Genomic DNA, 111,837 nt, shown 5'->3' on the forward strand with positions numbered 1-111,837 from the left:
TTCTCCACCACCACGATGGCGTCGTCCACCACGAAGCCGGTGGCGATGATCAGCGCCATCAGCGACAGGTTGTTCAGGCTGAAGTCGCACAGGTACATGACCGCAAAGGTGCCGATCAGCGAGACCGGCACCGCCAGGCTGGGGATCAGCGTGGCGCGGCCGTTGCGCAGGAACAGGAAGACCACCAGGATCACCAGCGCCACCGAGATCAGCAGGGTCAGCTCGGCCTCTTCCAGCGACGCACGGATCGACGGGCTGCGATCATCCATCACGTTCAGCTTGACCTGCGGCCCGAGCAGTTCCTGCAACACCGGCAGTTGCGCGTGGATGGCGTCGGTGGCCTCGATGATGTTGGCGCCGGGCTGGCGGGTGACGATCAGCAGCACCGCCGGCAGGTCGTCGGAAAAGCCGGCGTTGCGCACGTCCTCCACCGAGTCGCTGACCTTGGCCACGTCGCCGAGGCGCACCGCGGCGCCGTTGTCGGCGTTGTAGTGGATGACCAGCGGCTCGTACTCGCGGGCCTTGCGCAACTGGTCGTTGGCGTCCACCTGCCAGTGCTTGTCGTCCTTCTCGACGGCGCCCTTGGGGCCGTTGCTGTTGGCCGCGGCGATGGCCGTGCGCACGCTGTCCAGGGACAGCCCGTACTGGCTCATGGCATCCGGGTTGAGGTCGACCCGCACCGCCGGCAGCGAGCTGCCGCCGATGCTCACCTGCCCTACCCCCTGCACCTGCGACAGCTTCGGCGCCAGCACGGTCGAGGCGAGGTCGTACATCTCGCCGCGACTCTGGGTCTCCGAGGTCAGGGTGAGGACCATGATCGGCATGTCCGAGGGGTTGGCCTTGCGGTAGCTGGGATTGTTCGGCATGCCGCTGGGCAGCAGGCTCATCGCGCCGTTGATCGCCGCCTGCACCTCGCGGGCGGCGCCGTCGATGTCCTTCTCCAGGTCAAACACGAGCACCACGGTGGTCGAGCCCAGCGAACTGCTGGAGGTCATCTCGCTGATCCCGGCGATCCGTCCCAGCGAGCGCTCCAGCGGCGTGGCCACCGACGAGGCCATGGTTTCCGGGCTAGCGCCCGGCAGGCTGGCGCTGACCACGATGGCCGGAAAATCGACGTTGGGCAGCGGCGCCACCGGCAGCAGGCCGAACGACAGGGTGCCGGCCAGCAGCAACGCCAGGGTCAGCAGCGTGGTGGCGACCGGGCGGCGGATGAAGGGCGTGGACAGGCTCATCGCCCGGCATCCCCGTCGAACCCGGCCTCGGTGTTCAGGTCCAGCCCGCGCTGCTTGCGCCAGGCCGCCCAGCGACGGGCCAGGCGGTCGAAGTAGAGATAGATCACCGGGGTGGTGAACAGGGTCAGGACCTGGCTCAGCAGCAGGCCACCGACCATGGTGATGCCCAGCGGCTGGCGCAGCTCGGCGCCGGCGCCGCCGGCGAGCATCAGCGGCAGCGCGCCGAGCAGCGCGGCCATGGTGGTCATCAGGATCGGCCGGAAGCGCAGCAGGCAGGCCTGGTAGATCGCCTCATGGGGCGGCTTGCCTTCGTTGCGCTCGGCGTCGAGGGCGAAGTCGATCATCATGATCGCGTTCTTCTTGACGATGCCGATCAGCAGGATGATGCCGATGATCGCCACGATGCCGATCTCCTGCCCCGCCAGCATCAGCGCCAGCAGCGCGCCGACCCCGGCCGAGGGCAGGGTCGAGAGGATGGTCACCGGATGGATGAAGCTCTCGTAGAGGATGCCCAGGACGATGTACATGGTCACCACCGAGGCGAGGATCAGCAGCAGCGTGTTCGACAGCGAGGCCTCGAAGGCCAGCGCCGCGCCGCGGAAGCTGCCCTGCATGCTCAGCGGCAGCTCCAGGCTGGCCTCGACGCCACGGATCGCCTCGACCGCCTCGCCCAGGGAGTAACCCTTGGCCAGGTTGAACGACAGGGTCGCCGAGGGGAACTGGGCGATATGGTTGATCGCCAGCAGGGTATGCCGCTCCTCCACCTTCGCCAGGCTCGACAGGCGCACCTGGGTGCCGTCGCTGGACGGCACGTAGAGCTGCTCCAGGGCCTGCGGGCCGAGCTGGAACTGCGGCGCCACCTCCAGCACCACGCGGTACTGGGTGGCCTGGGTGAAGATGGTCGAGATCAGCCGCTGGCCGAAGGCGTTGTAGAGCACGCTGTCGATGTCGGAGAGCTTCACGCCGAGGCGCGAGGCGGTGTCGCGGTCGATGTTCAGGTAGGCCTGCAAGCCCTTGTCCTGCCAGTCGCTGGCGACGTCGGCGAGCTGCGGCAACTCCTGCAGCCGCGCCACCAGCTTCGGCACCCACTCGGCGAGCACGTCCGGGTCGGCGTCCTGCAAGGTGAACTGGTACTGGGTGCGGGCGACCCGGTCCTCGATGGTCAGGTCCTGCACCGGCTGCATGTACAGCTTGATCCCGGGCAGGTGGTCGAGTTCGGGCTGCAGGCGCTGGATCACTTCGCTGGCGGTGACGTCGCGCTCGCTGTGCGGCTTGAGGTTGATCAGCAGGCGGCCGGTGTTGAGGGTCGGGTTGCTGCCGTCGACGCCGATGTAGGAGGACAGGCTGGCCACCGCCGGGTCCTTCAGCACCACCTCGGCAAGGGCGCGCTGGCGCTCGGACATGGCCTGGAAGGAGATCGACTGCGGCGCTTCGGCGACGCCCTGGATCACCCCGGTGTCCTGCACCGGGAAGAAGCCCTTGGGCATGGCCAGGTAGAGCAGCGCGGTCAGCGCCAGGGTGGCGATGGCCACCAGCAGGGTCAGCGGCTGGTGCCGCAGGACCACCCGCAGGGCCTTGGCGTACTGTGCGATCAGGCCATCGATGACCCGCCCCGCGGCGCGCGCGAAGCGGCCCTGCTGGTCCTCGTCGATGTGGCGCAGCAGCTTGGCGCTGAGCATCGGCGTAAGGGTCAGGGAGACGAAGCCGGAAATCAGGATCGCCACCGCCAGGGTGATGGCGAACTCGCGGAACAGCCGCCCGGCGACGTCGCCCATGAACAGCAGCGGGATCAGCACGGCGATCAGCGAGAAGGTCAGCGAGATGATGGTGAAGCCGATCTGCTTCGAGCCCTTGAGCGCCGCTTCCAGCGGCGAGTCGCCCTGCTCCAGGTAGCGGGCGATGTTCTCCACCATGACGATGGCGTCGTCGACCACGAAGCCGGTGGCGATGGTCAGCGCCATCAGGGTCAGGTTGTTGATCGAGAAGCCGGACAGGTACATCACGCCGAAGGTGCCGATCAGCGACAGCGGCACGGCGAAGCTGGGAATCAGGGTGGCGTAGACGTTGCGCAGGAACAGGAAGGTGACCATCACCACCAGCGCCACCGCCAGCGCCAGCTCGAACTGCACGTCCTTGACCGAGGCGCGGATGGTGGTGGTGCGGTCGGTCAGCACCTGCACGTCGAGATTCCCCGGCAGGGTCGATTGCAGCTGCGGCAGCAGCGCCTTGATCCGGTCGACCACCTCGATCACGTTGGCCCCCGGCTGGCGCTGGATGTTCAGCACCACCGCCGGCAGGTTGTTGGCCCAGGCGGCCAGGCGCACGTTCTCGGCGTCGTCCTCGACGCTGGCGACGTCGCGGATGCGCAGCGGCGAGCCGTTCTTGTAGGCGATGATCAGGTCGCGGTAGGCGTCGGCCGAGCGCAACTGGTCGTTGGCGTCCAGGGTCGAGGCGCGGGTCGGGCCGTCGAAGCTGCCCTTGGGGCCGTTGAGGTTGTTGCTGGTCACCGTGCTGCGCAGGTCCTCCAGGCTCAGCCCGGCCGCCGCCAGCGCCGTCGGGTTGGCGCGCACCCGCACCGCCGGGCGCTGGCCGCCGCTGATGCTGACCAGGCCGACCCCGGAGATCTGCGAGATCTTCTGTGCCAGGCGGGTATCCACCAGGTCCTGGATCTGCGGCAGCGGCATGCCGTCGGACATCACCGCCAGGGTCAGGATCGGTGCGTCCGCCGGGTTCACCTTGCTGAACACCGGCTGGTTCGGCAGGTCGTTGGGCAGCAGGCTCTGCGCGGCGTTGATCGCCGCCTGGACTTCCTGCTCGGCGACATCGAGGTTGCTCTGCAGGCTGAATTGCAGGGTGATCACCGAGGCGCCGCCGGAACTGCTGGAAGACATCTCGTTGAGCCCCGGAATCTGCCCGAGCTGGTTCTCCAGCGGCGCGGTGATCGACGAGGTCATGATCTCCGGGCTGGCACCGGGGTACAGGGTGACCACCTGGATGGTCGGGTAGTCCACTTCCGGCAACGCCGAGATCGGCAGGAAGCGGTAGGCGATCAGGCCCGAGAGCAGGATCGCCACCATCAGCAGGGTGGTCGCGACCGGCCGCAGGATGAACGGGCGGGACGGGTTCATTCAGCGCTCCCGCTACCCACCGAGTCGCCCTGGAGGCCGCTGGGGCGGCCAGTCTGCGGTTTCTGCGGCTCGCCCTCGAGGACCTGCGGGGAGGCCTCGGCGACACGCACTTCCATACCGTCGCGCAGGCGGTCGGTGCCTTCCACCACCACCTGCTCGCCGGCCTTCAGGCCGCTTTCCACCACCACCCGCTCGTTCTCGCTGGTGCCGATGGCGACGCTGCGCTGGCTGACCTTGTTGTCGGCGCCGACCACGTACACATAGATACCGTTGGTGCCGCGCTGCACGGCGTTGGCCGGAATGGTCAGCACGCCCTTCAGGGTCTGCGCCAGCAGGCGCACGTTGACGAACTGGTTGGGGAACAGCTTGCCGTCGGCGTTCTCGAAGCGTGCCTTGAGCTTGACCGTGCCGGTGGTGGTGTCGATCTGGTTGTCCAGGGTGGTCAGGGTGCCTTCGGCGAGAACCTTGTCCTGGTTGCGGTCCAGCGCGGTGACCGCCAGCTTGCCGGGGCCGTTCATCTGCTCGACGACGGTGCCGATCTGCTGCTGCGGCAGGCTGAACACCACCGAGATCGGCTTGACCTGGGTGATCACCACCAGCGGCGTGGTATCGCCGCTGGTGACCAGGTTGCCGATGTCCACCTGGCGCAGGCCGAGGCGCCCGGAAATCGGTGCGCGGACCTCGGTGAAGGTCAGGTTGAGGCGGGCGTCGTCGACCTGGCCCTGGTTGGTACGGATGGTGCCCTGCAACTGGCGGACCTGGGCTTCCTGGGTATCCAGGGTCTGCTTGGCGATCGAGTCCTCGGCGTACAGCCCCTTGTAGCGCTGCAGGTCGATCTCGGCGTTCTTCAGTTGCGCCTGGTTCTGCATCAGCGTGCCCTCGGCCTGGGCCAGCGCCGCCTTGTAGGTACGCGGGTCGACCACCGCCAGCAGGTCGCCGGCCTTGACCTCCTGCCCCTCCTGGAACAGCACCTTGACCAGCTCGCCGTTGACCCGCGGCTTGACGTTCACCGTGTTGAAGGCGGTGACGGTGCCAAGCGCGTTGAAATGCAGCGCCAGGTCGCCCTGCTCCACCCTGGCCACGCCGACGGTGAGCGCGTTGGCCTTGGGCAGCGCGGCGCCCGGCTTGCCGCCGCGACCGGGTCGCCCGTCGGAGGACGGCGCCGAGGCGGGCGCCGCCAGCCACATCACCAGGCCGATCACGGCGGCGAAGGCCAGGGCGGTGATCAGCCACGGGCGCAGGGTACGGAACTTGGATTTACCGGTCGTTGGAGTCATGGTTCTTCTTCAGGCTTAGAACGGAGGCGCTTTTTCCAGGCTGCACGATAAGCATTGCGGGGGCCCAGGCAAAGCCTCTTTACCCGCTATTTACCCTTGCTTTACCGATAGTTAGGCATTCCGCCCGCATGCTTCGGCGAGCCACCCGCAGCCTGGCACCAGGCTATGACAACAAACGGCTTGCTCCGTTACGGGCGAAGGCTTGAAATAGAGCGTCCTGCACTCGCCCACTCCGCAATCGGCCAGGGACGCACAGATGATCGACCCGTTGAAACACCGCTTCGCGGCGCTCCGCAGTCGCGCCGAATTCCACTCCTTGCGCTACGTCCAGCGTAGCGGCGAGTACCTCTCGGTGCGCCGCAACGTCAGCGAACCGCCGCACTTCAGCCAGGACCGCGGCGCCATGCTCTGCGTACGGCTGAACGGCGTGGAAGCCTACGCCGCCACCAACGATCTCTCCGCGGCCGGCCTGCAGACCGCCCTGGAGCAGGCCGAGCGGATCGCCCGGCACGCCCTGTTCGACGTCCGCGGATTGCCGCCGGCAAGCGGCCGCTCGCAGTATCGCTCGCCGAACCAGGACGCCCCTTTCCCCTCCCTCGCCGAGTGCTACGAACTGCTCGCCGAGGAGTCCGCCAAGGTGCCGCGCGACGAGCGCCTGGTGAACTGGAGCGTATTCCTCGAAGTCAGCCGCCAGGAACAGCTCTACCTGAACAGCGCCGGCGCCGAGCAATACCACGAGCAGCGCTTCGTCTATCCCGGCGCCAGCGTCACCGCCTACGACGGCCATGACAGCCAGACCCGCAGTTTCGGCGGCCACCATGCCGGCCAGCAGGGCGGCGCCGAAGTGATCGAGCGCCTCGGCCTGGTCGGCGCCGCGCCGCGCATCGCCGACCAGGCCCTGCAACTGCTGGCGGCGCCGAACACCCCGAGCGGCCGCTGCGACCTGCTGCTGATGCCGGACCAGATGATCCTGCAGATCCACGAGTCGATCGGCCACCCGCTGGAGCTGGATCGCATCCTCGGCGACGAGCGCAACTACGCCGGTACCAGCTTCATCAAGACCGAGGACTTCGGTCGCTACCAGTACGGCTCCAGCCTGCTCAACGTCAGCTTCGACCCGGAAATCCCCGAGGAGCTGGCCAGCTACCGCCAGGACGACGACGGCAGCCCCGCGCGCAAGGAATACCTGATCCGCGAAGGCCGCCTGCTGCGCCCGCTCGGCGGCGCCCTGTCACAACACCGCAGCGGCCTGGAGGGCGTCGCCAACAGCCGCGCCAGCAGTTGGAACCGCGCGCCCATCGACCGCATGGCCAATCTCAACCTGGAGCCCGGCGACAAGAGCTTCGCCCAACTGGTGGGCGGTATCGAGCGCGGGGTGCTGATGTCCTACAACCGCTCCTGGTCGATCGACGACGCACGCAACAAGTTCCAGTTCGGCTGCGAATGGGGCCAGTTGATCGAGGACGGCGAACTCAAGGGCGTGGTGAAGAACCCCAACTACCGGGGCATCTCCGCGCAGTTCTGGCGCAACCTCAGCGCGGTGGGCGACGCCGGCACCTTCGAGGTGCTCGGCACGCCCTACTGCGGCAAGGGCGAGCCGAACCAGGTGATCCGTGTCGGCCACGCCTCGCCGGCCTGCGTATTCAGCGATGTGGACGTATTCGGGGGAGATACCTGATGCACCAGAGACAGCATTTCGAAGCCCTCGCCGAGGACCTGCGCCGGCATCTGGCCGAGGGCGAGGACTTCACCCTCTGGTACAGCGCCGAGGACTCCGAGTTCATCCGCTTCAACCGGGCGCGGGTGCGCCAGGCCGGCCGGGTGCGCCAGGCCAGCGCGCTGCTCCGGCTGATTCGCGACGAACGCCAGGCGAGCCTCGACCTGACGCTCTCCGGCGCGCCGGAAGAAGACCGCCAGCGTCTGGCCGAAGGCCTTCGGCAACTGCGCCAGAGCCTGGCCTGGATTCCCGCCGATCCCTATCTGCTGCTCGACACCTCGGCCTGGCAGCGAGAGAACCAGGACCTCGGCGCAGCGCCCGACAGCGGCGCGCTGCTGGCCAGCCTCGAACGCCAGGCGCGCGACCTCGACCTGGTCGGCATCTATGCCGCCGGACCGCTGTTCCGTGGCTTCGCCAACTCCTGGGGCGCCTTCGGCTGGCATGCCGGCAGCAGCTTCAACTTCGACTGGAGCCTGTTCCACGGCAATGGCCAGGCGGTGAAGGCCGACTACGCCGGCCAGCGCTGGGACGACGAAGCCTTCGCCCGGCGCTTCGAACAGGCCCGGGAGCAGCTCGGCCACCTGGGCAAGCCGCTGCGCCAGTTGCGCCCCGGCGACTACCGCGCCTACCTGGCACCGGCGGCGCTCGAGGAAGTCATGCAGATGCTCTGCTGGGGCGGTTTTTCCGCGCGCGCCCTGGCTACCGGTGAAAGCCCCTTGCAACGCCTGCAGAACGGCGACGCCCTGCTCAGCCCGCTGCTGAACCTCGCCGAGCGCCCTGCCACCTCGCCCTCCCCGGCATTCAGCGCGGAAGGCTCGCCGCGCGCCGAGGTCGAACTGGTCGGCAACGGCCGCCTGAGCGGACGCCTGGTGAGTTCGCGCAGCGCCCGCGAATATGGCCTGGTAGCCAATGGCGCCGGCGCCAACGAGGCGCCCACGGCGCTGGACATGGCCGGCGGCAGCCTGGAACAGGCGCGCATCCTCGAGGCCCTGGATACCGGCCTGTACATCGGCAACCTGTGGTACCTGAACTACTCGGACATGCCCGCCGCGCGCCTGACCGGAATGACCCGCTTCGCCACCTTCTGGGTGGAGAACGGCCAGATTCGGGCGCCGGTCAGCACCATGCGCTTCGACGACAGCCTGTACAGCTTCCTCGGCGCCCACCTGGAAGACCTCAGCCACGAGCGCGAACTGCGCCTGTCCAGCAATACCTACGGCGAACGCCAGACCGACTCGATGCACCTGCCGGGCGCGTTGACCGGGCGCTTCACCCTCACGCTCTGAGCCCGCGCGGCGCTCCCCGGCGGTTCGCCGCCCGGGAGCGCCGCGTGCGCAATCCGAAGAACACCCGCCGATATTCTGGCGCCATTATCACGCCACCATAAACGGACCGGCTCCCTCCTCGTTCTCCACTCTGGTGACACACGCCCGAGAGGAACCCACCGCACGCATATCCCATTCGGTACACGGAGGTGAAGCTATGCCCGCTTTGAGTCGTCGTTCGTTCGTGACCCTGACCGCCCTGGCCTCCAGCAGCATCCTGCTGAGCCCACGAGCCTTCGCCGGGAGCGGCGCGACAAGCGCCGCCGGGAAGCCGCAAGAGACCTTCCTGGATTTCAACGAAAGCCCCTACGGCCCCTCCGCCAAGGCCAGGGCCGCCATGCAGCAGGCGGCCGCGCTCTGCGGCCGCTACGACTACGACGCGCAGGACGCCCTGGTCGGCCTGTTCGCCAAGCAGAACGGCATCCCCGCCGAATGCGTGCATGCCTACTGCGGCTCGCGCCAGCCGCTGCAATACGCCGTCGCGGCGTTCACCGGCAAGGAGCGCAGACTGGTCATGGCCGATCCCTCCTACGACTCCGTGGTCGGCGCCGCCCAGGCCCAGGGGGCGAAGGTCGCTGCCGTGCCGCTGGACGCCGAGGCGGCCCACGACATCGAGCGCATGCTCGCCGCCGCGCAACGGGACGCCGGGCTGATCTATATCTGCAACCCGAACAACCCGACCGGCACCCTCACCCCGCACGAGCGGATCGTCAGGGCGATCGAACGCAAGCCCGAGCGCAGCGTGGTGCTAGTCGACGAGGCGTATATCCATTTTTCCGACGCACCCAGCGTCGTTGGCCTGGCCGTCCAGCGCCAGGATGTGCTGGTCCTGCGTACCTTCTCGAAACTCTACGGGATGGCCGGCGCCCGGCTCGGCCTGGCCATCGGGCATCCGCAGCTGCTGGCGCGGCTGGAGCGCTTCGGCGGCCACAACGTGGTGCCCTCGCCGACCGCCCACGCCGGGCTGGAAAGCCTGCGTGACGACGACCTGGTGCCACGGCGCAAGCAGCAGAACGCAGAGGTCCGCGAGCGCACCATCGCCTGGCTACGCCAGCAGGGCTTCCGCTGCACCGCCTCGCAGTCCAACTGTTTCATGGTGGATATGCGCCGTCCCGCCGAGCTGGTCATCGCCGAACTGGAGAAACAGCGGGTGCACGTCGGCCGCCCGTGGGCCTCCTGGCCCAACTGGGTCCGCGTGACGGTAGGCAGCGAGGAAGAGATGCAGGCGTTCCGGAGCGCCTTCGCCAGCGTCAGCCGGCGCCACCAGGTCGCCATGCGCTAGCGCTGCGTCTCTGCGACGCAGGGCGGATGACCGCGCTGCGATTATCCGCCCTGCTCATGGCCCGAGGCGAGCAGCCAAGGGAATCGGGTTCGCCCGTTACCAGCCAGCCTGGCCGACGGTCATGGGACGAAGCGGGTTGGCCGTGGGGCTCAGAGAGCCTCCAGGGCCGCCGCGTAGTTCGGCTCGTCGGCGATTTCGCCGACCAGTTCGCTGTGCAGCACCTTGTTCTGCTCGTCGAGCACCACCACGGCGCGCGCGGCCAGGCCGGCCAGCGGGCCGCTGGCGATGGCCACGCCATAGTTCTCGAGGAACTCGCGACCGCGCAGGGTCGACAGGTTGACTACGTTCTCCAGGCCTTCGGCGCCGCAGAAGCGCTTCTGCGCGAACGGCAGGTCGGCGGAGATGCACAGCACCACGGTGTTGGCCAGCTTGCCGGCCTCGACGTTGAACTTGCGCACCGAGGTGGCGCAGGTCGGGGTGTCGACGCTGGGGAAGATGTTCAGCACCTTGCGCTTGCCGGCGAAGTTTTCCAGGGTCACGTCGGCGAGGTCGCCGCCGACCAGGCTGAAGGCCGGAGCCTGGGCGCCTTTCTGCGGGAGCTGGCCATCGACGTTGACCGGGTTGCCCTTGAGAGTCACTTGAGCCATTGCGTTGATCCTTCTAGTCAGTGAGAAGCCGCCGGCCCTGTGGCCGGCAGCGGAAGCATTCGGGGCCGGCGACGATGCTAGCACGCTTTACCCGAGCGAAAACCTCGGGTTTGAGCGTCGCCGTCCCCCGAGGCTCAACTCCTGGCCTTGGCGAAATACTCCCGGGTCAGGCGGAACACCACCGGACTCAGTAGCAGCAAGGCGATCAGGTTGGGAATCGCCATCAGCGCGTTGAGGGTATCCGCCACCAGCCAGGCGAAGTCCAGCTGGGTCATGGCGCCGAACGGAATCGCCAGGGTCCAGACGATCCGGAACGGCAGGATCGCCCGGGTGCCCACCAGGTACTCCCAGCAGCGCTCGCCGTAGTAGCTCCAGCCGAGGATGGTGGTATAGGCGAACACCACCAGGGCCAGCGACAGGATGTAGTGGCCGACGCCCGGCATCGCCGCCTCGAACGCCGCCGAGGACAGCGCCGCGCCGCTGGCGCCGCTGGTCCAGACGCCCGAGGTGATGATCGCCAGGCCGGTCAGGCTGCAGATGATCAGGGTATCGATGAAGGTGCCGAGCATACCGATCAGGCCCGAACGCACCGCGCTATGGGTCGTGCCGGCGGCCTGGGCAATGCCGGCGGTGCCGAGGCCAGCCTCGTTGGAGAAGATCCCGCGTGCGACGCCGAAACGGATCGCCGCCATCACCGCTGCGCCGGCGAAGCCGCCGGTGGCGGCGATCGGCGTGAAGGCGTGGGTGAAGATCAGTTGGAACGCGCCGGGAATCGCCTCGGCATGGACCACCAGGACGATCACCGAGGCGACGATGTAGCCGACGCACATGAACGGCACCAGGGCTTCGGCGACCTTGCCGATACGGCGGATGCCGCCAAGGATCACCAGCCCGGTGACGAGCATGGTGGCGACCCCGGTGACCCAGTCGGGCACGCCGAAGGAAACCTCCAGGGCATCGGCCATGCTGTTGACCTGGACCATGTTGCCGATACCGAAGCCGGCGAGCCCGCCGAACAGCGCGAAGGCCGCGCCGAGCCAGGCCCAGCGCTTGCCCAGACCGTTCTTGATGGCATACATCGGACCGCCGACGTGTTCGTTGCGCTCATCCTTCTCGCGGTAGTGCACCGCCAGCACCACTTCGGAGAACTTGGTGGCCATTCCCACCAGCGCGGTGCACCACATCCAGAACAGCGCGCCCGGGCCGCCGAGGAAGATCGCCGTGGCCACCCCGGCGATGTTGCCGGTACCGACGGTGGCCGCCAGGCAGGTCATCAGCGCCTGGAACGGGCTGATCTCGCCGCTGCTCTCGTCATCCTTGCTACGCCCCTGCCAGAGCAGGCGAAAGCCGACTCCCAGGCGCACCAGGGGCATGAACTTCAACCCCAGCATCAGGTACAGGCCGGTGCCGAGAATCAGCACCAGCATCAACGGCCCCCAGACCACGCCGTTCAGGTCGACCACCCACTTCTGCAAGCTTTCCATCAGCGATCCTTATTCTTGTTCGAATGAATGCGGCCTGGCGGCAGTGGGCATCCGGAACTCGGACGAACATCCCTGCTCGACAGGCCAAGGCTGCCGATCCTAACGAGGTTATCCCGGCGAAATCGAGAAAAATCTTCACCAGGAAGCCTGCGTCTCATTGCGTCTCGCCGGCCGCCTGGCGACCGAACAGTTCCACCAGCCAGTCGACGAACACCCTCACCCGCGGCGACAACTGGCGCTGCGAGGGATACACGGCATGCAGCGGCAGCGATGGCGGCAACCATTCGCCGAGCACTTGTCGGAGGCTGCCGTCGGCCAGGCCGGCGGCGACGTGATAGTGCGGCGCCTGGATCAGCCCGAGCCCGGCCCGGCAGGCGGCGACGTAGGCATCGGCGTTGTTGACGCTGACCCGGCTGCGCATCGGCAGCGTGCGTAGGCGCCCGTCGACGCTGAACTCGAAGTCGGCGGTACGCCCGCTGGAAGGCGACTGGTAGTTCACCGCGAGGTGCCCGCCGAGTTCGGCGAGCTGCCGCGGATGGCCATGACGCTCCAGGTAGGCGGCGCTGGCGCAGGTCACCTGCGGCAGGTCGGCCAGGTGCCGGCCGACCAGGCTGGAATCGTGCAGCTCGCCGACCCGCAGCACGCAGTCCGCACCCTCGCGCAGCAGGTCGACCAGGCGATCGTTGCTGCTCAACTGCAGCTCCAGTTCCGGGTAGCGCTCGCAGAACTCCGGCAGGAACGGAATCACCCGCATCCGCCCCAGTGCGCCCGGCAGGTCGACCCGCAAGCGCCCGCGCGGGTTGTTCAGGACGCGTGGAAAGCAGCTTTCCGCCTCCTCCAGGTCCGCCAGCAGGCGCACGCAACGCTCGTAGTAGGCCTGCCCGTCGAGGGTCAGGCTGACCTGGCGGGTGGTGCGCTGCAGCAACTGCACGCCAAGGTGCGCCTCCAGTTGCTGGATCGCCTGGGTCACGCTGGCGCGCGGCAGCTCCAGGCTGTCCGCGGCCTTGCCGAAGGCGCCCAGCTCGACGATGCGGGTGAAGGCCTGCATGGCCTGGAAACGATCCATCGGACGTCCTCGATTATTTGGAAAATACGAATGGTAAAACCGTAATTATGGGCTTTATCCAGGCCAATGCGGAGCGAAGAATGACGGCGTTTTCCTTCCCTCCCGCGAGGCTCGACACATGAAAACCCGTCAACTCGGCCACAACGGCCCTTCCGTCTCCGCCATCGGCCTCGGCTGCATGGGCATGACCGACTTCTACACCACCGGCGGCGACCGCCAGGAGGCCATCGCCACCCTGCATCGCGCCGTGGAACTCGGGCTGAACTTCTTCGATACCGCCGACATGTACGGCCCGCACAGCAACGAGGAACTGCTCGGCGAGGCCCTGCGCGGCAAACGCGAGCAGGTGTTCCTGGCCAGCAAGTTCGGCATCGTCCGCGACCCTGCCAATCCCCAGGCGCGCGGCGTCGACGGCAGCCCGGCGTATATCCGCCGCGCCATCGAAGGCAGCCTGAAGCGCCTCGGTACCGACCGCCTGGACCTTTACTATCAGCACCGCATGGACCCGCAGGTGCCCATCGAGGACAGCGTCGGCGCCCTCGCCGACCTGGTGAAGGCCGGCAAGATCCGCCACATCGGCCTCAGCGAAGCCTCGGCGGAAACCCTCGAACGTGCCCACCGGGTGCACCCGATCAGCGCGTTGCAGAGCGAGTACTCGCTGTGGACCCGCGATCCGGAGGACACCGGGGTGCTCGCCGCCTGCCGTCGCCTGGGCATCGCCTTCGTCCCCTACAGCCCGCTGGGCCGAGGTTTCCTTACCGGCACCCTGAAGCGCCCGGAAGACTTCGCCGCCGACGATTACCGCCGTTTCAGCCCGCGCTTCCAGGGCGAGAACTTCGCGAAGAACCTGAAGCTGGTGGACAAGGTCGGCGAACTGGCCGCGGCCAAGGGCGTGAAACCCTCGCAACTGGCGCTGGCCTGGGTGCTGGCGCAGGGCGATGACCTGATCCCGATTCCCGGCACCAAGCAGCGGCGCTACCTGGAGGAGAACGTCGCCGCGACGGAACTGCGCCTGAGCGCGGCGGAACTGGCCGAGCTGGATGCGATCTTCCCCGCCGAGGCGGTCGCCGGCAGTCGCTATAGCGAGGAAGGCATGCGCCTGGTCAATCTCTGAGACAGTGAAGCTGCGGTCACGTCCCCGTATGCCGGAGCCTGGTTGTAGGGCGAATCACCGCTTGCGGTTATCCGCCGCTTATCCGGGGTATCGGCGGATACCGCCTGTGGCGGTATTCGCCCTACGGGTCTCTATCGCTCGCAATTTCCTGGCTGCCTACACGGCGGGGAAACGGCGCCAGGCGAACCTCAGGGCGTCCACCAGTAGCGCACCACGTGGAAGAAGATCGGCGCGGCGAAGCACACCGAGTCCAGGCGGTCGAGCATGCCACCGTGACCTTCGATCATGTGCCCCCAGTCCTTGACCCCGCGGTCGCGCTTGATCGCCGACATCACCAGGCCGCCGAAGAAGCCCAGCAGGTTGATCAGCAGCGCGATCAGCGCCGCCTGCCAGAGGTTGAACGGGGTGATCCACCACAGCGAGGCGCCGATGGCGGTGGCCAGGGCGATGCCGCCGACGAAGCCTTCGACGGTCTTCGACGGCGACAGGTTGGGAGCGATCTTGCGCTTGCCGAACAGCTTGCCGCAGATGTACTGCATCACGTCGGAGAGCTGCACGACGATCACCAGGTAGGCGATCAGCAGCAGGTTGCGCCCCTCGAAGCCGGGGATGTCGAGGGTCAGCAGCGCCGGCACGAAGGAGATACAGAACACCGCCAGCATCAGGCCCCACTGCACTTTCGAGGCGCGCTCGAGGAAGTGCTTGGTGTCGCCGCCCAGCGAGGCGAGGATCGGCAACAGCAGGAACACGTACACCGGGATGAAGATCGAGAACATGCTGTACCAGTCGATGTAGATCAGCAGGTACTGCATCGGCAGCACGAAGTAGAACGCCGCCACCAGCGCCGGGTAGTCGCTGCGCCGGGTCGGGGTGAGGGTGATGAACTCGCGCAGGGCGTAGAACGACACGCCATAGAACAGCAGGATCACCGCCGCCTGGCCGAGCCAGAAGGCGAAACCGATCACCAGGACCATCGCCCACCAGGCGTTGATCCGCGCGTTCAGGTTGTCGATCACCGCGTTCGGGCCGGGACCGGCGCGCCACTTGAGGACGAAGCCGACCAGCGAGGCGAGCAGCAGCAGCGCGCCGATCCCGCCGAAGAGCATCCAGGTCTGTTCGTTCATCTCAGGCCTCCTCTTCCGGCGCCAGGTCCAGCAGGGCCATGCGCGCTCGTTCGAGGAACGCCTCCTTGCCTTCTTCCGCCGTGGCGACCAGCGGCTTGCCGAAGCTCAGGGTGCAGAGCAGCGGCAACGGCAGCATGCGGCCCTTGGGCATGACCCGGTTGAGGTTGGCCAGCCAGACCGGCACCAGCTCGACCTCCGGGTGGGCCAGGGACAGGTGGTAGATACCGCTCTTGAATGGCAACAGCTTGACCTCGTCGTCCAGGTTGCGGGTGCCCTCGGGGAAGATGATCAGCGAGTCGCCGCCGTCCAGGGCGCGGTCGAGGGGTTCGAGCGGATTGGCATTGGCCTCGCTGCGCTGGCGGTCGACCAGCACGCCGTTGAACACCTTGTTGATCACGTAGCTGCGCAGGCCGGCCTTGTTCCAGTAGTCGGCGCCCGCCACCGGCCGGGTACGCCGCCGCACCTCCGGCGGCAACGAGGCCCAGAGCAGGACGAAGTCGCCATGGCTGCTGTGGTTGGCGTAATAGATGCGTTGCTTGGGGATCGGCGTGGTGCCCAGCCAGAGGCTGCGCAAGCCGGTGATGGCGCGGGCGCCGGCGATGATGCCATAGGCGACGACTGATTCGAGCATGGGAAGACTCTTCAGGTTTGAGCGTTGAATAGAGGGATCGACAACAGGCACGACAAGGCCAGCAGGAACTGGGCGCCACAGGCCAGCGCCTGCCAGCGTAGCAGGCGCAGGGCGCCGCGGCTGCGCTGGTTCCAGGTGCGCTCCGCGGCGTCCGCGCGGGCCAGGCCGAGGTCGGCCAGGGCCCGGTCCAGGTCTTGGGTCTGCGCTTCCAGCCTGTCGCCGACGCGGCTGAAACGTTCGAATAGTTCGGCGTCCAGGGCCACTCGCAGCGCCCAGTACTTCTGCCACAGGCCGAGCATGGCGATCGCCAGCATCGCCTCAGCGAAATAGCGCCAGCCGATGCCCTGCACGGCCTGGTACAGGCCCAGCCCGATGGCCAGCAGGGTCAGTGCGGCGGACAGCCGGTCAAGCTCGCGGCCACGGCGCAGCAGCGCCGCCACCAGGGCCAGGGATTGCTCAGGCATGGCGCACCTCGCCCAGTTCCGCCGATGGCTCCGGCACGCTCCCGCTCAGCGCCGCGAGGGTCCGCCGCTGGGCCTCGCCCAGCAGCACTTGCGGTCGCGCCCGGCGTAACACCGCCACGGCCGACTCGACGTCCGCCGCGCGGCCGCTGAGCAGCAGCCAGGCGGCGACCAGCGTGGCGCTGCGCGAATAGCCCAGGGCACAGGCCACCAGCAGCGGCCCTTGCGCCAGCAGTTCGTCGATCAGCGCGGCGGCGCGCCGGCAGTCCCCGACGTCCGGCGCGACCAGGTCGAGCAACGGCAGGCTGCGATAGGCCAGCCCCTGCGGCTCGCAGGAAAGTTCGGCGGTAGCGTCGAGCAATGCGCGGAAGCGGCCGTCGGCCAGTTCCGCGGACGACGGCAGGCGCCCCAGCCAGAGGCCCGGCAGCACCTCGTCCGGCTGCGGCCGGCGACGGGTCCAGAGCCAGGCATTGATCCGCGCGGCAAGCAGATATGGCGCCAGCAGCCAACGCGCGGCGGCGCTCAGGCGGCCAGTGCTGCCCTTCTGGAAGCCGGCGGCGCCGAACAGCAGGTAGTTCAGCGCCACCAGCGCCAGCGCCAGCGCCGGCCAGCACAGCCACAACGCCGCACCACCGACGGCAAAGGCGACGGCGGCGCAGGCCAGCGCGCCGAGGCCGTAGCGAGCAGCCAGCCGCCGCCGTTGCCGGTCGCGGCTCAGGCTGGCGCGGGCGAACGGCGCGGGCTGCGCCTGCGGCCACAGCCAGACGCACAGCCAGCCGGCCAGCGCACCGGTGGGCACGTCGATGAAATGGTGCTGCCAGGTGGTCAGCACCGACAGCCCGATCAGCGCGAACCAGCCATGCAGCAGCCAGCGCCAGGCGCCGCTGGCGTAGCGCGCGTAGCAGACCCAGAGCACTACCAGCAGGGCGATGTGCAGCGACGGTGCCTGGTTGTACGGTTTGTCGAACCCCATCAGCACGTCGAACAGCCAGCCGAACACGCCGCCCAGTTCCGGCCGTTCGAAGGTGAAGCGCAGGGGGAACAGCAGGAAGCAGGTCACCGACAGCACCTGGGCGCTGAGCAGGCGCAGGCAGTGGGTGTCCAGCTCGCGCTTGTCTCGCGGCAACAACAGCGACAGGCCGTAGAGCAGGTCGATCGACCAGTACGGCAGGATGGTCCAGGGCCACAGCGGCATCCCGCGTTCCCAGTCGAAGACCAGGCTGCCGACGTCGCCGCGCTGGCTGGTCAACCAGTTGGCCAGGCCATAGCTGGCGAAGAAGAACGGGCCGAGGAACAGCAGCCAGAGCACCGCCCGCTTCAGTACCCCCGGCTCGCGCGGCGCCATCAGCGGGCGACCTTCTGCGCCAGCGATACGCTGAAGATGCCCCACTGGTCGACCCGCTGGGTGATCTTGCGGAAGCCGGCGGCGGCCACCAGTTGGTCCATTTCCGCCTGGGTCCGGCGCCGCATCACCCAGGCCTGGCCCTGGCGGTGGCTGGTCAGCGCGCGGGCGATCAGTTCCAGCTGCGGGTGCCAGGGCTGTCCGGTGTAGACCAGGTAGCCGCCCTCCTCCAACGCCTCGCCGAGGCCGGCGAGGGAGTCGCCGACCATGCGGTTGTCGGCGAACAGCTCGTAGAGCCCGGAAACCACCCCGAGGCTCGGCTTCGGTTGCAGCGCCGCCAGGTCGGCGCGATCGAAGGCGTCGCCCTTGACGAAGCGGGCGATGCCGGCGAGGCCCTTGCTTTCGATCAGGGCGCTGCCGTCACGCACGTTGATCTCGCTGTAGTCGCGCAGGAGGATGCTTTCCGGCAGCGGCTCGACGCCTTGCAGGGCTTCGAGGATGTAGCGGCCGTGGCCGGCGGCGATGTCGACGATGCGCACCTCGCGCTGCTCCTCGCGCAACCGCTGCATGGCCAGGCGCAGCAGATCCTCGGCGTGCAGCTTGCGCTGGCGGATGCCGCGCCAGCCGATGGAGTCCAGGTAGTTGCGGTCGATCAGGCGACCCAGCGGGCCGCTGCCGCTGGGCTGGTTGCGGTAGACATAGTCGAGGGTGCTGCCGGAATCGAAACCGGTGTCGAAGCCCAGCTTGACCCCGTCCGACCACAGGCTGCCCAGGCGCAGGCCGGCACGGGTGGCGCGCCAGTAGAGATCGCGCGGCGAGTTCTTCGGCAACGGCGCGGCCAGCGCCTCGGCCTCGGCGCAGGTATGACCCAGGCGGTCGGCATCGAGCAGGCTCGGTCGTTCTGGGACCGTGGCGAATGCCTCGAGGAGGAAGCGCCGGGCACGGCCGACGGCCAGGTGACGATCGCGCTCGCCAAGGGTGTCGTGGAAGAAGCCGGGCAGGATGTGCTTTTCCTTGCGCAGGCTGCCGAGACGCTCGAAGAAGCGCTCCTGCGGCGCACGATGGACGACGAAGTCGGCCCCGGAAATCAGCAGTTGGGTGGGAATCTGGATCGCCTGTGCGTCCGCTACCACCCGCTCGGCAGCTTCGTAGAGGCCGAGCAGGACGTTCACCGAGATCGCCTTGGCGATCAGCGGGTCGCTGTCGTAGGAGGCGATCCGCTGCGGGTCGTGACTGAGGAAGCGTGCCTTGACATAGCTGTTGACGAAGAAATTGCCGCGCCACAGGCGCATCAGTTTCAGCCCGCTGCGGGCGAACGGCACGTAGAGCTTGACCTGGAACGCCGGCGAAGCCAGCACCAGTGCGCGCACCTTCGGCGCGTAGTCGTGGGCCCAGGTGGCAACCAGCACCGCGCCGACGCTCTGCGCCACCACCGCCATCCGCTCTTCGGCGATACCGTGGACGGCCTGGATATGGTCGACGAAGGTCTGTACGTCGCGCACGCTGGTGGCGAAGCTCGGGCTATCGCCGCGGGCGCCTGGCGAGAGGCCGTGGCCACGGGCGTCCCAGGCGAAGAAGTCGTGTTCCGGCAGGTCGAGTTCGTCGACCAGGTGGGCGATCCGCCCGGAGTGCTCATGGCCGCGGTGGAACAGCAGCACCGCCTGGCGCGTGCCGTCCGGCGCCGGGCGGCTGGCCGGCCAGTGGCGGTAGAAGAGTTCTACCCCGTCGTGGGTGGTGAAACGCAATTCCTGTACGTCGCGCATGTGATGTCCCTATGTCGTTGCCCCGGCCGGGAACCCGGCGGGATTGCTTCCTGCGGGCGCCCACCTCCATGGCGTTCGCCCATTCCCGCTCAGGCCTGGTCGTCGCGGCCCCGCCGACTCGCGGCCAGCTCGGCCAGGCCCTGGCGCACACGGTTGCCGATGGTCAGCAGCAGCAGGGCCGCGATCAGCAACATCAGCCAGTCGATCCAGGCCAGCGGCAACAGGCCGCTGGCCACCCCGGCGCCGATCACGCCGAAACACAGCGCCCGGTCGCTCTTGCCCATCGGGCCGTCGTAGCGGCGCGAAGCGCCGACCATGGTGCCCAGCGCACCGGCATATTCGCTGATCACCGCCAGCAGCACCACCAGCACCACCCACAGCGGATTGACTCCCGGCAACAGGGCGAACGGCAGGTACAGGCCGCTGTCGGCGATCACGTCGGTGAGTTCGTTGAGGTAGGCGCCCAAGTCGGATTTCTGGCCGAACTCGCGGGCGAGCATGCCGTCCACCGCGTTCAGCGCCATGCGCAGGAACATCCACAGCGGAACGAGGGCGAACAGCCAGAGATGGCTGGCGAAACCGGCGACCAGCGCGCCGACCAGCAGCGACAGCAGGCAGGCCGCCAGGGTCACCTGGTTGGCAGTGATGCCGCGCTGGTAGAGGCGCTGCACGCCGGGACGAAGAAGATTCTGAAAGCGCGGTTTGAGTTGATAGACGGAAATCATGTCAGCCAGTCCTTGTGCCGAGTTGCTTCGGGCACCGACCTGGCGGTCGGCGCCCGCTCCATTCTACGACGTCGATGCGCCGCTAAAAGTGACACACTTTTATGCGTTACGCATGGCCCGTATCAGCGCATCCGTCAGAAATCGCGCTTGAAGAACAGGTCCAGCGAACTGGCCAGGCCGCTCGCCGCTTCGAGATAGAGGCGTTTGGTCAACTGGTAGCGCAAGGCGATGGTATTTGCCGGTTCGAACACTCCAACACCATAGCGCAGGCTGAGCTTGTCGGTGATATTCCCGCTGGCGACCACGCTGGTGCTGTTGCCGGTGCCCTCGGTGTCCAGCTGGAAGTCCTGGATGCCGAGCTGCTTGGCGATTTCCCCGGTGAGCGGTGCGCTACCCGCCAGGCCCAGGGCCAGGGCCGCCTCGCCGAGCATGTTGCTGTCTTCGCCGGTGCTCATCGGCCGCCCCAGCACCAGGTAGGACAGCGCCTGCTCCTGGCTCATCGCCGGTTCGGAGAATACCGCGCTGGTCGGCTGCTCGGCGCTGCCGGTCAGGCGCAGGCCGGCGACCACATCGTCGACCCGGCGGATCGCCTCGATATCCAGGTACGGCTGGTCGATCGGTCCGGCGAAGAACAGCCGCGCCCTACGGATCGTCAGGCGCTGGCCGTAGGCACGATAGCGGCCCTTGTTCAGGTTCAGCTCGCCGCGGGTATCCAGGTTGTCGCCGATGTGCAGGTGGCCGGCCAGTTCGGCGCTGAGGCCGAAGCCGGAGAACGCCAGCTTGTCCTGGCCGACCTCGACATCGATGTCCATCTTCATCTTCAGCGGCTGCTGCTCGGGCTGCTCGGAGCCGACGATCACCGCGTCGTCGGAGACCTTGACCGTCGATGGCGGCAACTGGCGGATGGTGATGTCGCCACGCGGCACCAGGACCTTGCCGGAGATCGCCAGCTCCTGGCCGGCCATGCCGATCTTCAGGTCCGGTTCAACCTCCAGTTGCGCATAGGGATCGACCACCACCGGCAGGCGGTTGCCACGAATGTTCAGGGCGACGTTCAGCGCCTCGCCCCAGCTCAGGTTGCCGGACAGGCTGCCCTGGCCGTACCTGCCGCTGCGCCAGCCGCCGCCGAGTTCCAGGCTTTCGCCAGCGATGCGAGCGTCGAGGGAAAGGTTCTCGAAGCTGGTCGGCAGCTCGCCGCCGCCGATGTTGCCGTCGCTCAGCGTCACCCGTCCGTCGACCCGCGGCGCCAGCAGGCCGCCGGACAGCCGGCCGCTGCCGTTCAGCCTGCCTTGCAGTTTCTCCACCATCGGCACGAACGGGCGCGCCACCGACAGGTCGAGGCCGGCCAGGCTGAACTCGCCGCTCAGCGGCTTGCTCGCCGGGCGCGGGTCGATCTGCGCCTGCACCCGCAACTCGCCGAGCTTCGGTCCGCGGAAGTCGAGGGAGGTATCGACGCGGTTGGGCGCCAGCCGGCTCTCCAGGCGCAGGCTGTCGTAGCCGACGTCGACCCACTGGCCCTGGTCGCGCAGGCGCAGCGTACCGCTGCCGGCGTCCAGGCTGACCACGCCGCTCGGGCCGCGGGCCGGAACGTCCAGTTGCAGGTCGCCGTTCAGCTTGCCCTGCCAGGCGAAATCCTCGGGGAACCATTGCTTCAGGCTGTCCAGCGGGAAGTCGCGCAAGGTGTAGCGCAGCCGCGGCTCGGGCAGCAGGCGCTGCTCGCCGCCGCAGAGGCTGGCGGCGCCGGATACCCAGCAATGTGCGCCGAAATTGACCTTGCCGTCGGCCAACCGCTCCAGGCGCGCCGGCTGCTGTAGCTTCCAGTCCTGGCCGCCGCTGCTCAACTCGCCGCGCGCCAGGCGACCGCGCCAGTTGCCGCGCTCCAGTTGCCCGTCGAAGGCCAGGCCGAGCTTGAGCAAGGCACCTTGCAGGTCCAGTTCCAGTTGTTGGCGGCGTTGGTCGCCGCGGGCATTGGCCTTGAACAGGCCGAGATCGGTTTCGCCGCTGCGCAGGCCGGAAGCGACCAGTGCCAGGGTGCCGTTCTGCCGGGCATCGAGGTTCGCCTGCAGGTCGAGGCCGGCGATGCGCTGCTCGGCGTAGGCGATCTGCTGTCCCTTGAGGTTCAGCCTGCCTTGCGGCGCCGCGAGGCTGCCAGCCAGGTCGAGGCGTCCGTCGAGGCGACCGAAGAGTTGCGGCCAAAGCTGGCCGAGACGGTTCAGGGCGATGTCCAGGCGGCCTTGCAGGCGCTGGTCGAGCGCCCCGCTGCCCTGCACCTTGTTATCCCCCAGGCGCAGGTCGAGGTTGCCCAGCGTCCAGCGCTGCCCCTCGCCTTCGGCGCGCGCCTGGAATAGCGCCGGCTGGCCGCGCAGGCGGCCCTTGACGTCGAGATCCACGCCCAACGCCAGCCGCTCGTCGCGAACACTTCCCTGGCTGCGCAAGGGACCGGCCAGTGAACCCGGCAGCTCGGCGACCCAGTACGCCGGGTTCAGTTCGCTGAGCTGCAGGGCGGTATCCCAAGCCACGCCATTGTCGAAACGCAACGTCACCCGCCCCTCGGCCTGGCCTTGCCCGGCGCGGAGCTGCAGCGACGGCAGGTTGAGCTGGACGAGGTCGCCGGACACCGGACTGGCCAGCGTGAAGTCGCCCGCCGGACCGCTCGCCGCCGCGCTGAAATTGCCCAGGTAGCGCTGGTCCTGGTAATGCACTTCCGCCTTGAAGGTCTTCAGCGTCACCGGCGGCGGCTCCGCCAGCGGATACAGGCGCAGCCAGGGGAAATCCTTCCAGTCCAGGGTCGCGTCGGCGGCCAGGCTTTCGCGCCAGTCCAGGCGTCCGACCAGCTCCAGGCGCTGCTCGCCGCCAGCGTCCAGGCGCAGTTGGCGGATATCCGCGCCCTGGGCGTCGACCCGCCCGTCCAGGCTCAACGCCACCGCCCCGCCCTCGCCCGGCAGGCTGGCGCCGCCGCGGATCAGGTAACCGCTCTTGAGATCGCCGCCGGCATCGAGCTGGATGGCATTCAGGGTCAAGGTGTCCGGTAGTCCGGCCGCACCCTTGAAACCGTCGGCGCGGATCAGCAATCGTGCCGGCAGGTTTTCCGCCAGCGCCTGCAACTGTCCTTCCAGGCTGCCGTCCAGGTAACCGCTGCTGCGGCCTTTCAGGGTCAGCGCCTGCTGCAGCTCACCGCCGACCTGGACGGCCAGCTTCCACGGCTTGCCTTCGGGAGCGGGCAGGCCGAGCGTGGCTTCGGCCTGCAAGGGCCAGTCGCCGCTCGGCTGCAAGCGCCCCTGGAGCGCCAGGTCCAGGCCGAAGCCCCGCGCCGTCAGCGAGTCGATGTGCAGGCCGTCGGCCAGCCAATGGGCCGCCAGCTTGAGTTCGGCGACCTGCTGGTTGCCGTCGAGCAGGAAGCTGCCGACCGCCACTTCGCCGAGTTCGATGCTCAGCGGCAGTTTCAGCGTCGGCAGGCTGATCGGCCCGCTGTCGGCGCTGTCGCCGCTCGGCGGCAGGTCCAGCGCGACCCGTTCGGCGGCCACCCGCTGCAAGCACAGGCGCAGCCCCGCCAGGCAGGCCGGCGACCAGCGCAGTTCAGGCCGTTCGACGACCAGTTGCGTACCGTCCTGCGCCCAGGACAGCCGCTGTGCCTGCCAGGCGCCACCGAGGCGACCCTCGAAGCCGCTGACCTGCAGGCCCGGCACGCGGCCGAGCAGCCAGGCGCTGCCGGCCTGGGTGCCGAGCAGCGCAGCGAGTCCCAGGAGCAGCGCGAGGAGCAGCCCGACGATGGCCAGCAAGGTGATCTTCAGCGCCTTCACAGTTCTGGCCCCATGGAGAAGTGCAGGCGGAAACCGCCGTCGTCGTCGAGCGCATGGGCCAGGTCGAGGCGCAACGGGCCGACCGGCGAGACCCAGCGCACGCCGAAGCCGACCCCGGTCTTGATCGACGGGAAGTCCAGCGAGTTGAAGGCGTTGCCCTGGTCGACGAAGGTCGCCAGGCGCCAGCGCTCGGCCAGCGGATATTGATACTCGACGCTGCCGGCGATCATGTAGCGGCCGCCGATCTTGTCGCCATCGGAATTCTCCGGCGACAGCGTCCGGTAGTCGTAGCCGCGCACGCTCTGGTCACCGCCGGCGAAGAAGCGCAGCGAGGGCGGGATCGACTTGTAGTCGTTGGTGGCGATTCCGCCTACCTGCAGGCGGCCGAGCAGGCGATGGCCGCCGGCGAAGCTGGTCAGGCCCTTGGCCATGGCGTCGACATGGAGTACGTCGGCGTCGGCCAGCAGGCCTTCCTTCGCCCCCTTGACGTTGAACTGCAGGCGGTAGCCATGGCTGGGGTCGACCTTGTTGTCGGTCTCCAGCAGCGAGTAGCCGATCCCCGGCATCAGGAAGCTGCTCAGCCCGGAGTCGTCGCCCAGCTTGTACTCCTCGCGCATCCAGTTCAGCGAAACCACCCGCTGCCAGCCATCGGGCTGCTTGCTGTGCCATTCGCCGCCAAGGGTCAGCAGCTTGCTCTCGGTGTCGACCAGGTCTTCGAACTGGTAGCCGCTGGTGAAGCGCAGCTTGTCGGTGAGCGGCGGATCGAGGGGAATCTCGTACCAGGCGCCGACGTTCTGCCGTGGTGCGGAGATTTCCGACTCGAATCCCAGGCTATGCCCTTCGGCATTCACCCAATGGCGGGTCCAGTTGAACCTCGCGCGCGCCCCGACGTCGGTCGAGAAGCCGAGGCCGACGCCCATGGTCCGGGGCTTGCGCGCCTCCAGCCGGACCGCTACCGGGATCGCCTGGCGCGCGCCGTCGGCCTGCGCCTGGGTCGGCGCGGCGTCGACCCGCACGCCCTCGAAGTAGCCGCTGGATTGCAGGTTCTGGTTGAGTTCGGCGATCAGTTCGGAGTCATAGGGTTGGCCGGCCTTGAACGGCACCATGCGGCGCAACAGTTCTTCCTCGATGATCGAGTCGCCGTCGAAGCTCACCTTGCCGAAGGTGTAGCGCTGGCCGCTGTCGTAGACCAGGTCGATGTCGGCGATGCCGGCGCGCGGATCGATGCTCAGGCGCTGGGTGCTGAAGCGGCCCTGGAAGAAGCCGTAGCGCGAGGCCTGGTTCTGGATCAGCCGCTTGGCGTCCTCGTAGACACCCTGGTTCAGCTTCGCGCCCGGTTTCAGCTGCTTGACCGACGGCAAGCGGAAGCTCTCCAGGCTGGCGGCCTCGCCGAGCACCTGGATGTTCACCTGGCGCAGGCGCACGGGCTCGCCGGGCACTACCTTGAGCGTGAGCTTCGGCGGCTTGCCATCCTTCACCTCGCTGTCGATCTGCGCCTGGAAGTAGCCGAGCGCCTGGGCCGCCTTTTCCGCCTGCGCCTCGGCATTGCGGCGGAAACGTTGCAACGCCGCCTCGTCCCGCTCGCCGAGGCTACCCACGTAGGCCTCGATATTGGCCTTCAGGGCGGCATTGGCGGGGGTGACGCGCACGCTAAGCTGGCTCTCCGCGAAGGCGGCCGTACTCAGGCACAGCAGCCCGGCCAGCGGGAACCGGAACAATCCTTGAGTCAGTCTCATGGCGCGGATGCTACGCAGGCGGGTGGCGCGCGTCCAGATTTGCGCGGACGCCGCCGACCACCTCCTGACATTCGGGTTTTATGACGCCAAGCGCCTGACAGGCATGGCTTTTCTCGCGCGTCCGGGGGAACGCTCAGGTCGCCGCCGGCGTCTCGCCAGGATGCAGGAGGACGTGCTCGCGCACCGCTCCCAGCGTCACCTCGCCGATCTCGCGGTAGCCGTGCCGCTGGTAGAAGTCCAGGTAGCGCGCATTGCCGGTATCCAGGACCAGCCCCTGCGAAGCGGAGTCCTCGGCGCACCAGCGCTGCACGGCCGCCAGCAACTGCTCGCCGATCTGCCTGCCCTGGTATTCGGGATGCACGCCGAGCATCGGCAACTGGTGGTGGGGGCCGACCGGCAGGCAGGCCTGCACCGCCCGGTGGTAATCCAGGTAGCGCCGGGTCGCGGCCAGGCCGACGCTGAACAGCATGCGCAGGCGCCAGCTCCAGCTCTCGGTGATATCCAGGCGCCGCTGCGGCGGCGTGATCAGGGCCGCCGCGACCAGCCGATCGTCGATGAACAGGCCGATGGCCGGCAACTCTTCGCCCAGATGGCGCTCGACCATCTCCCGGACGCACGCACGCACGCGCTGGTCGTAGCCGGCGCGCTGCGCATCCATCAGGTAGGCGAAGGTCGGTTCGTGGCGGTAGGCGTGGTAGAAAAGCGAGCGGACTTCGCGGCTATAGCCGTCGTCGAGCAGACGGACATCGGTGACCTGATCAGGCATGGAACGCATTCCTTGTCGGCCGCAGGAGCGGCGACACGCACGCTTCGCCACGGCGATTGGTCGAGCGGATGGCCTGGCCATCCCCGTCCGCGGCAGACCACAGGGCCGGCAAGGCGCCAAGCCACACAGCCATCGGGTACCCGGCGGACACTAGCACAGCGCCTCCAGGGTCGCCAGGCATCCCCCGGCTGGGCTAGCATTCCTGTTTTTGCCAGGACGCCCACCATGAAAATCGTCTCTTTCAATATCAACGGTCTGCGCGCCCGGCCGCACCAGTTGGCGGCGCTGATCGAGCGGCACCAGCCCGACGTGATCGGGCTGCAGGAAACCAAGGTCGCCGACGACCAGTTTCCCCAGGCCGAGATCGAGGCGCTCGGCTACCACGTCCACTACCACGGGCAGAAAGGCCACTACGGCGTCGCCCTGCTCTCCCGCCAGGCGCCCCTGGAACTGCACCGCGGCTTCCCGAGCGACGGCGAGGAGTCCCAGCGGCGCTTCATCTGGGGCACCTTCAGCGACGCCCAGGGCAACCCGATCACCGTGATGAACGGTTACTTCCCGCAAGGCGAGAACCGCGAGCATCCGACCAAGTTCCCGGCCAAGCAGCGCTTCTACGCCGATCTCCAGTCGCTGCTGGAGAACAGCTTCAAGCCCGAGCAGGCCCTGGTGGTGATGGGCGACATCAATATCTCGCCGGAGGACTGCGACATCGGCATCGGTGAGGAAAACCGCAAGCGCTGGCTGAAGACCGGCAAGTGCAGCTTCCTGCCGGAAGAGCGCGAATGGCTGGCTACCTTGAAGAACTGGGGCCTGGTCGACAGCTTCCGGGCCCTGAATCCGGAGGTGAACGACCGCTTCAGCTGGTTCGACTACCGCAGCCGTGGCTTCGAGGACACCCCCAAGCGCGGCCTGCGCATCGATGTGATCCTGGCCAGCCGGGTGCTGCAGTCGCGCTTCAAGGACGCCGGCATCGACTACGACCTGCGCGGCATGGAGAAACCCTCCGATCACGCCCCGATCTGGCTGGAACTGGCCTGAGACCCAGCCTAAGGAAAAGGCTCATCCCCGGATGAGCCTTCAGGCGGTCGCTGCCTGGCCCGGGCGATCTCGCCGACGCCCCCCCTATCCGGCGCGCGACCTTTCCCTCAGGCAGGATTGTCCACCCGCGCCCCCTTCAGCTCCACTCGATTGCCGTCCGGATCGAAGAAGTACAGCGACCAGCCGTCGCCCTCGGCGCCGAAGCGGATTTCCGCGGGAACCTGCGGGACCAGGCCGAACCCCTCGAGATGGGCGATCAGCGCGGCCTCGTCGAACGGCTCGATGCGCACGCAGAAATGGTCGACGTTGCGCCCTTCCCCACCCGGCGCCGCACCGCCCTCCCGGCCGAGCGACCCGGACACCGCGACCAGGTCGAGCATCGACGTGCCCAGGCGCAGATGGGCCAGCTCCAGGTCGTCGCGCCACTTCACCACCACGCAACCGAGGACATCGCGATAGAACGCGATGCTGCGTTCCAGGTCGCGGACCCGCAGGACGATGTGATCGAGACGTTCGACGACGAAGGGTTGCATGGTCATTCACCTCTAGAACCGTGGACTATGGCGAGACTTTAGCCAGCACACCCCGGGTTGATAATGCTTTAATCCCTGATTCATTGATTACTGACAGTGAATTATCCCCGTGGATCACCTCACCGCCCTCAAGGTCTTCCGCGCCGTGGCCGCGAATGGCGGCTTCGCCGCCGCGGCCCGGCAGATGAATCTCTCGCCGGCCGCCGTGAGCAAGAACGTCGCCGAGCTGGAAGCGCACCTCAAGGTGCGCCTGATCAATCGCACCACCCGCAGCATGAGCCTGACCGAGGCGGGCGAAGTCTACCGGCAGCGCCTGGAGCGCATCCTCGACGACCTCGAGGCCGCCGACGCCGCGCTCACTTCGATGCAGCAGGGCCCCAGCGGCCTGCTGCGGGTCAGCGCCCCGCTGACCCTCGCCCTCACCTGCCTGACCCCGGCCATTCCGGCTTTTCTCCAGCGTTATCCGGACCTGCGCCTGGAACTGCTCCTGCAGGACGGCCGCCAGGACCTGATCGCCGAAGGCATCGACCTGGCCCTGCGCGGTAGCGACCGGGTTGCGGACTCCGGCCTGGTCGCCCGCCCGCTGCTGATCCTGGAGCACGTGCTCTGCGCGGCGCCGGCCTACCTCGGTCAGCATGGCCAGCCGCTGCGGCCGGAGGCCCTGCGCGAACACGAGTGCATCCGCTTCAGCCTCTCTGGCCATGCCGACCGCTGGACCTTCCGCAAGGGCCGCGAGTGCATAGCGGTGCCTATCGCCGGGCGTTACCGGGTGTCCTCCAGCCTGGCGGTGCGCGATGCCCTGCTCGCCGGCTTCGGCTTGAGTCTGATCCCACGGCTGTACGTACAGGCGGAACTGGCCGAAGGCCGCCTGGTTGAATTGCTGGCTGACTGGAAGGCCGACGAGACGGCGATCCACGCGGTCTATCCATCGCGCCAACTGGCCGGCAAGACCCGGGTGTTTCTCGACTTCCTGACCGAGACAATGGCGCAGGGCCATGATTCCCCAACGCTGTAACCTTAGCGTCACCCGTCTGACTTAATCTCGCCGGCAAATTCCCTTCCCCATAGAAGACGATGCCCGCGATGCCACACCGCCAGCGCGCCAGTGACAAAGACCTCTGGAGCCGTACCCTGAGCCTGGTTTTCCTCGGATTCCTCTGTTACGCCTTCCCCTGGTCGGTATTCGCCGCCCCCTTGCCGATCCCCACGGACGACACGCCGGCGCTGCGCATCCAGGGTTCCAACACCATCGGCGCGAAGCTCCTGCCGGCCCTGGTCGAGGGCCTGATGGAAGAGGAAGGCCTGGAGGATATCCGCCGTACCCCCGGAGAACGGGAAAACGAACTCCATCTGCTCGGCAAGAGCCGCGACGGCCGCCTGGTGAGGGTGGAGCTATCCGCCCACGGTTCGAGCACCGGCTTCGCCGCCCTCCTCGAACGCCACGCCGAACTCGCCGCGGCCTCGCGTCCCGTCAAGGACAGCGAAGTTCGCGCCCTGGCCGGCTTCGGCGACCTGCGCAGCCCATATGCCGAGCAGGTGATCGCCATCGACGGACTGGCGATCATCCTGCATCCGGACAACCCGCTGGCCTCGCTGGACACCGCGCAACTGGCGGCGGTGTTCGCCGGCGAGGTGCGTACCTGGGAAGAACTGGGCGGCAAGGGCGGCGCCATCCGCCTGTACGCTCGCGACGAGCAGTCCGGCACCTACGACACCTTCAAGGAACTGGTGCTGGCCAGTCACGGCAAGAGCCTGGCCAGCGACGCCCGCCGCTTCGAATCCAACGATCGGCTGGCGGCCGCGGTGAGCGCCGATCCGCACGCCATCGGCTTCGTCGGCATCGCGTCGGTGGGCCGGGCCCGCGCCTTGGCCATCGCCGACGGCGAATCGCTGCCGATGGCGCCCCAGGAAAGCCTGATCTCCACCGAGGACTACCCGCTGTCGCGCCGCCTGTTCCTCTACCTGAAGCCCGGCGAGAAGAACCCCTGGGCCCAGGCCCTGGTACGTTTCGCCCAGGGCCCGCGCGGCCAGGCGATCGTCACCCGCAGCGGCTTCGTCGCGCAGAAGATCCAGGCGGTGCAGATCGCACCGCGCCCGCAGATGCCCGCCGAATACCGCAAGCTCGCGGAACAGGCGCGGCGCCTGACGGTGAACTTCCGCTTCCAGGAAGGCAGCGCGCTGCTCGACAACAAGGCACTGCTCGACGTACAGCGTTTGCTGGACTACCTGCGGCAAAATCGGAAGTTGCAGGAGCGCACCGTGCTGGTGGGCTTCGGCGATCCCAAGTCCGACGCCGAGCGCTCGGTCCTGCTTTCGCGCCTGCGCGCCATGGCCGTGCGCCGCGAACTGGCCCGCGGCGGCGTGAGTTTCCGCGAGATCGCCGGCTTCGGCGACGAGTTGCCGGTCGCCAGCAACGACCAGGAACTGGGCCGACAGAAGAACCGGCGGGTGGAAGTCTGGGTCTACTGAACGCTGTAGCACTTTGTAACCTCGCCGTTTTGCCGGCGCCCGGAGCCTGGTTTATTTTTTCCGAGTGACTGCGGGCCCCTCTGACGGTAAGCAATTGCCGCCATGTCGGAGTCACATGACCATCCGACAATTCGAAGCGAGGGGGCCCAATGGCAGCTCTGCATGCATTTCTCACCGAACCGTTCCTCGGTACGGCTACCTGGTTCTGGCTGGCCTTCCTGGCCATCGTCATCGTTCTCCTGGTCCTCGACCTCGGCGTGCTGCAACGCGACCACCACGAAATCGGCGTGCGCGAAAGCCTGCTGCTGTCCGCCGGCTACTTCGCCTGCGGCCTGGCCTTCGGCGGCTGGGTCTGGTACGCCTTCGGCCCCACCAGCGCGGTGGAGTACTACACCGGCTTCCTGGTCGAACAGTCGCTATCGATGGACAACGTGTTCGTCATGGCGATGATCTTCAGTTTCTTCGGCATCCCCCGCCGCTACCAGCACCAGGTGCTGTTCTGGGGCATCCTCGGCGCCATCGTCCTGCGGGCGATCATGATCGGCCTGGGCGCCGCGCTGGTGAAGGAATTCGACTGGATCATGTACGTGTTCGGCGCCTTCCTGCTGTTCAGCGGCGTGAAGATGCTGTTCAACAAGCACGAGGAAGAACCCGACCTGGAGCACAACCCGGTGCTGCGCTTCCTGCGCAAGCACATGCGGGTGACCAAGGAACTGCACGAGCATCACTTCTTCGTCCGCCTGCCGGACGCCAGCGGCAAGCTGGTGCGCTACGCCACCCCGCTGTTCTTCGCCCTGGTGCTGATCGAGCTGGCCGACCTGGTGTTCGCGGTGGACAGCGTGCCGGCGATCTTCGCCATCACCCAGGACCCGTTCATCGTCTACACCTCGAACATCTTCGCCATCCTCGGCCTGCGCGCCCTGTACTTCTCGCTGGCGGCGATGATCCACCGCTTCGTCTACCTGAAATACGCCCTGGCCCTGGTGCTGGTGTTCATCGGTGCGAAGATCATGCTCCACGGTGTGATCGGCAAGATTCCCGCCGGCCTCTCGCTTGGCGTAACCTTCGGCCTGCTGGCGGGCGGTATCCTGCTCTCCCTGCTGAAGACCCGCACGCCGAAAGCCACCGTCGAGGACAAGGCCGAACCGAATGCCGAACACGCTCTGGATCGAACGTCTGGACACCCACGCTGAACCTTTCTGGCGGGTCCGCCTCGGCACGCGTGGGATCTGCTTCCGCAACGAGCGGGCGGCCCGCGAGTTCGCCGCCCTGCTGCACAGCCGTCGCGCGTGGCAGCTGGAACGCAACGCCGAGGAAAAAGGGGCGGACTCCCCGGAATGAAAAAGGCCCGCATCCGCGGGCCTTTCCCCTATACCACAGCCGTCAGCGGCTGCTGCGCAGCATCTCCCTGGGCACGTACTTGCCCAGCTCGAACTTGCCGATCGCCGCGCGGTGCACCTCGTCCGGACCGTCGGCCAGGCGCAGGGTGCGCTGCATGGCGTACCAGTAGGCCAGCGGGAAGTCGTTGGAAACCCCGGCGCCACCGTGCATCTGGATCGCCCGGTCGATCACCTTCAACGCCACGTTGGGCGCCACCACCTTGATCTGGGCGATTTCGCTCTGGGCGATCTTGTTGCCCACGGTATCCATCATGTAGGCGGCCTGCAGGGTCAGCAGGCGCGCCATGTTGATCTCCATCCGCGAGTCGGCGATGTGGTCGATGTTGCCGCCCAGGCGCGCCAGCGGCTTGCCGAACGCGGTACGGCTGACCGCGCGCTTGCACATCAGTTCGAGGGCGCGCTCGGCCATGCCGATGGAGCGCATGCAGTGGTGGATGCGGCCCGGGCCGAGGCGCCCCTGGGCGATCTCGAAACCGCGGCCCTCGCCGAGGATGACGTTCTCGTAGGGCACCCGCACGTTCTCGAACAGCACTTCGGCATGGCCATGCGGCGCGTCGTCGTAGCCGAACACCGGCAGCGGACGGAGGATCTTCACCCCGGGGGTGTCGACCGGTACCAGGATCATCGAGTGCTGCTGGTGGCGCGGCGCGTCCGGGTTGGTCAGGCCCATGAAGATCAGGATCTTGCAGCGCGGATCGCAGGCGCCGGAGGTCCACCACTTGCGTCCGTTGATCACCCAGTCGTCGCCCTGGCGCTCGGCGCGCGCCTCCATGTTGGTGGCGTCGGACGAGGCCACGCCCGGTTCGGTCATGGCGAAGGCCGAGCGGATCTCGCCGCTCAGCAGCGGTTCCAGCCAGGTACGCTTCTGCTCCTCGCTGCCGTAGCGCACCAGCACCTCCATGTTGCCGGTATCCGGCGCGGCGCAGTTGAAGGGTTCCGGCCCGATCAGCGAACGGCCCATGATTTCCGCCAGCGGCGCGTATTCGTGGTTGGCCAGCCCGGCACCGTACTCGGACTCGGGCAGGAACAGGTTCCACAGCCCTTCGGCCTTGGCCTTGGCCTTCAGCTCTTCCATGATCGCCGTCGGCTGCCAGCGGTCGCCCTCGGCGACCTGGCGCTCGAACACGGCCTCGGCGGGATAGACATGCGCTTCCATGAACGCGCTGACGCGTTCACGCAGCTCCTGGACCTTGGGGGAATAGGCGAAATCCATGGGGGATACCTTCTGACGGGTTGGCAGGCGAGGCATCGGACAAAGGCGCTGGTAACGATGCCGGAACAGGGCTTAAGATTTGCCCAGTCTATTTTTTCCGTCCATGAACATTCATGATCCATATGGGGGTCATCCAAGCCCCCAATAACAAGAAAAGTCGCGGAGCCAGTGCCATGAACCTGAACAAAGTCGACCTGAACCTGTTCATCGTGTTCGATGCCATCTATACCGAAGCCAACCTGACCCGCGCCGGGCAGATCGTCGGCATCACCCAGCCAGCCGTATCCAACGCCCTTTCCCGGCTGCGCGAGACCTTCAACGACCCGCTGTTCGTGCGCACCGCCCAGGGCATGGTGCCGACCCCGATGGCGCAGAACATCATCGGCCCGGTGCGCAACGCGCTGCAGTTGCTGCGGGTTTCGGTGCAGGAGAGCCGCAGCTTCGATCCGCAGCAGGCGAACAAGACCTACCGCATCAGCATGACCGACCTCACCGAAGCGGTCATCCTCCCCCCGCTGTTCCAGCGCTTGCGCCGCCTGGCGCCGAACGTGCATATCGAGAGCTTCCTCGCCAAGCGCCGCGAAACCACCAAGGAACTCGCCGCCGGCCGCCTCGACTTCGCCGTCGACGCGCCGCTGAACACCGATCCCCAGGTGCGCCACGTCAAGCTGATGGAGGACCGCTACGTCTGCGCCATGCGCCGCGGCCACCCACTGGCGGGCAAGCCGAAGCTGGCCCTGGACGATTACCTGGGCCTGACCCACATCCATATTTCCAGCCGCCGCAGCGGCCTCGGCTACATCGACCTGGCGCTGGGCAAGATGGGCATCCAGCGCAAGATCGCGCTGCGCTCGCAGCACTACCTGATGGCCTCCACGGTGGTCCAGCAGACCGACATGGCGATGACCGTGCCGGAACGCTTCGCCCGTCACCACGACCTGCACTACGCGGTGCTGCCGGTGAGCGACGTGCCGAAGCTGGAAACCCACCTGTACTGGCACGAGAGCACCGACCAGGACCCGGCCAACCGCTGGATGCGCGAACAGATCATCGAGCTGTGCCAGCAGGTCACCGCGCGCGAGAACAAGGCGGCACAGCCGGCGTGAGCGCCTGCCAAGGGGCGTAGGGCGAACGAGGCCACAGTCGTTTGCTTCCGAGGTGCCTCAGCGCGCCCTCTCCCTGAAGGGAGAGGGCGCCGTTGCGGAAACGACGGATAGTCGCCGCTACAGGCTGCGCGCGATCACCAGGCGCTGCACGTCGCTGGTGCCCTCGTAGATCTGGCAGACCCGCACGTCCCGATAGATGCGCTCCACCGGGAAGTCCTTGAGATAGCCGTAGCCACTGAGGGTCTGGATCGCCGCGGAGCAGACTTCCTCGGCCATTTCCGAGGCGAACAGCTTGGCCATCGAGGCTTCGGTCAGGCACGGCAGGCCGGCTTCGCGCAGGCTGGCGGCGTGGTGGACCATCTGCCGCGCCACGGCGATGCGGGTAGCCATGTCGGCCAGGCGGAAGGCCACTGCCTGGTGCTCGATGATCGGCTTGCCGAAGGTTTCCCGCTCGTGGGCGTAGTCGCGCGCCGCCTCGAACGCCGCGCGCGCCATGCCGACCGCCTGGGCGGCGATGCCGATGCGGCCGCCTTCGAGGTTGGCCAGGGCGATGCGGTAGCCCTCGCCCTCCTCGCCTAGGCGCAGCGTGGCCGGGATACGCAGGTCGTTGAAGGCCAGCTGGCAGGTGTCCGAGGCGTGCTGGCCGAGCTTGTCCTCGATCCGCACCACCTCGTAGCCGGGCGTGTCGGTGGGTACGATGAACGCGCTGATGCCGCGCTTTCCGGCATCCGGATCGGTGACCGCGAAGACGATCACCATCCCCGCGTGGCTGCCCGAAGTGATGAACTGCTTGGCACCGTTCAGCACGTAGTGGTCGCCGTCGCGGCGGGCGCGGGTCTTCAGGAAGCTGGCGTCGGAACCGGCCTGCGGCTCGGTCAGGGCGAAGGCGCCGAGCATCGAGCCCTGGGCCAGCGGACGGAGGAAGCGCTCCTTCTGCTCGGCGCTGCCGAACTTGTGGATCGGCATGCAGCCGACCGAGTTGTGCACGCTCATGATGGTCGAGCAGGCGCCGTCGCCAGCGGCGATCTCCTCGAGGGCCATGGCGTAGGCCAGGTGCCCGGTCTGCGCGCCGCCCCACTCCTCGGGCACCAGCATGCCGAGGAAGCCGAGGTCGGCCATCTCGCGGATCGCCTCGGCCGGGAAACGGTGCTCGCGGTCCCAGTCGGCGGCGAACGGTTTCAGCCGTTCCTGGGCGAACTGCCGCGCCATGTCACGGATCTGGATCTCTTCTTCGCAGGGAATCATCGCGGGTTCCTCTTCTTCACTGCCTGCATCAGCGCAAGCGCTCGACGGCGATCGCGGTCGCCTCGCCGCCGCCGATGCAGACCGCCGCCACGCCGCGTTCCAGGTCGTACTGCTGCAGGGCGTTGAGCAGGGTCACGACGATCCGTGCGCCGGACGCGCCGATCGGGTGGCCCAGCGCACAGGCGCCGCCGTGGACGTTGAGGCGTTCGTGGGACAGGTCGAGGTCGCGCATCGCCGCCATGCCGACCACGGCGAAGGCTTCGTTGACCTCGAACAGGTCGACCTCGCCCAGCGACCAGCCGGTACGCTGCATCAGGCGCTTCACCGCACCGACCGGCGCGGTGGGGAACAGGTTCGGCGCGTCGGCGAACGAAGCATGCCCACGGATCGCCGCCAACGGCGCGAGCCCGCGTCGCTCGGCCTCGGAAAGGCGCATCAGGACCAGCGCGGCGGCACCGTCGGAAATCGAACTGGAGTTGGCCGCGGTCACCGTGCCGCCTTCGCGGAACGCCGGCTTCAGGGTCGGGATCTTGTCCAGCCGGGCCTTCGGCGGCTGCTCGTCGCTATCCACCAGGCGCTCGGTCTTGCCGGCGGTGACCGTCAGCGGCACGATCTCGGCCTGGAAGCGTCCGTCGCGCATGGCTTGCTGCGCGCGGGTCAGCGAGGCCACGGCGAACTCGTCCTGTGCCTCGCGGGTGAAGCCGTAGGCCTCGGCGCAGTCCTCGGCGAAGGTGCCCATCAGGCGGCCCTTGTCGTAGGCGTCTTCGAGGCCGTCGAGGAACATGTGGTCGAGCACCTTGCCGTGGCCCATGCGGTAGCCGCTACGGGCGCGCTCCAGCAGGTAGGGCGCGTTGGACATGCTTTCCATGCCCCCGGCCAGCGCGACCCCGGCGCTGCCGGCGAGCAACGTGTCGTGGGCGAGCATCAGCGCCTTCATGCCCGAGCCACACATCTTGTTCAGCGTCGAGCACGGCGTGCCGCGCGCCAGCCCGGCACCAAGCACCGCCTGGCGCGCCGGCGCCTGGCCCTGGCCGGCGGCGAGCACGCAGCCGAGCACGGCCTCGTCCACTTCGTCGGCTTGCAGGCGCGCCCGCTCCACCGCGGCGCGCACCGCCGCGGCGCCGAGGGTAGCGGCGTTGACGTCCTTGAAGTCGCCGAGGAAGCCGCCCATCGGGGTGCGGACGGCGCTGACGATGACGATCGGATCTTCGCGGGTCATGGGATCTTCCTCCTGTATTAGCGGGCGGCCATGCGGATGGCGCCGTCGAGGCGAATCACTTCGCCGTTGAGCATGCTGTTCTCGATGATCTGCCGGACCAGCGCGGCGTATTCGTCCGGACGCCCCAGGCGCGGCGGGAACGGCACGCTGGCGCCGAGGGAGTCGCGCACCTCCTGGGGCATGCCGGCCATCATCGGTGTCTCGAAGATGCCCGGGGCGATGGTCATCACTCGGATGCCGAAGCGCGCCAGCTCGCGGGCGATGGGCAGGGTCATGCCGACCACCCCGCTCTTCGAGGCGGAATAGGCGGCCTGGCCAATCTGCCCGTCGAACGCCGCCACCGAGGCGGTATTGACGATCACCCCGCGCTCGCCGCCCTCGTCCGGCTGGCCCTGGGACATGGCCTCGGCGGCCAGGCGCAGCATGTTGAAGCTGCCCACCAGGTTGATGTCGATGACCCGGCGGAAACTCTCCAGGGCATGGATGCCATTGCGTCCGAGGACCTTCTCGGCCGGCGCCACGCCCGCGCAATTGGCCAGGCCATGGAGGCCGCCGAAGGCCTCCAGTGCAGTGGCCACGGCCTGGCGGCCGTCGGCCTCGCTGGCGATGTCGGCCCTGACGAAGCGCGCCTGGGCGCCAAGCTCGGCGGCCTTGGCCGCGCCGGCCTCGGCGTTGATGTCGGCCAGCACCACCTTGCCGCCCTGCTCCACCAGCATCTTCGCGGTGGCGGCGCCGAGCCCGGAGCTGCCGCCGGTGACCAGGAACACTCGATTTTCGATACGCACGTCGTTTTCTCCTGCTGAATCAGTTCGCGGCGGCCGCCCGTGGGGCCGCCTCGCGTTGCCGGGCGATCTCCTGGTTGCGCAGGAGAAAGCGCTGGATCTTGCCGCTGGGGGTCTTCGGCAGTTCCTCGAGGAACTCGATCTCCCGCGGGTAGGCGTGCGCCGACAGGCGCTGGCGCACGTATCGCTGCAGTTCGTCCGCCAGTTCCGGCGTCGGCCGGTGGCCGGCGCAGAGCACGACGAAGGCCTTGACCAGTTCGGTGCGCTCCGGGTCGGGCTTGCCGATCACCGCCGCCTCCATCACTGCCGGGTGTTCGATCAGCGCGCTCTCCACATCGAACGGGCCGACCCGGTAGCCAGAGGTGGTAATGACGTCGTCGGCGCGGCCGACGAAGCTGATGCTGCCGTCTTCGTTGAGTTCGACGGTATCGCCGCTCAGGTAGTAGTCGCCGACGAAGGCTGCGGTTTCCAGGCCCTGGTAGCCGGGGAACCACATCAGCGGCGAACGCCGCCGGTCGAGGGCGAGGATGCCCGGCTGGCCGGGCGGCAGTTCGTTGAGATCGTCGTCCAGCACTACCACCCGGTGCCCGGGACAGGCGAATCCGGCGGCGCCGACCCGCACCGGATGCGCCAGGGCATGGTGGTTGCACAGCACCATGCCCAGCTCGGTCTGCCCGTAATGATCGTGGATGGTGGTGCCGAGCCTGTCGGCGAACCAGCGGATCACCTCCGGCGTCAACGGCTCGCCGGCGCTGCTGACCGCGCGCAGGCGCCCCTTCAGCGCAGTTTCCGCGGCCGCGCCGGCGGCCATCAGCAGGCGATAGGCGGTGGGCGATCCGGCGAGGTTGGTGATGCCGTAGTCACGGATGATCCGGCAGGTGCTTTCCACGCTGAACGGCCCTTCGTAGAAGGTGGTCGGATGGCCCATGGCGAGGGGACCGGCGACAGCGTAGTAGAGGCCGTAGGCCCAGCCCGGATCGGCGAGGTTCCAGAAGGCGTCCTCGGGGCGCAGGTCCACCGCCTCGCGCAGGTAGCCGACGAAGGCGAGGATCGCCTTGAGCGGCACCGGCACCGGTTTGGCCAGGCCGGTGGTGCCGGAGGTGAACATCATCAGGAACGGATCCTCGCCGCTGCGCGGAACCGGTTCGAATTCGGCCGGATAGCACTCCAGCTCGGCCCAGAAGCTGAAATCGCCGCGACGGATGCCCTGCCCCTTCGGTCCGCCGACGGTGACGGCCAGAGGCGGATCGGCGAGTTCGTCGAGCTTGTCGCGGTTGGCCGCATCGGTGACCAGCACCTTGCTGCCGGCGGTCGCCACGCGGTGTTCGATGGCCTTCGGGCCGAAGGCGGTGAACAGCGGCTGGTACACCGCGCCCAGGCGCCAGGCGCCGAGGATGGTGACCAGAAGCTCGGGCGTGCGCGGCAACAGGCCGGCGACGCAGTCGCCCGGGCGTACGCCCTGGGCCTGGAGGAAATTGGCGAAACGTCCGGAGAGCGCTTTCAGCTCGCTGAAGGTATAGCTGGCGCGACTGCCATCCTTGCCCTCCCAGAACAACGCGATCCGACCCGGCAGGGCATGCCGGTCGCAGCATTCGACGCAGGCGTTGAGCGCCTGGAGCGTACCGGAAAGCGTGGCGGCGGCGGTCCGCTGCAAGTCGAACCCGGCGGCAGTGGTGGCGTAGTCGCGCATTGCAGGACTCCTCGGCTTGTTTTTGTATGGAGTAGCCGGAATCTTCACGCCGTGGCCGACGCGGGGCAATGTCGAAAGGCTTCAATCTGCCTGAGCGGTTTGGACAATCCGTGCTGGCCGCCTGCCCCGCCGAACCGTTCGCGACATACGGCGGATGACGCTGCGCGGGCATTCACCCTATCGATGGCCGAGCGTTTCGGACAAGACGCCTGACGACTCGGCCGACGCGGTTTCCGCCGCGACCTGCGTCCGGTACTGCCCGGGGGTCGAGCCGGTCCACTTCTTGAACGCCTTGTGGAACGCGCTGCCATCGGCGAAGCCCAGCTCCAGCGCCAGTTCGGCGAAATTCGCCGCGCCGGCGTCCAGCCGCGCGATGGCCAGGTCGCGGCGGACCTGGTCCTTCAGCGCCTGGTAGCTCTGCCCTTCCAGGGACAGCTTGCGGCGCAGGGTCGAGGGCGCCATGAAGAAATGCCCGGCGAGCGCGTCCGCGTCCGGCCAGCGTCCCGGCCGCAGGCTGCGCAGGTAGGCCTTGATCCGCGCCGCCAGGCTCTGCGGATCGCGATAGCGGACCAGGATGTTGGCCGGCGCGCCGAGCAGGAAGCGCCGCAGCTCCCGCTTGTCGCGGCGGACCGGCAAGGCCAGGCAGTCGGCATTGAACAGCAGGCGGCTGAGGGGACGGGAGAAACGCAGGTTGTCGCTGAACATCACCCGGTAGTCCTCGATGTAGTCCGGCTGCGGACAGCGCAGGTCGATGGCCAGGATCGGGATGCGCCGGCCGACCAGCCAGCAGGCCAGGCCATGGGTGATCATCCATAGGGTGAAGTAGGACAGCGCTCGCCCGTACCGGCCCGGCGCCTCGTCGAGGACGATTTCCGCCAGGCCGCCGCGGCGCTGCAGGCGCGGCTGGAAGTCGTCGAACTGCAGGCAGAGGAATCGCAGGATGCCGGTCAGCGCCGGCTCCAGGGTCTGCTCGTGGATCGCGCAGCGGCTCATGAAAGCGAAGCTGCCACTCTTCAGGCGCCGCGAGTCCATGCCGAAGAACTCGTCGTCCATGCGCCGAGCGAGATCCAGCCAGAGCCGCGAATAGGCGTGCGAGGTGACCCGCGCGTAGGGTTTGCCGAGCAGCTGCGGATCGATACCGGAGGCCTGGAGGACCTCCCCCTCCTCGCCGCCCTGCCGGCGCCACTCCACCAGCGCCTCGCCGACCAGGCGCACCGAGATGGTGCCCTTGGTGCTCGCCTGAGTCTCGCCGTCGTTCTTCACCCGCCCCTCTCGCCTCGCTGCGCGCCGCCCACCACCTTAGCGCAGGAGCGGGGCGCGGCTCCATCCTCTCAATCGCGCCCCTGGCGCAGCGCGAGTAGGCGAATCTCTTCGATGCTGATCTCGCGCATGCGGAACTTCTGGATCTTGCCGGTAACGGTCATCGGGAACTCGTCGACGAACTTGAAGTGGCGCGGGATCTTGAAGTGAGCGATACGCGCCTTGCAGAACGCCCGCAACTGTTCGTCATCGGCGTGGTGGCCCGGATGCAGCTTGATCCAGGCGACGATTTCCTCGCCATAGCGCTCGTCGGGGATGCCGATTACCTGCACGTCGGCCACCGCCGGGTGAGTGAAGAAGAACTCCTCCAGTTCGCGCGGATAGATGTTCTCGCCGCCGCGGATGATCATGTCCTTGCTGCGCCCGACGATCCGCACGTAGCCGTCGTCGTCCATCACCGCCAGGTCGCCGGTGTGCATCCAGCGCGCCGGGTCGATGGCCTCGGCGGTGGCCTGGGGGTCGTTCCAGTAGCCGAGCATCACGCTGTAGCCGCGGGTGCACAGCTCGCCGATCTCGCCGCGCGGCACCACCCTGCCCGTCTGGTCGACGATCTTGCTCTCCAGCCTCGGCTGGGTGCGTCCGACAGTGGTCACGCGCAGCTCCAGGCCATCGTCCGGACCGGTCTGCAGCGACACCGGACTGGTCTCGGTCATGCCGTAGGCGATCTGCACCTCGGCCATGTGCATGTCGCCAATGACCCGCCGCATCACCTCGATCGGGCAGGTGGCGCCGGCCATGATTCCGGTGCGCAGGCTGGAAAGGTCGAATTCGCGGCGGCGCGGATGATCCAGCTCGGCGATGAACATGGTCGGTACCCCGTACAGCGCGGTGGCGCGCTCCTCGGCCACGGCCAGCAGGGTCGCCTCGGCGTCGAAGCTGGGCGCCGGGTAGATCATGGTCGAGCCGTGGGTGACGCAGCCGAGGTTGCCCATCACCATGCCGAAGCAGTGATACAGCGGCACCGGGATCACCAGGCGGTCTTCCGCGCCGAGTCCGAGGCTTTCGCCGACCATGTAGCCGTTGTTGAGGATGTTGTAGTGGCTGAGGGTGGCGCCCTTGGGGAAGCCGGTGGTACCGGAGGTGTACTGGATGTTGATCGGCTCGTCGAACTGCAGCGAGGCCTGGCGCTGGCGCAGTTCCTCGGCGCCTACCGCGGCGGCCAGCCCCGGCAGGCCCTGCCAGTGCAGGAAGCCCGCCGGCGCCCGCTCGGCCAGGCTGATCACGCCGCGCAGTTCCGGCAGGCGCTCGCTGGCCAGTTCGCCCGGACGCGCCCGCGCCAGCTCCGGCAGCAGGTCGCCGAGCATCGCGTGGTAGTCGCTGGTCTTGAAGGCGTCGGCGCAGATCAGCCAACTGCAACCGGACTGCTTGAGAGCGTATTCCAGCTCGCTGCTGCGGTATGCCGGGTTGATGTTCACCAGGACCGCACCGACCTTGGCGCTGGCGAACTGGGTAATGCACCATTCGGCGCAGTTCGGCGCCCAGATCCCCAGGCGTTCGCCGGGGCGCAGGCCCAGGGCGATGAAGGCGCGGGCGTAGGCATCGACCCGCTCCGCCAGTTGCCGCCAGCTGTAGCGCAGGCGTTGATGCCGCACCACCAGCGCCTCGCGCTCGGCATGACGCGCGACGGTGGCATCGAAGGCGTCGCCGACGGTGGTCGCCAGCAAGGCGACATCCTGGCGACCCGAGGTATAGCTCGGCTGATTCATGGCTTTCCCTTGTTGTGGTTGTTCTGGGAATGTCGCTGAACCGTCGTCCTGCGCCGCCAGGGCGCTACGACGGACACCGGCGAGCGGTGTCGGTGAAGTCGAAGAGCATGTTTACGTTAACGTAAAGGTAAACGCAAGAGGCTTGTCCGCCCAGGGCCGTCGGCCCCGGCGCGGCCCAACGGAACGGCGTAGAATGGGCGGTTTTTCACAGGAGCACAGCATGACCCCGGAAATCGCCATCGGCCTGGTGACGGCCCTCGGCCTCGGTGCGCTGGTCGGTCTCGAGCGACAATGGCGACAGCGCTCTTCCGGCATGGCCACCCACGCGATGGTCGCACTCGGTGCGGCCAGCTTCTCGATCCTGCCGCTGTTGCTCGACAACGAGGTCAGCGTGACCCGCATGGCGGCCCAGGTAGTCAGCGGCATCGGTTTTCTCGGCGCCGGCGTGATCATGCGCGACGGCCTCAGCGTACGCGGCCTGAGCACTGCGGCGAGCATCTGGAGCACCGGCGCGATCGGCGTACTGGCCGGCAGCGGTTTCATCCTGGCGGCCTGCATGACGACCGCGCTGATCGTCATCGCCAACCTGTTCCTGCCCGCTCTCGGCCGGGTGGTGGACCGCCACACCTCGGGCGAGGCCGAGCAGGAGCGCTTCTACCAGATCAGCGTGTCCTGCGAGGCGCGCAACGAAGCGCTGGTGCGCATGCAGTTGCTGCAACGCATGGGCGACAACCGCCTGAACCTGCAGAGCCTGGAAAGCCACGCGCTGAAAGGCAGCGGCAACGTGGAAGTGAACGCCGTGGTGTTCACCCTGCACAAGGAGGATTCGCTGGTGGAACAGATGGTCGGCGAGCTGTGCCTGGCACCGCAGGTCACCGCCGCCAGTTGGGTGATGAATCCCGCCGCGGAATGATCCGGCGAATTTAGGTTGCCCATTCTAGACGCTTCGCCGCAGGCTTTTCCCACCTCCAGACAAGAACAAGCCGGAGTGAACCACACCACCACTGCCTGTTTCGTGGACGGGGCGAGCCGCCCCGCGGGGAGGAGTCATGCGCTTGCGTTGTTTCTTGCGAGGTTGCCGCTGGGACGAAGGTAGCCTGGTCACGGTAGGCCCCGACCTGATGCTGCGCCAACGTTGCCGGCGTTGCGGTGCCCATCGCTATCTCAGCGTCGAGGCGCAGCCCGAGGAAGCCTGAGCGACGCCGGTCGCGTCCAGGCGTCGAGCGGCTGGCCCTTCAGCGCAGGACCAGGCTGGCCCGGGTGCGCAGGTAGCTCTGCCGGTAGACCACGCTGTTGGCCGGACTGGCGGTATATACCAGGGAGTACATCGCGCGCTGTCCCAGGGCCATCGCCACGATCTGGGTCAGCAGCACCTCGTTGCCCTGGCTGATCCGGCAGTGGGTCTCCAGCGATGCCAGGCCGCCGAGGTTCGAGCGGATCGGTGTGGTGCAGCGCGAGCCCAGCCCGGCCTTGCGGTAGCCCGATTGGACGACATCGAAGACACTCTGGAACTGGCCGTCGATCTCCACCGACTCCTCTTCCATCATCTTCAGGCTGAGCAACTCGATGCTGGCTTCCTTCTCACCTCCCGGCCCGAGCTTGGTCGCCAGTTGCCGGGAGCCCAGTTGCTCCACGTCGCTGGCCTCGGGTGGGATGCTCTCGGTGATCACCTGCCAGCCGGCCGGCCAGTCGACCTCGGGCTGATAGCCACTGCTGGCGCAACCCGCCACAAGCCCCGCCACTACCACCAGCGCCAAGCCGGACGCCTTGCTTCTCATAGCATTTCCTTACTCGCAAAACCCATCGGAGGGAAAGGTCGGACCTGTCGCCATGGCGCCGTCCGCGCAGTCTCCGAGCCCATGGCGACAACGTTCCCAGCTTACCGGAGAGACGGCGAGCGCCAAGGCGCAAGCCTGAACAAGCTAGCCGACTTGGCGAGGAACGCACAAATTTCATCGGCTGGCGTACAGGTATGGGACATCGGTACCAATAGCGAAGTCGCGCAATCCGTCAGTTTTTTTTGAATTTTTGCCATTGGAAAAAGTCTGTTCAGCGCAGCGTTTTTCCAAGTCCCATCCGGCCCGCAAGGAGAACCCATGGCTGAACCCCAGGACAAGTACACCCGGCGCACAGGTAGGACCTGGGCGGACGACCAGGCGACCTACAACCGTCTGCGCGAAGAAGCCGACGCCGCTCGCCAGAAGCTGCGCGAAAGCGGCTACAGCGGCGCCGAGTACGACCAGTTGCGTCAAGCCGCCTTCGATCTCAACCGCAAGGCCAACCAGTACTGGGAGCAGATGCTCAGCGACCTGCGCCAGGAAGACTGATCAGCGCCACGCCGGGAGACTGCCGCTCTCGGCCCGCACACCCCCTCCACTCTTTGCGTGCTCCTGGCGTCGGCTCATTCGGGCGCATCCGGGTATTGCACCTCGTCCAGCAGGCGAAACCCCACGCTGTCGGCGTCCAGCGCGCCGAGCAGTTCGATCTGTCGATCGATGTCCTGGTTGATATTGGCCAACTGGCCGATGAAGGCATTGGCCGCCTGGCGGGTGCCAGGGTCGGAGCTGCGCGACAGCTCGAAGCCGAGCTGGGTCAGGGCGGCAGCCAAGTGAGCGAGATTGCGCACACTCAACGAGTGCAGTTGGCGGGAAACGGCCTGTTCATCCTGAACGGTGGGAGGGACATCCATGAGTCAGATCCTTCGACTGGCACAATGTGACATTCGTCACAGAGATTAACCGAAGCCCCGCAGAACATCCATGCCAGCTATTTCCCTTCGTCGGCTCTGGCCCGGCCCCTGCGTCGTCCTCAAGTTGTCAGATCCGCTGTCGATACTCTGCGAGCCGGAACACGCGCCATGCCCGCCTCGCCGGGCCACAGGGACGTCCTCGGCTGCCTCGTCGCAGCCTGCGTGCCGGTCCAACCTGGCAATCCATCGAGGCGTTCCATGCTGCAACAATCCCTACGTGCGCAAATCCTTGTCCTGCTCGGCGGCAGCCTGGCGGCGCTGCTACTCATAGCCCTGGCCTGCTTCGGCTCGCTGACCGGCGACGTACGCGCCTACCGCGAGCTGCTCGGCGGCCCCGTGCGGGCGGCGCAACTGATCGACGAGGCCAACCTGCAATTCCGCGGCCAGGTCCAGGAATGGAAGAACGTCCTGCTACGCGGACGCCAGGCAGAGGCCCAGACGAAATACTGGAGCCAGTTCGAGGCCCAGGAACGAGCGGTGCAGGACATCCTCGGGCGCCTGGGCAGCGTGGCCGAAGGCGAGTTGAAGGATCGTGTCGAGCGCCTGCGCGAAGAGCACCGGCGACTCGGTACGGCTTACCGACAAGGCAGGCAACGGTTCCTCGAGGCGGGCGCCGACCCCATCGCCGGCGACCAGGCGGTGACCGGCATCGACCGCGCCACCACCGCGCAGATGCAGGCCTTGCGTGACGAACTGCACCAGGCCAGTGATCTCCGTTCCGCCGCCATCAGCGCGGAGGCCCGGCGCACCATGCTGCTCGGCAGCCTGGTGCTGATCGGCGCCAGCCTGGCCGTCGCCCTGCTCAGCCTGTGGCTGGTCAATCGCAACCTGGTCCGTCCGGTGCAACGCCTGATCGAGCACATCGCCCAGCTCAGCCATGGCGACTTCGGCGAGCGCATCGAGATCCGGCGCAAGGACGAACTCGGCAAGCTGGCCCTGGCCGCCAACACGCTGCGCGACTTCCTGGTGGACATCTTCGAGCGGCTGCGGCGCAGTACCCGCGACCTGGACAGCGCCAGCGGCTCGCTGAACGCGATCGCCAGCCTGATGGCGGCCGGTACCCGCGAGCAGTTCAGCCGCACCGACCAGGTCGCCACGGCGATGCAGGAAATGTCCGCCACCGCCCAGGAAGTGGCGCGCTACGCCGGCGACGCGGCCAAGGCCGCCGACGAGGCGGACGATTCCGCCCAGCGCGGCGAAGACGTGATGGAAGAAACGATTCGCAGCATCGGCGAGATGCGCAAGGAGATCGACCATACGGTGGAGGTCATCCGCCAATTGGAAAGCGATAGCGGCAGGATCGGCAAGGTCCTCGACGTGATCCGCGGCATCGCCGAGCAGACCAACCTGCTCGCCCTCAACGCGGCCATCGAAGCCGCCCGCGCCGGCGATGCCGGCCGTGGCTTCGCGGTGGTCGCCGACGAGGTCCGCACCCTGGCGCAGCGCACCGCCGAGTCCATCGCCGAGATCCACCAGATCATCGATACCGTGCAGAACGGCGCGGTGAATGCCGCACGCGCCATCGAAAGCGGGCAGTCGCGCAGCGAGGCCGGTGCCGAGCAGGTTGCCAACGCCGGCGCCATGCTGCGCCAGATCACCGCCTCGGTCGAATCGATCCGCGACATGAACCGCCAGATCGCTACCGCCGCCGAGGAACAGACCGCCGTGGCCGAGGACATTTCCCGCAACCTCACGGAAATCGCCTCGATCGCCTCCAGCAACCAGGAACAGGTGGAGCAGACCGAGGCCGCCAGCCGCGATCTCCACAGCCTCTCCGCGCAACTGGGCGATGCCCTGCAACGCCTGCGGGCCTGACCTGGGGTAAGAAAAGGACTTCCACGAGGTAGGGCGGACAAGCGCAACACGGTTATCCGCCACTCCAACGGGGCCTGGCGGATAGCGCCTATGGCGCTACCCGCCCTGCACAGCCAAAAGGCCTGCTCAGTCGAGAGCGTTGTCCAGCACTTCGTAGATCAGCCCGGTCGCCACCGCCACCAGCAGCAGGTCGGTGCCGGCCTGCATCCACTCGTAGCCGTCGTAGTGCGGCAGCCGGCCTAGCAGGCGGCCGTCGAGTTTCCTGGCGATGCCGGGCGGCAGCGGCTTGCCGCGCGCCAGGTTCTTCTGGATGCCGGGCGGCAGGGCCGGCCCCGGGTTCCAGTAGCCGCGGTTGTCGCCGAGGATCACCCGTACCCCGCCGACGTCGATACGCGGTCCCGAGTCCCAGTTGCCGCCGCCGTTGCCCTTCTGGCCGGCGCCGCCGCCCTTGTTGCCGGGGCCGCCATGGTTGTCGTGGCCACCCTGGTTGCCTTTGTTGCCCTTGTTACCCTTTCCGCCGTCCATCTGGTTACCGTGCGGGTTGCCCTTGCCATTGCCCGGGTCGGCCAGGACGGCAGGCGTACCGCCGATCAGGGACAGGCTCACGACCAGCGCGAGCACAGAACGAGTGTTGAACATGATGATCTTCTCTCCATGCGAGGACGATCCCTCGATAGCTTAGAACCGTTTCGCCTGTTTGATTCAGCGCCACCGATTGCGCCCCCAGGGAATGTCCGGAGTAGAGCTTGGTCGGGCCTATCGAATCGGCTATGCTGCCGCTCCCTGCAAGCGACCACCTGCACTCCCCGATGACCTGGCTGCCCACTCCGCCATAGCCATGCCTGCCCCTTCCGGCAACGGTCCGAGCGACCGCGGCCAGCGTGCGTTCGCCTGAACGCCTGTCGTCATCCCTTGTTTTTTCAATGCCATCCCACGGCCCGCACCGTCGACCGACGGCACGGGCCGCGCCTCGTCCCTGGATATCCCGATGCTACAGACGCTGAAACAGAACTGGTTCTCCAATATTCGCGGCGACCTGCTCGCCGGCCTGGTCGTCGCCCTGGCGCTGATCCCCGAGGCCATCGCCTTCTCCATCATCGCCGGGGTCGACCCGAAGATCGGCCTGTACGCCTCCTTCAGCATGGCGGTGGTGATCGCCTTCGCCGGCGGCCGTCCGGGAATGATCTCCGCCGCTACCGGCGCCATGGCGCTGCTGATGGTCAACCTGGTGAAGGACCACGGCCTGCAATACCTGCTGGCGGCGACCCTGCTCTGCGGCGTGCTGCAGATACTCGCCGGCTACCTGCGCCTGGGCTCGCTGATGCGCTTCGTCTCGCGCTCGGTGGTGACCGGTTTCGTCAATGCCCTGGCGATCCTCATCTTCATGGCCCAGCTACCCGAACTCACCGATGTCGGCTGGCCGGTCTACGCGATGACCGCCGCGGGCCTGGCGATCGTCTACGGCTTCCCGCACCTGCCACGGATCGGCCGGCTGCTGCCCTCTCCGCTGGTATGCATCCTGGTCCTCACCGGCATATCCATCTACCTGGGCCTGGACATCCGCACCGTCGGCGACATGGGACAGTTGCCCGACAGCCTGCCGCTGTTCCTCTGGCCGGACGTGCCGCTGAACCTCGACACCCTGCTGATCGTCCTGCCCTACTCCGCCGCCCTGGCGGTGGTCGGCCTTCTGGAGTCGCTGATGACCGCCACCATCGTCGACGAGATGACCGACACCGGCAGCGACAAGAACCGCGAATGCAAGGGCCAGGGGCTGGCGAACATAGCCACCGGCCTGCTCGGCGGCATGGCTGGCTGCGCGATGATCGGCCAGTCGGTGATCAATGTTAAATCCGGCGGGCGCAGCCGGCTCTCGACCCTGGTGGCCGGCGTCGCGCTGCTGCTGATGGTGGTGTTCCTCAGCGACTGGGTCGGGCGGATTCCCATGGCGGCCCTGGTGGCGGTGATGATCATGGTGTCCATCGGTACCTTCCGCTGGGAGTCGATCCGCAACCTGAAGCGCTACCCGCTATCGACCAACCTGGTCATGCTGGTGACGGTCGGCGTGGTCCTCGCCACCCACAACCTGGCCTTCGGCGTGGTCGCCGGCGTTCTTCTGGCCTCGCTGTTCTTCGCCAACAAGATCGGGCACTACCTCGATATCGACAGCGAACGCTCCGCCGACGGCACCCGCCGCCACTACCAGGTGAGCGGGCAGGTGTTCTTCGCGTCGTCCGGCAGGTTCGTCGCTGCCTTCGACCTGAAAGAGACGCTGGAGCATGTGCTCATCGACCTGCGCCACGCCCACCTGTGGGACGTCACCGCCGTCGCGGCACTGGACAAGGTGGTCCTGGGCTTTCGCCAGCGCGGCGTGCAGGTCGACGTGCTGGGCCTGAACGCCGCCAGCGCGACCCTGGTCGATCGCTTCGGCGCCTACGACAAGCCGGGCGCAGTGGACATTCTCTCCGATCACTGAAACGCCCGTTCAGCGGCCGAGACTGGCGACGATGAATACTCGGCGGAACGGGAACAGCGTTCGTCCATCCAGTTCCCGTGGATAGTGACGGTGCAGCAGTTCCAGGTAACGGTCGAGGAAGCGCCGACGCGCCTCCTCGTCCAGTTCGCCGAGCACCGGACGCAAGGCGGAGACCTTGATCCAATCGAAGATCGGGTCGTTGCCGTCCACCACTTGCAGGTACTCGGTCTCCCAGATGTCCAGCTCCGCCGTCAGCGGTGCCAGTAGCCGGTAGTAGTTGTCCAGCGACAGCACATTGCGCCGATGCAGCCGGTAGCGCAACGCGGGGCTGCCCAGCGATGCACCGCCGGGGCCCGCACTGTCCAGCGCATCGAGCATCAGGCGATACCAGGAAGCATCGCGCCAGTTCGGCATGTGCGCCGCCAGGCAGCCTCCCGGAGCCAGTTGCCCCAGCAGGCGTGGCAGCAGCTTGCCGTGATCTTCGAGAAAGTGCAGTACCGCCGCTGCGAACAGCAGGCTGGCAGGGCGCTCGGCGCACCAGTGGCGCAGGTTGGCGCGTTCCCAACTGGCCTTGATCGGCAAGCGCGCGGCCTCCTCGAGCATCTCCACGGAGCTGTCCACGCCGTGCAGTTCGGCCAGCGGCCAGCGGCGGGCGAGCAATTCGGTGGCGATGCCGGTTCCGCAGCCAAGATCGTAGATCCGTTCCGGACAGCACAGCTCGATATGGTCCAGCAACTCGACCACCGGCCGCTGGCGCAATCGGGCGAACTGCATGTAGGCGGAAGGGTTCCAACGCGCCTCTAGATCCGCACGATCTCGGAGAAGGTCATGCACCATGGGCAACCTCCTGCTCCGCGGCGAGTTGGCACCCCAGGCTGCGCAAACTACCCAGCACGAGAGCCAGCCCGCGCCGGGTATCGGCGTCGCGCAACAACCGCAGCAGGTCTTTCAGGCTTGGCGGCTGCTCTCGGAGCAGCTCCGCCTTGGCCACGCGTACCGCGTTACCGACTGACCAACCGACACTGGTGACCTGCTCGAAGAGCTGCGCCAGCCTGTCCACCATGGCCGGGTCCAGCAGATCGACGATATCCGAAAGCAGTGACAGCAGATCCACCAGGTTGTCCAGGCGGTGGCCCTCGATCAGCGGCTGCAACTTGACGGCCAGGGCCTGGAGACTCTCGCGGGTCTGCTCGGGAAACAGGGTGGTATCGGCCTGCGCCTGCGACGCGTATGGCTGCTGATGGCTATCCATGTCGGCTCCTCCCCGTGCGGGGTCAAAGCATTCCACGGGCTACGGCCCAGTACAGGCCGCGATTGAAACCCTGGCGCAACAACCCGCCAAGCTTGGTCGGCGGGGTCGGCTTTACGTCGTGCCGATAGTCGTACCAGAGCGGCATTCCGGCGTTCAGGCCCATCTGCGCGACAGCCTGGACTCGTCCATCGTAGATCGCGCAGGGCTTACCGAGACGAATCTCGGCAGCGATGTTGCTGGCGACTACCGGCGTCTGGTTGTGACAGGCCCCACCGGCCTTGCTCACCGGCAGATCGACGGTATCGCCCAGGGTATACACCCGGTCGACGCCATACACCTGCAAGGTTTCATGGTTCGTCGGCAACCAGCCTTCGTCGGCGGCGGCCTGGGACAGGCCGCACTCCCTGACCGCATCCACGGCGTGGATCGGCGGTGTCGCCATGAGCAAGTCGAACGGCTGCTCGTCGCCCTCCTCCGAATAGGCGATGCGCCGCTCCGGGTCGACCCTGGCCAGGGTAAAACCGCGCTGGAAACGGATGCCGCGTTGCTCGAACAGGCTCGGCAGGATTTCGCAGGTCGGTCGTTGCAGGAACAGACAGTTGCGCAGCAACTGGGCCGTGGTGGGATAGGTGTAGACGATCTCGACACGTTCGCGGACACCCCGGCGGCGCAAGTAGTCGTCGAGCATCAGGGTCGTCTCCACAGGCGCGATCCCGCACTGGTGGGGCACATTCGGCGTCCTCGGGAAGCTCACCGTGATGAATACCCGCCCCGACTCCAGGCTCGCCAGCCGCTCGGCCAACCGACGGGCCGGCTGGTACTGGTAGAAATGGTCGCCAGCCTCTTTCAGCCCCTCGATACGTTCCGGAGCCGGCACGCAACCCGTGGCGATCACCAGGTAGTCGTAGCCATGGCGCCTGCCGCTGCGGGTCTGCAGTTCCTGGCGGGGGAAATCGAAACGGTCGACCCGGTCGAGCTGGAACATCACTTCCGGCCGCAGCAGCGAGCGCTGCGGTCGTTTCAGATCTTCGAGGAAGAATTGCTCGAAGGCGACGTACATGAAGGCCGGCTTGTAGTAGTGATCCGGCGAGTCGGAAATCAGCAGTACCTGCACCTCGCCGCCGAGTATCTCCGGGTAGAGCCGGACGACCAGCAGGTTGGCGAGCATAGTGCCGCCCACTCCGCCCCCGACGATGACGATTTGTTGCATGACTTCTCCTTAACCCTGAGGAAGCCATGGGTATATCTAGATGAACCGGGGGATTAGGCAAGCACGGCTTCGCCACGGAAACAGGACAAATCCGGAAACCTCACCCAGTTCAAGCGCTTGCCTGCGAAGACCCGCCGCCTACCAGAACTGGCAGGGTAGAACGACGGGAATACAGCGCTGCCTCGCTGACGCCTAGCGCCTCGTTCGGGCGAGGGCCCGGAACGTATCGAACGCCAGCACCAGCACGAGCATCGGCATGAGCAACGGGACGAAGGCGGACATGGCGTCCTGGTAAGGCCGCCCCAGCCACCACAGGTAGAGGCTGGCTCCGCCGATCAGCAGGATGACGAGAAGGATGACGAACTTGCAGAGGCGCGAGGCGAAGGAGAACGTATCGGACATGTCTTTTCTCGGTGGAAGCATGTGCGACCGTTTTAGCGAGCGGTGGTGCCGGTCGATATAGGAAACGTCCGATTGGCAGGTAATCGGTTTCGCAGAGCTGGCGTCGGCGTCGAAGGCCCTACCGGCATGACCGCGATCAACCCCCATGCCCTTTCATCGCTGCAATCTGGGAAAGAGCCCGCGCTCCACGAAATAAAGGCACAATGACATCATTGATTGCCGATGCCCGACATCGCAGTAGCCCAGGAGTCCAGCATGGCAACCCCACCCTATCCCGCGAACGAGCATTCCAGGCAAGCCTACGTCGACCAACTCGGATTGCTGGAAGAAGGTGCGGACGAGGTATTCGAGGAAATCCTCGCCGCCGCTACATCCTACTTCCAGACGCCAATCGCGCTCATTTCCATCCTCGACCACCAGCGCCAGTGGTTTCGCGCGAGCATCGGCCTCGATACCCGGCAGACGCCGCGACGGGATTCGTTCTGCGCCTACGCGATCCTGGGCAAGGGAGTCTTCGAGGTGGCCGACGCCACCCTCGACCCGCGCTTCCGGGACAATCCCTATGTGCAAGGCGAACCGCGCATCCGCTTCTACGCCGGGGCTCCGCTGGCCACCGCGGAGGGTCTCAACCTCGGCAGCCTCTGCGTCATCGACCGGGAACCACGCGGGCCGCTGTCCGAGCGCGACATCGCCATGCTCGAGCATTTCGCCCGCCTGGTGATGGCCCGTATCCATACGCTGCGCTCGACCAACTACATCGACGAGCCAACCGGCCTGTACAACCGTCTCCGCCTGCAGGAGGACGTTTCCCTGCGCCTGCAGCGCGACGGCGCCCTCACCGTGATCGCCGCCGACCTCCTGCCCCTCGCCCTGCTGAATACCATCATCCGTACGCTGGGCTATCCCTTTTCCAACGACCTCATGCTCGAGGCGCGCGACCGCATCCGCGCGGCACTGCCGGATTTCACCCTCTACAAGATCAGCCCGACGCGCTTCGGACTGCTCCTGCCACGGCAGCAACAGGAAGAAACCGAGTCGGTCTGCCTCCGCTTGCTGCGGGCCTTCGAAAGCCCCGTCGTATGTCGCGGGATCCCGATCAAGGCCATCGTGGGACTCGGCGTACTACCGCTTGCCGACGATCCCCTCGACGGCGACCAGGACTGGCTGAGCCTGGTGGTCAGCGCGGCCGACGACGCCCGCGACCGCGGTGTCGGCTGGGCCCGCTACAACCCGCCGCTGGACCAGGCCCAGCAGCGCGCCTTCACATTGCTGACCTCGCTGTCCCAGGCGATCGGAACCGAAGAAGGCTTCCATCTGGTGTATCAGCCGAAAATCGACCTGCCGACAGGCAGGTGCACGGGCGTGGAAGCGCTGCTGCGCTGGCGGCACCCGCAACTCGGCTTCGTCAGCCCCGCCGAATTCGTGCCCCTGGCGGAGAAAACCGCACTGATGCGCCCCCTCAGCGACTGGGTGCTGCGCCATGCCATGGCCCAGCTGGCGCAATGGAACGCACGGAACATCCCGCTCAGGCTGGCGATCAACGTATCGGCATCGGACATGGAAGACAGCAGCTTCCTGGAAGAGGCCGTCAGACTCGCCAAAACCTACGACATCGACCTTTCCGCCCTCGAGCTGGAATTCACCGAAAGCGTCCTCATCCGCGACGCCTCGGCGGTCGGCTCGGTGCTGCTGCGTGCCCGGGAGCTTGGCATGGGCATCGCCGTGGACGACTTCGGCACCGGCTACAGCAACTGGACCTACCTGCGCGACCTGCCGGTCACCGCCATCAAGCTCGATCAATCATTCACCCGCGACCTCGCCGGCTCGCCGAAGGCGCAGAGCGTCACCCAGGCGGTGATCGGCCTGGCCAGCCAGTTGGGTTATCGGGTGGTCGCGGAAGGCATCGAGACCCACGACACCTTCCACCTGCTGCAGGCCTGGGGCTGCCACGAGGGCCAGGGCTATCTGATCGCCCAGCCGATGCTGCCGGAGCAACTGGAGGACTGGCTGCGGCGCTAGCCGACGCAGGCACGTGGAATGGGCCGTACCAGCATGCTCGCCAGCCTCGGCGCGTCGATCAGGGACTGGCGAGCAAGGCCCAGACCAGATAGATCGAGTAAAGGGTCAGGAGTATCAGTGCCGACAGCACCGCCCTGCTGGCATGGCGCGCAGCCACCCAGCGGGAGTTGCGCCCGCAGCGCCAGACCACGACGAGGCTGAGGCACAGGTAGGCCAGCCTCACCAGCTCGACACCGACCATTCCCCACAAGGTCAGGGCCACCGCATGTTCGCCGGGAGCTTCCTGCATCAGCGGATCGACAATGGCCACCATCGCCTGCCTGGCGGCGACACTGAGCAATAAGAAACCCGCAGCGAAGAACAGCCAGAATGCCTTCCACAGCGGCTGCCCACCGGAAAGGAAACCTCTCGCAGTCAGCTTCTCGTCGGCCAGGTCGGCCTCTGGGGTCTTGTATGGGTGCTCCATGCCCTGGGTCCTCCCTGCAAACGGGCACCCTAGCACATCCCGATCCGCTCGCCTTCTTCAGCGGGCGGCAGACCGTCCGTTGCGCCTCGCGATGTTTCCAGCGCTCGGCCGAGCGTCTCTAGCGCGGGCAGGAGACCTGCGTGCCTTCCACCTTGCGGATGTGATCGCGATAGGAGCCGGAAACCAGGATCGATTGCGTGCCGCCCTTCTCGCTGAGAATGCCATCGCAACTGTAATCGCAGCCAGCCTCGATGCTGAGGCATACGTCCTGTCCCTCGAAACGGTACAGGTTGGCAGGCCACCCCGTGCAATCGTACAGGCCTGCGCCAGGGCATTCGACGGCCTCGAGTCTTCCGGCAACGACGATGGTCGAACCTGCCATGTTCTTGAGTTCCTCCGCGGCGCCAGCGGCAATGGAGAAGAGAGCGGGAAATACAACCAGGGAAAGTCGGCAGGGCATCGGCTTCGGTACTGTCTACTATGTGGACGGAATTCTGAATCGGGTCAGGAATCGATATTCCCGTTCAGACCGAAGCGTGTTGAAGCAGTTCCCCGCCCCTACTCGCTCGGTTTCCCACGACCGCGGCAGCCCCAGGAGTTCGATACCCTTGTCATTGGTAGTCGCAACTGCGAAGCGCTGCCTGTCCGTTCATAACGGCCACACGGGCAACTTCACTTTATTTGTATTTAAAAAAAGAGCCCATTCGGGCCCTTTTTTTCAGAGACAAGTTATCAGGACTGATCCTTTCCAATATTGACGCTGAACGAGCCGGAGTTATTGCCATAGGTTCCGGGCACGTCGTTGTAGATAAGAGTGATGGCGCCCTGGACATTATTGGGTGCAACCCAACGGAACAACCCGGTATTGACCGGAATGGTTCCGCTGTTGCCAATCTTCATGACCAGCGCGCCACAAAACGCATCGTGGCAGATCAGCCCTTGGTCCGGATGCTCCCGATCGCCCTGCGGCCCCCATTTCTGGGTAGGTCCGTAACTGGCCCAACCGGCGGCGACGATGGTAATGACATCGCCCGGATTGTAGATAATCGACGTTACCTGCCCTGCTTCGTTATTAGCCAGAACCTCACCTTTCCAAGCCATGATTGATCTCCGATATATGAATTCCTGTTCATAAACGAAAGAGGCGAAAAACCCTGATTCGCGATCCTTCCCTGTCAGCAAAGCACAGCAGCGAGAAAGTACCGCCTATCAATTCATGCAGGAGAAAACACAATAATTCCGCCAGTGAATTGAATATATTCGGAAAGGAAATTAAAAAGCAGGAGCAGAAGATAACGACAAAAAAACAAACTTCCAAAGACAACTACTTCAAACTGAACAAACACTCCCGCTCGCCAGCCAGGGCGAACCCTATACGGAGCCGTACTAGAATGAAACGCCTCCAAGGCCGAGGAGGGAAAGAAGGCAACGTCGACTCGTTGACTGCCGCGCGATTGCGGGCCAGAAGAAAATCGGGGAAGGAGCGCAGAAGTCGGCTGAACGCCAGGAAACACGATGGTGCCCGGAGCCGGGGTCGAACCGGCACGGGGTTACCCCCGAGGGATTTTAAGTCCCTTGCGTCTACCGATTTCGCCATCCGGGCAGGATCTCGCTTCAAGTGAGCCGGCAATGGGAACCAAACCGGCATCCCAACCCGAGACCCACCCCAAACGGTAGATAAATCATTGTCTTACGTTACCTTAAGCGGCGCAACAGTTAATTTCCGTGGGCTCCGCCCAGGTTGCCGGGCGATTCCAAGGGAAGCACGATCCGGAAAGCGCTGCCGACTCCCGGCTGGCTGCGTACCTCGATGGTGCCGCCGTGTTTCTGGACGATGCCGTAGGAGAGCGACAACCCCAGGCCGGTCCCCTTGCCTACCGGCTTGGTGGTGAAGAACGGATCGAAGATGCGCGGCAGGATCTCGGGGGAGATGCCCTGCCCCGAGTCTTCCACCTCGATCCAGGCATGCTCCACGGTATGCCCCGTGCGAATCACGATGCGACCCCGCTCCGGCCCCATCGCCTGGGCCGCGTTCATCACCAGGTTCATCACCACCTGGTTGATCTGCGACGGCAGGCACTTCACCTCGGGCAGATCGCCGTATTCGCGGACCACGTCGGCCCGGTACTTCAGTTCGCTGGCGACGATATTGAGGGTCGACTCGATCCCCTGGTGCAGATCGGTCCACTGCCAGTCGTCCTCGGCGTCGACGCGGGAGAAGTTCTTCAGGTCCTGGACGATCTTGCGCACCCGCCCTATTCCCTCCCTGGATTCGCGCAGCAACACAGCGACATCTTCCTTGACGAAGGCCAGTTCGACCCGCTCACCGAGCTGCTCCAGGCGTCTTGCCAGCGCCTCGTCGCGGATCGCGGGGCGAGCCTCTTCATAGGCTTCAAGTACCTCCAGCAAACGCCTGACGTGCTCCTCCAGGGTGGTGTAGTTGGAGGAAACGTAGCTGATGGGGTTATTGATCTCATGGGCGACGCCGGCGGCCAGGTGGCCGATCGAGGCAAGCTTCTCCGTCTGCACCAGTTGGCTTTCCAGCTCCTTGCGCTCGCCGATCTCTTTCTCCAGCGCCTCCTTGGCCTGGCCGACTTCCTGGGTGATCTCCTGGATGGCAGCCTCCATCCGGCTCATCTGCAATTGGAGGTGAGCCGTCACGTTCCACTTGGCGCTGAGATTGCCGGCCATCTGGCGGACCTCCTGTCCCTGCAAAGGCAGGCCGAGGAGCAACAGGCGCTCTTCCGCGGCCCACGGCGCCAATAGCGGAAAATCGGCGGGAGGCGCATGCACCACGACCTGCAAGCGGGAGTCGAGACGCCAGAACCGCTCGAGAACGGGAATATCCGCGCCTACCGACGACATCCCGAGAAACACCACGGCATACGGCGCATCGGCCTGGAGGGCCGAGCGTATCCGCCCCAAGGCCTCCTCGGCGCTTCCCGCCGTATCCACCTGGTAGCCCCGCTCAGGCGCCACGGGAGGCGATTCGGCCTCTAGGGTTCCCTGCAACAACCCGCATACACGGTCTCGATCCGCCTGCCGCTCATCGATCACCAGCAAGCGCCGGTTCCTGATGGGTAACGCCTCCATGATCCGCACCTCCGCTCGCCCTGTCGCCGCGTGCATGCCCCTCGTCCAGGCCAGACTCGGACTATGCTTGCCTGAAGCACTCAGGCAAAACTCACCCGGTGGACAGACACTCATGAACGATAGCGCACCTCCTTCCAACGAGACGGAGATCCGCTTCAGCGTACTGCTGGTCGACGACGAGCCGCTGATCCTCAGCAGCCTGCGCCGGCTGCTACGCAACCAGCCCTACGACCTGTTGCTGGCGGAAAGCGGCGAACAGGCCCTGCAACTGCTGGAAAGCCGGCCCGTGGACCTGGTGGTGTCCGACGCCCGCATGCCGAACATGGACGGTGCCGCCCTGCTCGCGGAAATCCATCGCCGCTTCCCGGAAACCATTCGCATCCTGCTCACCGGCCATGCCGACCTGCCGACCATCGCCAAGGCCATCAACGAAGGGCGCATCCACCATTACCTGAGCAAGCCGTGGAACGACGACGAGTTGCTGCTGACCCTGCGCCAGTCGCTCGAATACCTGTATTCCGAGCGCGAGCGGCGGCGCCTGGAGCGACTTACCCAGGAGCAGAACGACCGCCTCCAGCAACTCAACGCCACGCTGGAAAAGCGCGTTCAGGCGCGCACCGCCGAACTGCAGCAGACCGCCGACATGCTCGACCTCGCCTATGAGGAGCTAAAGCGTAGCTACGTGGTCGGCACCGAGGTCTTCTCGCTGCTGGTCAACCAGCGCCTGCCCAAGGACAAGCAGACCAACCAGCAGATCATCGAACTGGTCCGCGCCTGCTGTGCCAGCGGTCTCGTCGACGAATCGGATGGTCGCGACCTGGCGATGGCCGCGGCGCTCTACAACATCGGCAAGCTGAGCTGGAACGACACCCTGCTCCGCTCGCCCTCGGACCTGCTCTATCACCACGACCGCGATCGTTTCCGCGGCTACCCGGAACTCAGCGAGTCGCTGCTGATGTCGCTGGAGCCGATGCAGGACGCCGCCCGCCTGATTCGCCATCACCAGGAGCACTGGGACGGCAGCGGCTATCCGGACCACCTCAAGGGCGAGTCCATCCCCCTGGGCTCGCGCCTCTTGAAGCTGGCGGTGGATTTCGTCGAGTTGCAGCGTGGGCTGATCCTCGAACGGCGCATGAATCGCGACGAAGCGCTGATCTACATCCGCAAGTACGCCGGCCGGCTGTACGACCCCGAGCTGATCGAACCGTTCATCCAGGTCTGCGCGACGACCCTTGCCGACGTCACCCTGGCCGATCCGCAAGTCCGTGCCCATGGCACCCGCGACCTGGTTCCGGGCATGGTGCTGGCGCGCAACCTCACCGCCAACAACGGCATGCTGCTGCTCAACGCGGGCAAGGTCCTGAACCTGGCGCTGATCGAGAAGCTGATCGCCTTCGAAGCGATCGAAGGCGCACGCTACACGCTGTTCGTGCGCCTCCCGGAGTCGACGACCTAGGCGGCCCCCGTCAGATCTTGAAGCGCTCCACCGACGAGCGCATGGTCGCCGCAACCTCGTTCAGGCGCCTGGCGGTGGCGGCCATCTCGTGCATCGCCTGGGTGTTCTGCTGCGAACGCTGGGCGATGAGCTCCACGCGCTGGGCGATTTCATCGCTGGCGCGCGACTGTTCGCGGATGGTCTGGGAAATTTCGTCGACCACCGACGCAGCATGACGGGTTCCATCGAGGATCTCGTTGATCGACACCCCTGCCTGGCGGGCGAACGACACCCCCTCGTTGACCCGGCTCACGCCGGCCTCCATGCTGTTGATCGCCTGCCCCGTGCTGGCGCGGATGCGCTCGATCATCGCGGTGATCTCCTGGGTCGACTGGGTGGTCCGCGCCGCCAGCCCGCGCACCTCGTCGGCGACCACGGCGAAACCGCGCCCGGCCTCTCCGGCCCGCGCCGCCTCGATGGCGGCGTTCAATGCCAGCAGGTTGGTCTGCTCGGCGATCCCCTTGATCACCTGGATGATCGAATGGATCTCGTCCGACGACTGGCCGAGAGCGGTGATGCTGGTGGAGGACTGGTTGACCACGTCGGCGATGCGGCTCATCCCCTCCACCACGTTGAGGATCACCTGCCCGCCACTGCTGGCCAGCTCCTCGGACTTGGCCGAGATCACCCTGGCGTTGTCGGCGTGGTCGGAAATCTGCGAGATATTGGTGATCATCTCTTCCATGCTCGCAGCCATGCTGGTGGCGCTGTCGGCCTGTTGGCTGGCGCCGTGGACGATCGACTGCGAGGTCTGGCCGATGGACTGGGAGGTGTCGTGGAGCTCTTCGCTTTCCTGGCGGATGATGGTGATCATCTGCCGCAGGTTCTCCTGCATCTCGCCCAACGCCCGCTGCAACTGGCCGGCCTCGTCATTGCTGTCGACGCCGATCGGCTCCTGCAGGTTGCCCTGGGCGATCACCCGGGCCGATGAGACCAGTTTGCGCAGCGGCTGCAGGACGGCGCGCAGCAACTGGCGACAGAGCTGTCCGAGGACCAGGCAGGCGACCAGGATGCCGCCCGCGAGCATCCAGGCGGAATAGCGCATGCTGTCTTCGCGCGCCCGGTTGGTCTGCTCGACGTGTTTCTCGATCAGGCTGCTGAGCGCTTCGTTGCGCCCTTCCAGATCCTTGAAGGCCTGGACGAACTGCGGCAGCTCGGCCCGCGCCGCCACGGGATCGAGCAACGCCTTGCCGACGATGCTCTCGGCGGCGCCGATGTAGGCTTCCAGGTCGGGCCGCAACTCGACCAGCGCCTGGTGGATGGCGTCGTTGAGAGGCAGCCCCTGGTTCTGCTCGACTACCTTGCGAAACCACTGACTGTGCTCCTGCAGGTCCTCGCGGACCTGCTCGGCCGCCGCGCCGTCGCCGGGCTGGACCACGAACGCCGCCAGGACGTCGGCGCGCAAGGCGTCGTGCATCATGTCGCCTTCCATGTGGTTGCGCAGCGCATTGACGCTCAGCTCGTTCTCCGTCAGCGCCTTGCCCAACCGCAATTGCCCCCAGAAGCCGACCCCGCCGAGCAGCACCACAGCCACGATGCCGATGGCGCCCGAAGCGAGGATCCTCTGCCGAATGTTCATCCCTGGGCTCCTTTCCATGCGAGATATCGCTAAGGATAGCCAACCCCCGGCAAGGCGGAATTACCCGAACGAAGAGCTATCCGGGCACGGAGCGGGAGGCATCGGCGATGCTCAGGAGGCCGCCGGCCGCTCGCTCTGTTCGGCCGTCAACTGGAACTCTTCGCCCGCATAGTAGGCCCGTACCTTGGGATCCATGACCGCCCGCCACAGCGGCGGGATCAGCGCCAGCACCACCATCCCGGCGTAACCGCTGGGCATCTGCGGGCTATCGTCATAATGGCGGAGGGCCTGGTAGGGGCGTTTGGCGAAGGCATGATGGTCGGAATGCCGTTGCAGATGGAACAGGACCAGGTTGGTGAAGACGAAGTTGCTGTTCCAGGAGTGGGTATGGTTGGTCCGCTCGTAGCGCCCGTCCTCGCCCTTCCGCCGATGCAAGCCGTAGTGCTCGACGTAGTTGATGATTTCCAGCAGGGTCACCGCGACGAACGCCTGGCCAAGGAAGAAAACCATCCCCAGCCAGCCGAACGCCCAACCGAAACCGACCAGCAACGCCAGGCTCAGCAGGTACCACCAGATCAGTTCGTTCTGCCAGCCGAACACCGGCAGGCCCTTCTTGCGCAGCCGCACCGCTTCGAGGCGCCAGGCGTTGAGGAAGTTGTACTTGTAGGCATGCGGCAGGAACTGGTAGACCGACTGGCCGAAACGCGCCGACGAAGCGTCCTCCGGGGTGGACACATGCACATGGTGGCCGCGCACATGCTCGACCTTGAACCCCGCGTAGCACACGGCGGCCAGCAGGATGCCACCGGCAGCCTGCTCCAACGCCGAGTCCTTGTGGATCAGCTCATGGGCGACGACGATCCCCACCGCTCCCATCACCGTGCCCATCGAGAGGATCCAGCCCAACCGGCCGAGCCAGCCCCATTCCTGGAAAGCGACGAACACGCCAGCGGCCCAGACCAGCGTGCCGATGAGCACCGGCACCGTGGCCAGGGTCAGCAATACGTAGTAGTCCTGGCCGAGCAACTGCGGCGTCTGGGTTTCCTCGTCTGGGTTGGCCGGGTCACGGCCGAACAGCATGTCCAGCAATGGCCCGATGCCGAATACCGCAATCACCAGGGAAAATGCCCAGAAGGCCGGATGCGCGCTGTCCTGGGCCATCCAGTAGTTGAACGGCATGGACAACGCCAGCAGCAGCCAGAGCCAATAGGCGTACTTCTTGATGGCCAGCATGGTGGTGGGAGAGAAATTTTCAAACATCGTGCGCTCCAGTTTTTGTCCGACAATCCTACAATCGAACCATCACCGAGCCGGGCCGCCGGGTCACCATCACTAAAGGTTGGCCGCCTCCCTGGCCTCCACCCTGCTTGACCTGAATCAACGGTCAGGTCCTCGCGGGTTTATGCCCATCGACTTTCTCGATATTCCGATTTCATCCGTACTCGCCATCCCTCGCTGTCGGCCTCGCTGGACTGCTGATACCCGGCTTTCCTGGGGAAACAGGACATCCATCGCATCAGTCGATAGGAATCACCGGTTATTTCCCATTGATCTCATCGAGGCCGTCGCTAATATCGAATCCAACTTCCAAACAAGGAGCCTCACGATGTCTGACGCATTCCTCTCCTCCATCAAGAACCGCCGCACCATCTACGCCCTGGACAAGCAACTGCCTATCTCCCAGGAGAAAGTCGTCGAACTGGTCAAGGAGGCCGTCTCGCACAGCCCTTCCGCATTCAACTCGCAGACCTCGCGGGTGGTCGTGCTGTTCGGCGCCGAGCACGAGCAGTTCTGGAACATCGCCAAGGACGAGTTGAAGAAGATCGTTCCCGCCGACGCCTTCGCCGCCACCGAAACCAAGCTCAACTCCTTCGCTGCCGGTGCCGGCACCGTACTGTTCTTCGAAGACCAGACGGTAGTGCGCCAGCTTCAGGAGCAGTTCGCCCTCTACGCCGATAACTTCCCGGTGTGGTCGGAGCAGGCCAGCGGCATGGCTCAGTTCGCGGTCTGGACCGTCCTCGCCGAGCACAAGGTCGGCGCCAGCCTGCAGCACTACAACCCGTTGGTAGATGCCCAGACCCACAAGACCTGGAACCTGCCGGAAAGCTGGAAGCTGCGCGCACAGATGCCTTTCGGCGCCATCGCCGCCCCGGCGGGCGAGAAAGCCTTCATCGCCGAAAGCGAACGCTTCAAGGTCTTCGGCAACTGATCGGCCGAGATCGCTGTAGAAAAGCCCCGCCCCCGTCGCGGGGCTTTTTCTTTTCCCCGCCGCCTCAGCCGCGCCGCACTGCCGGCCCCGGCAGGCGCACGCTCCAACCCTGCTGCATGCCCGCCGCGGCAAGCAGGATGGCGGCCACGCCAAGCCACTGCGCCAGGCTCAGGCGATGTTCGAAGACCAGCCAGTCCACCAGGATCGCCGCGACCGGATAGATGAAGGACAACGCACCGGTCAGCGCCGTCGGCAATTTCTGAATGGCGCCGTAGAGCAGCACGTACATCAGCCCGGTATGGACGATTCCCAGGGTCGCCAGGCTGGCCCAGGGAGCAACGCCCCGGGGCAGTTCGGCAAGGTTCGCCAGCGGTGCGAGCATCAGCACGCCGGTGCCCACCTGGATCAACGCGATAAGATGCGGCGGCGTGCCTTGCAGGCGCTTCACGATCAGCGCGGCAAAGGCATACAGCAGCGCGGCAGCGAGCGCCAGGAGGATACCGAACAGGTAGTCCCCGCGCGGGGCGTCGCTGTCGCCGTGGGCGCTGACGATCGCCAGCATGCCGGCGAACGAAAGCCCCAGCCAGCCCAGCTTGCGCGCCGTGACCTTCTCGCCGAGAAACGCCGCGCCTAGCCCCACCAGCATGAACGGCTGGACGTTGTAGACCGCGGTACCGATGGCGATCGAAGCCCGTGAGTAGGATGCGAACAGCAACACCCAGTTGCCGACGATGAACACCCCGCTGAGGAGCGCCAGCAGGAACGCCTCGCGCCCCAGGCTGCCGCGGCGCAGGAAGCCCAGCGCGGCACAGGCGACCAGCAGGGCGGCGAAACCGAATACGCAGCGCCAGAACACCACGTCCAGCACAGGCTGCCCGGAGAGCAGCACCAGCCAGCCAATGGTGCCGCAGATCAGCATGGCCGAAGTCATTTCCAGCATACCGCGACGGATCGGATCGTTCATGAGCGCTCTCCCGCAAGACAGGCCTATGATTATCCAAAGCCGTCTTCCAGCCCTCCATCGCATTACTCAGGCAAAAACCCGTGACGACCTTTTTTATCAGGGCTATTTTGAAAAAAAACTTTCGAGGCCGACATGACCGACGACATCGACCAACGCCTGATCAACGCCCTCATGGCTGACTCGCGACTGTCCCTCAAGGCCCTCGCCCAGGTCAGCGGACTATCGGCCCCGAGCGTCGCCGAACGCCTGCGCAAACTGGAAGAACGCGGCGTGATCCGCGGCTACACCCTGGATGTCGACCCCCGCTGTTTCGGCTACCAGTTCCAGGCGATCGTGCGCATCCGCCCCCTGCCCGGCAAGCTGCACGAGGTCGAGCGACAGATCCAGGACATCGCCGAGTTCACCGAGTGCGACAAGGTCACCGGTGACGACTGCTTCATCGCCCGCCTCCAGGTCCGTTCGATGGAACAGCTCGACACGCTGCTGGACAGGATCAACGGCTACGCGGAAACCAACACCGCCATCGTCAAGAAGTCCCCGGTTAAACGCCGGCTCCCCCCGATGACCTGAGCGAGGCACTCCGCATGCCCACACCCGGCACGGGTTCCGTCCCGGACCTGCAACTCGTCCCGTTCCAGCTGGAACACTTCCCCACCCTGCAACGCTGGTTCGCCACGGAAAAGGAGCTGGTGCAATGGGCCGGCCCCGCCCTGCGGCATCCGCTGAGCCTCGAGCAGATGCATGAAGACCTCGCGGAAAGCCGCCGACAACCGCCGCTGCGCCTGCTCTGGAGCGCTTGCCTGGATGGCCAGGTCATCGGCCATTGCCAGTTGCTGTTCGACCGCCGCAACGGCGTCGTCCGCCTGGCTCGCATAGCCCTGGCGCCAAACGCACGCGGCCAGGGCCTGGGGCTACCGATGCTGGAGGCGCTGCTCGCCGAGGCTTTCGCCGACGCCGACATCGAGCGCGTTGAATTGAACGTGTACGACTGGAACGCTGCCGCCCGTCATCTCTATCGACGCGCGGGGTTCCGCGAAGAAGGCTTGCGCCGCTCCGCCACCCGGGTCGGCCGGGAACGCTGGAATGTCGTTCTCATGGGGCTTTTGCGGCAAGAGTGGGCGGCGGGAGGCGCCGGCAACGACTGAGGCGCAGGCGGATGCTGCGCCTCATCCGGTACTACAGGTTGGAACGGAGCCGCCACAGTTCGGGGAAGAGGATGGTATCGAGCATGCTGCGCAGATACCCCACTCCCTCGGTTCCGCCCGTGCCGGGTTTGAAACCGATGATGCGCTCCACCGTGGTCACGTGACGGAAGCGCCACTGGCGGAACGAATCCTCCAGGTCGATCAGTTTTTCCGCCAACTGATACAGGTCCCAGTAGCGCTCCGGCGCCTGGTAGACCTGTCGCCACGCCGCCTCCACCGAGGCCTCGTAACAGGTGCCGGCCGCCGCGTCCCGGACGAGCCGCTCCTGGCTTACCGGCAGCCCCTGGGCGGCCATCAGGCGGATCGCTTCGTCGTATAGCGACGGCGTATGCAGGGCCTGCTCCAAGGCTGCCAGCAGCTCGGCGCGGTGAGCATGGGGCTTGAGCAGGGTGGCGTTCTTGTTGCCGAGGATGAATTCGATCTCGCGGTACTGGTAGGACTGGAAACCGGAAGACTGGCCCAGGTATGGGCGGATGGTGTTGTACTCGGTCGGCGTCATGGTGGCCAGCACCGCCCAGGCGTGTACCAGCTGGTCGAAGATCCGCGAGACCCTGGCGAGCATTTTCAGCGCCGGACCGAGCTTGCCTGACTTGACGTGCTCCCGGGCGGCCCGCAGTTCGTGGAGCATCAGCTTCATCCATAGCTCCGAGGTCTGGTGCTGGATGATGAACAGCATTTCGTTGTGGTCGGGCGAAAGCGGGAACTGGGCGTCCAGGACCTTGTCCAGCTTCAGGTAATCGCCGTAGCTCATCGCATGGGTGAAGTCCAGGGCGGCGTTATGCCACTCAGCCTCTCCGTCCGTTTCTCCCTGGGCCTGGGAGTGAGGGCAAGGACACATGTGAATCTCCTGAATTCGGCGGCAGGCGTCGGAAGTCGATGAGCGACCTGCCGGCAACGTTGTCGGGGGTGGCTTCGACGCGGTCGAAGCGCGCTCATTTTACGATGCGCCCATTCGAATATTCGTGCAAAGCATCCTTTCCTCCCCGTCCCCGATGAAATCTAATTCGACGGATCGATGGAAAAATCGAATTTCGGATCACTCGCGGGTCGTGGCCGACAAAAGCCCGGATAGCGGATCCGTGACCGTTAGGCCTCGTCCCGAGAGACTGGATTTCGATCCGCACTCCATCCAGCGAAGCGACACGAGGCCCGCCGTCGAACTCAGCCGGCGCGCCCGAACACCCTGTCCAGGTGCGCCTGGTAGGCAGCGACGGCAGCCGGGACGTCCGGGCGCTTCATCACATCCACCGCGAGGAACGTCGGCAGGCCGGACATGCCGAGGAACTGGTTGGCCTTGTGGAAGGGGAAGTACACCGCATCCACGCCTTTCCCTTCGAAGAAGTCGCTCGGATCGTCGAACGCCTGCCGTGGTGCATTCCAGGTCGCCGAGATCATGTAGCGCTTGCCCTGCACCAGACCGCCGCTGCCATATTTCTGCGTGCTGTCGGAGCGGGTACGGCCGTCGTTGGCATAGAGGCTGCCATGACCGGCCGTGAAGACTTCGTCGATGTAGCGCTTCACTGTCCATGGCGCGCCCATCCACCAGCCGGGCATCTGGTAGATCACCACGTCGGCCCAGAGGAACTTGTCCACCTCCGCCGGGATGTCATAACCGCCGTCGATGAAGGTCTGGCGCAGGTCGAAGCCACGGCGGTCCAGATGGGCCAGGGCGGTTTCGTGCAGGGCCTGGTTGAGGCGACCGTCGGAATGAGCGAAACGCTTTCCGCCGTTGAGCAGGAGAATGTTTTTCATGGTGTTCCGTACATGCTGGAACCGCAGCGGAGATGCCTGCCGATCCCGGGTTGAAGAGAGCGGCAGGTTAGATAGGCGCAGGAAACGGAAAAAGTCGTACTGCGGTAAAACAGATTTGATCCGCACTCACGAATCGCCAGAAGAGCCGGGATGCGCGTCTTCATTGCGCCCCCACGCGCCAGCCCTCGATGACCGGCACGAACTCTACCCGCAGCGAGCCATCACGAACGCGGTACGCACTGGCTCGCCAGCATTCGCACGCATGTGAGTACCCATGATTGCAGCAACAGGCTGTGACGCGCTCGACTCAAACGCTCCTTCCTACGCGCGGGACGAACTCTCCTTGGGGATCCGCAAGGAGTAGATTAGGATTCTTCCCGCACTCGCCTTAAGTCATTGGCCCATATAGATAAGGATATCTCATGAAAACCATCGCTCGGCGCCTGAGCCCCTTCGCGATTCTGCTCCCGGCAAGCCTGTTATCAGCCTGCGCCTCCCTAGGCAACGCCGGACTCGGCGGCTCCCAGCAGAACCCCACCAACCAGCTCCTGAACATGATCGATGAGGCTACCCGCGAAGGCATGTCCGTGGTGCTGGTACCGGCGCTCATGCCCAACAAGAGCGTGACGGACCTCTCCAGCTACTCGCATCGGGTCATATTCAAGAACAAGGACGTGCCCGGGATCGCCTACATGCAGGCCTTTGCCAACAACGACCTGGAGAAGATCAAGGAAGCCGTCTATCTGTGGGACTTCCTCGAGGTCAACATCGTCCCGCCGGGAACCTACCTGCTGTCCGGAGGGATCGACTACAAGATCGACAGCACCCTTGCCCAGATCAAGGCGCCAAAGGGGCAGCCGGCTGCCAGCCCACTTGGTTCGGTGAACCTGTCCGCCGTGCTGTATCGCCGGTTCGTGAAGGAGAACTACTGGCGCGACGCCTCCTATGCAGACAAAACCTACACACAGAATGTCTGCAGCGCCGTGCACATGGCCTCCGGCCAATGCGTGGGCTGGACCGAGCAGCAATACAGCCAGCGGGAAATGGTCTCGGATGCCGGTTGGGCCGAAGGCACGAAGATCGAGGATGTCCCCTCCATCAAGCTGCAAGCGCAGATACCCGACGCCTATGCCCCGCTGTCCTTCACCATTCAGCCTGGGCAGATCCTGCTCAGCGATCGGTTCCACTTGAAGACCCCGGCCGTGAGCTATGACAGGAAGACCTGCAAGGCCGTGGACACGCAAAACATCAAGTGCGCCTTGCAGGATCTCCAGGTCTTCATGAGGCCAGCGCCCATGGAGCTGACGAAAAGGTTCATCGATCGCGAGCAGCCAAGGCTTGATGAAACGGGCCGCCAGGTGCTCGCGCGGATCCAGCCGATGAAAACCGAGATACTCGGCGAAGCAGGCATGGAAGACCTGACCTGGGGCCTGCCGGTTTCCTTGAAACGCAAGGCAAGATGAAACGGGCCCTCCGCCAAGCGCCTTCCGCTCGCGGTCGCCACAACGGTTGATCGATAAAGGCCCGGAAGGCAGGCGGCGGGACAGACCGGCTCGGCTGGTCATGTTCGATGACGACCAGCCGATGACCGACCCAGACCGGATCTTGCGTCCAGATAAAAGCCGCGCACGGGGCCGAATTGCAGGCAACGGCCGAAAACGTGACAGGTGCTGGGGTACTCCTCGGACACTCCGGGAAAGTAGTAATTACGGAGCGGCTTATCGGGAGAGGGAGGCGGTTGCGAGGCCGTAAAAGTATGAAAGCGTTATGGGGACACCCCAAGGAACTTGCTTCAGCAATACCGGACAGGAAAGAAAAAAGCCCCGTAACTCACTGAGCTACGGGGCTTTCCTGTTGGAGGCTGAGGTCGGAATCGAACCGGCGTTCACGGATTTGCAATCCGGTGCATAACCACTCTGCTACTCAGCCTTTGAGCGAAGCGACATGCGTTTGGCATATCGCTGAAATCTCTTTCCTGGTGCGATTTTGAACTTATAACCCTTTGATTTCAAAAGATTTTTAGCTCACCCATCGCTGGAATGGACGCAATTATGGACGGATTCGCCGGGCTTGGCAAGCGCTCTACGAAAAAAACTTTGCAGATCAGGCTATTGCGTAGCACAAGCCGGGAGAAACGGGCCCAGACGTCCGCGAAATGGGCCCCGCGGCGACCGGCAACCGAGGAGCGCGCCAGGATCCGACGCGCCCTGCCCCGGCGATCAGTTCGCCTCGGGACTCGCTTCGGTTGCGGGCGCTTCAGGCGTTGGCGCCTCCGTGGCGGCCGGCGCTTCGCTACCTGCCTGGGCACGCTTGGCGCGCTTCTCGCGCATCTGCTCGCGCTGCCGGCGAGACGCCTGCCGCCGCGCATACACCGCCTGCTCGGCGGTTACCTTGCCGGCAACCTGGCCTTGCAGATCCAGCCGCGGCGCATCTTCCACCATGCAACTCCAGTAGCGGCTGCCCTGGCACCAGGTGGCGATGGCCTGTTTCAGTTGTTCGGCGGTGATTCCCAGTAGCTCGAGGTGCTGCTGCGCATCCTGGAGGATGCCCTGCTTGAGCGGAACCTTGGCCGCGGGGCTTTTCGGAAACGCCAGCGGGAAATGCCGTTGCAGCCTCCAGATAGCCTCGACTCCCGGCTCGACGGCTTCACGTTTCTTCGCGCGTCCCGCGGAGCTTTTGGTTTGAGCCGGTTTCGCCTGCGCCGCCTGTGCGCGCAGACGGTCTCTCAGCTCGGCAAGTTGTTCAAAACCCATCGTTCGCTTCACTAGTGCTGGTTCATTTCTGCGAGAGATTACCCGATACATCCGCTCGCGGCACGCAAAACGGCAACCAGTCGGGCACTTTCATTGCGAATCGACGCTCGTAGGCATGAGCGGCTCTCCCCCGTTCAGCGCCCGAGCGAGCTCATCGAGCGTAGTCGGCTTGAACAGGACCCGGTCCATGCCGGCAGCCAGGCAACGCTCCAGCGCATCCTTCTCGGCGCTGGCGGTAAGCGCTATCACCAAGCAGCGACGCCGACCGCCAAGGGCTTCTTGCGAGCGGATCCGTCGCGCCAGCTCGTAGCCATCCATCCGCGGCATCATGCCGTCGGTAATCACGACGTCGAAGTCTTCGCCCTGCCAACGTTCGAATGCTTCCTCGCCATCTTCCGTGGAGGTCACCCGGTGCCCAAGGCTTTCCAATTGCATGGTCAGGGTCAGCCGATTGAACGGATGGTCTTCCGCAAGCAATATCGAGAGCGCCCTTGCCTCTTTCCGCTCCTCGACCTCGGCAACTCCGGAACGCGCTTCGCTCGACTCGCTGGGCGGAGGTTCGGTCAGCGGAAGATCGAACTCGACCGAGAAGCAGGAGCCGTTGCCCAGCTCGCTGCGCAGGCTGATCTGGCCGCCCATCAGGTGTACCAGGCGTCGGCTGATGTACAACCCCAGGCCGCTGCCGGACGCCTGGCCAAGCGCAGGCGAGCCGACCTGCGAGAATGGCCGGAACAGCCTGGCCTGGTCCTCCTCCGAAATACCGAGGCCGGTGTCGCTTACCTCGAGCAGCAAATGAAGCCTCTCCGCCTCGCGCCGCCCCACCGCCCGCACCGTTACCCCACCGCGCTCGGTGAACTTGATGGCGTTGCCCAGCAAGTTGAACAACACCTGCTTGAAATGCAGGGGATCCACCAGCACCCACTGCTCGAGATCCCCGTCGAGTTCCAGTGCCAGGGAAAGATTCTTCTGCCGCGTCAGCCCGCCAACCAGCGGCAGGATCCCTCTGATCAACTCGCCAGGAAGCACTGGTTCGGGAGCGGAATCGAACCGACCGGATTCGATCCGCGACAAATCGAGAATATTGCCCAGCAGAAGCAGCAACCCCTGGGCAGCTTCCTGGGCGATGCTCAGCGAATCGAGATCCAACACGCCCTTCTCGCCCTTTTTCAGCACCAGCTCCTGCAAGCCGATGACCGCGTTCAATGGCGTGCGGATCTCGTGACTCATCGTCGAAAGAAACACGCTCTTGGCACGGTTGGCAGCGTCGGCTTGCTCTTCTGCCTGGCGGGTCTTGCGCACCTGGCGCATCAGGTAGAAACCCCAGATGAGAGAGATGGAAATCAGTACGCCGAACAATCCGCCGATCTGCAGAATCTTGCTCCGGTGATCGCGCCAGAAGTCCGTCCCTCCCTTGGCGAAGCGAGGCTCCCAGCGGTGGAGGATTTCCGCCACTTCTTCCGGAGCGATCGCCAGCTGCGCCTTCTCCAGGATGCCCTGCAGCTCGGGCTGGTTCCTCGCCACACCGATGCTGATCGGAATGGAGAGATCATCGAGGATACCGACGACCTGGATCCGGTTGTCGAAATGCTGGGCGGACAGATAGCGACCGGTATAATCGCTGCTGATAGAAGCCTCGCTCTGTCCGGCATCGACGCTTTGCATCGCGGCGAGAAAGGTCGGATAGACCTGGAGCTTGATCTCAGGGTGATCGCGCCGAATGGTGTCGTTGAGGAAATAGCCAACCGTCGTGGCCAATCGCTTGCCGTCGAGATCCGCGAGGCCATGGACACGCTCCAGCCGTTCGCCCCGGCCGCCCCGGCTGGCGCTCATCAGCACCGTGGTGCTACGCAGGTAGGGAGTCAGGACCTCGAGGCCGGAATCGAGACGCTCCGTCGAGGGCATGGTCGGCGTAACCAACGCCTCGCCCACATCCAGTCGACGTTTCGCCTCGACGAAGTTTCGGGCTCCGCTGAAGGAAAACTGCAGGCCGCTGCGCTTGCCGATCAGGTCCAGATAGTCACGCCCGATACCGCTCAGCCGCCCCTCGCTATCCAGTTGCCCGAGCGCGCCAAGGGAATGGTTGATCACCACCGGCACGACCGGATGCGTGGAGAGCCAACGCTGTTCCGCCGGCGCAAGCGTCACCCTGGGCTCGTCGAAACGCAGGCGCCGCCCGGCGCTCCAACTGCGCAACAGTTCGTCGCCGTAGCGCCCATTGATACGCGGCAGGGCTCGATCGAGGACCGCGAGCAGAGGCTCATCCCCCGGCCGGAGCAGGAAACGGAAACCCTGGCTGTCGATGGGCGCGAAGTTCTCGATACGCAAGTTCAGCAGGTAATGGGTCTGGATGAGATAGTGCGCAGAGACGGCGTCACCCAGCACGCCATCGACGTCCCCCATGCTCAGCGCTTCCAGGGCAAGCTGCGGCGAGTCGAACCAGATGACCTTGCTGTGCGGATAGGCGGCCTTGATACGTTCGGCGGGAAGATAACCCTTGACCGTGGCCAGCCAGGACTCCGCCTGCGAATCGAACGGGGCGCCGCTGGAAGACACCAGTACCGGCCGGTCGGAAAGATACGCAGCGGATGCCAGCAATCCGTGTTGCCGGGCCTCGACCTCGCTACCGACACCGAGCAGATCGATCTCTCCCCGCGACAACGCAGCGATTGCCGCCTGCCGCGACGGAAAGTCCCTGACGCGCAACGGCCGCTCGAACACCAGGGCCAGGTAATCGGCCGTGAAGCCCTTGTAGGAACCTGCATAGAAGATGGATAGCGGCGGATAGTCGGGAGAAACCACGCCTATCGTCAGCGGCGCCCGGGCATCCAGCCACTGCCTGGCTCGTTTGTCGAGCCAGGGGCGCGTCGTTGTCGTCATACGACCATCGAGCAGGATGGATTCGGCCGCGACGGGCAGCGGCTGCAGGATGATCGGCAACAGGCAAAAGACCGCGGACAGCAACGACCTTGTCAGCATGTCGAGTCTTCGATGGCAAAGTTCTCCGGCCGGATAGAGGGCATGGCATCCGCGCCCCAGAGCCTGCGGACACATCGGCACCGATGTCGCCATGTTAGCAGGTGAACGGGTATTTTTCCCAGACAGCCGTGGCGGAAACGAGCGGCTGCCGGTGTTTTTACGCTGATACGAAAAAAGGGCCTCTCGATCCTTTTCGAGGTTCTGCAGAACTTGGTGAAATCTGCATATCGATATCCTGGAGCGGGAAACGAGCCTCCATGATACTGACTCCAAAGGAGAGCCTTGCACTCACCTCGGATCGATGGAGTGAATTAAGGACTAGTCTTCGAGACAGGACAGGCAGGCACAGTCGAGGAACGCCAGGCAGCCATTGCGTGGCCCTTCCCATGAGTTCCTTTCCCAGCCTTCCGCGCCACGGCTTTTCCCGAAGCCGCTCCACGAACGCTTCATCCTGCGGCCGCAGCTCCTGCCCCATAGCATCGCAGGAAGACCGCCTTGCGATGAATCCGCCGACAGGATGCGAGGCACTACGCCTGGCAAGCATTCCCGCCAGAGACCTGCGCAACCTCAAGTGTTATGGCTGGTTGAGAGGATCAGATTCCAGCATTACTTCCAATCAGAAAGTTAAGAAATTTCATACAAGCCCCCCGGACCGGTCCTGTCTCAGTTGAAAGACCAGGGATGGAATAATCAGCGTGAGCAAATCAACCTACGAGTTCAAGGGTTCCCGTGAAAAAGCCAGCCCCCGCACACGTCAAGCTACTCTTCTGCATTGGTATATCGACCGCTGGATGCCTTTGGTCGCTCTCCTCGGTGGCCTATTGCGGCAAGCCTGAACTACCTACCAAGACCCCCCTGCCGATACAGAGCCTCCAATCCGTTTTCACCTTGAAGCACGCACCGATCGGTAAATCGATGGGAACAATGACCGTGCAAGTCGGCTCAGGAGAAACTCTAGGTGGCTGGGCGTGGTGCGGAAGTGACGGAAAGCCCGGACAATTCGGTTTTACAGCTCCCAAAACGACCCTCATTCCAATAGATGGAAATGGCCTCTATGAGTCTGGAGTGCCAGGGGTCGGTATCAGAATTGGACACCGAGCACGCTATAACTGGACCGAACCGACAGCAGCTCCCGCCACCTACCCCACGGGCAACATCGGCACCATGCGCTATATGCCCACTGTTCTCGTAGTTGATTTCATCCGAACCGCAATGGGGGTAGGAAAGGGAGACATCACCCCTTTTAACTACTCAACCAATTTTTTCATCGATACCAACTACACAAATCCATCCAGGGCTGAATTCACCATAGAGGGATATAACCTTCGCGCAACGCTTGAACATAACGCTTTCTTCACCACGTGCAGCACACAAAAGTCGACCATTGATGTCAACATGGGGCGCCCAACGGCGTATGACATCAAAAGAGGGGCTGTGCCAGATCATGGCTTTTCACTGGATGTTGTGTGCGAAGGGCTCAATCCGAGCATCAAACCTCCTGTGAAGGTCTACTTTGAAGGAAACTCGATCCAGGATGGCCTGTTGAACCTCACAGGCAGAGGAGAAGCCGGTGTAGCCCAAGGAGTCGGCATTTCGTTGATGTCCAGTAAAGGAGCGGCATTGCCATTCACCCAAGCCAAGGCCCTGCCCCTGGACTGGCTGGCCAGCGGTGCTGGGACGGAGATGTACCGCTTTGTGGGATCGGCTCGCTATGTCGCCACTGGCGGAAAAATCACCGCGGGTAAAGCTGACTCCATTTTGACCTACATCCTGGAGTACAACTAACCCAGCAGAACCGGTCGGCCGAAGCGAACCGAACCCGGCCCACACTGCGGAGGCGACGCCGATGCCCACCAGCTTCCGGAATGAGCGCCTCCCCGTCGGCTCCGCCTAAGTTGAATACCTAGAGATAAGGGGGCTCGCTCTGCGCGTAACTCATCGACCGCATGAACGGGTCAAATCGCGGGAACCGACCCAATGCCGGGTCGTCGATGCGACAGGGCATTCCGATGACTCGGTAGATGTATCTTCGAGAAGGCGCCCCTTCCACACACCGGGCTTCCCGGCACTCCTGTGTCCGTTGCTCGCAAGAGCCGAGCGCATGCGATCAATTCGCGGACACGACGCATCGGCTGCGAGCATCTTTGAGAGCGACTTCAGGATAGCTGCCCGACCAAGCGCCTTTTGCTTGTCCTTCCAGCGATAGGGGAAATGCCGGCTCTTGCCATCCTCGGGCGAAACAGCCAGGGAAAGGCCATCGATGACCAAGACTATATGGACCTTGCCGGTGCCCTTCGAATGCCGAATGGCAACGCACCATGCTCAATGCTCTATTGCGCGGATCAAGGGATAGACGATCTGTAGCCGCCGCCCAGCACTGATGCACTAAAGAATGGACTAGAAGATGCTGGCCGATGCCGGGCCGATGGAACCCGCCGAAACGAAAAAAGGGCCCTAAGGCCCTTTTTTCAATGACCTACAGGCAAGCCTGTGGATCTATATCTGGAGCGGGAAACGAGACTCGAACTCGCGACCCCGACCTTGGCAAGGTCGTGCTCTACCAACTGAGCTATTCCCGCATCGTCTTGGTGACGGGCGCCATTCTATAGCATCGCGGCGCCGTGTCAACTCCTTGATTCAAAAAAGTTTATTTCTCTTTCGGGGTGGTCGACAGATGCGGCCACGCGGCCAGCAGGTAGTGCACCATGGACCACAGGGTCAGCGCCGCAGAGATGATCAGCAGCACGTAGCCGAGAATCACCCAGAAGGTCATCAGCGGCGGATTCGCCAGGAGAATGACCAGCGCCAGCATCTGCGCCGCGGTCTTCCACTTGCCCAGGTTGGACACCGCCACCTGAGCCCTCGCCCCCAGTTCGGCCATCCACTCACGCAAGGCGGAAACCACGATCTCGCGGCCGATGATGATCACCGCCGGCAGGGTCAGCCACAGGTTGGCGTGCTCTTCCACCAGCAGGACCAGCGCAACCGCCACCATCAGCTTGTCCGCGACCGGGTCGAGGAAGGCGCCGAACGGCGTGCTCTGGCCGAGGCGCCGGGCGAGGTAGCCGTCCAGCCAGTCGGTGGCGGCGGCCAGGGCGAACACGGCACTGGCGGTCAGGTAGCTCCAGGACGTCGGCAGATAGAACAGCAGAATGAAGATCGGAATGAGCAGGACGCGCAGTAACGTGAGCAGATTGGGGATATTCATCGGACCATCTAGGCTGCGAGGTGAGCCGGCATTCTACTCGCTGTGCAGGACGGCATAAATCTGCTCGGCAAGCTTTTTACTGATACCGGGGGCTTTGGCCAGTTCATCGATACTCGCCCGCGACAATTCCTGCAACCCGCCGAAATACTTGAGCAGGTCGCGCCGACGTTTCGGGCCGACGCCAGGGACGTCCTCCAGCGTCGACGTCCGCCGTGCCTTGCCGCGCCGCGCACGGTGGCCGGTGATGGCGAAACGGTGCGCTTCGTCACGTATCTGCTGGATCAGGTGCAGCGCCGGCGAATCGGCCGGCAGGGTGAACTCGTGGGAGGCATCGTTCAGGTAGAGGGTTTCCAGCCCCGGCTTGCGGGTCACGCCCTTGGCCACGCCGAGCAGGATCAGACCGGCGACCGCCAGTTCCTGGAGCACCTCCTGGGCCATGGCCAATTGCCCCTTGCCGCCATCCACCAGGAGAATGTCGGGCATCTTCCCCTCGCCGTCCTTCAGGCGACTGAAGCGGCGGGTCAGCGCCTGGTGCATGGCCGCGTAGTCGTCGCCGGCCGTGACGCCTTCGATGTTGTAGCGGCGATAGTCCGACTTCAGCGGCCCTTCCGGGCCGAACACCACGCAGGAAGCCACGGTGGCCTCGCCGCTGGAGTGACTGATATCGAAGCACTCCAGGCGTTGCGGCGGCTCCGCCAGGTCGAGCGCCTCGGCAAGGGCTTCGAAGCGTGCCGCCACATGCTGGCGGTTGGCCAGGCGTGCGCCCAGAGCCTGTTCGGCGTTGGTCACCGCCAGTTGCTGCCAGCGGGCGCGGGTACCACGCACCCGGTAGCTGATCTCCAGTTCGCGGCCTCGCGCTTCGGCGATCGCCGAAACCAGCACCGGGAAATCCTCGTGCGTCACGTTGACGATCAACTCCGCCGGCAGGTCGCGCTCCTGGTGGCTGAGATAGTACTGGCCAAGGAACGCCAGCAGCACTTCGCCCACCTCCTCCTCGATCGCGACCTGCGGGAAGAAGTTCTTGCTGCCCAGCACCCGCCCGCCGCGTACGCTGATCAGGTGTACGCAAGCGCCGCCAGGGGTGACGATGGCGGCGACGATGTCGACGTCGCCGTTGCCACCTTCCATGCTCTGCTGGTCCTGGACCCGCCGCAGGATCGCCACCTGGTCGCGCAACTCCGCCGCCTTCTCGAAGTCCAGGCGCATCGCCGCCTGCTCCATGCCGACGTTCAGCTCGTCGGCCAGCGCGTTGCTCCTTCCTTCGAGGAACATCACCGAGTGGCGCACGTCCTCGGCGTACTCCTCAGGACTGACCAGTCCCACGCAGGGCCCCTTGCAGCGCTTGATCTGGTATTGCAGGCAGGGCCGCGTACGGTTGCGGAAATAGCTGTCCTCGCACTGACGGACGAGAAACGCCTTCTGCAGCAGGTTGAGGCTCTCGCGGATCGCTCCCGCGCTCGGATAAGGACCGAAGTAACGCCCCTTGCGCTTCTTCGCGCCGCGGTGCAGGGACAGCCGCGGATACTCATCCTCGCTGGAGAGGAACACGAAGGGATAGGACTTGTCGTCCCGCAGCAGGATGTTGTAGGGCGGCCGCCACTCCTTGATCAGCGTCTGCTCCAGCAGCAACGCCTCGGTTTCATTGGCGGTGATGGTGGTTTCCACCTGGGCGATGCGCGCCACCAGCGCAGCGGTCTTCGGCGCCAGGCCGGACTTGCGGAAATAGCTGGCCAGGCGCTTCTTCAGGCTCTTCGCCTTGCCCACGTAGAGAAGCTTGGCGTCCGCATCGAACATGCGGTAGACGCCCGGACGATTGCTGCAGGTAGCGAGGAAAGCGCTCGCGTCGAAAACGGCGCTCATCTAGCTGGCGGCATCGACCATGCCGTGGCGGACGGCGAGCAGCGCCAGTTCCACGTCGCTGGTGATCGAGAGCTTCTCGAAGATGCGGTAGCGATAGGTATTCACGGTCTTCGGCGACAGGCACAGCTTGTCGGAGATGCTCTGCACCTTGTGGCAGTTGGCGATCATCAGGGCGATCTGGATCTCGCGCTCGGACAGCGAATCGAAGGGGGAATCGTGCTGCTGCGGCTGGAAGGACTTCAGCGCCAGTTGCTGGGCGATCTGCGGGCTGATATAGCGCTGGCCGGCGAAGACCTGGCGAATCGCCTGGACCATTTCCTCCAGCCCCGCGCCCTTGGTCATGTAGCCGGCGGCGCCGGCCTGCATGAGGCGGGTGGGGAACGGATCCTCTTCGCAGACGGTGACTACCACGACCTTGATGTCGGGCTGGCTGCGCAGCAGCTTGCGGGTCGCCTCCAGGCCGCCGATACCGGGCATCTTCACGTCCATCAGGACGACATCCGGCTTCAGCTCGCGGGCCAGTTTCAGACAGTCTTCACCGCAGTCGGCCTGGCCGACCACTTGCAAGCCTTCGATGTCGGCCAGCATGCGGGTAATACCGGTGCGTACCAGATCGTGGTCGTCGACCACCAGCACCTTAATCACGCTGCACCTCGTCGCGCATTAGCAGACAACCGCCCACACGGGCCCCCAGGAGATTTCGGCAACCTTAACAGAAAGCCATCCCATGACCTAGCTTGGCGCAAAGGCGTCATAAATCAAGCGTCATGGAAACATCATTCGACGACATCGAACGGGCGCTGCGAAGTATACCGCCAGCCCCCTGCGAGCGGCAGACCGGATCGCAGCAAAAACCGGCGAACCTGTGGAGAGCCCAGCGACGCCGGGCCTGGTAAAGCGCAAGCGCCCTGGTCGCCCGGGACGTCTCCATAGCGACCATCGCCGAAGTCGAAAACAGGCGACCAAGACGCCACTGGCACCGGCGGCTACTGCGCGGCCATCTCACCGACACCGGTGAAAAGACGCTGGTGGAGGCGCCTGCGACTGGCATTCGGCACCAGGCGAACGAGGGTATTCCTCAGCCAGACGCTCCAAGGCGATTCCCATTGACCAAGGCGGCCGACGATCCAGGATTGCTTCCTGATGAACTCGATCCGCGCCTCGCGTTGCTGCTGGAACAGGATCAGCGTCTCGGCGCGCGGCGCCAGGCACCACAGGCGCGCCAGCAAGAAGGCGTCCTCCAGGGCCATGGCCGCGCCCTGCCCCAGGTTCGGCGTCATGGCGTGTGCGGCGTCACCGATCAGCACTACCCGTCCGCGGCACCAGGAGGCGCCGGCCAACTCCTCAAGGTCGTTGTGCACCAGCGTGGTGGCGCTCGGTATGAGCCGGGCGATGCTCGCGCCGATGCCGTCGAAGTCCGCGTAGTGGGCGGCCAGCCGTTGCGGGGTGACGAAGCCCTCCTCGTCCTCGGGCTCCTCCCGGCGCACCTTCAGGGTCGCGTAGACATACATCTCGCGCGGGCTGATCTGGATGAAGCCGAGGCGCTTGCCGTGCCCCCAGACCTCTCCCGCCAGCTCGGCGTCCTCCAGCCGATGGGGAACGACCAGGCGCCAGCAGGTTTCGCCGGAATGACGCAAGGTCGCCTCCGGCCAGACATAACGTCGCACGCTCGAACGAATGCCATCCGCACCGACCACCAGCGAACAGTCGTGGACAGTGCCGTCGCTCAGGGTCACGCGTTCGTGGTCGAGTCCGTCGAGGATCTGCACGATGGAGACCCCGACCCGAATGCGCGACTCATCCAGCCCCTCCAGTAGCGCCGCATGCAGCTCGTGGCGCTGCAACGCCAGGCCGCCGCGGGAACTCCCACCCAGACTGGAAGGCATCGACATCAGCATCGAACCGTCGTGGGCGTATACGTTGATGCCGGCCAACGGCATGCCACGGCGGAACAGCCGGTCGAGATCCAGGGTGCTGGACAACGCCGTCAACGCATTGCTCGCCAGGGTGATACCGGTACCGATGGGCCTGATCTCGCTGGCCCGCTCGACCAGCAGCCAGTCGATGCCTGACTTGGTGAATTCGCGCGCCAGCGCCAGGCCGGCGATCCCGGCCCCCTGGATAAGAACGGTCATCCGTTGCTCCTTAGCAGCGGCATCCGTCGCGACTTCGCGCGGTCGCGACAGGCCTGCCCGAGACGATGAAAATGTCCATCCTAGCCGCCCCGGACAGCCCACCGACCCTATCAGAAGATCGAGTTGACCCTGCTCGCCGACACCTCGCCGCTCGCTTTTCCTGTCCTCCAGGCCACCGGAAGTCCGGCGCGCCGGGAAGGCAAGCGTGGCCCGGGCACGGCACGCGTGGCCGGAAATCCCCGCTAGCAGCCGCCCGCCGCGGCGCTACGGTTTTCCTTGGCCAGCAGCCTCCCGAGCGCCGGCAAACGGCGATGGCGCTTGAAGCTCACGGCGATCGGCCCGCGCCACCATCGCCCACGACGATCATCCAGGCGCAGCCACCCCGGCGAGAGTGGCCGGGACGGCAGCGTTCGGCCGGGCCACGGCGAGCATGCACGACCGATCGGCACGGCGTCGCGGAGGCGCGGCTATACGCAGACCCCGCTCCTGTCAACCCCTTACGCAAGGTAGTGATTGCCGGAAGCCCAGCGTACGAAAATCAACCGAAACGACATCCGCATGGAATAACGAAGCCCTGACGCCTTCAGGGCGATAGCATCGCGTGCAAGAGGTAACCGATGAGCCCGTCCGAAAACATCCAGTACGATTTCGAGTGGCGACCACTCAACAACTACCTCGCCGTGCAACGCATCACGCCTCCGGACATGCGCCAGGGTTCGGCTGCCGAGCCGCGCCTGCCCAGCGAAGCGCTCTACGAGTGGATCGTGCTGAACGGGCGCTCCCCCCTGGAAGGCCTGAGCCTGGGGGAGCACTACCGCCTTTCCGACTATGGCGTCGCCGGGCTGGCGCTGCAGAGTGCCGGCACCGTGGGCGAAGCCTTGCAACTGATCAAGACCAACATGCTGCTGTTCCGCAAGGACATCCGCGGGATCGCGGTGAGACGTTCCAGTTGCGACACCGTGGATGTGGATATCGACCTGCAGGACAAGCCGGACTGGCCGCAGTCGGCCCGGTTGTACCACGCCAACGTCCTGGCGTCGGCCGCCTACGCGGTGTTCCGCGACCTGCTGCTGGGCGATCTGGAACTGGTCCGCCTGCGCCTCCCGGAAAGGAACGGCGACGTGCGGGCATACGAGGAGTATTTCCGGGTGCCGGTGTATTTCGCCGGCGAAGGCATCACCTTCACCCTCCCCGAGGAATTGCTCGAGGCCGAGATCGCCACTGCCAACTCCGCCGTGTTCCAGGCCTCGCTGGCGCTCGGCAGCAAGGCTTTCAACACCCGCGTCACCCGCGAGATGGGCGGCTACCGCCAACGCATCGTGGCACTGCTGGAGGTGCTGCAGGACCGCTACCCGAGCATCGCCTGGGTCGCCCGGCAGTTGAAGGTCACCGAGCGGACGCTGCGCCGACGGCTCGCCGACGAGGGCACCAACTACCGGGAAGTGCTCGACCTGGTCCGCCACGACAGGGCGCGCCAACTGCTGCGGGACGAGCGACTGCGCATCGAGGAAGTCGCCGAGAGGCTGGGCTACATGGATACCTCCAGTTTTCGCCACGCCTTCCGCCGCTGGACGGGACAGTGCGCCAACGACTATCGCCAGGCCCGCCTCGCCGGCAAGACCGCGCGGCGCCAGGGCGAACGCTAGCCGGCATGATTCCCCTCAGGGCAATTTCTGCGGATAGGGGCGAAAGGCGAACAGGCTGCACGCAGCCAGGGAAAAAGCCGCGAGCAGCACCCATTCGGCCGTCCCGTAGCCTTCGGCGCGGTCGTACAGCCAGCCCAGCAGGTAAGCGCCGAGACTGATCGACAGGGCGAAGGTGAACGGCTGGATCGAACCGTAGATCACACCGAAGCTGCGCAGGCCGAAGTAGCGCATCAACAGGTACTTGGTGGTGCCGCTTTCCCCTCCTCCGCCCAGGCCGACCAGGAACACCGCCAGCCATAGACCGCTCGGTGTGTCGCCCACCAGGAACCAGGCCATGCCGAGCACCGCCGCCAGGGCGAAGGGCAACGCCACCCGCGGCGTCGCCACGCGGTCGAGAAGCCAGCCCATCAGCGGCTGCGACAGCATCATGCCGACCCACAACGCCGACAGCGCGGTGCCCGCCTCGCCCCGGGACAAACCGCGCTCCACCAGCATCGGCACACCATGGGTCATGATCCCGGACATCACGAACACCGCCAGCACCTGGTTGCCCAGCACCAGCCAGAAACTGGCGCTGCGCCAGGCCTGGGGCGCCGTCGATCCGCTCAGCGCGGTTTCCGCTACGGCCGTGCCGGCGGCCACGCCAGCGCCCGGCGCTGGCTCGCGGAACAGCCAGGCCAGCAGCGGCAGCGCCAGGCCCAGTTCGAGCACGCCGTAGACCAGGAAAGCGCCGCGCCAGCCCCACGCTTCGAGGCTCTGGTGGCCGACCAGCAGGCCCAGCGGCCCGCCCACCCCGAAGCCCAGGCCGAGCAGGCCGTAGGCCACGCCCAGGCGGTGGCGGAACCAGAGTCCGAGGATACGTCCGTAAGGCAGGTTGCCTGGCGCCAGCAGGCCGATCAGCAGGAACAGCGCGTAGAGTTGCCAGACGGCATTCACCGCCGCCAGGCCGAGCAGCGGCAGCGACAGGGCCGCGGTCAGCCCGAGCATTGTCCGCCGCGCGCCCCAACGGTCGATCAGCCAGCCCTTGAGCGGGCTAGTGATGGCGACCGCCAGTCCGAACAGCGTCACCAGCAACGACACCTCGGCGCGGTCCCAGGCGTACTCGGCGCTCATCGGTGCGATGAACAGACTGAAGGTGTTCAGCAGGATGCCGGTGGGCCCGAGCATGATCGCCACCACCGACGCCAGCAACACGCCGCCGCTGGTCGCGGAAAATTCTCGTTGCGCCACGCCTGGCCCTCTAGAAGCGGTAGGCCGCGCGCAGGTAGTAGAAGGCGCCGTTGAAGCCGATCTGCGAGGCATAGGTGTCGTAGCGCAGCACGTCGCCATAGGTGGTGTTCTGCGCGGGCAGCTTGTCCGGACGGACGTCGAACAGGTTGTCGGCGCCGGCGGTCAGCGTCAGGTCGGCGCTGAGCCGGTAGCGCGCGGCGATGTCGGTGATGTACTTCGGGTCGTTGACGAAATGGTTGAATTTCTCCGTCGACCAGGCGTCCGGCCCTACCGTGTAGTCGAGTTCCGAGCTGGTCCGGCCGTAGCGCGTCAGGCGCAGGCTGACCTCCCAGTCCTGGCGGCTCCAGGTGCCGCCGAGGGAAACCTGGCTGCGCGGGGTGGAGCTGGTGATCCAGGCGACCTGCTGGGCATTGAGCAGCGGCTCGCCGTTGGCGCCTCGATGGTTCTTGCGCAAGGTGGTGCGGTTGAAGTTGGCCGACAGTTCCCAGTCGACCTGCCCGTACTCGCCAAGCGCGACGAGGTAGTGACCGGTGATGTCGACACCGCGGGTGCGGGTGTCGGCACCGTTGGCCAGGTAATGGGTACTGACCGTACTGGCGCTGGCCGGCAACGAGATCCCCGCCGCAGCTAGGGCATCGATGGCTTCCTGGCCGGAATAGGTGGCGCTGTCGACAATGCGGTCGCGGATGCTGATCTGGTAGGCGTCGATGTTCAGCCCGACGTTTTCCCAAGGGTTGAGTACCAGGCCAAGGTTGAAGCTGGTCGACTTCTCCGGTTGCAGTTCGTCGGCGCCGAGCATCTTCGCTGCCGGCGAGTTGGCCGCCAGCAGGCCGAGGGCGATGGTCGGACCGACGCTGAGGCCGGTGTAGTGCTCCTGGACCAGGGACGGCGCGCGGAACCCGCTGCTTACGCTGGCGCGCAGCGCCACCCGCGGATCGAACTGGTAACGGGTGGCGAACTTGCCGTTGGTGGTGCTGCCGAAGTCGCTGAATTTCTCGTGGCGCACCGCCAAGTCGACCTCCCAGGCTGGGGTCAGGGAGGTACCCAGGTCCAGGTAGGACGCCCAGGCGTGCCGCGACCATTGCCCCTCGCTGAGCGGCGAGAGGCCAGCCAGGGATTCCGCCCCGCCGCTGTAGTAGGACGCCGGGTCGCCGGCGTCGATGCGGTAGCTTTCCCGCCGGTATTCCGCACCCAGCGACAACGCCAGCGGAGCAGCGAGGAAATCCAGTTGGAATTCCCGCCCCAGGTCCAGGTTGCTGGTCCATTGGCTGTTGCGGTAGCGCGCCAGGTCGAAGCTTCTCGGGCTGTTGCCGGTTTCACGATAGATCGCCGCGTTCACCGACTGGGTCATGCCGATATCGGGACGGTCGGCGCCGTAGCCACTGCTCAGGTCCCAGTGCCAGGCATCCAGCAGACGCTCGCCGCGCACCCCGGCGAGGAACGCATAGTCGTCCTCGTCGCTGTTCGGGCGCGGCGTGAAGCCGTCCGGATACAGCGTCGGCGCCACCGAAGCCAGGCGATAGTTGGCCGCCGAGGAGGCCTTGCGCCGAGTATAGGTGCCGAAGCCGTACACCTCGATATCGTCGCCCAACCCGAAACCGGAGTTGAGCGCCAACGATTGCCGGTGGAACGCGGGATCGCCCATGGAAATGTTGTCGCGCCGACCGGTGCGCTCATCGATGCCGCTGCGCATCGTGCGCTCCTGCTCGCGATATTCGGCGGTGAGGTTGACGAAGCCGCTATCGCCGAAGGCCAGTCCGATGTTCCCCCCGCCGCCATGGGTGAAGCCGTCGCCGTCGCCGGTCTGCCCGACGTCAGCGGCCGCCGACCCGCCGTGGTCGGCGGACTTGAGGATGACGTTGATCACCCCGGCGATGGCGTCCGAACCATACTGTGCCGAAGCACCGTCGCGCAGCACCTCGACCCGCTCGATGGCGTTGATCGGGATGGTGTCCAGATCGACGCCGGTGGAGCCCTTCTCCAGCCCCCCGCTGATATTGAGATTGGCCGTTTCGTGGCGACGCTTGCCGTTCACCAGCACCAGCACATGGTTGGGGCTCAGCCCGCGCAGCGACTGCGTGTGGGTCAACGCCGAGGCGTTGAACGGCTGGGCCTGGCGGGTCAGCGAGGGCAGCAGTTTGACCAGTGCATCGCGCAGGTCGACCGCGCCGCTGCTACGTAGCTGGGTAGCGCTGACCACGTCGATCGGGCTCAGGCTGTCCTGCGCCTTCACATCGCTCTTGCGCGTGCCGGTGACCACCACGGTGGACAAGGTCGGTGCCGCCGCCGCACCTCGCGTCTCCTGCACAGGCGCCTGTCCGCCGCGCAGGACGAAGGCACCGCTTTCGTCCTGCGCGTATGCCAGCCCGCTGCCGGCCAGGGCACGCCGCAAGGCGTCCTCGACACTGAGCCGGCCGCGGATATCCGGTCCGCGCAACCCCGCCACCAGGCGCTGGTCGAAGGCGATAGGCACGTGTCCCTGGCGCACGATGTTCAACAACACCTCGGCCAGTTCGCCGGGCGCTATGTCGAATACCCGAGGCGCCGTGGCCGCGTCGCGCGGCCCACCGTCGGCGGCCTGCACCTCGCCCTGCAGCGCGCAGGCGAGCCCCACCGCACAGAGCACGGGGGTCAACGAACGAGAGGAAAGACGTACATCGGGCATGGTCGAATCGTCCTGGATGGAATTCGCCCATGAGTGCAATCCGACGCCGGCTTTTTCAGCGTCGGGCAATATGAATTTCGCATAACCTTATGCACCCGGGTTCCTCCGCAGGCGGCGCACTAGCGTGCGTCGGCGAGCCGCGGCGCGGGCGGGTTGATCAATAGCGCGAATATCTCGGAGTGGGACTTCACGTTCAGCTTCGCGTAGATATGCCGGCGATGCACCTTGATGGTGGCGATCGACAGCGTCAGCCGATCCGCTATTTCCTTGTTCGAGTATCCATCCAGCATCAGCCGGATGACATCCGACTCCCGCGCGGTCAGCGGCGATATCAACCCTCTCCAGGGCTGGACTTCCACCTCCGCCGCTGCGATCGGTTTCGCCTCCTCCCTGACCGCATCCTCGAAGTGGATGCGTTTTTTCATCAGCGCGATGACCCACGGGCGAAGCAGCTCGAACAGCGCGATCTGCTCGGCACCGAAGCGGCTCTCGCTGCCCAACGACAGGCATAGGGTTCTTTCACCATCCAGCGGGACGTTATATTGAACTTCGTCCGTCACCACATAATGCGCAAAGTACGCATTGTAATACTCGGTCGTTTCGAAATCTTCGGAGACGATATCCGCAAGATGAAAAAGCCCGCCGCGCCGACAGTTTCTGGATACCTGGTAGAAAGGATCTTGCAGATAGAGTCCGGTTATATATCGACTGATCAGCGGGTCCGGCTCGATTTCTTCTATCTCCTCTTCCATGAAGGAAAGAATCAAGGGGCTGGAGTCGCTGAATATCAGGGCCGCCCAGTTGTCGACGGGGGCGAACTGGCCGAGGGTCTGCGCCAGGATCCGCCAGAAGAACGGCCGGTCCAGCGCTTCGAGCAACTTTCCCAGTGACTCGTGCCAGGCGCCGCCGTGCAATGCGATATCCACACAACTACTCCTCTGGGATTAGTCACTCGGCGTTATGTCATGAAGAGTTCCAATGTGCATAATATCGATGCCTTCGAAGATAGCCACAGGTCAGAACTACCAGTTCTGGTAGGTGCAAAATCCAACTTGTTTCGTTTCGGAAAGGAAATCCAATGAAAAAAGTTTGTGCACTGGCGTTATCGATCCTGACGACGATCGGTGCGACAGCGGCGGACAGTGCATGGGCTGCGCAAACCAGCGTCCATCTTTACAACTGGTATGACTTCATCGCCCCGGAAACGCCCAAGGCTTTCCAGAAGGAAACCGGCACCCGTGTCGTCCTCGACACCTTCGACAGCGCCGAGACCGCGCAGGGCAAACTGATGGTCGGCCGCTCCGGCTACGACGTGGTGGTGATCACCTCCAACATCCTGCCCGGACTGATCAAGGCAGGCGTCCTCCAGGAACTCGACCGCGATCGGCTCCCCCACTGGAAGAACCTCGACGCGGACATCCTCGGGAAGCTCCAGGCCAACGATCCCGGCAATCGCTATGCCGTACCTTATCTCTGGGGAACCACCGGGATCGCCTACGACGTGGACAAGGTCCGCAAGCTGCTCGGCCCCGACGCGCCGGTCGACTCCTGGGACCTGGTCTTCAAGGAGGAGAATATCTCCCGCCTCAGCCAGTGCGGCGTGGCCACGCTGGACTCCTCCACCGAGCTGGTGTCCATCGCCCTCAACTACCTGGGCCTGCCGCACAACAGCCAGAATCCCGAGGATTACCAGAAAGCCCAGGAACTGTTGCTGAAGGTTCGCCCCTACATTCGCTATTTCGACTCCTCCAGAGTCGACACCGACCTCTCCAACGGCAACGTCTGCGTGGTGGTCGGCTGGCAGGGCACGGCCTACATGGCCCAGGTCAACAACGAACAGGCCGGGAACGGTCGCCATATCGCCTACAGCATTCCCCGGGAAGGCTCGCTGGTCTGGGCCGAGAACATGGTGCTGCTCAAGGATGCACCGCATCCGCAGCAGGGTTATGCGCTGATCGACTACCTGCTGCGTCCGGAGGTCATCGCCAGGACCTCCAACTACGTGGGCTATCCGAATGGCAACCAGGCGGCGCTGCCGCTGGTGGAGCGGAAGCTGCGGGAAAACCCGGCGGTTTACCTGAGCAAGGAAACCATGGCGACCCTCTTCCCGCTGGAAACCCTGCCACTGAAGGTCGAGAGAATCCGTACCCGGGTCTGGAGCCGAGTCAAGACCGGGAGCTGAAACCCGTCCGAGACGCCCCTGGAAGCACGGGAGCGCCCGGAGCCAGAAAAATCCAGCGAGGTCCGCCAGGACCGGCGTTCGCGCCCTTCACCGGGCGAGGCTCTGCCTCGTCCGTCAGGACGCGGCTTGCCGTCTGACCCGCGACCGATCGATAGAGATACCTCTCCCCCTGGGCGGGAAAGCCCCGGGCATGCCTGATGGAGAAAACCATGCTTATCCATTTCTGCCCCAGGCTGCTGACGCCTGCGGGGTTCGACCTGCCGTGCGAGCTGATCGACATCCGCATCAAGGAGTTCGACCTGCACCTGCTTGGCGGGCGCGACGTGGTGGCGCGTCACCCCCTCCCCGACAAGCGCTACCACGTGGCCTGCCGCAAGTCCGGCTGCAAGGCGGTGAATGGCCTGCTGGTGGACGTGGAAAAGCACGTTCCGCTGTTCACCGTGGACACCCGCTGGAGCATCGACGCCGAAGTGGTCCTGCGCCATCGCGTCGAGTACGTGGTGCTCGACGCCGAGCACGACGCGGTGAGCGACTACATGCTGTTGTGGTGCGACGAGGTGCCCAACTACTTCCTCGGCCAGAGCACCCCGGCCATGCAGGTTCCGTTGATGGAACTGATGCGCGGCAATGCGTTGCAGACCGAGCGGCAGGATGTGTTCCGCCTGCCAACGCTGAGGTCCGAACGCCTGCGCCAGGGCAACGCCGATGCCAACCAGCATCTTCCGAGCCGTGAGCAGGCGTTCCACGTCAAGGCCGAGCAGATCAGCTATGGGCTGGCCTGAAGGACGCGCGCCAGCGGCAAGCTACGCTGGCCGCCGGTGCCGCGCATCACAGGGCAGCTGCGTCGCTCAGTGCCGCGGCTGCCATACCTCCACGGCGCGCGTATCCACCGGTTTGGGTAGCAGTCCCTGGGCGTGGAAGGCGTCGGCGATGCGCTGTTGCTCGTCGAGACCATCTGCGCTCACCGGTTGTACGTCGTAGCTGCGCCGCGCATTCGCCTGCTCGACGGTAGCGGCATCGAGATTGCCCCACAGCGGCCCCAGCACCTTGGCCGCGTCGGCCGGGTGGCTCTTGAGCCAGCGCCCGGTGCGCTGCAGTTCGGCGAAGACCTGCTGGAGCACTTCAGGATGTTTCCTGGCGTAGTCGCTGGAGGCGAGGTAGTAGCGCTGGTAGCTGGCCTGGCCCTGGCCGTCGGCCAGTACCCGCGCGCGTTGCTGGCGCTGGGCGCTTGCCACGTAGGGGTCCCAGGTCACCCAGGCGTCGACCTTGCCGTTCTCGAAGGCGGCGCGGCCGTCGGCTGGCGTCAGGTAGGCTGGCTGGATGTCGGAGAACTCAAGCCCGGCGCTGGCCAGCGCGGCGATGAGCAGGTAGTGGCTGCCGGCGGCCTTGGTCACGGCGATGCGCTTGCCCTTCAGCTCGGCCAGGGACTTCAGCGGCGAATGTTCGCCGACCAGTATCGCCTGCGCCGCGGGCGAAGGTGTTTCGCGGGCGAAGTAGGTCAGGCGAGCACCCGCCGCCTGGGCGAACACCGGCACGGTGTCGGCGACGTCGGCGGAGAGATCGACGTTGCCGACATTGAGCGATTCGAGCAACGGCAGGCCGCTGGGGAACTCATGCCAGGACACCCGGATGCCCTGCCTGGCCAACTCGCGCTCGAAGGTGCCCTGGCTGCGGATCAGGGTCAGCAGAGTCGAGGATTTCTGGAAGCCGATGCGCAGGACCTCCTCGGCATGTGCGCCACCAATGCCCGACAGGACGGCGGAAGCGGCAAACACGATGGCCAAGCGACGCAGGAACGGACGAGACATGCGATGACTCCTGGGATAGGTGCGAGCGCCCGCAGGGACGGGAGTTCCAGCTGCCGGCGACGGAACGGATAGATTATTGGAATAAAAAACAATCTATAAATAACTTATAGTTATCAATTAATGCCCGGGCAGCGCCTACCGGATATCCGCATCCGACGCCTGCCTGACCGCAAAGCCGCTGGCGAAGGTCGGCCGCACATCGAGGCGCTGCGGAATCAATCCATGGGCCTGGTAGAAATCGGCGGTCTCCTGCTGCTGGCCGAGCGTTCGCTCATCCAGCGCCTGCCAACGCAAGCGCCGGCGTTCGAACTGCAAGCGCGCGGCGTCCTCGGGGAAGCCGATGATCTGCGCCAGGCTTCGCGAATACTCGTCCAGGTGCAGGTACGCCCAGCGCTGGGCGCTGGCCAGGCGTTGCAGGTAGTCCTGCAGCACGGCGCGTTTCGCCGGGTCGGCCAGTGCGCTATCGGTAGCAGCGAGGAAGCTGTTGCCAGCCCACAGGCCGCGACCGTCGACCAGTACCCGAGCCTTGTCGGCGGTCTCCGCGAACGCGGTGTAGGGCTCCCAGGTCGCCCAGGCATCCACGGAACCATTGGCGAGGGCCATTTTCGCGTCCACCGGGCCGAGGAAGCGGAATTCGACGTCCTTCTCGCCCAGCCCGACCGAGGCCAAGGCCTTGAGCGCGACGAAGTGGCCGATGGAACCGCGCCCGGTGGCAATGCGCTGGCCTTTCAGGTCGTTGGCCGAGCGCAACGGCGAATCCCCTCTCACCAGCACGGCGGTACCGTAGGGATCGGATTTGTCGACGGCGATGGCCTTCAGCCGGGCACCGGCGGCCAGGGCGAAGAGCAATGGCGCGTCGCCGATGATGCCGGCATCCACCGCACCGGCATTGAGTGCTTCGGCGAGGGGGGCGGCGGCGGGGAATTCGAACCAGCGGATGTCGTAGGTCAGGTTGTCCAGCGCGCCGGCAGCCTCCAACTGGGCGCGCATGTTGCCCTTCTGGTCGGCCAGGCGCAGGGTCACGCGCTCGTCGGCACAGGCCTGGCCGACGAGCAGGCAGAGAAGCAGGAACAGGCTCAGGGTCTGACGCATTCCGTAACTCCTCAACGCTGGCCGACGCGGAGGTCGGCGGGCAACTGGCGGGCCACTTCGGCGGCACCAGCGGACAGGCTGAAGTCGAACGCCGGGGCGACCTCCAGCGACTTCGGCAGCACGCCTTCGGCATGGAAGAAATCGGCGGCGGTCTGCAGGGTGGCGGCAACCTCCGGACCGAAGACCACAGGACTGATGCGCGCCTCGCCAACCCAGCGCCGAGTGACTTCGCGCGGCATGTTCAGATCCTTGGCCAGGGCCTCGGCGAACGCCTCCGGGTGCCTCAGGGCCCAGGCCTGGGCACGCGCCAGGCGGGTCAGCAGGTCGCTGATCGCGGCCTTCTTGCGGGCGATCGCAGCGTCGCTGGCCAGGGCATAGGAGTAGCCGGTCATGATCCCGGCACCGTTGTCGATGACCCGCGCCTGATCGAGCAGCACGGCGCTGGAGGTATAGGGCTCCCAGGGCACCCAGGCGTCTACCGAGCCACGCACCAGGGCGGCGCGGCCGTCCACCGGACCAAGGAAGGAAAAGCTTACGTCCTGCGGTCCGAGGCCGGCGCGACGCAACGCGCCAAGGGCGAGGAAATGCCCCCAGCCGCCGCGATTGACGGCAATGCGCTTGCCCTTGAGGCCGGCCACCGAACGGATCGGCGAGTCCTTGCCGACCACCAGCGCCACGGTCGCCGGGTTGAAGTGCCAGGCGCCCACCGCCTTGAGCGGCGCGCCGGCAGCGTAGACGAAGAGGAACGGGATGTCGCCGGTAAAGCCTATGTCCAGGGCCCCGGCGTTGAGCGCCTCGAGCACCGGTGCACCGGAGGGGAACGCCGACATTTCCAGCTTGTACGGCAGGTCGTCGAGCTCGCCGGACGCGCGCAGGGCGGCGTAGCGGTCGCCCTTCACATCGCCCAGGCGCAGGCTGATGAGGTCGGCGGCGCTGGCGGCTCCAGCCAGCAGGGTCGCGGCCAGCAGGCCGGCAAGCACACACAGGGGTCGTTTCATGGGCAATCTCCAGGCAGCTCCGCACGGAGCCGGGGCTATCCTGGGCTATCCGTTCCGCCGGTGCGGTCGCCGACAAGGCCAGGGTCGAGAATCGTGGGAGGTACGTTTCAAAGACTCAGCGCCGCCCTCCCCGCCGCGCTCCAGACGCTATCTTTCTGTGGCGTGTGGACACGTCCGCAAAGCACGTCGCGGTAGTGCCGCTGTAGCGGATTGTGCCGGCTGAGGCCGTGGTTGCCGCTCAGTTCCAGGGCCTTCTCGACCACCGCCAACGCGTTGTCGATGACCGCGACCTTGAGCAGCCCGGAGTCGCTGGCGGGCAACTGTCCGCAGCACGCGGCATCGAGCAGCAGGCGGTTCTGCAGGAGCAGGCCGTCGATCCCGCCGAGCGCCTCCTGCATCCTCGGCAGGCTCGCCAACGGCGCGCCGAGACTGGCCGGCACGCGCTCGCGCAGCCAGCCGACGAGCCACTCGCGGGCGCTCCCGGCGATACCGTCGTAGAGCGCGCCAAGCAATACCGCGCTAGCCTGGGCGAAGTCGCGCAGCACGGCCTGGTCCGGCGCCGGAGGCTGGTCGTGGGGATGCAGGCCGATGGCGTTTTCCAGAGGCACCGCCACCTCTTCGAAGAGCACCTCGTGGCTGCCGCTGGCGCGCATGCCCAGATGGTCCCAGCTCTCCACGATACGGATGCCTGGGCTGTCGCGGCGCACCAGCCAGGTACCCACGCGGGGGATCGGCTCGTCGCTGCGCGCCCATACCGCCAGCCAGGTCAGGCCGGGAATGCCGGTGGTGTAGAGCTTGTGCCCGGACAGCTGCCAGCCGTCGCCGACACGCCGCGCCAGCGTACCCGGCAGACCGCCGCGTGACGGCGAACCCAGCTCGGGCTCCACGCGCAGGCTATTGATCAACGCCCCCTGCTCCAGCACCTCGCGCGCCACGCGCCGCTTGAGCGCGCCGGGCCAATCGGGGTTATCGGCCAGGCGCCGCAAATGCAGGTACTGCATGCACAGCACCAGGGCCGTGGAGGGTTCGCCACGAGCCACCGCGCCGATTACCCGGCGCAGCTCGCCGAGGCTGGCGCCGGGACCGCCGAGCGCAGGCGGCAAGGCCAGGGCGAGCAGTCCGTGGTGTCGCAGCAGGGCCAGGTTGGCATGGGGAAAATCTCCGCTGCGGTCATGGGCATCGGCGCTTTCCGCCAGTTGCCGGGTCAGTTCCGGCAGCCATTCGTCGAACGCCGCCGAGGGAGTCTGCAGGACGGCCATGGGATCAGGCCGTGGCGCGCCGGCGCTCGCGCTCGGCGACTTTGGCGCGGGTCAGCGGGATCAGCTCGCGGCCATATTCCACGGCATCGGCGAGGGGATCGAAACCGCGAATGAGGATATTGCGCACGCCCAGGTCGTAGTAGGCGAGCAGCGCGTCGGCCACCTGTTCCGCGGTACCGACCAGGGCGGTGGAGTTGTGCCCGCCACCGACCAGCCTGGCGATTCCGGTCCAAAGGCGCTCGTCGAGGCGCTCGCCCTGCTCCACCGCCTTGAGCAGACGCTGGGCGCCGACGCTCTGCGGCTTGCCCTTGGGGAAGCCGGCCTCGCCCAGGCGCGCGCCGGCGCTTGCGCGTATCGCCTCGGCCTTGGCCCAGGCCTCGTCCTCCGTGCGCCCGAGGATGGGCCGGAACGACAGGCTGAATTCCACTTCGCGACCATTCGAGCGCGCCTGTTCGCGCACAGCGGAGATGGTTTCGGCGGCCTGTGCCAGGGGTTCGCCCCAGAGCATGAACACATCGGCCTGCTTGCCGGCGACCTTCAGCGCGGCTTCCGAGGAGCCGCCGAAATACACCGGAATGTGCGGTTTCTGCTGTGGACGGATGGCCGAGAAGGCGTGCTCCACGCGGTAGTACGCGCCGTGGAAATCGAAGGGTTCGGTGCTGGTCCAGGTGCGCTTGAGCAGTTCGATGAATTCGTCGCTGCGGGCATAGCGCTGGTCGTGGTCGAGATAATCGCCGTCCTTGCGCTGGTCGGCGTCGCTGCCGCCGCTGATGATATGCACCGCCAGGCGCCCGTCGAGGAGGTGTTCGAGGGTCGCCAGCTTGCGCGCGGCCAGGGTCGGGGCGACGAAACCGGGGCGGTGCGCCAGCAGCAGACCGATCCGGGAAGTGGCCAGGCCAGCGGCGGCGGCCACCAGGAATCCATCCGGCTGGTCCGACCAGTAGCCGACCAGGATTCGATCGAAGCCGGCCTCTTCGTGGGCGCGTGCGAAAGCGGCGATGTAAGGCTTGTCGAGGATAGGTCCGACCGGCGCGAGGGTCTCCGAGGCCAGGCGATGGCCGATCATGCCGAGAAACTGGATGCTCATGGTCCGTACTCAGTGGAAGGCTTCGTTGAAGGACGTGTCGATCACCGTGGAAGTGTCGAACGGCTTGGGCAAGGCACCGGTCTGCAGCAGGAAATCCGCGGTCTCCTGGTAGTCGGTGGCGGCCTGGGCGTCTACCGGGCCGACGCTCATGCCGGCCTGGCCGATCCAATGGCGGGAGACTGCCCGGTCGAGATTGGCCTTCTGCGCCCAGAGGTCGGCGTACTGCTCCTTGTGTGCCTCGACCCAGGCCCGTGCCTTGCGCAGGCGGCCGAGGAAGTCGGCGATCTGCGCGCGCCTGGGCTCGATGGAAGCAGCGTTGGCGGCGATGCTGGACAGCCCCGGCATCAGGTCGCGGGCGGTGAGAATCGGCCGTGCGCCGGAAACCACGATCTGCTGCGAGATATACGGCTCCCACACCGGAAAGGCATCGATGCTGCCGCGCGGCAAGGCGGCGGCGGCGTCGATCGGCATCAGCTTGACGAACTCCACGTAGTCCTTCGGCAAGCCGGCTTTCTCCAGCGCGCGCAAGGTCAGTTGCTGGCTCCAGGCACCGGGCCAGTAGGCGACTTTCCTGCCCTTGAGATCGGCAATGCTGCGCACCGGAGAATCCTTCGGCACCAGCAGGGCTATGGTATCGAGGTTCTGCCGCGAGACGCCGACCAGCTTCACCGGCGCACCCTTGGCGGCGAGGAAGATGAAGCCCGAGTCGCCGAGGAAACCCAGGTCCAGCGCTCCGGCCTGCAACCCCTCGGCCACCGGCGCGGCGGACTGGAAATGCTTCCATTCGACCTGGTAAGGCGCGCCTTCGAGAACTCCCGAGGCCTCCATTGAAGCCCGCACGTTGTAGTAGTTCTGGTCGCCCACACGCAACGTCGGCAGGTCTGCGGCCTGGGCCAGGGAGGCACCGAGCAGAAGCGTGGCGAAGCTGGTTAGCAGGTATTGCTTGAGTTTCATCGGAGCTCCTCAACCGGCGTGCCGCAACAGCGGCAGGCGGGCGATATGGTCATGTATGGCGGGAATCAGGCCCTGGCCGTAGCGCACGGCGTCGCCGAGCGGATCGAAGCCTCGAATCAGGAAGGTCGAGACGCCCAGCCGGTAGTACTCGCCAAGCGCAGCGGCAACCTGCTCGGGGGTGCCTACCAGGGCGGTGGAGTTCCAGCGCGCCCCGGTCAGCCGGGCCACGCCGGTCCACAAACGGCTGTCGAGCACCTCGCCCTGCTCGGCGGCGGCCAGCAGGCGCTGCGAACCGACGTTCTGCGGCTGGTGGTCGCGCAGCGGCAGACCGAGGCGCGCACGGTTCTCGCGGACCTGTTCGAGCACCTCGGCGGCACGCTTCCAGGCGGCCTCCTCGGTATCCGCGACGATCGGCCGGAATGACACCGAGAAGCGCGGATCGCGTCCCTGGGCCTTGGCGGCGGCGCGCACTCGGCGGATATGCCCGTCGACCGCGGCCAGCGGCTCGCCCCAGAGCATGTAGGTGTCGGCGTGCCTGGCGGCGACCTCGATGGCTGCGTCGGAGGAGCCACTGAAATAGATCGGTATGTGCGGCGACTGGCGCGGGCGCACCGCTGGCGAGGCGCCCTGGAAACGATAGAACTCGCCGTCGAAATCCACCGGTCCCGTGGCGGTCCAGATAGCACGCAGGGCTTGCAGGTATTCGTCGGTACGGGCGTAGCGGCGGTCATGGTCGAGGTAGTCGCCATCGCGCGCGAGGTCCTCGTCGTTACCACCACTGACTACGTTCAGGGCCAGGCGGCCCTCGCTGAACTGATCCAGGGTGGCCAGTTGGCGTGCCGCCAGCGGCGCTGCGATCACCCCCGGGCGATAGGCCAGGAGAACGCCAAGGCGCCGGGTGGCAGCGGCGACGAAGGAACTGACCACCGCGCCCTCGGCGGCATTGCTGAAATACCCCACCAGCACCCGGTCGAAGCCGGCGTCCTCATGGGCCTGGGCGAAACGCCGGACGAAACCGGCGTCCACAGCCTCCCCCAACGGCTGGTCCACCTCGGAACTCGGTGTGGCGGTGATCATGCCGAGAATTTCCACGCTCACGCTGTTGCCCTCGCCTGGGCCGCTCGACTGATAAGGTTGGCGGCTGTCGTTATAAGAAAAACATCTGCATGGGTGCTTTTCTTAGAAGCTACAGGCTGAAACTACATGATGGAAATTCATTTTTGTCATATCTTAATATGCTAAACACGCATATTTAGCTTTTCCGTCTTTGCGTTTCCCAAGGCGGACACTATGCGTAGCCGCCCTCGCTCCCTCTTCCCTCTGAAGCGAAAAGGGGCTCGCAGGGGAATGTTGATCCCGACTGCAGCCCCTTCTCATTCACGCTCCCGTCTCCCGGGGATCTCCCGGCGCCGCTACTCAACCGGCTTGCATATCCAACCCCTCGGCCACCGCCCTGCCGAACAGCCGTGCCGGCGTCTCCAGATTGCCCAGCAGGCGCGGACGCACCAGCCAGAGCTGGATCAGCGGCTGGAAATCCTCCAATTGCAGCACCTGCAACTGATCGCGGTAGCGGCTACGCGCCAGGGCCGGCGCCGGCACCAGGCCGAGACCCCGGCCCGCGGCGACCAGGCCCAGTTGCAGCTCGCTGCCGAAAGTCTCGAGGTTCAGTTGCAGGCCCAGGCCCTGATCGGCCAGGGCCCGTTGCAGGCCGGCACGGAAGCCGCAGCCATCGGGGTTGAGCACCCAGCCATGGTGGTAGCAATCGAGCAGGCGTCGCGCCTGGATGGCACTGTCGCGGGCGACCACCACGCAGAGTTCCATGCGCCCTAGGGGCGTGGCGCCGAGTTCTTCGGGGAACACCTTGCTTGGCGGAAACAACACCACTGCCGCGTCCAGTTCGGCATTCTCCAGGCGCGCCAGCAAATGGCTGCCCCAGCCAGTGCCGACCTGCGCGCGCAGCTCCGGGTACTCGTCGGCCAGCCGCCGAAGGGCATCCAGCAACACCACCTCGCCGATACTCTGCGGCACGCCCAGGCGCAGCACGCCACTTGGTGTGGCGTCGCCGGCCACCAGTTCGCGCAGGCCATCCACCTCGCGCAGCACCCGCCGGCACTGTTCGTAGACCCGCAGTCCGCTGGCGGTGGGTTTGAGCGGCTTGGTATTGCGGTCCAGCAATGCCACTCCGAGGGACTCCTCCAGGCTCTGTACCCGCCGGGTGATCGCAGACTGGGTCAGGCCCAGGCTCTCGGCGGCCTGGCTCAGGGAAGCGTTGCGGATCACCGCGACGAAGGCGTCGATGTCATCGATTTTCATGGGGCCGGCACCAATTGCATTTCTCGCATATTAGCTTAGATTCAAAATGCATTTCAGGAATAAAAAAGCGTTTGCTACCGTACCGCCAGAACTTCCCGGAGTGAATCCCCGCATGTCATCCATCCTGCGCCTCGACCGCCTGCGCCAGTTCATCGGCGAGCTGGCGACACTGCTCGACAGCCGTCCCGACGAATCCACCCTGCTCACCCAAGCCCCCCCCCTGCTGGCCGAGCTGGTGCGCCAGGACGACTGGCTGCCGGAAGACTGCGCCCGCCCCGATCCACAGCGCTACCAACAGTACCTGCTGCATGTCGACTCACGGCAGCGCTTCTCGGTGGTCAGCTTCGTCTGGGGGCCGGGCCAGATCACACCGGTACACGATCATCGGGTCTGGGGCCTGATCGGCATGCTCCGCGGGGCCGAATACTCGCAGCCGTACGCCTTCGATGCGGGGGGGCGTCCGCATCCCAGCGGAGCCCGTCGACGCCTGGAGCCCGGCGAGGTCGAAGCGCTGTCGCCACGCATTGGCGACGTGCACCAGGTGAGCAACGCCTTCAGCGACCGCACATCCATCAGTATCCACGTCTACGGCGCCAATATCGGTGCGGTACGGCGTGCCGTGTTCAGCGCCGAAGGTGAGGAAAAACCCTTCATTTCCGGCTATTCCAACAGCCGCTTGCCCAATATCTGGGACCTGTCGAAAGAGAACCCCGCATGAGCCAGATCGCCGTACGCACCTTTCACGATATCCGCGCCGCTCTCCTCGCCCGCCGGGAGCTGGCGCTGCTCGACGTGCGCGAAGAGGACCCGTTCGCCCAGGCCCATCCCCTGTTCGCCGTCAACCTGCCGCTGTCCAGGCTGGAACTGGAGATCCATGCCCGGGTGCCGCGCCGCGACACGCCGATTACCGTCTACGACGACGGCGAAGGCCTGGCGCCGGTCGCCGCGCAACGCCTCCTCGACCTCGGCTACAGCGACGTGGCCTTGCTCGATGGCGGCCTGTCCGGTTGGCGCAACGCCGGCGGCGAGCTGTTCAGGGATGTGAACGTGCCGAGCAAGGCCTTCGGCGAACTGGTGGAGGCCGAGCGCCACACGCCATCGCTGGCCGCGGAGGAAGTACAGACTTTGCTCGACGCCAGGGCCGACGCGGTGATCCTGGATGCCCGTCGTTTCGACGAATACCAGACCATGAGTATCCCCGGCGGCATCAGCGTGCCCGGCGCCGAACTGGTGCTGCGCGTCGCCGAACTGGCGCCGGACCCGCGCACCCGGGTGATAGTCAACTGTGCCGGGCGCACTCGTAGCATCATCGGTACCCAGTCGCTGCTCAACGCCGGCATCCCCAACCCGGTGGCGGCATTACGCAACGGCACCATCGGCTGGACGCTGGCCGGTCAGCAACTGGAACACGGCCAGACGCGACGCTTCGGTGCGATCTCGCAGGACACTCGCAAGGCCGCCGCCCAGCGCGCCCGTGCCGTCGCCGACCGCGCCGGCGTCGAACGCCTCGACCTGGCCGGTCTGGCCCAATGGCAGGACGAGCACGACCGCACCACCTACCTGCTCGACGTACGCACGCCCGAGGAATACGAAGCCGGTCACCTGCCTGGCTCCCGCTCCACGCCCGGTGGCCAGCTGGTTCAGGAAACCGACCATGTCGCCAGCGTGCGCGGCGCGCGCCTGGTACTGGTGGACGACGATGGCGTACGCGCCAACATGAGCGCCTCCTGGCTGGCCCAGATGGGCTGGCAGGTCGCGGTACTGGACGGACTCTCCGACGCCGACTTCAGCGAGAGGGGCGCCTGGAGCGCGCCGCTGCCGGGGCAACCCCGGGCCGACACCATCGACCCGACCACCCTCGCCGCCTGGCTGGGCGAACCGGGCACCCGGGTGCTCGACTTCACCGCCAGCGCCAACTATGCGAAACGCCACATCCCCGGCGCCGCCTGGGTATTGCGCAGCCAGTTGAAGCAGGCACTGGAACGGCTGGGCACGGCCGAGCGCTACGTACTCACCTGCGGCAGCAGCCTGCTGGCGCGCTTCGCCGTGGCGGAAGTCCAGGCACTCAGCGGCAAGCCGGTGTTCCTTCTCGACGGCGGCACCAACGCCTGGGTCGCCGCGGGCCTGCCGACGGAAGACGGCGAAAGCCTGTTGGCGTCGCCGCGCATCGACCGCTACCGCCGCCCCTACGAAGGTACCGACAATCCGCGCGAAGCGATGCAGGGCTACCTGGACTGGGAGTTCGGCCTGGTGGAACAACTCGGTCGCGACGGAACCCACGGCTTCTTCGTGATCTGAAGCCATTACCCGACGAAATCGGAGAGTCATCGAATCGACGCCGGGCAGGCTGCGGAAACGATCCGGAAGTGCGGAAGAGCGGCGCCCCGAAAATGCAAAAGCCCCGCTCAGCGGGGCTTTTCAGTACGCGGATATGGCGGAGGCGGTGAGATTCGAACTCATGTGAAACGCCCCAACCTCGCTGGAGGCCGCATTATTCCTGGGCCCTAGTGTCCATTTTCACTCGCGTTTGTTCCCAGAGTGTTCCCAGCGTGTGCGAGAGAGCCTGGAAGCCTGCCGTCAAACCTGCCGTCCCAGGGAAACAGCCGGATTTCATGTTGACCCATTGAAATGGGGTAATTTTGGTAATCTCTCCTTGAGAAATGAATTTTTACCTTTAATTTCAATATCTTATGAAAAATTCTTAAAGGTAATAATATGGTAATTTTGAGGTAATCGAATTACCTTTCTCGAAGGTAAGCCCCTCAATTCACAACCCCCTTAAAAATCAATAAGTTACAGAAAAATTACCTTTTCAATTACCCTAAATTACCTTTCAAGGTAATCGCTGAAAGCCAGGAACCACGCGGCCTTCAGTCATCTTCAACTGCCAAATTACCAAAATTACCTTTTCCCAAGGGGTCGAGAGAAAACCAGGCAAGGAGAGGGCTTTGGCCTCTCCCAGAAAAGCACCTGCTCTGCAGGGTTTCGCAGGGATTCGTCACCGCAGAAAGCCACCAGCAGCGCCCCGCCAAGCCTGCTGGCTGGGGTCCGCAGAAAGTGCAGAAAAAGAGGTCTATTTAGAGCGGAGGCGTGGCGGGGGGACGACTGCGCGCGCCGGCTGGAACGGTCGGATTCGACATGTTTTCAAGGAGTAAAAACAGTGAGAACATTTATGATCAAGCCTCTAGACATAGAGCCCGGACCAGTAAGGCTAACCAAGGAAAAGAAAAAAGTGAGCAAACTTGATATTTTTTTGAATCGCACCAGCCATATAGTTCAGATCGGCCTCTTCTCGGTAACACTATTTACTGTTTACTACACTGTCATACCTCTTTATAAAAATGCCCAGATGGAAGAATCCCTAGCCCGGAAAGAGCTTGAGTTAGACAAGCTAAATCAAGCAACAGAGGACCTATACAAAAAAGTTAGAGATATGGAGGCCGGCTCACTTGCCTCAACAACAATAAGATGTACAAACCTTCTTGATGAGAAGCTTGAACCCAGCAGAAAAGTCATGCTAGATATCGATATCCCAACATGCCTGAACAAGCTAATCTCAGAACACAGTTATGAATCTCTACGAGAACTAGACAAGCTGACCTTAAAAGACCATGCTCGAGATATAGCTACGAAGGTAGCAGCCCTACAAGCTGAATACCGCGCCAAAAGAGACTCTTTAGCTGACGAAATTCGAAATAACCCAGCTATAGCGGAATCTATAAAATCACAGTACAAAAAAGATAACGAGAATGGTCTAAATATTGCGCTGTTCGATCTTCTAAAAGGACTTGGAATGACCCAAGAACAGCTGGACTCCGATCGAGACAGCCGCCTACTAGAAATTGGCAAGTCACAAATTGAGAACAAGTTCTCCGGCTTGATCACAAAAGAATTAATTAAAATAAAGGACGTACGCTGGCCGAATAGTTAGCGCGCAGCTCCACTACAGCAAAGCGCACAGACAATCTCTCAGGGACAAAAGGCAACCTTCCGCAGTGTTCTACTGTTCTAAAACAAGCGACGAGAAATTTATAACTTCCTCCCCAAGAAAGTCATTTACTTGTTGCAGGCGCGCCTGCATTGGCTCGAGTTCCAGGCTGGCCCAGACCGCTGCCGCGTCGCTGATGGATCCGAACCCACCGGCGTTCTGCGGCACCACCCCCATCAGTTGCGGATAGACCCGCAGACCGGCGAGCTGGTCGTCGCGGCTGATGTTCTTGATCGAGCCGAACTCGTCCTTGGCCGCGACCTCGCTGACCGGAATCAATTGGATCCCCTCCTTCTTCCCGTTCGGCGCGTAGACGAACAGGTTGCGGAAATTGCCAGGCCCCTTCGCGGTCTTCAGCGCCGTGCGCAGCGCGTCGATGTCTTCCTCGTTCTGTGCGGCGTCGGTCATGTAGAGGATGAAGCCGGCGTGGCTGCCGTTGTTGTAGTACTTACGCCGGAACAGCGTGGCCGACTCGTTCAGCAGGGCGCTCTGCAGGGCGCAGAACCACTCCGGCACCCCGTAAATTTCCTGATTGATGTCGGCCTCGCGCAGCTGGATCACGCTGCCCTTCTCGAATTCGTGCTCATCCTTCCAGCTGCGCACCTGGTAGAACGTCTCCAGATCGGTGCCGCGGCGCATGTACTTGGCCAGCGGCGCCTGCAGCGGCATCCGCGTACCCAGGCGCGAACGAGGCTGCTCGAGGTAGGCCGAGCCGAATGTCAGCCAGTCCAGGGAGAACTGCTCGAATGTCGCCCGGCTGAGCAGGCGGTGCGGGATGAAGGTCTTGGCCAGCATGTTGCGCTTGAACTTCAAGCCCGACTGCAGGTAAACGCTCGACCCCACCGCCTTGGCCAGCCCCTCCATGGACAGCGGCGGCTCGTACCACCGCCCGTTCGACCAGCACTCGAGATAGTCGAGGATGCCCCGGCCGTCGAGCACAGGCATAGGGTCACCGAAGGTGAAGGCCTCGGCACGGCCACCCTGGCGTGGGATGAACTCGCCTTCCTGTACGGACTGGGCTGTGACCGGCTGCTGGCGGCGGTGGCTGCGACGTTTGCTCATCAGAAAATCTCCATGCGCCCGGTATTCGCGGGGGTCTGCCCCTCGAGCGGTTCGTTCTGCAATGCGTGGAATAGCGCCCAGGCCAGATCGGCGTGGCCGGTGTTGTCGTTGCGGCCGGCGGTGTAGGTGAACTGGCGCCCACCGGCCGTAATGGTCTTGCGGATAGCCATCAGCGCCTGGGCCAGGTCGGTCCAGCCGGCGTCGAATTCGAGGCGGCCGTTCTTGATCACCGACCAGGCCTTCATGACCAACTGCGTCTTCACCTCGGGCGAGTAGCTGAAGGTGCGCACCCCCGGGAAGAACTGGCGCACCAGCTGCGCGACGCCAGACCCCATGCCGGTGGTGTCGACGCCGATGTAGGTGACCCAGTAGCGCTGGGTCACCTTGCGGATGAACTCGGCCTGTTCGGCGAAGTCCTTGCCGCGGAATTGATGGCGCTCCAGCACGCGGAACTTGCCGCCCGGTACCGCCGGCGGTGCCACCACCACCAGACCCGCGGTGTCGCCCGTCTCGGCGGGGTCATAGCCCAGCCACACCTGGCGATCACCGAACGGTCGCGGCGCGAACGGCTTGTAGTCCTCCGACCACAGGTCCCAGCTATCGACCATGCATGGCTGCAGCATGGTCAGCGGGAAAATGCTCGCGCCGTCGTCGACGAACTGGCACATCAGCAGGTTCTGGAAAGCCTCGGCGTCGTACTCGAGACGCAGCTCGTCGATGTCGAACAGGTCGCAGCCACGGGCCTCGGCATCGAGGATGGTGACGATCTGGCGCCAGATGCGGTCCTCGCACAGTCGTCCTTGCTGCAGGGCGTCATGACCTACGTCGATCTTGATGCGATCGGCGGCCGGCTTGCCCTTGTTGAAGCGCTCGCCAGTCCAGAATGTGTAGGCCTCATGCGCCATCGAGCTGGGCGTCGAGAAATAGGTCCGCCGGTAGCGCTTCTGCATCGCCATACCGCTGGCGACCTTGTTCAGCTCCTTGAACTTGAACGTCCAGAAGAACTCGTCGAAGTAGAAGTTACCGTGGTAGCCCTGGGCAGTCCGCGCGTTGGTACCGAGGAAGTGCAGTTCCGCGCCGTTCGGCAGGATGATCGGGTCGCCCTTCAGTTCGACACCTACCGCATCGCGCGCGAAGGCCTGGATATACGCCTTGAAGATGTGTGCCTGGGCCTTGCTGGCCGACAGGAATATCTGGTTGCGCCCCGTTTCCAGCGCGTCGATCAGCGCCTCGCGGGCGAAGTAGAACGTGGCGCCGATCTGTCGCGACTTGAGAATCACGCGGGTACGCTGATTACCCGCGCGGTACCAGTCTTTCTGGTAGTCGAAGCAACCGTCGAGGAAGGCCTCGACCAGTTTCTCGGTCAGTTCCTCGCTGATGTCGTTACGCTTCGGCTTGCGCTTGGGACCTTCGTTACGCTTGGCAAGCTCGGGGTTCAGGTCGGTTTCGGTACCACCGCCCTGGTAGCGCTGGATCCGCGCCTGGCGCTCAAGCTGCCGATGCAGCAGGTCGATTTCCTTGTAGTCACCGCCGGTCTTGCCGTCCTTCAGGATCAACTGAACCAACCGGGCTTCCAGGGCGCCCCCGATCCGTTCTACGCTGTCGGCCCGGTCCCATCCGTCGCGGTCCTTCCATGAGTGAAGGGTCTTGTCCTTCTCGCCCAGGTGATCGGCGATGTCGCAGACACGCCAACCCATCCAGTACAGGAATTTGGCCTGGCGGCGGTTGTCACGGATGGGAATTTCGACGGCAGCGTTCATGGCGCAGATGCTGCCGCCCACCCTCGCCCCTCAGTAGCGCCGCCCCTTGTAGCTCCGCGCCCTACAATCCCGCTTGATTGCTGGGCCGCGCGCGCGTCCCGAACATGCCCCTCATTGCCATGCACCCCGCATCAGCCGCATTGAGGACTCCCGGCATGAAGAAATTCCGCAGCAAATGGTTCCGCATCGCCGTCGAAGGAGCGACCACGGACGGCCGCAACATCGAGCGCAACTGGATCGAGCAGATGGCCGCGCAGTACGACCCGAACACCTACGGCGCGCGGATCAACTGCGAGCACATCAAGTGGGCCTGGCCGGCTGGTGAGTTCGGCGCCTATGGCGACGTGCTGGCGTGCAAGGCGGAAGAGATCGACATCAACGGGCAGAAGAAGCTCGCCCTCTTCGCCCAACTGGAGCCCAACCAGGCGCTGCTGGAACTGAACAAGCAGCGGCAGAAGGTCTACACCTCGGTCGAGATCGATCCCAAGTTCGCCGACACAGGCAAGGCTTACTTGGTCGGCCTGGCCATCACCGACTCACCCGCCAGCCTGGGCACCGAGGCGCTGTCCTTCAGCGCCAAGAACGGGACCCTCGCCAGCCGCAAGACCAACCCCGACACCCTGTTCAGCGCTGCCGAAGAGGGCACCCTCGAGTTCGAGGAATACGAGGACAAACCCTCGGTCGGCGCTGCGCTGTTCACCAAGGTCAAGGAACTGCTCAAGGGCAAGGAAGCCCGCACCCAAGCCGAGTTCGGCCAGGTCGGCGAGGCCGTCGAAGCGATCGCCGAACACAGCCGCGACCTGGGCGAGCAACTCGGCGAGCAGAAGAAGCAGACCCAGCAACTGGCCAGCCAACTGGACAAGGTCACCAAGGAACTGGCGGACCTCAAGAGCACCCTCGATAGCACCCGGGACCACAGCCAACAGCAGCGGCCCCCGGTCACCGGTGGCGGCAGTGTCGCCCTGACCGACTGCTAACCGTCCCCCGCCCCGGTATCCAAAGGAAAAGCACCATGCGCAACGAAACCCGCAAACAGTTCGACGCCTACCTGGCGCAGCTCGCCAAGCTCAACGGCGTGAACTCCGCCGTCCAGACCTTCGCCGTCGAGCCGAGTGTCCAGCAGAAGCTGGAGCAACGTATTCAGGAGTCCAGCGAGTTCCTGAAGCAGATCAACGTCTACGGCGTCGACGAGCTGCAAGGCGAGAAGATCGGCATCGGCGTCAGCGGCACCATCGCCAGCCGTACCGATACCACCGGCGACGGTGTACGCAAGCCGCGCGACGTGTCCGCGCTCGACAACCAGCGTTACGAGTGCAAGCACACCGACTTCGACACCGCAATCACCTACGCCATGCTCGACGCCTGGGCCAAGTTCCCGGAGTTCCAGGCCCTGCTGCGCGACGCGATCCTCAAGCGCCAGGCCCTCGACCGCCTGATGATCGGCTTCAACGGTACCAGCGCCGCGGCTACCACCAACCGCGCCGCCAACCCGCTGCTGCAGGACGTGAACATTGGCTGGTTCCAGCAGTACCGCAACAACGCTCCGGCACGGGTACTGAAGGAAGGGAAGGCCGCCGGCAAGGTGGTAGTCGGCAACGGCGCCGACGCCGACTACAAGAACCTCGACGCCCTGGTGTTCGACGTGGTCAGCAGCCTGATCGATCCCTGGCACCGCCGCGACCCGGGCCTGGTGGTGATCCTCGGCCGCGAGCTGGTCCACGACAAGTACTTCCCGATGGTGAACAAGGACCAGCCGGCAACCGAGAAGATCGCCACCGACCTCATCCTGTCGCAGAAGCGCATGGGCGGCCTGCCGCCGGTGGAAGTGCCCTACGTGCCCGAGAAGGGCCTCATGGTCACCACCCTGAAGAACCTGTCGCTCTACTGGCAGATCGGCGGTCGCCGCCGCTACCTGAAGGAGGTACCGGAGAAGAACCGCATCGAGAACTACGAGTCCAGCAACGACGCCTACGTCGTCGAGGACTACGGCCTCGGCTGCCTGGTCGAGAACATCGAAGTCGCGGAGTAGATGACATGGCCTTCAGTCCCGCCAAGGCGCACTTCCTACGCGTGACCGCCGCTCAAGAGGCGGCGGCCACTGCCCCGCACCAGGGCATGGAAGGCGCGAACGCCTATGAGCTGCAGCTCGCCCAGCTGTATCAGGATCGTAGCCGCCTGAAGAACATCCAGTCCGGCGAAGGCAAGGCAGCGCTCAAGGTCGAGTTGCTGCCGGCCTACCAGCCGTACATTTCCGGCGTGCTGCAGGCCGGCAAGGGCGCCCAGGACGAGGTGATCACCACAGTCATGCTCTGGCGCATCGATGCCGGCGATTACGCCGGCGCCCTGGACATCGCCGACTACGTGCTCGCACACGACCTGGTCATGCCCGACCGCTTCGCGCGTACCGCCGGCTGCGTCATCGCCGAAGAGATCGCCGAGGCCGCGCTCAAGGCACAGAAGACCGGCGGCAGCTTCGACCTTGCGACCTTGCATCGCACTCTCCTGCTCACCGACCAGGCCGACATGCCCGACGAAGCCCGCGCGAAGCTCTATCTCGCCGCCGGCCATGCCACCCTGGAAGGCCTTTCTGTGGAGAGCCCCGGGCAACCCGGGCAGGTGCAAGCCGGCATCGATCTGCTCAAGCGCGCGATCCAGCTGCATGACAAGTGCGGCGGGAAGAAGGATTTGGAGGCGGCCGAACGGCTCCAGAAGAAACTGACCGCCTCTGGCGGTTGACCGAGCGTCCCCCGCGCCCCGCCGGCTCGGGGCCGATCTGCCAGGTCCTCTCCTTCCTGAGCAGTGACGCCCCGACCACCGGCGACCTCAAGCGAGCAGCAGCATGAGCGGATTCATCGCCAACGGCCCAGTCCCTAGCGGGCACATCAACAGCGATCCCTTCTGGCCCACCATCGAGCTCGAGCATGTGCGGGCGAACCTGCGCATCGACTCCAGCGTCGATCCGGCGCGCCTCGAAGTTGCGGTCATTGCCGCGGTGATCAGCGTCAACCGCGAGCTGCGGGCCTGGCGCCTTGAAAAGAGCGCGGCCGGCTATGCCGAACTCGCCCAAGTGCCGTCCGACAAGGTGCGGGACACCTCCGAACTGGTGCAGCTGTATCTGCGCGCAGTGCAGTCGGCTACCGCCGCCGAAGTGGCCGAGCGCTACCGCTGGTACGACACCACCACCAACGGCAACGACAAGGCCCAGGACATCGCAACCACCATCGACGACTACCGCCGCGACCAGCGCTGGGCGATCCGTGACTTTCTCAAGCGTCCCCGCACAACGGTGGAGCTGATCTGATGGCCGCCGTCGCGATCGCCCACCAGAACGACACCGTCGAGGCGCTGTGCTGGCGGCACTACGGCCGCACCGCCGGCGTGACCGAGGCGGTCCTCGAGGCGAACCACGGCCTGGCCGACCACGGCCCCACCCTCCCCCCTGGCCTCAAGGTCACCATGCCGGACATTCCGACAGCCGCCCCGGAACGGCAGATGGTGAACCTATGGGACTGACCACTTTGCAAGGAACCACCCCGCATGGCTGACCTCACCACCACCGCCACGGCCGGCGCCATCATGGGCCTCGGCCTGGGCGTAACCCTTCCGGTTGACGGCGGCATGCTGTTCGGCGCACTGCTCGGCGCCTGGCTGGCCACCGGCACGAAGCAGGACCTGAAGGCCTGGTCGCGCCTGCTGTCGCTGATCCTGCCGACCTGCGTCGGCTACCTGTTCGCCGATGTCGCCCTTGCCCGCGTGCCCTGGCTGACCAACCTGGCCTTCTCTGCCTTCGTCTGCGCCCTGGTGGTCATTCCTCTCAGCCTCAAGGCGGTCGCCTGGGTCGACAAGGTCGACTTCGATGACCTCTGGCGCCGCATCCGAGGAGGTCGCTGACATGCTCATGACTACCGTTCCATTGATCGCCGCCCTGGCCTACATCGCCGCCGCGCTGCGCCTGGTCTGCTACCAGCGCTGCGGCGCTCGCTTCCGCCGCAGCGTCTCGTTGCTCGCCAGCCTGCTCGGCGCATCCATGGCCATCTGCGGCCTGGAAATCCTGCTCTACCGCCCACCGGTCAGCATCTGGCACGCCATCGTCGCCGCCCTGCTGTGCCTGCTGATCTTCCGTTCCCGCGGCAACGTCGCCGCCCTGCTGAGGCCATCCGCATGACCCTTCGATATGGTGACCGTTCTCAAGAGGTCCTCCAGCTTCAGCGTCGATTGAACACCTGGGCCGGCGCCAACCTCTACGAGGACGGCCACTTCGGCGCCGCCACCGAGGACGCGGTGCGTGCCTTCCAGCGTTCGCATGGACTGGTCGCCGATGGCATCGCTGGCCCGAAGACACTGTCCGCCCTCGGCGGCGCTGACTGCTCGCACCTGCTGCAGAACGCCGACCTCGTCGCCGCCGGAGCTCGCCTCGGCCTGCCGCTGGCGACGATCTATGCGGTCAATCAGGTCGAGTCGAACGGGCAGGGGTTCCTGGGCAACGGCAAGCCGGCAATCCTGTTCGAACGCCACATCATGTACCGCCGTCTCGCCGCCCACGATCAGGTCACCGCCGACCAGTTGGCCGCACAGTTCCCCGCGCTGGTGAATCCTCGCCCAGGCGGCTATGCCGGCGGAACAGCCGAGCACCAGCGCCTGGCGAACGCGCGCCAGATCGACGATACCGCCGCACTGGAGTCGGCCAGTTGGGGGGCCTTCCAGATCATGGGGTTCCACTGGCAACGCCTGGGCTACATCAGCGTGCAGGCCTTCGCCGAGTCCATGGGGCGCAGCGAGTCGGCCCAGTTCGAAGCATTCGTCCGCTTCATCGACACCGACCCGGCGCTACACAAGGCGCTGAAGGCTCGCAAATGGGCCGACTTCGCCCGCCTCTACAACGGCCCCGACTACAAGCGGAACCTCTACGACACCAAGCTCGCGCGAGCCTACGAGCAACACGCCAACTGCGCCGAGGCCAGCGCGTGAGCCTTCTGCGCCAGGTGCTGTACAGCGCCGCCCTGCTCGGCGCCCTCGGCTTGTTCCTGTGTGTACAGCAGCAGCGCATCGACCTGGCGCAGGCCCGCCTGGCCCAGGCCGAGTTGGCGAGGAAAGCCAGCGACGCCCAGCTTTCCCGCCAGGCCGGCACCATCACGGCCCTCGAGGCCGCCCTTTCCCGTGAGCGCCAGGCCCAGGCCGACCTGGACCAGCAGAGGCAGCAGCTGCGCCAGGCGCTGGCCATCCGAGAACGCTTGATCGAGGATCTGAAACGTGACGATGAACCCTATCGCCAGTGGGCTGATCAGCTTCTGCCTGATGTTGCTCGCCGGCTGCAACAGCGCCCCGCTATCACCGGAGCGGCCGCTTATCATCAGTGGCTGTCCCGCCGTGACGCCCTGCAGCCTAGAGTCAGCGGCACCGAAGGACAACGGCGGCCTACAGACTGAAGTCGAGCGTATCGGCCTGGCCTGGGCCGAATGCGCCGCGAAGGTCGACATGATCATCCGCACCCAAGGGGCCACCCATGAACAAGCCCGATAGCCTGAAGGCGCATCTGCTCGCCGCCGTGCCGGAACTCAGGAACAATGGCGACCGCCTGGTGATATTCATCGACAACGGCAGGGTCCGCAGCACCTCGGCCGAGAGCCTGTCCTTCGAATACGCCTATGACCTGCATGTGATCCTCACCGACTTCGCCGGGCACCCCGACAGCGTGTTTCTGCCGCTGCTCGGCTGGCTGCTGGTGAACCAGTCGGATCTGCTGGCCAACCTCACCAAGGTGCAGGACGGCATCACCTTCGAGGCCGACATGCTCGACCGCAGCAAGGTCGACCTCGGTATCGTTCTGCCGCTGACCGAGCGTGTCGTCGTCAAGCGCCGCGAGGATGGCCGCTACGACGTGAGTCACCCGGAAGAGCCCCAGCTCACCGAGGCCATCGAGGTCGATGGGCCGATGCAGATGCTCGCCAACGGCGAGCTGCTGGCCGAGTGGACACCGCCGAAGCCCACCGAGGCCGTCATGCTCGAGACGCCGCAGATCAGGCGTCCGGCCAATGGCTGACAGCCTCGAGGCTCTGGAAGACTGGGCAGGGCCGATTCTCCGCGCCCTCGAGCCAGGCCCTCGTGCTGCCCTCGCGCGCTCGCTGGCCCGCGATCTACGGCGCAGCCAGCAGAAGCGCGTAATGGCACAGCGCAACCCCGACGGAAGCGCCTACGAGCCACGCAAGAAACGCGAACTGCGCGGCAAGCAGGGCCGTATTCGGCGCAAGATCAAGATGTTCCAGAAGCTGCGCACGGTGCGCTATCTGCGCGCCAAGGGCGACGCCCAGGCGATTACGGTTTCCTTCGCTGGTCGGATCGCACGCATCGCGCGGGTTCACCAGTACGGGCTGAGGGACCGTGCTGAGCCTGGCGCTCCTGAAGTCCAATATGCGCAGCGCTCCCTTCTAGGGTTCACCGCCGCGGATCTAGACAGCATCCGCAGCGGTGTCCTAAAGCATCTCCCCCCCTGACATCCAATATCAATCCCACTGCCGATGGCGCTCGGCAAATTTCAGTACGTGTTCGTTGTAAGGCTTCAGCTTGAAGCGAGTGCGGTGAATGTACTGGCGGCCAGTCTCGCGACTCACAGCCATGGAGCTGATTTCATATTCCCCCGGTCCTTGCTCCGTGAGGTTCAGGAAGGTGTCACTCGAAACGACATCCAACGGCGCTTGGTTATCGTCAACAACCACAAGCAGCTCGCGCTCATCAGTCGGAGTGATGCCATGGGTGATCTTGTAAACAAAGAGTTCCCAGGACGCTTCCGGCATTTCGCGCTGGCCGGACTCCCAGAGTTCCCAGGTGCGTTTGGATACATGTACCAACTGCGCAGCTTCCGCTGTGCTAGCTCCGAGAACTGATCGCGCTTTACGCGCCAACTCTCCCCTTTTCGCAGAATTGCTGCTCATAAAAACCCTCCTGGGCATCATTGATTAACCGCTCAAAACAAGCGGACATAGAAAAAAATACGCCAAAATCACAATCCTGCGCAAGAGCGCATTTTTGTTCATATAAAACCTTTGTACGCAAGGCTCGTACAAGCCCCGCTGCCCGCATCCTTTCCCATAACAGCACATGCTTGGCGCATGGCTGACTTTGCAACCCTCTCCCGTCTGATCGAGAACCTGATCCGCCTTGGCACAATCGCCGCGGTGGACCATGCCGCGCAGCGCGTCCGTGTATTGACCGGTGACCTGCTGACCGGCTGGCTGCCTTGGGCATCGCCGCGGGCCGGCGCCGACCGCGAATGGAACGCCCCCACCCTGGACGAGCAGGTATTGCTCTTCAGCCCATCCGGGCAGACCGCCAATGGCGTGGTCCTGACCGGCTTGTTCAGTGACCTGATCCCACCCAACGGCGACCGCGGCGCCCTGCATCGCATCACCTACCGCGACGGCGCGGTGATTGAGTACGACAGCGCAGCCCACCACCTGCGCGCAGTTCTTCCCGCCGGCGGTACCACCGAGCTCATCAGCGACGGCGGCATCCGCATCGTCGGCGACATCACCCACCAAGGCGACTACATCCAGACCGGCAACCAGACCGTTACCGGCAAGGTCACCGTGAGCGTCGACGTGATCGCCAAGGACATCAGCCTGGTCGGTCATACCCACGGCGGCGTCATGCCGGGCGGCGCTACGACGGGGAAACCGCAATGAACGCCCATACCGGCGGCGCCATCGACCGCTTAGCCCACATCCGCCAGTCGATCGCCGACATCCTCACCACTCGCATCGGTACCCGCGTTATGCGGCGCGAATACGGCAGCCAGTTGCCGGAGCTGATCGATGCTCCGTTCAACGACACCACCCGC

Annotated in this window: 99 protein-coding genes, 3 tRNA genes and 2 pseudogenes (1 of these 104 running past the window's edge); 42 read left to right on the plus strand and 62 right to left on the minus strand. The window is 65.5% G+C overall.

Annotated features, from left to right (window positions below):
• The 3 genes and pseudogenes from muxC to muxA form a co-directional block, all read right to left on the minus strand.
• A pseudogene (gene muxC, locus HMPREF2914_RS21315) lies at nucleotides 1-1,232 on the minus strand (multidrug efflux RND transporter permease subunit MuxC); the annotation flags it as partial.
• Nucleotides 1,229-4,360 (minus strand): multidrug efflux RND transporter permease subunit MuxB, encoded by a 3,132-nt coding sequence (gene muxB, locus HMPREF2914_RS21320; RefSeq protein WP_003089920.1) that lies wholly within the window; start codon nucleotides 4,358-4,360, stop codon nucleotides 1,229-1,231. The pseudogene muxC and the gene muxB, both read right to left, overlap by 4 nt.
• Entirely contained in the window at nucleotides 4,357-5,637 is a 1,281-nt protein-coding gene (muxA, locus tag HMPREF2914_RS21325) for a multidrug efflux RND transporter periplasmic adaptor subunit MuxA (protein WP_003111498.1), read from the minus strand. Before muxA ends, muxB begins: the two co-directional genes overlap by 4 nt.
• 256 nt (nucleotides 5,638-5,893) lie before the next feature.
• On the opposite strand from muxA, the gene HMPREF2914_RS21330 reads away from it, so the two are divergent.
• From HMPREF2914_RS21330 to HMPREF2914_RS21340, 3 genes are all read left to right on the plus strand, one after another.
• Complete coding sequence (locus HMPREF2914_RS21330; RefSeq protein ID WP_070702845.1) at nucleotides 5,894-7,315, plus strand: TldD/PmbA family protein; 1,422 nt, start codon at nucleotides 5,894-5,896, stop codon at nucleotides 7,313-7,315.
• Nucleotides 7,315-8,640: a TldD/PmbA family protein gene (locus tag HMPREF2914_RS21335; protein ID WP_004349986.1), complete on the plus strand. Its 1,326-nt coding sequence runs from the start codon at nucleotides 7,315-7,317 to the stop codon at nucleotides 8,638-8,640. Before HMPREF2914_RS21330 ends, HMPREF2914_RS21335 begins: the two co-directional genes overlap by 1 nt.
• 196 nt (nucleotides 8,641-8,836) lie before the next feature.
• The gene (locus tag HMPREF2914_RS21340) at nucleotides 8,837-9,961 is read left to right on the plus strand and encodes a pyoverdine biosynthesis transaminase PtaA (RefSeq protein WP_003131286.1); all 1,125 of its coding nucleotides are present in this window, start codon (nucleotides 8,837-8,839) and stop codon (nucleotides 9,959-9,961) included.
• 149 nt (nucleotides 9,962-10,110) lie between these two features.
• Here the strand turns inward: HMPREF2914_RS21340 and tpx are convergent, their stop codons facing one another.
• From tpx to HMPREF2914_RS21355, 3 genes are all read right to left on the minus strand, one after another.
• Entirely contained in the window at nucleotides 10,111-10,608 is a 498-nt protein-coding gene (gene tpx, locus HMPREF2914_RS21345) for a thiol peroxidase (protein WP_023091707.1), read from the minus strand.
• Between the two features lie 134 nt (nucleotides 10,609-10,742).
• On the minus strand, nucleotides 10,743-12,092 hold the full coding sequence (locus HMPREF2914_RS21350; protein ID WP_003089954.1) for an alanine/glycine:cation symporter family protein: 1,350 nt from the start codon (nucleotides 12,090-12,092) through the stop codon (nucleotides 10,743-10,745).
• A 154-nt stretch (nucleotides 12,093-12,246) separates the two neighbouring features.
• Nucleotides 12,247-13,158 (minus strand): LysR family transcriptional regulator, encoded by a 912-nt coding sequence (locus HMPREF2914_RS21355; RefSeq protein WP_009314146.1) that lies wholly within the window; start codon nucleotides 13,156-13,158, stop codon nucleotides 12,247-12,249.
• Nucleotides 13,159-13,276: 118 nt separating this feature from the next.
• On the opposite strand from HMPREF2914_RS21355, the gene HMPREF2914_RS21360 reads away from it, so the two are divergent.
• Nucleotides 13,277-14,272, plus strand: a complete 996-nt coding sequence (locus HMPREF2914_RS21360; RefSeq protein ID WP_003089960.1) for an aldo/keto reductase — start codon at nucleotides 13,277-13,279, stop codon at nucleotides 14,270-14,272.
• A gap of 188 nt (nucleotides 14,273-14,460) precedes the next feature.
• On the opposite strand, the gene HMPREF2914_RS21365 is transcribed toward HMPREF2914_RS21360, so the two are convergent.
• The 9 genes from HMPREF2914_RS21365 to HMPREF2914_RS21405 form a co-directional block, all read right to left on the minus strand.
• Nucleotides 14,461-15,396: a phosphatidate cytidylyltransferase gene (locus HMPREF2914_RS21365; RefSeq protein WP_003089962.1), complete on the minus strand. Its 936-nt coding sequence runs from the start codon at nucleotides 15,394-15,396 to the stop codon at nucleotides 14,461-14,463.
• A gap of 1 nt (nucleotide 15,397) precedes the next feature.
• Nucleotides 15,398-16,027 (minus strand): lysophospholipid acyltransferase family protein, encoded by a 630-nt coding sequence (locus HMPREF2914_RS21370; RefSeq protein ID WP_023091706.1) that lies wholly within the window; start codon nucleotides 16,025-16,027, stop codon nucleotides 15,398-15,400.
• A gap of 11 nt (nucleotides 16,028-16,038) precedes the next feature.
• On the minus strand, nucleotides 16,039-16,491 hold the full coding sequence (locus tag HMPREF2914_RS21375) for a hypothetical protein (RefSeq protein WP_023091705.1): 453 nt from the start codon (nucleotides 16,489-16,491) through the stop codon (nucleotides 16,039-16,041).
• A complete protein-coding gene (locus tag HMPREF2914_RS21380; RefSeq protein WP_023091704.1) occupies nucleotides 16,484-17,833 on the minus strand; it encodes a phosphatase PAP2/dual specificity phosphatase family protein in 1,350 nt (449 codons plus the stop codon). The genes HMPREF2914_RS21375 and HMPREF2914_RS21380 overlap by 8 nt, the downstream gene beginning before the upstream one ends.
• The gene (locus HMPREF2914_RS21385) at nucleotides 17,833-19,593 is read right to left on the minus strand and encodes a bifunctional alpha/beta hydrolase/class I SAM-dependent methyltransferase (RefSeq protein ID WP_023091703.1); all 1,761 of its coding nucleotides are present in this window, start codon (nucleotides 19,591-19,593) and stop codon (nucleotides 17,833-17,835) included. Before HMPREF2914_RS21385 ends, HMPREF2914_RS21380 begins: the two co-directional genes overlap by 1 nt.
• A gap of 89 nt (nucleotides 19,594-19,682) precedes the next feature.
• Entirely contained in the window at nucleotides 19,683-20,318 is a 636-nt protein-coding gene (locus HMPREF2914_RS21390; RefSeq protein ID WP_009314143.1) for a CDP-alcohol phosphatidyltransferase family protein, read from the minus strand.
• Between the two features lie 134 nt (nucleotides 20,319-20,452).
• Complete coding sequence (locus tag HMPREF2914_RS21395; RefSeq protein ID WP_022580464.1) at nucleotides 20,453-24,118, minus strand: translocation/assembly module TamB domain-containing protein; 3,666 nt, start codon at nucleotides 24,116-24,118, stop codon at nucleotides 20,453-20,455.
• Nucleotides 24,115-25,854 (minus strand): autotransporter assembly complex protein TamA, encoded by a 1,740-nt coding sequence (locus tag HMPREF2914_RS21400; RefSeq protein ID WP_023091702.1) that lies wholly within the window; start codon nucleotides 25,852-25,854, stop codon nucleotides 24,115-24,117. The genes HMPREF2914_RS21395 and HMPREF2914_RS21400 overlap by 4 nt, the downstream gene beginning before the upstream one ends.
• A 133-nt stretch (nucleotides 25,855-25,987) precedes the next feature.
• Nucleotides 25,988-26,701 carry a GNAT family N-acetyltransferase gene (locus tag HMPREF2914_RS21405; RefSeq protein ID WP_021264878.1) on the minus strand — a complete coding sequence of 238 codons (714 nt, stop codon included), beginning with the start codon at nucleotides 26,699-26,701 and terminating at the stop codon, nucleotides 25,988-25,990.
• Nucleotides 26,702-26,845: 144 nt separating this feature from the next.
• Here HMPREF2914_RS21405 and xthA point away from each other — a divergent pair, with 144 nt between their 5' ends.
• Nucleotides 26,846-27,658: an exodeoxyribonuclease III gene (gene xthA, locus HMPREF2914_RS21410; protein WP_003089983.1), complete on the plus strand. Its 813-nt coding sequence runs from the start codon at nucleotides 26,846-26,848 to the stop codon at nucleotides 27,656-27,658.
• A gap of 107 nt (nucleotides 27,659-27,765) precedes the next feature.
• Here the strand turns inward: xthA and HMPREF2914_RS21415 are convergent, their stop codons facing one another.
• Nucleotides 27,766-28,197 carry a VOC family protein gene (locus HMPREF2914_RS21415; RefSeq protein ID WP_003139067.1) on the minus strand — a complete coding sequence of 144 codons (432 nt, stop codon included), beginning with the start codon at nucleotides 28,195-28,197 and terminating at the stop codon, nucleotides 27,766-27,768.
• 94 nt (nucleotides 28,198-28,291) lie between these two features.
• On the opposite strand from HMPREF2914_RS21415, the gene HMPREF2914_RS21420 reads away from it, so the two are divergent.
• From HMPREF2914_RS21420 to HMPREF2914_RS21435, 4 genes are all read left to right on the plus strand, one after another.
• Complete coding sequence (locus HMPREF2914_RS21420; RefSeq protein WP_078452307.1) at nucleotides 28,292-29,206, plus strand: LysR family transcriptional regulator; 915 nt, start codon at nucleotides 28,292-28,294, stop codon at nucleotides 29,204-29,206.
• Nucleotides 29,207-29,265: 59 nt separating this feature from the next.
• A complete protein-coding gene (locus HMPREF2914_RS21425) occupies nucleotides 29,266-30,660 on the plus strand; it encodes a substrate-binding domain-containing protein (protein WP_031278507.1) in 1,395 nt (464 codons plus the stop codon).
• Between the two features lie 149 nt (nucleotides 30,661-30,809).
• Nucleotides 30,810-31,853, plus strand: coding sequence for a TerC family protein (locus HMPREF2914_RS21430; RefSeq protein WP_003104462.1), 1,044 nt, complete (start codon nucleotides 30,810-30,812; stop codon nucleotides 31,851-31,853).
• Nucleotides 31,810-32,001, plus strand: coding sequence for a hypothetical protein (locus HMPREF2914_RS21435; RefSeq protein ID WP_003089995.1), 192 nt, complete (start codon nucleotides 31,810-31,812; stop codon nucleotides 31,999-32,001). Before HMPREF2914_RS21430 ends, HMPREF2914_RS21435 begins: the two co-directional genes overlap by 44 nt.
• A gap of 42 nt (nucleotides 32,002-32,043) precedes the next feature.
• Here the strand turns inward: HMPREF2914_RS21435 and HMPREF2914_RS21440 are convergent, their stop codons facing one another.
• Nucleotides 32,044-33,273, minus strand: coding sequence for an acyl-CoA dehydrogenase (locus HMPREF2914_RS21440; protein ID WP_003089998.1), 1,230 nt, complete (start codon nucleotides 33,271-33,273; stop codon nucleotides 32,044-32,046).
• A gap of 173 nt (nucleotides 33,274-33,446) precedes the next feature.
• Here HMPREF2914_RS21440 and HMPREF2914_RS21445 point away from each other — a divergent pair, with 173 nt between their 5' ends.
• A complete protein-coding gene (locus HMPREF2914_RS21445) occupies nucleotides 33,447-34,379 on the plus strand; it encodes a LysR family transcriptional regulator (RefSeq protein WP_003090000.1) in 933 nt (310 codons plus the stop codon).
• A gap of 117 nt (nucleotides 34,380-34,496) precedes the next feature.
• Here HMPREF2914_RS21445 and HMPREF2914_RS21450 read toward each other — a convergent pair whose 3' ends face one another.
• The 6 genes from HMPREF2914_RS21450 to HMPREF2914_RS21475 all read right to left on the minus strand — a co-directional run bounded on the left by HMPREF2914_RS21450 (nucleotide 34,497) and on the right by HMPREF2914_RS21475 (nucleotide 42,341).
• The gene (locus tag HMPREF2914_RS21450) at nucleotides 34,497-35,624 is read right to left on the minus strand and encodes an acyl-CoA dehydrogenase family protein (protein ID WP_023981035.1); all 1,128 of its coding nucleotides are present in this window, start codon (nucleotides 35,622-35,624) and stop codon (nucleotides 34,497-34,499) included.
• A gap of 28 nt (nucleotides 35,625-35,652) precedes the next feature.
• Complete coding sequence (locus HMPREF2914_RS21455; RefSeq protein WP_003108823.1) at nucleotides 35,653-36,843, minus strand: acetyl-CoA C-acyltransferase; 1,191 nt, start codon at nucleotides 36,841-36,843, stop codon at nucleotides 35,653-35,655.
• Between the two features lie 17 nt (nucleotides 36,844-36,860).
• Complete coding sequence (locus tag HMPREF2914_RS21460) at nucleotides 36,861-37,628, minus strand: 3-hydroxyacyl-CoA dehydrogenase (protein ID WP_003090005.1); 768 nt, start codon at nucleotides 37,626-37,628, stop codon at nucleotides 36,861-36,863.
• Between the two features lie 19 nt (nucleotides 37,629-37,647).
• Complete coding sequence (locus tag HMPREF2914_RS21465) at nucleotides 37,648-39,315, minus strand: acyl-CoA synthetase (protein WP_023091700.1); 1,668 nt, start codon at nucleotides 39,313-39,315, stop codon at nucleotides 37,648-37,650.
• Between the two features lie 177 nt (nucleotides 39,316-39,492).
• Nucleotides 39,493-40,578: an AraC family transcriptional regulator gene (locus HMPREF2914_RS21470; protein WP_023091699.1), complete on the minus strand. Its 1,086-nt coding sequence runs from the start codon at nucleotides 40,576-40,578 to the stop codon at nucleotides 39,493-39,495.
• Between the two features lie 68 nt (nucleotides 40,579-40,646).
• Nucleotides 40,647-42,341: an AMP-binding protein gene (locus tag HMPREF2914_RS21475; RefSeq protein ID WP_003113337.1), complete on the minus strand. Its 1,695-nt coding sequence runs from the start codon at nucleotides 42,339-42,341 to the stop codon at nucleotides 40,647-40,649.
• Between the two features lie 220 nt (nucleotides 42,342-42,561).
• On the opposite strand from HMPREF2914_RS21475, the gene HMPREF2914_RS21480 reads away from it, so the two are divergent.
• Nucleotides 42,562-43,254 carry an MgtC/SapB family protein gene (locus tag HMPREF2914_RS21480; protein ID WP_003102512.1) on the plus strand — a complete coding sequence of 231 codons (693 nt, stop codon included), beginning with the start codon at nucleotides 42,562-42,564 and terminating at the stop codon, nucleotides 43,252-43,254.
• A gap of 136 nt (nucleotides 43,255-43,390) precedes the next feature.
• Nucleotides 43,391-43,537 (plus strand): PSPA7_2676 family Cys-rich small protein, encoded by a 147-nt coding sequence (locus tag HMPREF2914_RS32685; RefSeq protein ID WP_023091698.1) that lies wholly within the window; start codon nucleotides 43,391-43,393, stop codon nucleotides 43,535-43,537.
• Nucleotides 43,538-43,576: 39 nt separating this feature from the next.
• Here HMPREF2914_RS32685 and HMPREF2914_RS21485 read toward each other — a convergent pair whose 3' ends face one another.
• On the minus strand, nucleotides 43,577-44,119 hold the full coding sequence (locus HMPREF2914_RS21485) for a DUF4946 domain-containing protein (RefSeq protein WP_003090018.1): 543 nt from the start codon (nucleotides 44,117-44,119) through the stop codon (nucleotides 43,577-43,579).
• 318 nt (nucleotides 44,120-44,437) lie between these two features.
• Here HMPREF2914_RS21485 and srfA point away from each other — a divergent pair, with 318 nt between their 5' ends.
• The gene (srfA, locus tag HMPREF2914_RS21490) at nucleotides 44,438-44,668 is read left to right on the plus strand and encodes a stress response facilitator SrfA (RefSeq protein WP_003090022.1); all 231 of its coding nucleotides are present in this window, start codon (nucleotides 44,438-44,440) and stop codon (nucleotides 44,666-44,668) included.
• A gap of 74 nt (nucleotides 44,669-44,742) precedes the next feature.
• On the opposite strand, the gene HMPREF2914_RS21495 is transcribed toward srfA, so the two are convergent.
• Nucleotides 44,743-45,030, minus strand: coding sequence for a type 4 pili assembly inhibitor PlzR (locus HMPREF2914_RS21495; protein WP_003090024.1), 288 nt, complete (start codon nucleotides 45,028-45,030; stop codon nucleotides 44,743-44,745).
• Nucleotides 45,031-45,198: 168 nt separating this feature from the next.
• Between HMPREF2914_RS21495 and ctpH the strand changes: the two genes are divergently transcribed.
• A complete protein-coding gene (ctpH, locus tag HMPREF2914_RS21500) occupies nucleotides 45,199-46,905 on the plus strand; it encodes a methyl-accepting chemotaxis protein CtpH (RefSeq protein WP_019485295.1) in 1,707 nt (568 codons plus the stop codon).
• 126 nt (nucleotides 46,906-47,031) lie between these two features.
• On the opposite strand, the gene HMPREF2914_RS21505 is transcribed toward ctpH, so the two are convergent.
• The gene (locus HMPREF2914_RS21505) at nucleotides 47,032-47,544 is read right to left on the minus strand and encodes an anti-virulence regulator CigR family protein (protein WP_023091697.1); all 513 of its coding nucleotides are present in this window, start codon (nucleotides 47,542-47,544) and stop codon (nucleotides 47,032-47,034) included.
• A 349-nt stretch (nucleotides 47,545-47,893) separates the two neighbouring features.
• Here HMPREF2914_RS21505 and HMPREF2914_RS21510 point away from each other — a divergent pair, with 349 nt between their 5' ends.
• Nucleotides 47,894-49,381 carry a SulP family inorganic anion transporter gene (locus tag HMPREF2914_RS21510; protein WP_003090030.1) on the plus strand — a complete coding sequence of 496 codons (1,488 nt, stop codon included), beginning with the start codon at nucleotides 47,894-47,896 and terminating at the stop codon, nucleotides 49,379-49,381.
• A 9-nt stretch (nucleotides 49,382-49,390) separates the two neighbouring features.
• Here the strand turns inward: HMPREF2914_RS21510 and HMPREF2914_RS21515 are convergent, their stop codons facing one another.
• The 4 genes from HMPREF2914_RS21515 to HMPREF2914_RS21530 all read right to left on the minus strand — a co-directional run bounded on the left by HMPREF2914_RS21515 (nucleotide 49,391) and on the right by HMPREF2914_RS21530 (nucleotide 52,245).
• Nucleotides 49,391-50,218, minus strand: a complete 828-nt coding sequence (locus HMPREF2914_RS21515) for a class I SAM-dependent methyltransferase (RefSeq protein WP_003090032.1) — start codon at nucleotides 50,216-50,218, stop codon at nucleotides 49,391-49,393.
• Nucleotides 50,208-50,633, minus strand: coding sequence for a DUF1641 domain-containing protein (locus HMPREF2914_RS21520; RefSeq protein WP_003090035.1), 426 nt, complete (start codon nucleotides 50,631-50,633; stop codon nucleotides 50,208-50,210). Before HMPREF2914_RS21520 ends, HMPREF2914_RS21515 begins: the two co-directional genes overlap by 11 nt.
• Nucleotides 50,634-50,655: 22 nt before the next feature.
• Nucleotides 50,656-51,843 (minus strand): NAD(P)/FAD-dependent oxidoreductase, encoded by a 1,188-nt coding sequence (locus HMPREF2914_RS21525; protein ID WP_023981036.1) that lies wholly within the window; start codon nucleotides 51,841-51,843, stop codon nucleotides 50,656-50,658.
• 192 nt (nucleotides 51,844-52,035) lie between these two features.
• Nucleotides 52,036-52,245: a hypothetical protein gene (locus tag HMPREF2914_RS21530; protein ID WP_003090037.1), complete on the minus strand. Its 210-nt coding sequence runs from the start codon at nucleotides 52,243-52,245 to the stop codon at nucleotides 52,036-52,038.
• 255 nt (nucleotides 52,246-52,500) lie between these two features.
• Here HMPREF2914_RS21530 and HMPREF2914_RS21535 point away from each other — a divergent pair, with 255 nt between their 5' ends.
• Nucleotides 52,501-54,264, plus strand: coding sequence for a cyclic di-GMP phosphodiesterase (locus HMPREF2914_RS21535; protein WP_023091695.1), 1,764 nt, complete (start codon nucleotides 52,501-52,503; stop codon nucleotides 54,262-54,264).
• Between the two features lie 58 nt (nucleotides 54,265-54,322).
• On the opposite strand, the gene HMPREF2914_RS21540 is transcribed toward HMPREF2914_RS21535, so the two are convergent.
• From HMPREF2914_RS21540 to HMPREF2914_RS21560, 5 genes are all read right to left on the minus strand, one after another.
• Nucleotides 54,323-54,730, minus strand: a complete 408-nt coding sequence (locus HMPREF2914_RS21540) for a hypothetical protein (protein WP_023091694.1) — start codon at nucleotides 54,728-54,730, stop codon at nucleotides 54,323-54,325.
• Nucleotides 54,731-54,848: 118 nt separating this feature from the next.
• A complete protein-coding gene (locus HMPREF2914_RS21545; RefSeq protein ID WP_023981037.1) occupies nucleotides 54,849-55,190 on the minus strand; it encodes a hypothetical protein in 342 nt (113 codons plus the stop codon).
• Between the two features lie 272 nt (nucleotides 55,191-55,462).
• Nucleotides 55,463-55,831, minus strand: coding sequence for a PA-I galactophilic lectin (gene lecA, locus HMPREF2914_RS21550; protein WP_003102492.1), 369 nt, complete (start codon nucleotides 55,829-55,831; stop codon nucleotides 55,463-55,465).
• A 415-nt stretch (nucleotides 55,832-56,246) separates the two neighbouring features.
• Nucleotides 56,247-56,333, minus strand: a tRNA-Leu gene (locus tag HMPREF2914_RS21555).
• A gap of 113 nt (nucleotides 56,334-56,446) precedes the next feature.
• Entirely contained in the window at nucleotides 56,447-57,859 is a 1,413-nt protein-coding gene (locus tag HMPREF2914_RS21560; RefSeq protein ID WP_023434774.1) for an ATP-binding protein, read from the minus strand.
• Nucleotides 57,860-57,935: 76 nt separating this feature from the next.
• Here HMPREF2914_RS21560 and HMPREF2914_RS21565 point away from each other — a divergent pair, with 76 nt between their 5' ends.
• The gene (locus HMPREF2914_RS21565; RefSeq protein ID WP_003090053.1) at nucleotides 57,936-59,279 is read left to right on the plus strand and encodes a response regulator c-di-GMP phosphodiesterase, NosR family; all 1,344 of its coding nucleotides are present in this window, start codon (nucleotides 57,936-57,938) and stop codon (nucleotides 59,277-59,279) included.
• 10 nt (nucleotides 59,280-59,289) lie between these two features.
• Here HMPREF2914_RS21565 and HMPREF2914_RS21570 read toward each other — a convergent pair whose 3' ends face one another.
• Together HMPREF2914_RS21570 and alkB1 are read right to left on the minus strand one after the other, a co-directional pair.
• On the minus strand, nucleotides 59,290-60,897 hold the full coding sequence (locus HMPREF2914_RS21570) for a methyl-accepting chemotaxis protein (RefSeq protein WP_003090055.1): 1,608 nt from the start codon (nucleotides 60,895-60,897) through the stop codon (nucleotides 59,290-59,292).
• Between the two features lie 111 nt (nucleotides 60,898-61,008).
• Nucleotides 61,009-62,157 carry an alkane 1-monooxygenase AlkB1 gene (gene alkB1, locus HMPREF2914_RS21575; protein WP_023981038.1) on the minus strand — a complete coding sequence of 383 codons (1,149 nt, stop codon included), beginning with the start codon at nucleotides 62,155-62,157 and terminating at the stop codon, nucleotides 61,009-61,011.
• A 346-nt stretch (nucleotides 62,158-62,503) separates the two neighbouring features.
• Between alkB1 and HMPREF2914_RS21580 the strand changes: the two genes are divergently transcribed.
• On the plus strand, nucleotides 62,504-63,106 hold the full coding sequence (locus HMPREF2914_RS21580; RefSeq protein WP_003090061.1) for a nitroreductase family protein: 603 nt from the start codon (nucleotides 62,504-62,506) through the stop codon (nucleotides 63,104-63,106).
• Between the two features lie 64 nt (nucleotides 63,107-63,170).
• Here the strand turns inward: HMPREF2914_RS21580 and HMPREF2914_RS21585 are convergent, their stop codons facing one another.
• Nucleotides 63,171-64,070, minus strand: coding sequence for a DMT family transporter (locus HMPREF2914_RS21585; RefSeq protein WP_023091691.1), 900 nt, complete (start codon nucleotides 64,068-64,070; stop codon nucleotides 63,171-63,173).
• A 132-nt stretch (nucleotides 64,071-64,202) separates the two neighbouring features.
• Here HMPREF2914_RS21585 and HMPREF2914_RS21590 point away from each other — a divergent pair, with 132 nt between their 5' ends.
• The gene (locus tag HMPREF2914_RS21590; RefSeq protein ID WP_003090065.1) at nucleotides 64,203-64,640 is read left to right on the plus strand and encodes an Lrp/AsnC family transcriptional regulator; all 438 of its coding nucleotides are present in this window, start codon (nucleotides 64,203-64,205) and stop codon (nucleotides 64,638-64,640) included.
• 14 nt (nucleotides 64,641-64,654) lie between these two features.
• Nucleotides 64,655-65,215, plus strand: a complete 561-nt coding sequence (locus tag HMPREF2914_RS21595; RefSeq protein ID WP_003090067.1) for a GNAT family N-acetyltransferase — start codon at nucleotides 64,655-64,657, stop codon at nucleotides 65,213-65,215.
• Between the two features lie 31 nt (nucleotides 65,216-65,246).
• Here HMPREF2914_RS21595 and kynA read toward each other — a convergent pair whose 3' ends face one another.
• Nucleotides 65,247-66,113 carry a tryptophan 2,3-dioxygenase gene (kynA, locus tag HMPREF2914_RS21600; protein ID WP_003090069.1) on the minus strand — a complete coding sequence of 289 codons (867 nt, stop codon included), beginning with the start codon at nucleotides 66,111-66,113 and terminating at the stop codon, nucleotides 65,247-65,249.
• 323 nt (nucleotides 66,114-66,436) lie between these two features.
• Entirely contained in the window at nucleotides 66,437-67,027 is a 591-nt protein-coding gene (locus HMPREF2914_RS21605) for an NADPH:quinone oxidoreductase MdaB (protein ID WP_023091690.1), read from the minus strand.
• Nucleotides 67,028-67,449: 422 nt separating this feature from the next.
• On the opposite strand from HMPREF2914_RS21605, the gene HMPREF2914_RS21610 reads away from it, so the two are divergent.
• The gene (locus tag HMPREF2914_RS21610) at nucleotides 67,450-68,490 is read left to right on the plus strand and encodes a hypothetical protein (protein WP_021264887.1); all 1,041 of its coding nucleotides are present in this window, start codon (nucleotides 67,450-67,452) and stop codon (nucleotides 68,488-68,490) included.
• 392 nt (nucleotides 68,491-68,882) lie between these two features.
• Here HMPREF2914_RS21610 and HMPREF2914_RS21615 read toward each other — a convergent pair.
• The 3 genes from HMPREF2914_RS21615 to HMPREF2914_RS21625 all read right to left on the minus strand — a co-directional run bounded on the left by HMPREF2914_RS21615 (nucleotide 68,883) and on the right by HMPREF2914_RS21625 (nucleotide 72,849).
• Nucleotides 68,883-68,956: transfer RNA gene (locus tag HMPREF2914_RS21615), tRNA-Cys, on the minus strand.
• A gap of 290 nt (nucleotides 68,957-69,246) precedes the next feature.
• Nucleotides 69,247-69,780: a ProQ/FINO family protein gene (locus HMPREF2914_RS21620; protein ID WP_003090076.1), complete on the minus strand. Its 534-nt coding sequence runs from the start codon at nucleotides 69,778-69,780 to the stop codon at nucleotides 69,247-69,249.
• A gap of 90 nt (nucleotides 69,781-69,870) precedes the next feature.
• A complete protein-coding gene (locus HMPREF2914_RS21625) occupies nucleotides 69,871-72,849 on the minus strand; it encodes a response regulator (protein WP_023875222.1) in 2,979 nt (992 codons plus the stop codon).
• A gap of 831 nt (nucleotides 72,850-73,680) precedes the next feature.
• On the opposite strand from HMPREF2914_RS21625, the gene HMPREF2914_RS21630 reads away from it, so the two are divergent.
• On the plus strand, nucleotides 73,681-74,541 hold the full coding sequence (locus tag HMPREF2914_RS21630) for a fimbrial protein (RefSeq protein ID WP_223819151.1): 861 nt from the start codon (nucleotides 73,681-73,683) through the stop codon (nucleotides 74,539-74,541).
• A gap of 718 nt (nucleotides 74,542-75,259) precedes the next feature.
• Here the strand turns inward: HMPREF2914_RS21630 and HMPREF2914_RS21635 are convergent.
• The 5 genes from HMPREF2914_RS21635 to pqsH all read right to left on the minus strand — a co-directional run bounded on the left by HMPREF2914_RS21635 (nucleotide 75,260) and on the right by pqsH (nucleotide 79,959).
• Nucleotides 75,260-75,335: transfer RNA gene (locus tag HMPREF2914_RS21635), tRNA-Gly, on the minus strand.
• Nucleotides 75,336-75,403: 68 nt separating this feature from the next.
• Nucleotides 75,404-75,964 (minus strand): CDP-diacylglycerol--glycerol-3-phosphate 3-phosphatidyltransferase, encoded by a 561-nt coding sequence (gene pgsA / locus HMPREF2914_RS21640; protein ID WP_003090349.1) that lies wholly within the window; start codon nucleotides 75,962-75,964, stop codon nucleotides 75,404-75,406.
• A gap of 33 nt (nucleotides 75,965-75,997) precedes the next feature.
• A complete protein-coding gene (uvrC, locus tag HMPREF2914_RS21645; RefSeq protein ID WP_003090350.1) occupies nucleotides 75,998-77,824 on the minus strand; it encodes an excinuclease ABC subunit UvrC in 1,827 nt (608 codons plus the stop codon).
• Entirely contained in the window at nucleotides 77,825-78,469 is a 645-nt protein-coding gene (uvrY, locus tag HMPREF2914_RS21650; protein WP_003090351.1) for a response regulator transcription factor GacA, read from the minus strand.
• Nucleotides 78,470-78,810: 341 nt separating this feature from the next.
• Complete coding sequence (gene pqsH, locus HMPREF2914_RS21655) at nucleotides 78,811-79,959, minus strand: 2-heptyl-3-hydroxy-4(1H)-quinolone synthase (protein WP_023981040.1); 1,149 nt, start codon at nucleotides 79,957-79,959, stop codon at nucleotides 78,811-78,813.
• Between the two features lie 617 nt (nucleotides 79,960-80,576).
• Here pqsH and HMPREF2914_RS21660 point away from each other — a divergent pair.
• Complete coding sequence (locus tag HMPREF2914_RS21660; RefSeq protein WP_023091687.1) at nucleotides 80,577-81,605, plus strand: AraC family transcriptional regulator; 1,029 nt, start codon at nucleotides 80,577-80,579, stop codon at nucleotides 81,603-81,605.
• Between the two features lie 15 nt (nucleotides 81,606-81,620).
• On the opposite strand, the gene HMPREF2914_RS21665 is transcribed toward HMPREF2914_RS21660, so the two are convergent.
• The 3 genes from HMPREF2914_RS21665 to vqsR all read right to left on the minus strand — a co-directional run bounded on the left by HMPREF2914_RS21665 (nucleotide 81,621) and on the right by vqsR (nucleotide 86,426).
• Nucleotides 81,621-82,835 (minus strand): MFS transporter, encoded by a 1,215-nt coding sequence (locus tag HMPREF2914_RS21665; RefSeq protein WP_003130955.1) that lies wholly within the window; start codon nucleotides 82,833-82,835, stop codon nucleotides 81,621-81,623.
• A gap of 10 nt (nucleotides 82,836-82,845) precedes the next feature.
• Nucleotides 82,846-85,500 (minus strand): TonB-dependent receptor, encoded by a 2,655-nt coding sequence (locus tag HMPREF2914_RS21670; protein ID WP_023091686.1) that lies wholly within the window; start codon nucleotides 85,498-85,500, stop codon nucleotides 82,846-82,848.
• 119 nt (nucleotides 85,501-85,619) lie between these two features.
• A complete protein-coding gene (gene vqsR / locus HMPREF2914_RS21675) occupies nucleotides 85,620-86,426 on the minus strand; it encodes a transcriptional regulator VqsR (protein WP_003130951.1) in 807 nt (268 codons plus the stop codon).
• Between the two features lie 152 nt (nucleotides 86,427-86,578).
• Here vqsR and HMPREF2914_RS21680 point away from each other — a divergent pair, with 152 nt between their 5' ends.
• Both HMPREF2914_RS21680 and qteE read left to right on the plus strand, forming a co-directional pair.
• Entirely contained in the window at nucleotides 86,579-87,682 is a 1,104-nt protein-coding gene (locus tag HMPREF2914_RS21680; protein ID WP_003090368.1) for a polyamine ABC transporter substrate-binding protein, read from the plus strand.
• A gap of 209 nt (nucleotides 87,683-87,891) precedes the next feature.
• Nucleotides 87,892-88,464, plus strand: coding sequence for a quorum threshold expression protein QteE (gene qteE / locus HMPREF2914_RS21685; protein WP_003090369.1), 573 nt, complete (start codon nucleotides 87,892-87,894; stop codon nucleotides 88,462-88,464).
• A 66-nt stretch (nucleotides 88,465-88,530) separates the two neighbouring features.
• Here qteE and HMPREF2914_RS21690 read toward each other — a convergent pair whose 3' ends face one another.
• The 8 genes from HMPREF2914_RS21690 to HMPREF2914_RS21725 all read right to left on the minus strand — a co-directional run bounded on the left by HMPREF2914_RS21690 (nucleotide 88,531) and on the right by HMPREF2914_RS21725 (nucleotide 97,193).
• Entirely contained in the window at nucleotides 88,531-89,490 is a 960-nt protein-coding gene (locus HMPREF2914_RS21690; RefSeq protein WP_023091685.1) for an aliphatic sulfonate ABC transporter substrate-binding protein, read from the minus strand.
• 135 nt (nucleotides 89,491-89,625) lie between these two features.
• Nucleotides 89,626-90,582, minus strand: coding sequence for an ABC transporter substrate-binding protein (locus HMPREF2914_RS21695; protein ID WP_003090373.1), 957 nt, complete (start codon nucleotides 90,580-90,582; stop codon nucleotides 89,626-89,628).
• Between the two features lie 11 nt (nucleotides 90,583-90,593).
• Entirely contained in the window at nucleotides 90,594-91,580 is a 987-nt protein-coding gene (locus HMPREF2914_RS21700; RefSeq protein WP_003113358.1) for an aliphatic sulfonate ABC transporter substrate-binding protein, read from the minus strand.
• Between the two features lie 107 nt (nucleotides 91,581-91,687).
• A complete protein-coding gene (locus tag HMPREF2914_RS21705; protein ID WP_003090379.1) occupies nucleotides 91,688-92,839 on the minus strand; it encodes an acyl-CoA dehydrogenase family protein in 1,152 nt (383 codons plus the stop codon).
• A 4-nt stretch (nucleotides 92,840-92,843) separates the two neighbouring features.
• Nucleotides 92,844-93,926 (minus strand): LLM class flavin-dependent oxidoreductase, encoded by a 1,083-nt coding sequence (locus HMPREF2914_RS21710; RefSeq protein WP_009314104.1) that lies wholly within the window; start codon nucleotides 93,924-93,926, stop codon nucleotides 92,844-92,846.
• A 9-nt stretch (nucleotides 93,927-93,935) separates the two neighbouring features.
• Nucleotides 93,936-94,880, minus strand: a complete 945-nt coding sequence (locus HMPREF2914_RS21715) for an ABC transporter substrate-binding protein (protein WP_003130939.1) — start codon at nucleotides 94,878-94,880, stop codon at nucleotides 93,936-93,938.
• Nucleotides 94,881-94,889: 9 nt separating this feature from the next.
• Nucleotides 94,890-95,957, minus strand: coding sequence for an LLM class flavin-dependent oxidoreductase (locus HMPREF2914_RS21720; RefSeq protein WP_003130938.1), 1,068 nt, complete (start codon nucleotides 95,955-95,957; stop codon nucleotides 94,890-94,892).
• A gap of 339 nt (nucleotides 95,958-96,296) precedes the next feature.
• On the minus strand, nucleotides 96,297-97,193 hold the full coding sequence (locus tag HMPREF2914_RS21725; protein ID WP_003090383.1) for a LysR family transcriptional regulator: 897 nt from the start codon (nucleotides 97,191-97,193) through the stop codon (nucleotides 96,297-96,299).
• A 112-nt stretch (nucleotides 97,194-97,305) separates the two neighbouring features.
• Here HMPREF2914_RS21725 and HMPREF2914_RS21730 point away from each other — a divergent pair, with 112 nt between their 5' ends.
• The 3 genes from HMPREF2914_RS21730 to HMPREF2914_RS32440 all read left to right on the plus strand — a co-directional run bounded on the left by HMPREF2914_RS21730 (nucleotide 97,306) and on the right by HMPREF2914_RS32440 (nucleotide 101,124).
• Entirely contained in the window at nucleotides 97,306-97,911 is a 606-nt protein-coding gene (locus tag HMPREF2914_RS21730; RefSeq protein WP_003090384.1) for a 3-mercaptopropionate dioxygenase, read from the plus strand.
• Nucleotides 97,908-99,491, plus strand: a complete 1,584-nt coding sequence (locus HMPREF2914_RS21735) for a rhodanese-related sulfurtransferase (protein WP_023091682.1) — start codon at nucleotides 97,908-97,910, stop codon at nucleotides 99,489-99,491. The genes HMPREF2914_RS21730 and HMPREF2914_RS21735 overlap by 4 nt, the downstream gene beginning before the upstream one ends.
• A 934-nt stretch (nucleotides 99,492-100,425) precedes the next feature.
• A complete protein-coding gene (locus tag HMPREF2914_RS32440; protein WP_132464022.1) occupies nucleotides 100,426-101,124 on the plus strand; it encodes a hypothetical protein in 699 nt (232 codons plus the stop codon).
• A 69-nt stretch (nucleotides 101,125-101,193) separates the two neighbouring features.
• Here the strand turns inward: HMPREF2914_RS32440 and HMPREF2914_RS21740 are convergent, their stop codons facing one another.
• Nucleotides 101,194-102,243, minus strand: a complete 1,050-nt coding sequence (locus HMPREF2914_RS21740) for a phage portal protein (protein WP_070702846.1) — start codon at nucleotides 102,241-102,243, stop codon at nucleotides 101,194-101,196.
• On the minus strand, nucleotides 102,243-104,003 hold the full coding sequence (locus HMPREF2914_RS21745; protein ID WP_070702860.1) for a terminase ATPase subunit family protein: 1,761 nt from the start codon (nucleotides 104,001-104,003) through the stop codon (nucleotides 102,243-102,245). Before HMPREF2914_RS21745 ends, HMPREF2914_RS21740 begins: the two co-directional genes overlap by 1 nt.
• Before the next feature lie 155 nt (nucleotides 104,004-104,158).
• Here HMPREF2914_RS21745 and HMPREF2914_RS21750 point away from each other — a divergent pair, with 155 nt between their 5' ends.
• The 12 genes and pseudogenes from HMPREF2914_RS21750 (at nucleotide 104,159) to HMPREF2914_RS21800 (ending at nucleotide 110,494) form a co-directional block, all read left to right on the plus strand.
• On the plus strand, nucleotides 104,159-104,980 hold the full coding sequence (locus HMPREF2914_RS21750) for a GPO family capsid scaffolding protein (RefSeq protein ID WP_023091260.1): 822 nt from the start codon (nucleotides 104,159-104,161) through the stop codon (nucleotides 104,978-104,980).
• 35 nt (nucleotides 104,981-105,015) lie between these two features.
• On the plus strand, nucleotides 105,016-106,032 hold the full coding sequence (locus HMPREF2914_RS21755; RefSeq protein WP_023091259.1) for a phage major capsid protein, P2 family: 1,017 nt from the start codon (nucleotides 105,016-105,018) through the stop codon (nucleotides 106,030-106,032).
• 5 nt (nucleotides 106,033-106,037) lie between these two features.
• A complete protein-coding gene (locus HMPREF2914_RS21760; protein WP_023083461.1) occupies nucleotides 106,038-106,739 on the plus strand; it encodes a phage terminase small subunit in 702 nt (233 codons plus the stop codon).
• Nucleotides 106,740-106,842: 103 nt separating this feature from the next.
• Complete coding sequence (locus HMPREF2914_RS21765) at nucleotides 106,843-107,304, plus strand: head completion/stabilization protein (RefSeq protein WP_016852026.1); 462 nt, start codon at nucleotides 106,843-106,845, stop codon at nucleotides 107,302-107,304.
• Complete coding sequence (locus tag HMPREF2914_RS21770) at nucleotides 107,304-107,516, plus strand: tail protein X (RefSeq protein ID WP_003098378.1); 213 nt, start codon at nucleotides 107,304-107,306, stop codon at nucleotides 107,514-107,516. The genes HMPREF2914_RS21765 and HMPREF2914_RS21770 overlap by 1 nt, the downstream gene beginning before the upstream one ends.
• 24 nt (nucleotides 107,517-107,540) lie before the next feature.
• The gene (locus HMPREF2914_RS21775; RefSeq protein WP_003098379.1) at nucleotides 107,541-107,894 is read left to right on the plus strand and encodes a putative holin; all 354 of its coding nucleotides are present in this window, start codon (nucleotides 107,541-107,543) and stop codon (nucleotides 107,892-107,894) included.
• 1 nt (nucleotide 107,895) lies between these two features.
• Nucleotides 107,896-108,168, plus strand: coding sequence for a phage holin family protein (locus HMPREF2914_RS21780; RefSeq protein ID WP_003098380.1), 273 nt, complete (start codon nucleotides 107,896-107,898; stop codon nucleotides 108,166-108,168).
• Nucleotides 108,165-108,971 carry an N-acetylmuramidase domain-containing protein gene (locus tag HMPREF2914_RS21785; protein WP_048521455.1) on the plus strand — a complete coding sequence of 269 codons (807 nt, stop codon included), beginning with the start codon at nucleotides 108,165-108,167 and terminating at the stop codon, nucleotides 108,969-108,971. Before HMPREF2914_RS21780 ends, HMPREF2914_RS21785 begins: the two co-directional genes overlap by 4 nt.
• Nucleotides 108,857-109,327, plus strand: a pseudogene (gene lysB, locus HMPREF2914_RS33035) (Rz-like lysis system protein LysB); the annotation flags it as partial. The gene HMPREF2914_RS21785 and the pseudogene lysB, both read left to right, overlap by 115 nt.
• The gene (gene lysC / locus HMPREF2914_RS32835; protein WP_229039894.1) at nucleotides 109,254-109,523 is read left to right on the plus strand and encodes an Rz1-like lysis system protein LysC; all 270 of its coding nucleotides are present in this window, start codon (nucleotides 109,254-109,256) and stop codon (nucleotides 109,521-109,523) included. The pseudogene lysB and the gene lysC, both read left to right, overlap by 74 nt.
• On the plus strand, nucleotides 109,507-110,043 hold the full coding sequence (locus HMPREF2914_RS21795; protein ID WP_023083457.1) for a phage tail protein: 537 nt from the start codon (nucleotides 109,507-109,509) through the stop codon (nucleotides 110,041-110,043). The genes lysC and HMPREF2914_RS21795 overlap by 17 nt, the downstream gene beginning before the upstream one ends.
• Entirely contained in the window at nucleotides 110,036-110,494 is a 459-nt protein-coding gene (locus HMPREF2914_RS21800) for a phage virion morphogenesis protein (protein WP_023089204.1), read from the plus strand. Before HMPREF2914_RS21795 ends, HMPREF2914_RS21800 begins: the two co-directional genes overlap by 8 nt.
• 9 nt (nucleotides 110,495-110,503) lie before the next feature.
• On the opposite strand, the gene HMPREF2914_RS21805 is transcribed toward HMPREF2914_RS21800, so the two are convergent.
• The gene (locus HMPREF2914_RS21805; RefSeq protein ID WP_023089205.1) at nucleotides 110,504-110,932 is read right to left on the minus strand and encodes a helix-turn-helix domain-containing protein; all 429 of its coding nucleotides are present in this window, start codon (nucleotides 110,930-110,932) and stop codon (nucleotides 110,504-110,506) included.
• 177 nt (nucleotides 110,933-111,109) lie between these two features.
• Here HMPREF2914_RS21805 and HMPREF2914_RS21810 point away from each other — a divergent pair, with 177 nt between their 5' ends.
• Complete coding sequence (locus HMPREF2914_RS21810) at nucleotides 111,110-111,682, plus strand: phage baseplate assembly protein V (RefSeq protein ID WP_058139053.1); 573 nt, start codon at nucleotides 111,110-111,112, stop codon at nucleotides 111,680-111,682.
• A protein-coding gene (locus tag HMPREF2914_RS21815; RefSeq protein WP_022580424.1) for a GPW/gp25 family protein crosses the window boundary here: on the plus strand, nucleotides 111,679-111,837 show its beginning. The gene runs 186 nt beyond the window's last position; only the first 159 of its 345 coding nucleotides appear in the window; the start codon lies at nucleotides 111,679-111,681; its stop codon lies off the right edge, out of view. The genes HMPREF2914_RS21810 and HMPREF2914_RS21815 overlap by 4 nt, the downstream gene beginning before the upstream one ends.

Source organism: Pseudomonas sp. HMSC067G02 (assembly GCF_001813485.1).
Classification (GTDB): Bacteria; Pseudomonadota; Gammaproteobacteria; order Pseudomonadales; family Pseudomonadaceae; genus Pseudomonas; species Pseudomonas aeruginosa.

Bases quoted from the DNA above. Each gene is read 5' to 3' on its own strand.
- HMPREF2914_RS21690 (WP_023091685.1), bottom strand. From the start codon at position 89,490: ATGTCTCGTCCGTTCCTGCGTCGCTTGGCCATCGTGTTTGCCGCTTCC.
- qteE (WP_003090369.1), top strand. From the start codon at position 87,892: ATGCTTATCCATTTCTGCCCCAGGCTGCTGACGCCTGCGGGGTTCGAC.
- HMPREF2914_RS21495 (WP_003090024.1), bottom strand. From the start codon at position 45,030: ATGGATGTCCCTCCCACCGTTCAGGATGAACAGGCCGTTTCCCGCCAA.
- HMPREF2914_RS21445 (WP_003090000.1), top strand. From the start codon at position 33,447: ATGAACCTGAACAAAGTCGACCTGAACCTGTTCATCGTGTTCGATGCC.
- HMPREF2914_RS21740 (WP_070702846.1), bottom strand. From the start codon at position 102,243: ATGAGCAAACGTCGCAGCCACCGCCGCCAGCAGCCGGTCACAGCCCAG.
- HMPREF2914_RS21795 (WP_023083457.1), top strand. From the start codon at position 109,507: ATGAACAAGCCCGATAGCCTGAAGGCGCATCTGCTCGCCGCCGTGCCG.
- HMPREF2914_RS21505 (WP_023091697.1), bottom strand. From the start codon at position 47,544: ATGTTCAACACTCGTTCTGTGCTCGCGCTGGTCGTGAGCCTGTCCCTG.
- HMPREF2914_RS21385 (WP_023091703.1), bottom strand. From the start codon at position 19,593: ATGCGCGACGTACAGGAATTGCGTTTCACCACCCACGACGGGGTAGAA.
- HMPREF2914_RS21595 (WP_003090067.1), top strand. From the start codon at position 64,655: ATGCCCACACCCGGCACGGGTTCCGTCCCGGACCTGCAACTCGTCCCG.
- lecA (WP_003102492.1), bottom strand. From the start codon at position 55,831: ATGGCTTGGAAAGGTGAGGTTCTGGCTAATAACGAAGCAGGGCAGGTA.
- HMPREF2914_RS21540 (WP_023091694.1), bottom strand. From the start codon at position 54,730: ATGGAGCACCCATACAAGACCCCAGAGGCCGACCTGGCCGACGAGAAG.
- HMPREF2914_RS21380 (WP_023091704.1), bottom strand. From the start codon at position 17,833: ATGGCGCCGCGCGAGCCGGGGGTACTGAAGCGGGCGGTGCTCTGGCTG.
- HMPREF2914_RS21370 (WP_023091706.1), bottom strand. From the start codon at position 16,027: ATGCTCGAATCAGTCGTCGCCTATGGCATCATCGCCGGCGCCCGCGCC.
- HMPREF2914_RS21745 (WP_070702860.1), bottom strand. From the start codon at position 104,003: ATGAACGCTGCCGTCGAAATTCCCATCCGTGACAACCGCCGCCAGGCC.
- HMPREF2914_RS21530 (WP_003090037.1), bottom strand. From the start codon at position 52,245: ATGTCCGATACGTTCTCCTTCGCCTCGCGCCTCTGCAAGTTCGTCATC.
- HMPREF2914_RS21375 (WP_023091705.1), bottom strand. From the start codon at position 16,491: ATGCCTGAGCAATCCCTGGCCCTGGTGGCGGCGCTGCTGCGCCGTGGC.
- HMPREF2914_RS21455 (WP_003108823.1), bottom strand. From the start codon at position 36,843: ATGACCCGCGAAGATCCGATCGTCATCGTCAGCGCCGTCCGCACCCCG.
- HMPREF2914_RS21580 (WP_003090061.1), top strand. From the start codon at position 62,504: ATGTCTGACGCATTCCTCTCCTCCATCAAGAACCGCCGCACCATCTAC.
- HMPREF2914_RS21805 (WP_023089205.1), bottom strand. From the start codon at position 110,932: ATGAGCAGCAATTCTGCGAAAAGGGGAGAGTTGGCGCGTAAAGCGCGA.
- HMPREF2914_RS21525 (WP_023981036.1), bottom strand. From the start codon at position 51,843: ATGCAACAAATCGTCATCGTCGGGGGCGGAGTGGGCGGCACTATGCTC.
- HMPREF2914_RS21765 (WP_016852026.1), top strand. From the start codon at position 106,843: ATGAGCGGATTCATCGCCAACGGCCCAGTCCCTAGCGGGCACATCAAC.
- HMPREF2914_RS21485 (WP_003090018.1), bottom strand. From the start codon at position 44,119: ATGAGAAGCAAGGCGTCCGGCTTGGCGCTGGTGGTAGTGGCGGGGCTT.
- HMPREF2914_RS21720 (WP_003130938.1), bottom strand. From the start codon at position 95,957: ATGATCACCGCCACACCGAGTTCCGAGGTGGACCAGCCGTTGGGGGAG.
- HMPREF2914_RS21465 (WP_023091700.1), bottom strand. From the start codon at position 39,315: ATGCGCGACTACGCCACCACTGCCGCCGGGTTCGACTTGCAGCGGACC.
- HMPREF2914_RS21735 (WP_023091682.1), top strand. From the start codon at position 97,908: ATGAGCCAGATCGCCGTACGCACCTTTCACGATATCCGCGCCGCTCTC.
- HMPREF2914_RS21715 (WP_003130939.1), bottom strand. From the start codon at position 94,880: ATGAAACTCAAGCAATACCTGCTAACCAGCTTCGCCACGCTTCTGCTC.
- HMPREF2914_RS21680 (WP_003090368.1), top strand. From the start codon at position 86,579: ATGAAAAAAGTTTGTGCACTGGCGTTATCGATCCTGACGACGATCGGT.
- HMPREF2914_RS21480 (WP_003102512.1), top strand. From the start codon at position 42,562: ATGACCCCGGAAATCGCCATCGGCCTGGTGACGGCCCTCGGCCTCGGT.
- HMPREF2914_RS21630 (WP_223819151.1), top strand. From the start codon at position 73,681: ATGACCGTGCAAGTCGGCTCAGGAGAAACTCTAGGTGGCTGGGCGTGG.
- HMPREF2914_RS21590 (WP_003090065.1), top strand. From the start codon at position 64,203: ATGACCGACGACATCGACCAACGCCTGATCAACGCCCTCATGGCTGAC.
- HMPREF2914_RS32685 (WP_023091698.1), top strand. From the start codon at position 43,391: ATGCGCTTGCGTTGTTTCTTGCGAGGTTGCCGCTGGGACGAAGGTAGC.
- HMPREF2914_RS21785 (WP_048521455.1), top strand. From the start codon at position 108,165: ATGACCCTTCGATATGGTGACCGTTCTCAAGAGGTCCTCCAGCTTCAG.
- HMPREF2914_RS21775 (WP_003098379.1), top strand. From the start codon at position 107,541: ATGGCTGACCTCACCACCACCGCCACGGCCGGCGCCATCATGGGCCTC.
- HMPREF2914_RS21415 (WP_003139067.1), bottom strand. From the start codon at position 28,197: ATGACCATGCAACCCTTCGTCGTCGAACGTCTCGATCACATCGTCCTG.
- HMPREF2914_RS21520 (WP_003090035.1), bottom strand. From the start codon at position 50,633: ATGGATAGCCATCAGCAGCCATACGCGTCGCAGGCGCAGGCCGATACC.
- HMPREF2914_RS21400 (WP_023091702.1), bottom strand. From the start codon at position 25,854: ATGAGACTGACTCAAGGATTGTTCCGGTTCCCGCTGGCCGGGCTGCTG.
- HMPREF2914_RS21440 (WP_003089998.1), bottom strand. From the start codon at position 33,273: ATGGATTTCGCCTATTCCCCCAAGGTCCAGGAGCTGCGTGAACGCGTC.
- muxB (WP_003089920.1), bottom strand. From the start codon at position 4,360: ATGAACCCGTCCCGCCCGTTCATCCTGCGGCCGGTCGCGACCACCCTG.
- HMPREF2914_RS21365 (WP_003089962.1), bottom strand. From the start codon at position 15,396: ATGAACGAACAGACCTGGATGCTCTTCGGCGGGATCGGCGCGCTGCTG.
- kynA (WP_003090069.1), bottom strand. From the start codon at position 66,113: ATGTGTCCTTGCCCTCACTCCCAGGCCCAGGGAGAAACGGACGGAGAG.
- HMPREF2914_RS21620 (WP_003090076.1), bottom strand. From the start codon at position 69,780: ATGGGTTTTGAACAACTTGCCGAGCTGAGAGACCGTCTGCGCGCACAG.
- HMPREF2914_RS21535 (WP_023091695.1), top strand. From the start codon at position 52,501: ATGGCAACCCCACCCTATCCCGCGAACGAGCATTCCAGGCAAGCCTAC.
- pgsA (WP_003090349.1), bottom strand. From the start codon at position 75,964: ATGAATATCCCCAATCTGCTCACGTTACTGCGCGTCCTGCTCATTCCG.
- HMPREF2914_RS21570 (WP_003090055.1), bottom strand. From the start codon at position 60,897: ATGAACATTCGGCAGAGGATCCTCGCTTCGGGCGCCATCGGCATCGTG.
- HMPREF2914_RS21810 (WP_058139053.1), top strand. From the start codon at position 111,110: ATGGCTGACTTTGCAACCCTCTCCCGTCTGATCGAGAACCTGATCCGC.
- HMPREF2914_RS21660 (WP_023091687.1), top strand. From the start codon at position 80,577: ATGAGCCCGTCCGAAAACATCCAGTACGATTTCGAGTGGCGACCACTC.
- tpx (WP_023091707.1), bottom strand. From the start codon at position 10,608: ATGGCTCAAGTGACTCTCAAGGGCAACCCGGTCAACGTCGATGGCCAG.
- HMPREF2914_RS21710 (WP_009314104.1), bottom strand. From the start codon at position 93,926: ATGAGCATCCAGTTTCTCGGCATGATCGGCCATCGCCTGGCCTCGGAG.
- HMPREF2914_RS21730 (WP_003090384.1), top strand. From the start codon at position 97,306: ATGTCATCCATCCTGCGCCTCGACCGCCTGCGCCAGTTCATCGGCGAG.
- HMPREF2914_RS21435 (WP_003089995.1), top strand. From the start codon at position 31,810: ATGCCGAACACGCTCTGGATCGAACGTCTGGACACCCACGCTGAACCT.
- HMPREF2914_RS21585 (WP_023091691.1), bottom strand. From the start codon at position 64,070: ATGAACGATCCGATCCGTCGCGGTATGCTGGAAATGACTTCGGCCATG.
- HMPREF2914_RS21425 (WP_031278507.1), top strand. From the start codon at position 29,266: ATGCCCGCGATGCCACACCGCCAGCGCGCCAGTGACAAAGACCTCTGG.
- alkB1 (WP_023981038.1), bottom strand. From the start codon at position 62,157: ATGTTTGAAAATTTCTCTCCCACCACCATGCTGGCCATCAAGAAGTAC.
- srfA (WP_003090022.1), top strand. From the start codon at position 44,438: ATGGCTGAACCCCAGGACAAGTACACCCGGCGCACAGGTAGGACCTGG.
- HMPREF2914_RS21405 (WP_021264878.1), bottom strand. From the start codon at position 26,701: ATGGCCAGGCCATCCGCTCGACCAATCGCCGTGGCGAAGCGTGCGTGT.
- HMPREF2914_RS21625 (WP_023875222.1), bottom strand. From the start codon at position 72,849: ATGGCGACATCGGTGCCGATGTGTCCGCAGGCTCTGGGGCGCGGATGC.
- HMPREF2914_RS21700 (WP_003113358.1), bottom strand. From the start codon at position 91,580: ATGAAACGACCCCTGTGTGTGCTTGCCGGCCTGCTGGCCGCGACCCTG.
- HMPREF2914_RS21705 (WP_003090379.1), bottom strand. From the start codon at position 92,839: ATGGCCGTCCTGCAGACTCCCTCGGCGGCGTTCGACGAATGGCTGCCG.
- HMPREF2914_RS21755 (WP_023091259.1), top strand. From the start codon at position 105,016: ATGCGCAACGAAACCCGCAAACAGTTCGACGCCTACCTGGCGCAGCTC.
- HMPREF2914_RS21760 (WP_023083461.1), top strand. From the start codon at position 106,038: ATGGCCTTCAGTCCCGCCAAGGCGCACTTCCTACGCGTGACCGCCGCT.
- HMPREF2914_RS21360 (WP_003089960.1), top strand. From the start codon at position 13,277: ATGAAAACCCGTCAACTCGGCCACAACGGCCCTTCCGTCTCCGCCATC.
- HMPREF2914_RS21605 (WP_023091690.1), bottom strand. From the start codon at position 67,027: ATGAAAAACATTCTCCTGCTCAACGGCGGAAAGCGTTTCGCTCATTCC.
- HMPREF2914_RS21355 (WP_009314146.1), bottom strand. From the start codon at position 13,158: ATGGATCGTTTCCAGGCCATGCAGGCCTTCACCCGCATCGTCGAGCTG.
- HMPREF2914_RS21510 (WP_003090030.1), top strand. From the start codon at position 47,894: ATGCTACAGACGCTGAAACAGAACTGGTTCTCCAATATTCGCGGCGAC.
- HMPREF2914_RS21390 (WP_009314143.1), bottom strand. From the start codon at position 20,318: ATGATTTCCGTCTATCAACTCAAACCGCGCTTTCAGAATCTTCTTCGT.
- HMPREF2914_RS21800 (WP_023089204.1), top strand. From the start codon at position 110,036: ATGGCTGACAGCCTCGAGGCTCTGGAAGACTGGGCAGGGCCGATTCTC.
- HMPREF2914_RS21670 (WP_023091686.1), bottom strand. From the start codon at position 85,500: ATGCCCGATGTACGTCTTTCCTCTCGTTCGTTGACCCCCGTGCTCTGT.
- HMPREF2914_RS21350 (WP_003089954.1), bottom strand. From the start codon at position 12,092: ATGGAAAGCTTGCAGAAGTGGGTGGTCGACCTGAACGGCGTGGTCTGG.
- HMPREF2914_RS21560 (WP_023434774.1), bottom strand. From the start codon at position 57,859: ATGCACGCGGCGACAGGGCGAGCGGAGGTGCGGATCATGGAGGCGTTA.
- HMPREF2914_RS21475 (WP_003113337.1), bottom strand. From the start codon at position 42,341: ATGAATCAGCCGAGCTATACCTCGGGTCGCCAGGATGTCGCCTTGCTG.
- HMPREF2914_RS21330 (WP_070702845.1), top strand. From the start codon at position 5,894: ATGATCGACCCGTTGAAACACCGCTTCGCGGCGCTCCGCAGTCGCGCC.
- HMPREF2914_RS21750 (WP_023091260.1), top strand. From the start codon at position 104,159: ATGAAGAAATTCCGCAGCAAATGGTTCCGCATCGCCGTCGAAGGAGCG.
- uvrC (WP_003090350.1), bottom strand. From the start codon at position 77,824: ATGAGCGCCGTTTTCGACGCGAGCGCTTTCCTCGCTACCTGCAGCAAT.
- HMPREF2914_RS21780 (WP_003098380.1), top strand. From the start codon at position 107,896: ATGCTCATGACTACCGTTCCATTGATCGCCGCCCTGGCCTACATCGCC.
- HMPREF2914_RS21335 (WP_004349986.1), top strand. From the start codon at position 7,315: ATGCACCAGAGACAGCATTTCGAAGCCCTCGCCGAGGACCTGCGCCGG.
- xthA (WP_003089983.1), top strand. From the start codon at position 26,846: ATGAAAATCGTCTCTTTCAATATCAACGGTCTGCGCGCCCGGCCGCAC.
- HMPREF2914_RS21450 (WP_023981035.1), bottom strand. From the start codon at position 35,624: ATGATTCCCTGCGAAGAAGAGATCCAGATCCGTGACATGGCGCGGCAG.
- HMPREF2914_RS21610 (WP_021264887.1), top strand. From the start codon at position 67,450: ATGAAAACCATCGCTCGGCGCCTGAGCCCCTTCGCGATTCTGCTCCCG.
- HMPREF2914_RS21515 (WP_003090032.1), bottom strand. From the start codon at position 50,218: ATGGTGCATGACCTTCTCCGAGATCGTGCGGATCTAGAGGCGCGTTGG.
- muxA (WP_003111498.1), bottom strand. From the start codon at position 5,637: ATGACTCCAACGACCGGTAAATCCAAGTTCCGTACCCTGCGCCCGTGG.
- HMPREF2914_RS21695 (WP_003090373.1), bottom strand. From the start codon at position 90,582: ATGCGTCAGACCCTGAGCCTGTTCCTGCTTCTCTGCCTGCTCGTCGGC.
- HMPREF2914_RS21340 (WP_003131286.1), top strand. From the start codon at position 8,837: ATGCCCGCTTTGAGTCGTCGTTCGTTCGTGACCCTGACCGCCCTGGCC.
- HMPREF2914_RS21770 (WP_003098378.1), top strand. From the start codon at position 107,304: ATGGCCGCCGTCGCGATCGCCCACCAGAACGACACCGTCGAGGCGCTG.
- HMPREF2914_RS21725 (WP_003090383.1), bottom strand. From the start codon at position 97,193: ATGAAAATCGATGACATCGACGCCTTCGTCGCGGTGATCCGCAACGCT.
- HMPREF2914_RS21565 (WP_003090053.1), top strand. From the start codon at position 57,936: ATGAACGATAGCGCACCTCCTTCCAACGAGACGGAGATCCGCTTCAGC.
- pqsH (WP_023981040.1), bottom strand. From the start codon at position 79,959: ATGACCGTTCTTATCCAGGGGGCCGGGATCGCCGGCCTGGCGCTGGCG.
- HMPREF2914_RS21430 (WP_003104462.1), top strand. From the start codon at position 30,810: ATGGCAGCTCTGCATGCATTTCTCACCGAACCGTTCCTCGGTACGGCT.
- HMPREF2914_RS21545 (WP_023981037.1), bottom strand. From the start codon at position 55,190: ATGCCCTGCCGACTTTCCCTGGTTGTATTTCCCGCTCTCTTCTCCATT.
- ctpH (WP_019485295.1), top strand. From the start codon at position 45,199: ATGCCCGCCTCGCCGGGCCACAGGGACGTCCTCGGCTGCCTCGTCGCA.